Origin of the sequence: Anaerostipes sp. 992a (assembly GCF_001940245.1) — a bacterium.
In the GTDB taxonomy this organism is placed as follows: domain Bacteria; phylum Bacillota; class Clostridia; order Lachnospirales; family Lachnospiraceae; genus Fimousia.
Map to the genome: position 1 here is coordinate 335343 of NZ_MJIG01000003.1, position 115343 is coordinate 450685.

At 39.3% G+C, this 115343-nt stretch carries 121 protein-coding genes, 2 tRNA genes, 3 pseudogenes and 1 other annotated feature (2 of these 127 cut by a window edge); of the genes and pseudogenes, 105 read left to right on the forward strand and 21 right to left on the reverse strand.

Annotated elements, in window-relative coordinates:
- From rnhA to BHF69_RS03290, 16 genes are all read left to right on the forward strand, one after another.
- On the forward strand, nt 1-115 hold the 3' portion of the coding sequence (gene rnhA / locus BHF69_RS03215) for a ribonuclease HI (protein WP_075669632.1). It extends 365 nt beyond the left edge of the window; only the last 115 of its 480 coding nucleotides appear in the window; its start codon lies beyond the left edge, outside the window; its stop codon occupies nt 113-115.
- 90 nt (nt 116-205) lie between these two features.
- Nucleotides 206-880 carry a M23 family metallopeptidase gene (locus BHF69_RS03220; RefSeq protein WP_075669633.1) on the forward strand — a complete coding sequence of 225 codons (675 nt, stop codon included), beginning with the start codon at nt 206-208 and terminating at the stop codon, nt 878-880.
- A gap of 117 nt (nt 881-997) precedes the next feature.
- The gene (locus BHF69_RS03225; protein WP_075669634.1) at nt 998-1801 is read left to right on the forward strand and encodes a GTP pyrophosphokinase; all 804 of its coding nucleotides are present in this window, start codon (nt 998-1000) and stop codon (nt 1799-1801) included.
- A gap of 72 nt (nt 1802-1873) precedes the next feature.
- Nucleotides 1874-3232, forward strand: coding sequence for an RsmF rRNA methyltransferase first C-terminal domain-containing protein (locus tag BHF69_RS03230; RefSeq protein WP_075669635.1), 1359 nt, complete (start codon nt 1874-1876; stop codon nt 3230-3232).
- Nucleotides 3232-3960 (forward strand): pseudouridine synthase, encoded by a 729-nt coding sequence (locus BHF69_RS03235; protein WP_075669636.1) that lies wholly within the window; start codon nt 3232-3234, stop codon nt 3958-3960. Before BHF69_RS03230 ends, BHF69_RS03235 begins: the two co-directional genes overlap by 1 nt.
- The gene (locus BHF69_RS03240) at nt 3953-5842 is read left to right on the forward strand and encodes a YgiQ family radical SAM protein (protein WP_075669637.1); all 1890 of its coding nucleotides are present in this window, start codon (nt 3953-3955) and stop codon (nt 5840-5842) included. Before BHF69_RS03235 ends, BHF69_RS03240 begins: the two co-directional genes overlap by 8 nt.
- Nucleotides 5843-6607, forward strand: coding sequence for an SDR family NAD(P)-dependent oxidoreductase (locus BHF69_RS03245; protein WP_075669638.1), 765 nt, complete (start codon nt 5843-5845; stop codon nt 6605-6607).
- A complete protein-coding gene (locus BHF69_RS03250) occupies nt 6604-7560 on the forward strand; it encodes an RluA family pseudouridine synthase (protein WP_075669639.1) in 957 nt (318 codons plus the stop codon). The genes BHF69_RS03245 and BHF69_RS03250 overlap by 4 nt, the downstream gene beginning before the upstream one ends.
- 29 nt (nt 7561-7589) lie before the next feature.
- Nucleotides 7590-8132 carry a Holliday junction resolvase RecU gene (locus BHF69_RS03255; protein ID WP_075669640.1) on the forward strand — a complete coding sequence of 181 codons (543 nt, stop codon included), beginning with the start codon at nt 7590-7592 and terminating at the stop codon, nt 8130-8132.
- Between the two features lie 78 nt (nt 8133-8210).
- Entirely contained in the window at nt 8211-9089 is an 879-nt protein-coding gene (locus BHF69_RS03260) for a YicC/YloC family endoribonuclease (RefSeq protein WP_075669843.1), read from the forward strand.
- Entirely contained in the window at nt 9082-9321 is a 240-nt protein-coding gene (locus BHF69_RS03265) for a DUF370 domain-containing protein (protein WP_075669641.1), read from the forward strand. The genes BHF69_RS03260 and BHF69_RS03265 overlap by 8 nt, the downstream gene beginning before the upstream one ends.
- 5 nt (nt 9322-9326) lie before the next feature.
- Complete coding sequence (gene gmk, locus BHF69_RS03270) at nt 9327-9944, forward strand: guanylate kinase (protein WP_075669642.1); 618 nt, start codon at nt 9327-9329, stop codon at nt 9942-9944.
- 14 nt (nt 9945-9958) lie between these two features.
- On the forward strand, nt 9959-10207 hold the full coding sequence (rpoZ, locus tag BHF69_RS03275; RefSeq protein WP_075669643.1) for a DNA-directed RNA polymerase subunit omega: 249 nt from the start codon (nt 9959-9961) through the stop codon (nt 10205-10207).
- Nucleotides 10208-10278: 71 nt separating this feature from the next.
- The gene (locus BHF69_RS03280; protein ID WP_075669644.1) at nt 10279-11115 is read left to right on the forward strand and encodes an undecaprenyl-diphosphate phosphatase; all 837 of its coding nucleotides are present in this window, start codon (nt 10279-10281) and stop codon (nt 11113-11115) included.
- Nucleotides 11115-11882, forward strand: coding sequence for a sigma-70 domain-containing protein (locus BHF69_RS03285; RefSeq protein WP_075669645.1), 768 nt, complete (start codon nt 11115-11117; stop codon nt 11880-11882). The genes BHF69_RS03280 and BHF69_RS03285 overlap by 1 nt, the downstream gene beginning before the upstream one ends.
- A 94-nt stretch (nt 11883-11976) precedes the next feature.
- The gene (locus BHF69_RS03290) at nt 11977-12981 is read left to right on the forward strand and encodes a deoxyguanosinetriphosphate triphosphohydrolase (protein WP_075669646.1); all 1005 of its coding nucleotides are present in this window, start codon (nt 11977-11979) and stop codon (nt 12979-12981) included.
- 4 nt (nt 12982-12985) lie between these two features.
- Here BHF69_RS03290 and BHF69_RS03295 read toward each other — a convergent pair whose 3' ends face one another.
- Complete coding sequence (locus BHF69_RS03295; RefSeq protein WP_075669647.1) at nt 12986-13216, reverse strand: hypothetical protein; 231 nt, start codon at nt 13214-13216, stop codon at nt 12986-12988.
- A 110-nt stretch (nt 13217-13326) separates the two neighbouring features.
- Here BHF69_RS03295 and BHF69_RS03300 point away from each other — a divergent pair, with 110 nt between their 5' ends.
- Nucleotides 13327-13572 carry a helix-turn-helix domain-containing protein gene (locus BHF69_RS03300; RefSeq protein WP_242946098.1) on the forward strand — a complete coding sequence of 82 codons (246 nt, stop codon included), beginning with the start codon at nt 13327-13329 and terminating at the stop codon, nt 13570-13572.
- A 237-nt stretch (nt 13573-13809) separates the two neighbouring features.
- Here the strand turns inward: BHF69_RS03300 and BHF69_RS03305 are convergent.
- Nucleotides 13810-13893, reverse strand: a tRNA-Leu gene (locus BHF69_RS03305).
- Nucleotides 13894-14071: 178 nt separating this feature from the next.
- Between BHF69_RS03305 and BHF69_RS03310 the strand changes: the two genes are divergently transcribed.
- The 6 genes from BHF69_RS03310 (at nt 14072) to BHF69_RS03335 (ending at nt 20272) form a co-directional block, all read left to right on the forward strand.
- Nucleotides 14072-14476 carry an anti-sigma factor family protein gene (locus BHF69_RS03310; RefSeq protein WP_075669648.1) on the forward strand — a complete coding sequence of 135 codons (405 nt, stop codon included), beginning with the start codon at nt 14072-14074 and terminating at the stop codon, nt 14474-14476.
- A complete protein-coding gene (gene polA / locus BHF69_RS03315; protein WP_075669649.1) occupies nt 14451-17090 on the forward strand; it encodes a DNA polymerase I in 2640 nt (879 codons plus the stop codon). Before BHF69_RS03310 ends, polA begins: the two co-directional genes overlap by 26 nt.
- Nucleotides 17091-17099: 9 nt before the next feature.
- Entirely contained in the window at nt 17100-17687 is a 588-nt protein-coding gene (coaE, locus tag BHF69_RS03320; RefSeq protein WP_075669650.1) for a dephospho-CoA kinase, read from the forward strand.
- Between the two features lie 58 nt (nt 17688-17745).
- Nucleotides 17746-18537: an MBL fold metallo-hydrolase gene (locus BHF69_RS03325; protein WP_075669651.1), complete on the forward strand. Its 792-nt coding sequence runs from the start codon at nt 17746-17748 to the stop codon at nt 18535-18537.
- A gap of 82 nt (nt 18538-18619) precedes the next feature.
- Nucleotides 18620-18892: an ACT domain-containing protein gene (locus tag BHF69_RS03330; RefSeq protein ID WP_075669652.1), complete on the forward strand. Its 273-nt coding sequence runs from the start codon at nt 18620-18622 to the stop codon at nt 18890-18892.
- Nucleotides 18893-18907: 15 nt separating this feature from the next.
- Nucleotides 18908-20272, forward strand: coding sequence for a PFL family protein (locus BHF69_RS03335; RefSeq protein WP_075669653.1), 1365 nt, complete (start codon nt 18908-18910; stop codon nt 20270-20272).
- Here the strand turns inward: BHF69_RS03335 and BHF69_RS03340 are convergent.
- The 7 genes from BHF69_RS03340 to BHF69_RS03370 all read right to left on the reverse strand — a co-directional run bounded on the left by BHF69_RS03340 (nt 20269) and on the right by BHF69_RS03370 (nt 26894).
- On the reverse strand, nt 20269-20505 hold the full coding sequence (locus BHF69_RS03340) for a hypothetical protein (protein ID WP_075669654.1): 237 nt from the start codon (nt 20503-20505) through the stop codon (nt 20269-20271). The two genes, BHF69_RS03335 and BHF69_RS03340, sit on opposite strands and share 4 nt — an antisense overlap.
- A 33-nt stretch (nt 20506-20538) precedes the next feature.
- Complete coding sequence (gene tyrS / locus BHF69_RS03345; protein ID WP_075669655.1) at nt 20539-21762, reverse strand: tyrosine--tRNA ligase; 1224 nt, start codon at nt 21760-21762, stop codon at nt 20539-20541.
- A gap of 85 nt (nt 21763-21847) precedes the next feature.
- Nucleotides 21848-22097 (reverse strand) — a binding site (T-box leader).
- A 63-nt stretch (nt 22098-22160) separates the two neighbouring features.
- Entirely contained in the window at nt 22161-23561 is a 1401-nt protein-coding gene (locus tag BHF69_RS03350; RefSeq protein WP_075669656.1) for an oxaloacetate decarboxylase subunit alpha, read from the reverse strand.
- Between the two features lie 24 nt (nt 23562-23585).
- Nucleotides 23586-24710 carry a sodium ion-translocating decarboxylase subunit beta gene (locus BHF69_RS03355; protein WP_075669657.1) on the reverse strand — a complete coding sequence of 375 codons (1125 nt, stop codon included), beginning with the start codon at nt 24708-24710 and terminating at the stop codon, nt 23586-23588.
- 18 nt (nt 24711-24728) lie between these two features.
- Nucleotides 24729-25082, reverse strand: a complete 354-nt coding sequence (locus tag BHF69_RS03360) for a biotin/lipoyl-containing protein (protein ID WP_075669845.1) — start codon at nt 25080-25082, stop codon at nt 24729-24731.
- Between the two features lie 19 nt (nt 25083-25101).
- Entirely contained in the window at nt 25102-25461 is a 360-nt protein-coding gene (locus BHF69_RS03365) for an OadG family protein (RefSeq protein ID WP_075669658.1), read from the reverse strand.
- Nucleotides 25462-25475: 14 nt separating this feature from the next.
- Entirely contained in the window at nt 25476-26894 is a 1419-nt protein-coding gene (locus tag BHF69_RS03370; protein ID WP_075669659.1) for an acyl-CoA carboxylase subunit beta, read from the reverse strand.
- A gap of 367 nt (nt 26895-27261) precedes the next feature.
- On the opposite strand from BHF69_RS03370, the gene hrcA reads away from it, so the two are divergent.
- From hrcA to thiI, 10 genes are all read left to right on the forward strand, one after another.
- Nucleotides 27262-28290, forward strand: a complete 1029-nt coding sequence (gene hrcA, locus BHF69_RS03375; protein ID WP_075669660.1) for a heat-inducible transcriptional repressor HrcA — start codon at nt 27262-27264, stop codon at nt 28288-28290.
- 21 nt (nt 28291-28311) lie between these two features.
- Entirely contained in the window at nt 28312-28869 is a 558-nt protein-coding gene (gene grpE / locus BHF69_RS03380) for a nucleotide exchange factor GrpE (protein ID WP_278276963.1), read from the forward strand.
- Nucleotides 28870-28909: 40 nt separating this feature from the next.
- On the forward strand, nt 28910-30757 hold the full coding sequence (gene dnaK, locus BHF69_RS03385; protein ID WP_075669661.1) for a molecular chaperone DnaK: 1848 nt from the start codon (nt 28910-28912) through the stop codon (nt 30755-30757).
- 161 nt (nt 30758-30918) lie between these two features.
- Nucleotides 30919-32061, forward strand: coding sequence for a molecular chaperone DnaJ (gene dnaJ, locus BHF69_RS03390; protein ID WP_075669662.1), 1143 nt, complete (start codon nt 30919-30921; stop codon nt 32059-32061).
- Nucleotides 32062-32264: 203 nt separating this feature from the next.
- Entirely contained in the window at nt 32265-32552 is a 288-nt protein-coding gene (locus BHF69_RS14130) for a hypothetical protein (RefSeq protein ID WP_158022546.1), read from the forward strand.
- Nucleotides 32479-33531 (forward strand): hypothetical protein, encoded by a 1053-nt coding sequence (locus BHF69_RS03395; RefSeq protein ID WP_075669663.1) that lies wholly within the window; start codon nt 32479-32481, stop codon nt 33529-33531. Before BHF69_RS14130 ends, BHF69_RS03395 begins: the two co-directional genes overlap by 74 nt.
- Entirely contained in the window at nt 33515-34480 is a 966-nt protein-coding gene (prmA, locus tag BHF69_RS03400) for a 50S ribosomal protein L11 methyltransferase (protein ID WP_075669664.1), read from the forward strand. The genes BHF69_RS03395 and prmA overlap by 17 nt, the downstream gene beginning before the upstream one ends.
- Nucleotides 34481-34489: 9 nt before the next feature.
- A complete protein-coding gene (locus tag BHF69_RS03405; RefSeq protein WP_075669665.1) occupies nt 34490-35230 on the forward strand; it encodes a 16S rRNA (uracil(1498)-N(3))-methyltransferase in 741 nt (246 codons plus the stop codon).
- Between the two features lie 2 nt (nt 35231-35232).
- Nucleotides 35233-36375 (forward strand): cysteine desulfurase family protein, encoded by a 1143-nt coding sequence (locus BHF69_RS03410; RefSeq protein WP_075669666.1) that lies wholly within the window; start codon nt 35233-35235, stop codon nt 36373-36375.
- 7 nt (nt 36376-36382) lie between these two features.
- On the forward strand, nt 36383-37564 hold the full coding sequence (gene thiI, locus BHF69_RS03415; protein ID WP_075669667.1) for a tRNA uracil 4-sulfurtransferase ThiI: 1182 nt from the start codon (nt 36383-36385) through the stop codon (nt 37562-37564).
- A gap of 68 nt (nt 37565-37632) precedes the next feature.
- Here the strand turns inward: thiI and BHF69_RS03420 are convergent, their stop codons facing one another.
- Nucleotides 37633-37881 (reverse strand): HPr family phosphocarrier protein, encoded by a 249-nt coding sequence (locus BHF69_RS03420; RefSeq protein WP_075669668.1) that lies wholly within the window; start codon nt 37879-37881, stop codon nt 37633-37635.
- 139 nt (nt 37882-38020) lie between these two features.
- Here BHF69_RS03420 and mtaB point away from each other — a divergent pair, with 139 nt between their 5' ends.
- The 12 genes from mtaB (at nt 38021) to BHF69_RS03480 (ending at nt 46542) form a co-directional block, all read left to right on the forward strand.
- Nucleotides 38021-39355 carry a tRNA (N(6)-L-threonylcarbamoyladenosine(37)-C(2))-methylthiotransferase MtaB gene (gene mtaB / locus BHF69_RS03425; protein ID WP_075669669.1) on the forward strand — a complete coding sequence of 445 codons (1335 nt, stop codon included), beginning with the start codon at nt 38021-38023 and terminating at the stop codon, nt 39353-39355.
- A gap of 78 nt (nt 39356-39433) precedes the next feature.
- Nucleotides 39434-39685, forward strand: a complete 252-nt coding sequence (locus BHF69_RS03430) for an IreB family regulatory phosphoprotein (RefSeq protein WP_075669670.1) — start codon at nt 39434-39436, stop codon at nt 39683-39685.
- Nucleotides 39686-39692: 7 nt separating this feature from the next.
- Complete coding sequence (gene ruvX / locus BHF69_RS03435) at nt 39693-40127, forward strand: Holliday junction resolvase RuvX (RefSeq protein WP_075669671.1); 435 nt, start codon at nt 39693-39695, stop codon at nt 40125-40127.
- Nucleotides 40124-40384 (forward strand): DUF1292 domain-containing protein, encoded by a 261-nt coding sequence (locus BHF69_RS03440; RefSeq protein WP_075669672.1) that lies wholly within the window; start codon nt 40124-40126, stop codon nt 40382-40384. Before ruvX ends, BHF69_RS03440 begins: the two co-directional genes overlap by 4 nt.
- A 26-nt stretch (nt 40385-40410) precedes the next feature.
- On the forward strand, nt 40411-40854 hold the full coding sequence (locus BHF69_RS03445) for a Fur family transcriptional regulator (RefSeq protein WP_075669673.1): 444 nt from the start codon (nt 40411-40413) through the stop codon (nt 40852-40854).
- Nucleotides 40855-40905: 51 nt separating this feature from the next.
- Nucleotides 40906-42570 carry a ribonuclease J gene (locus BHF69_RS03450; protein WP_075669847.1) on the forward strand — a complete coding sequence of 555 codons (1665 nt, stop codon included), beginning with the start codon at nt 40906-40908 and terminating at the stop codon, nt 42568-42570.
- 89 nt (nt 42571-42659) lie between these two features.
- On the forward strand, nt 42660-42998 hold the full coding sequence (locus BHF69_RS03455) for a YlbF family regulator (protein WP_143249467.1): 339 nt from the start codon (nt 42660-42662) through the stop codon (nt 42996-42998).
- A gap of 27 nt (nt 42999-43025) precedes the next feature.
- Nucleotides 43026-43388 (forward strand): endolytic transglycosylase MltG, encoded by a 363-nt coding sequence (locus BHF69_RS03460; RefSeq protein ID WP_143249469.1) that lies wholly within the window; start codon nt 43026-43028, stop codon nt 43386-43388.
- Between the two features lie 5 nt (nt 43389-43393).
- Nucleotides 43394-44038, forward strand: a complete 645-nt coding sequence (locus tag BHF69_RS03465; RefSeq protein WP_075669676.1) for an O-methyltransferase — start codon at nt 43394-43396, stop codon at nt 44036-44038.
- 9 nt (nt 44039-44047) lie between these two features.
- A complete protein-coding gene (locus BHF69_RS03470; RefSeq protein ID WP_075669677.1) occupies nt 44048-45274 on the forward strand; it encodes a peptidase U32 family protein in 1227 nt (408 codons plus the stop codon).
- Nucleotides 45275-45340: 66 nt separating this feature from the next.
- Complete coding sequence (gene sigK, locus BHF69_RS03475; RefSeq protein WP_075669678.1) at nt 45341-45976, forward strand: RNA polymerase sporulation sigma factor SigK; 636 nt, start codon at nt 45341-45343, stop codon at nt 45974-45976.
- A 59-nt stretch (nt 45977-46035) separates the two neighbouring features.
- The gene (locus BHF69_RS03480) at nt 46036-46542 is read left to right on the forward strand and encodes a YqeG family HAD IIIA-type phosphatase (RefSeq protein ID WP_075669679.1); all 507 of its coding nucleotides are present in this window, start codon (nt 46036-46038) and stop codon (nt 46540-46542) included.
- Between the two features lie 144 nt (nt 46543-46686).
- Here the strand turns inward: BHF69_RS03480 and BHF69_RS03485 are convergent, their stop codons facing one another.
- Nucleotides 46687-48702, reverse strand: a complete 2016-nt coding sequence (locus tag BHF69_RS03485; protein ID WP_075669680.1) for an oxidoreductase — start codon at nt 48700-48702, stop codon at nt 46687-46689.
- 201 nt (nt 48703-48903) lie between these two features.
- Complete coding sequence (locus BHF69_RS03490) at nt 48904-50901, reverse strand: oxidoreductase (RefSeq protein ID WP_075669681.1); 1998 nt, start codon at nt 50899-50901, stop codon at nt 48904-48906.
- Nucleotides 50902-51197: 296 nt separating this feature from the next.
- On the opposite strand from BHF69_RS03490, the gene BHF69_RS03495 reads away from it, so the two are divergent.
- The 32 genes and pseudogenes from BHF69_RS03495 to lon all read left to right on the forward strand — a co-directional run bounded on the left by BHF69_RS03495 (nt 51198) and on the right by lon (nt 78097).
- Nucleotides 51198-52082, forward strand: coding sequence for a LysR family transcriptional regulator (locus BHF69_RS03495; protein WP_075669682.1), 885 nt, complete (start codon nt 51198-51200; stop codon nt 52080-52082).
- A 159-nt stretch (nt 52083-52241) separates the two neighbouring features.
- Nucleotides 52242-53033, forward strand: a complete 792-nt coding sequence (locus BHF69_RS03500; protein ID WP_075669683.1) for a shikimate kinase — start codon at nt 52242-52244, stop codon at nt 53031-53033.
- A gap of 134 nt (nt 53034-53167) precedes the next feature.
- Nucleotides 53168-53650 (forward strand): Cys-tRNA(Pro) deacylase, encoded by a 483-nt coding sequence (gene ybaK, locus BHF69_RS03505; protein WP_075669684.1) that lies wholly within the window; start codon nt 53168-53170, stop codon nt 53648-53650.
- A 139-nt stretch (nt 53651-53789) separates the two neighbouring features.
- Nucleotides 53790-53987 (forward strand): annotated as a pseudogene (locus tag BHF69_RS03510) (MerR family transcriptional regulator); the annotation flags it as partial.
- Nucleotides 53988-54028: 41 nt separating this feature from the next.
- Nucleotides 54029-54787, forward strand: a complete 759-nt coding sequence (locus BHF69_RS03515; protein WP_242946108.1) for an RNA-guided endonuclease InsQ/TnpB family protein — start codon at nt 54029-54031, stop codon at nt 54785-54787.
- A gap of 180 nt (nt 54788-54967) precedes the next feature.
- The gene (locus BHF69_RS03520; RefSeq protein WP_242946099.1) at nt 54968-55714 is read left to right on the forward strand and encodes a cupin domain-containing protein; all 747 of its coding nucleotides are present in this window, start codon (nt 54968-54970) and stop codon (nt 55712-55714) included.
- Between the two features lie 97 nt (nt 55715-55811).
- Complete coding sequence (locus tag BHF69_RS03525) at nt 55812-56279, forward strand: MerR family DNA-binding transcriptional regulator (RefSeq protein ID WP_143249480.1); 468 nt, start codon at nt 55812-55814, stop codon at nt 56277-56279.
- Nucleotides 56209-57399, forward strand: coding sequence for an RNA-guided endonuclease InsQ/TnpB family protein (locus BHF69_RS03530; protein WP_075669686.1), 1191 nt, complete (start codon nt 56209-56211; stop codon nt 57397-57399). The genes BHF69_RS03525 and BHF69_RS03530 overlap by 71 nt, the downstream gene beginning before the upstream one ends.
- Before the next feature lie 195 nt (nt 57400-57594).
- A complete protein-coding gene (locus tag BHF69_RS03535) occupies nt 57595-58776 on the forward strand; it encodes an iron-containing alcohol dehydrogenase (RefSeq protein ID WP_075669687.1) in 1182 nt (393 codons plus the stop codon).
- Nucleotides 58777-58901: 125 nt separating this feature from the next.
- The gene (efp, locus tag BHF69_RS03540) at nt 58902-59459 is read left to right on the forward strand and encodes an elongation factor P (protein ID WP_075669688.1); all 558 of its coding nucleotides are present in this window, start codon (nt 58902-58904) and stop codon (nt 59457-59459) included.
- Between the two features lie 118 nt (nt 59460-59577).
- Entirely contained in the window at nt 59578-60474 is an 897-nt protein-coding gene (locus tag BHF69_RS03545; RefSeq protein ID WP_075669689.1) for a DMT family transporter, read from the forward strand.
- A gap of 138 nt (nt 60475-60612) precedes the next feature.
- Complete coding sequence (gene spoIIIAA / locus BHF69_RS03550) at nt 60613-61557, forward strand: stage III sporulation protein AA (RefSeq protein ID WP_075669849.1); 945 nt, start codon at nt 60613-60615, stop codon at nt 61555-61557.
- Entirely contained in the window at nt 61527-62042 is a 516-nt protein-coding gene (locus tag BHF69_RS03555) for a stage III sporulation protein AB (protein WP_075669690.1), read from the forward strand. The genes spoIIIAA and BHF69_RS03555 overlap by 31 nt, the downstream gene beginning before the upstream one ends.
- Nucleotides 62043-62054: 12 nt before the next feature.
- Nucleotides 62055-62252, forward strand: a complete 198-nt coding sequence (gene spoIIIAC / locus BHF69_RS03560) for a stage III sporulation protein AC (protein ID WP_075669691.1) — start codon at nt 62055-62057, stop codon at nt 62250-62252.
- 2 nt (nt 62253-62254) lie between these two features.
- Nucleotides 62255-62638, forward strand: a complete 384-nt coding sequence (locus BHF69_RS03565) for a SpoIIIAC/SpoIIIAD family protein (protein WP_075669692.1) — start codon at nt 62255-62257, stop codon at nt 62636-62638.
- The gene (locus tag BHF69_RS03570; protein ID WP_075669693.1) at nt 62635-63747 is read left to right on the forward strand and encodes a stage III sporulation protein AE; all 1113 of its coding nucleotides are present in this window, start codon (nt 62635-62637) and stop codon (nt 63745-63747) included. Before BHF69_RS03565 ends, BHF69_RS03570 begins: the two co-directional genes overlap by 4 nt.
- 3 nt (nt 63748-63750) lie before the next feature.
- On the forward strand, nt 63751-64200 hold the full coding sequence (locus tag BHF69_RS03575; RefSeq protein ID WP_075669694.1) for a stage III sporulation protein AF: 450 nt from the start codon (nt 63751-63753) through the stop codon (nt 64198-64200).
- A gap of 10 nt (nt 64201-64210) precedes the next feature.
- Nucleotides 64211-64741, forward strand: coding sequence for a stage III sporulation protein AG (locus tag BHF69_RS03580; protein ID WP_075669695.1), 531 nt, complete (start codon nt 64211-64213; stop codon nt 64739-64741).
- The gene (locus BHF69_RS03585) at nt 64738-65301 is read left to right on the forward strand and encodes a SpoIIIAH-like family protein (RefSeq protein WP_242946101.1); all 564 of its coding nucleotides are present in this window, start codon (nt 64738-64740) and stop codon (nt 65299-65301) included. Before BHF69_RS03580 ends, BHF69_RS03585 begins: the two co-directional genes overlap by 4 nt.
- A gap of 74 nt (nt 65302-65375) precedes the next feature.
- A complete protein-coding gene (locus tag BHF69_RS03590) occupies nt 65376-65744 on the forward strand; it encodes an Asp23/Gls24 family envelope stress response protein (RefSeq protein WP_075669696.1) in 369 nt (122 codons plus the stop codon).
- Nucleotides 65745-65869: 125 nt separating this feature from the next.
- The gene (nusB, locus tag BHF69_RS03595; protein ID WP_075669851.1) at nt 65870-66268 is read left to right on the forward strand and encodes a transcription antitermination factor NusB; all 399 of its coding nucleotides are present in this window, start codon (nt 65870-65872) and stop codon (nt 66266-66268) included.
- Between the two features lie 3 nt (nt 66269-66271).
- A complete protein-coding gene (gene xseA, locus BHF69_RS03600) occupies nt 66272-67489 on the forward strand; it encodes an exodeoxyribonuclease VII large subunit (RefSeq protein ID WP_075669697.1) in 1218 nt (405 codons plus the stop codon).
- 13 nt (nt 67490-67502) lie between these two features.
- A complete protein-coding gene (gene xseB / locus BHF69_RS03605) occupies nt 67503-67724 on the forward strand; it encodes an exodeoxyribonuclease VII small subunit (RefSeq protein ID WP_075669698.1) in 222 nt (73 codons plus the stop codon).
- Nucleotides 67725-67745: 21 nt separating this feature from the next.
- A complete protein-coding gene (locus tag BHF69_RS03610; protein WP_075669699.1) occupies nt 67746-68633 on the forward strand; it encodes a polyprenyl synthetase family protein in 888 nt (295 codons plus the stop codon).
- A gap of 30 nt (nt 68634-68663) precedes the next feature.
- A complete protein-coding gene (locus BHF69_RS03615) occupies nt 68664-69467 on the forward strand; it encodes a TlyA family RNA methyltransferase (RefSeq protein ID WP_075669700.1) in 804 nt (267 codons plus the stop codon).
- A gap of 20 nt (nt 69468-69487) precedes the next feature.
- Entirely contained in the window at nt 69488-70336 is an 849-nt protein-coding gene (locus BHF69_RS03620; protein ID WP_075669701.1) for an NAD(+)/NADH kinase, read from the forward strand.
- Between the two features lie 12 nt (nt 70337-70348).
- Nucleotides 70349-70798, forward strand: a complete 450-nt coding sequence (gene argR, locus BHF69_RS03625) for an arginine repressor (RefSeq protein WP_075669702.1) — start codon at nt 70349-70351, stop codon at nt 70796-70798.
- A 55-nt stretch (nt 70799-70853) separates the two neighbouring features.
- A complete protein-coding gene (gene recN, locus BHF69_RS03630; protein WP_075669703.1) occupies nt 70854-72536 on the forward strand; it encodes a DNA repair protein RecN in 1683 nt (560 codons plus the stop codon).
- Between the two features lie 70 nt (nt 72537-72606).
- Complete coding sequence (gene spoIVB / locus BHF69_RS03635; RefSeq protein WP_075669704.1) at nt 72607-73833, forward strand: SpoIVB peptidase; 1227 nt, start codon at nt 72607-72609, stop codon at nt 73831-73833.
- 207 nt (nt 73834-74040) lie between these two features.
- Nucleotides 74041-74808, forward strand: coding sequence for a DeoR/GlpR family DNA-binding transcription regulator (locus BHF69_RS03640; RefSeq protein WP_075669705.1), 768 nt, complete (start codon nt 74041-74043; stop codon nt 74806-74808).
- A 17-nt stretch (nt 74809-74825) separates the two neighbouring features.
- Nucleotides 74826-75680 carry a patatin-like phospholipase family protein gene (locus BHF69_RS03645; RefSeq protein ID WP_075669706.1) on the forward strand — a complete coding sequence of 285 codons (855 nt, stop codon included), beginning with the start codon at nt 74826-74828 and terminating at the stop codon, nt 75678-75680.
- 146 nt (nt 75681-75826) lie between these two features.
- On the forward strand, nt 75827-78097 hold the full coding sequence (gene lon / locus BHF69_RS03650) for an endopeptidase La (protein WP_075669707.1): 2271 nt from the start codon (nt 75827-75829) through the stop codon (nt 78095-78097).
- 57 nt (nt 78098-78154) lie between these two features.
- Here the strand turns inward: lon and BHF69_RS03655 are convergent, their stop codons facing one another.
- The 4 genes from BHF69_RS03655 to BHF69_RS03670 all read right to left on the reverse strand — a co-directional run bounded on the left by BHF69_RS03655 (nt 78155) and on the right by BHF69_RS03670 (nt 82735).
- Nucleotides 78155-80161, reverse strand: a complete 2007-nt coding sequence (locus BHF69_RS03655) for an FtsX-like permease family protein (protein ID WP_075669708.1) — start codon at nt 80159-80161, stop codon at nt 78155-78157.
- On the reverse strand, nt 80154-80921 hold the full coding sequence (locus BHF69_RS03660) for an ABC transporter ATP-binding protein (RefSeq protein ID WP_075669709.1): 768 nt from the start codon (nt 80919-80921) through the stop codon (nt 80154-80156). Before BHF69_RS03660 ends, BHF69_RS03655 begins: the two co-directional genes overlap by 8 nt.
- A gap of 122 nt (nt 80922-81043) precedes the next feature.
- A complete protein-coding gene (locus tag BHF69_RS03665) occupies nt 81044-81955 on the reverse strand; it encodes a sensor histidine kinase (RefSeq protein ID WP_242946103.1) in 912 nt (303 codons plus the stop codon).
- 108 nt (nt 81956-82063) lie between these two features.
- Nucleotides 82064-82735 carry a response regulator transcription factor gene (locus BHF69_RS03670; RefSeq protein WP_075669710.1) on the reverse strand — a complete coding sequence of 224 codons (672 nt, stop codon included), beginning with the start codon at nt 82733-82735 and terminating at the stop codon, nt 82064-82066.
- A 215-nt stretch (nt 82736-82950) separates the two neighbouring features.
- Between BHF69_RS03670 and BHF69_RS03675 the strand changes: the two genes are divergently transcribed.
- The 4 genes from BHF69_RS03675 to BHF69_RS14535 all read left to right on the forward strand — a co-directional run bounded on the left by BHF69_RS03675 (nt 82951) and on the right by BHF69_RS14535 (nt 84782).
- Nucleotides 82951-83035: transfer RNA gene (locus BHF69_RS03675), tRNA-Leu, on the forward strand.
- A 230-nt stretch (nt 83036-83265) separates the two neighbouring features.
- Nucleotides 83266-83775 (forward strand): flavodoxin family protein, encoded by a 510-nt coding sequence (locus tag BHF69_RS03680; protein WP_075669711.1) that lies wholly within the window; start codon nt 83266-83268, stop codon nt 83773-83775.
- A gap of 102 nt (nt 83776-83877) precedes the next feature.
- Nucleotides 83878-84393, forward strand: coding sequence for an Mbeg1-like protein (locus tag BHF69_RS14530; RefSeq protein WP_075669712.1), 516 nt, complete (start codon nt 83878-83880; stop codon nt 84391-84393).
- Entirely contained in the window at nt 84357-84782 is a 426-nt protein-coding gene (locus BHF69_RS14535; RefSeq protein ID WP_278276964.1) for an Mbeg1-like protein, read from the forward strand. The genes BHF69_RS14530 and BHF69_RS14535 overlap by 37 nt, the downstream gene beginning before the upstream one ends.
- Nucleotides 84783-84927: 145 nt before the next feature.
- Here BHF69_RS14535 and BHF69_RS03695 read toward each other — a convergent pair.
- Nucleotides 84928-85377, reverse strand: a pseudogene (locus BHF69_RS03695) (transposase); the annotation flags it as partial.
- Between the two features lie 341 nt (nt 85378-85718).
- Nucleotides 85719-86051, reverse strand: a complete 333-nt coding sequence (locus BHF69_RS03700) for a helix-turn-helix domain-containing protein (RefSeq protein ID WP_075669715.1) — start codon at nt 86049-86051, stop codon at nt 85719-85721.
- 359 nt (nt 86052-86410) lie between these two features.
- Here BHF69_RS03700 and BHF69_RS13910 point away from each other — a divergent pair, with 359 nt between their 5' ends.
- The 8 genes from BHF69_RS13910 to BHF69_RS03740 all read left to right on the forward strand — a co-directional run bounded on the left by BHF69_RS13910 (nt 86411) and on the right by BHF69_RS03740 (nt 95048).
- Nucleotides 86411-86842, forward strand: a complete 432-nt coding sequence (locus BHF69_RS13910) for a hypothetical protein (RefSeq protein ID WP_143249471.1) — start codon at nt 86411-86413, stop codon at nt 86840-86842.
- Nucleotides 86824-88479, forward strand: a complete 1656-nt coding sequence (locus tag BHF69_RS03710; protein WP_083651000.1) for an FHA domain-containing protein — start codon at nt 86824-86826, stop codon at nt 88477-88479. Before BHF69_RS13910 ends, BHF69_RS03710 begins: the two co-directional genes overlap by 19 nt.
- Nucleotides 88480-88568: 89 nt before the next feature.
- Entirely contained in the window at nt 88569-89804 is a 1236-nt protein-coding gene (locus BHF69_RS03715) for an FHA domain-containing serine/threonine-protein kinase (protein WP_158022548.1), read from the forward strand.
- Nucleotides 89797-90612 carry a PP2C family protein-serine/threonine phosphatase gene (locus tag BHF69_RS03720; RefSeq protein ID WP_075669719.1) on the forward strand — a complete coding sequence of 272 codons (816 nt, stop codon included), beginning with the start codon at nt 89797-89799 and terminating at the stop codon, nt 90610-90612. The genes BHF69_RS03715 and BHF69_RS03720 overlap by 8 nt, the downstream gene beginning before the upstream one ends.
- A gap of 10 nt (nt 90613-90622) precedes the next feature.
- A complete protein-coding gene (locus BHF69_RS03725) occupies nt 90623-91201 on the forward strand; it encodes an FHA domain-containing protein (RefSeq protein ID WP_075669720.1) in 579 nt (192 codons plus the stop codon).
- 2 nt (nt 91202-91203) lie between these two features.
- Complete coding sequence (locus tag BHF69_RS03730) at nt 91204-92193, forward strand: FHA domain-containing protein (protein ID WP_075669721.1); 990 nt, start codon at nt 91204-91206, stop codon at nt 92191-92193.
- A gap of 26 nt (nt 92194-92219) precedes the next feature.
- Nucleotides 92220-93071, forward strand: a complete 852-nt coding sequence (locus BHF69_RS03735; protein ID WP_075669722.1) for a DUF4234 domain-containing protein — start codon at nt 92220-92222, stop codon at nt 93069-93071.
- 81 nt (nt 93072-93152) lie between these two features.
- A complete protein-coding gene (locus tag BHF69_RS03740; RefSeq protein WP_075669723.1) occupies nt 93153-95048 on the forward strand; it encodes a zinc ribbon domain-containing protein in 1896 nt (631 codons plus the stop codon).
- A gap of 274 nt (nt 95049-95322) precedes the next feature.
- Here BHF69_RS03740 and BHF69_RS03745 read toward each other — a convergent pair.
- Nucleotides 95323-95571: pseudogene (locus BHF69_RS03745) on the reverse strand (transposase domain-containing protein); the annotation flags it as partial.
- A gap of 85 nt (nt 95572-95656) precedes the next feature.
- On the opposite strand from BHF69_RS03745, the gene BHF69_RS03750 reads away from it, so the two are divergent.
- The 9 genes from BHF69_RS03750 to add all read left to right on the forward strand — a co-directional run bounded on the left by BHF69_RS03750 (nt 95657) and on the right by add (nt 105621).
- Complete coding sequence (locus BHF69_RS03750; protein ID WP_075669725.1) at nt 95657-95944, forward strand: transposase; 288 nt, start codon at nt 95657-95659, stop codon at nt 95942-95944.
- Nucleotides 95941-96687, forward strand: a complete 747-nt coding sequence (locus BHF69_RS03755) for an IS3 family transposase (RefSeq protein ID WP_143249473.1) — start codon at nt 95941-95943, stop codon at nt 96685-96687. The genes BHF69_RS03750 and BHF69_RS03755 overlap by 4 nt, the downstream gene beginning before the upstream one ends.
- Before the next feature lie 265 nt (nt 96688-96952).
- On the forward strand, nt 96953-97195 hold the full coding sequence (locus tag BHF69_RS03760) for a hypothetical protein (RefSeq protein WP_158022549.1): 243 nt from the start codon (nt 96953-96955) through the stop codon (nt 97193-97195).
- Nucleotides 97196-97476: 281 nt separating this feature from the next.
- Nucleotides 97477-97809, forward strand: a complete 333-nt coding sequence (locus tag BHF69_RS03765) for a metal-sensing transcriptional repressor (protein ID WP_075669728.1) — start codon at nt 97477-97479, stop codon at nt 97807-97809.
- A gap of 20 nt (nt 97810-97829) precedes the next feature.
- The gene (locus BHF69_RS03770) at nt 97830-100340 is read left to right on the forward strand and encodes a heavy metal translocating P-type ATPase (RefSeq protein WP_075669729.1); all 2511 of its coding nucleotides are present in this window, start codon (nt 97830-97832) and stop codon (nt 100338-100340) included.
- 184 nt (nt 100341-100524) lie between these two features.
- Nucleotides 100525-101013, forward strand: coding sequence for a MarR family winged helix-turn-helix transcriptional regulator (locus tag BHF69_RS03775; RefSeq protein WP_075669730.1), 489 nt, complete (start codon nt 100525-100527; stop codon nt 101011-101013).
- Entirely contained in the window at nt 100985-102736 is a 1752-nt protein-coding gene (locus tag BHF69_RS03780) for an ABC transporter ATP-binding protein (protein ID WP_075669731.1), read from the forward strand. Before BHF69_RS03775 ends, BHF69_RS03780 begins: the two co-directional genes overlap by 29 nt.
- On the forward strand, nt 102729-104621 hold the full coding sequence (locus BHF69_RS03785; protein WP_083651002.1) for an ABC transporter ATP-binding protein: 1893 nt from the start codon (nt 102729-102731) through the stop codon (nt 104619-104621). Before BHF69_RS03780 ends, BHF69_RS03785 begins: the two co-directional genes overlap by 8 nt.
- A gap of 19 nt (nt 104622-104640) precedes the next feature.
- Nucleotides 104641-105621, forward strand: coding sequence for an adenosine deaminase (add, locus tag BHF69_RS03790; RefSeq protein ID WP_075669733.1), 981 nt, complete (start codon nt 104641-104643; stop codon nt 105619-105621).
- A 152-nt stretch (nt 105622-105773) separates the two neighbouring features.
- Here the strand turns inward: add and BHF69_RS03795 are convergent, their stop codons facing one another.
- Nucleotides 105774-106952 carry an LPXTG cell wall anchor domain-containing protein gene (locus tag BHF69_RS03795; RefSeq protein ID WP_075669734.1) on the reverse strand — a complete coding sequence of 393 codons (1179 nt, stop codon included), beginning with the start codon at nt 106950-106952 and terminating at the stop codon, nt 105774-105776.
- 151 nt (nt 106953-107103) lie between these two features.
- Between BHF69_RS03795 and BHF69_RS03800 the strand changes: the two genes are divergently transcribed.
- Nucleotides 107104-107838: a GTP pyrophosphokinase gene (locus BHF69_RS03800; protein WP_334292906.1), complete on the forward strand. Its 735-nt coding sequence runs from the start codon at nt 107104-107106 to the stop codon at nt 107836-107838.
- Between the two features lie 70 nt (nt 107839-107908).
- Here BHF69_RS03800 and BHF69_RS03805 read toward each other — a convergent pair whose 3' ends face one another.
- On the reverse strand, nt 107909-108880 hold the full coding sequence (locus BHF69_RS03805; protein WP_075669735.1) for an asparaginase: 972 nt from the start codon (nt 108878-108880) through the stop codon (nt 107909-107911).
- A gap of 151 nt (nt 108881-109031) precedes the next feature.
- Here BHF69_RS03805 and BHF69_RS03810 point away from each other — a divergent pair, with 151 nt between their 5' ends.
- The 6 genes from BHF69_RS03810 to BHF69_RS03835 all read left to right on the forward strand — a co-directional run.
- Nucleotides 109032-110363 carry a Na+/H+ antiporter NhaC family protein gene (locus tag BHF69_RS03810; protein ID WP_083651041.1) on the forward strand — a complete coding sequence of 444 codons (1332 nt, stop codon included), beginning with the start codon at nt 109032-109034 and terminating at the stop codon, nt 110361-110363.
- 27 nt (nt 110364-110390) lie between these two features.
- Entirely contained in the window at nt 110391-111140 is a 750-nt protein-coding gene (locus tag BHF69_RS03815; protein WP_075669737.1) for an FRG domain-containing protein, read from the forward strand.
- A gap of 10 nt (nt 111141-111150) precedes the next feature.
- Nucleotides 111151-111903, forward strand: a complete 753-nt coding sequence (locus BHF69_RS03820) for a TSUP family transporter (RefSeq protein ID WP_075669738.1) — start codon at nt 111151-111153, stop codon at nt 111901-111903.
- A 94-nt stretch (nt 111904-111997) separates the two neighbouring features.
- Nucleotides 111998-112450, forward strand: a complete 453-nt coding sequence (locus BHF69_RS03825) for a phosphatase PAP2 family protein (RefSeq protein WP_158022550.1) — start codon at nt 111998-112000, stop codon at nt 112448-112450.
- Between the two features lie 167 nt (nt 112451-112617).
- Nucleotides 112618-113562: a glycosyltransferase family 2 protein gene (locus BHF69_RS03830; protein ID WP_075669740.1), complete on the forward strand. Its 945-nt coding sequence runs from the start codon at nt 112618-112620 to the stop codon at nt 113560-113562.
- A 1-nt stretch (nt 113563) separates the two neighbouring features.
- Nucleotides 113564-115343 carry the 5' portion of a YfhO family protein gene (locus tag BHF69_RS03835; protein ID WP_075669741.1) on the forward strand. 755 nt of this gene lie beyond the right edge of the window, so only the first 1780 of its 2535 coding nucleotides appear in the window; the start codon lies at nt 113564-113566; the stop codon falls past the right edge of the window.

The following is a 115343-nucleotide window of genomic DNA, read 5'->3' on the forward strand; positions in this document are numbered from 1 at the left end:
GTTTTGCTGGGTCAAGGGGCATGCAGGACACCCGGAGAATGAGAGGTGTGATCAATTGGCTACTGCTGCTGCAGATGGAGATCATCTTCTGATCGATGAAGCAATTATTTCATAAATTAGGAATAAAATAAAAATACAAGAATACAATGAGAAGTAGGCTTTTTTGCCTGCTTCTTTTTCTGCTTAAATTATGGCTTAGAGGGAGATGGTTATATTTCGGACATATCGCCTGTTCATTTGGATTTTTTTACTGGTTTGTCTGATCGTAGGAAAGCAACAGGAAATACAGGAGTATGAAGCAAGGTTTGAGCAAAGCAGACGATTAGAAGAATTTCGCTGCATGAATCTTAATAATTATAAGAAGGAGGGATTAGACCGGCTGTTTTCGAAAGAATACGACAGGATTTTTCGTGCGGTTAAAAAGGCGCCCATTCGACAAAAGGATAAAAAAAGGGTTGTCTATGAAGATTCGTGGGGAGAAGCAAGAAGCTATGGAGGTGAGAGGAACCATGAGGGAACGGATTTAATAGATCGGGAGAATAAAAGAGGTGAAATCCCAATATTTAGTATGAGTGATGGAAAGGTGGAGAATTTGGGCTGGCTTCCATTAGGTGGATATCGGGTAGGCATTCGAAGTGGAGAAGGAATTTATTTTTATTATGCCCATCTTTATCGATATGAAACGGGTTTAAAAAAAGGGGAAAATATCAAAGCAGGACAGCTGATTGGCTATATGGGTGACAGTGGTTATGGAGAAGAAGGCACAGTTGGGCAGTTTCCGGTGCATTTGCATGTAGGAATTTACATTCCAGATAACGGAGGCAACGACATGAGTGTCAATCCATATTATTTGATAGAGAATTTATATCAGATGGAATGATCTTCGTCTTTTCAGGCGGTAAGCAGCAAGAATGACGATGGTATTCTTGAAAAAAATAAAGATTTTTTAACACATTTATGGTATAATTTATACTTATAGTAGAAAGTGGGTGATTGTATGGAAATTCAGTTGTGGAGAGAACTTTTGGCACCATATCAGCTGGCAGTAGAAGAATTGGAGGTAAAATTTAATCATATTATTTATGAGAACCGGTTAAAGGGTTCGTATTCTCCAATAGAGCGGGTGGAAGGTCGTGTGAAAAAGATTGCCAGTATCCTAGATAAGATGCAGAAGAAAGACATTAATATTAACGAGTTGGAAGAAAAAATCGAAGATATTGCTGGAATCCGTATTATTTGCCAGTTTGTGGAAGATATTTACCGAATTGTGGAGATGATAGAAGGGCGTAATGATATGAAGATCCTGAAAAAGAAGGATTATATTGAGGTACCGAAGAACTCTGGATACCGAAGTTATCATTTGATCGTAGAATATGAAGTCAACACATTAAACGGAATTAAAAAATTACCTGTAGAGATACAGATTCGTACCCTTGCCATGAATTTCTGGGCGACGGTAGAGCATTCTCTACACTACAAATATCGCCATAGTATTCCGGAACGGGTACAGGATAAATTGATCAATGCATCCAATGCAATCGTCGTATTGGATCAGGAGATGTCTGCTGTGAGAGATGAGATCATGGATGCACAGAATTCTTTCCGCATTAAAGCGAATCTGGTATCTGATATTCTTCATAACCTGCAGAACTTATATAGAGTTGGGAATCGGAGAGAGGTACAAAAGATTCAGGAGGAATTTTATAAAGTATATGAGCAGGATGACATTGAACAGCTGATGCATTTTGGCCGGCAGCTGGATATGATTGCAGAAGGGCACGGAGCACAGAGTCTGCAATAAATCAACAGATGAATCAACAAAGATGGCAGCAAATACGTCAAGGCGTATGGGAATACGAATTAGGAGAATATCATGAAGTTACCAGTATCGTTTGAAGGGAAGATGAAGAATTATCTGAAGGATCAGTGGGAGGAATACTTAGAAAGCTATGGAAAGCCTGGATATTATGGCATGAGGAGTAATCCTTTGAAGATTGGAAAAGAAGATTTTATAAAACAGATGCCATATGAGCTAAAACAGGTTCCATGGTGCGAGCAGGGATTTTATTATGACGGAATCAGCCAACAGCCGGCGAAACATCCTTATTATCATGCAGGACTTTACTATATTCAGGAGCCAAGTGCCATGTTGCCAGCCAGTCTTTTGCCAGTTGAACCAGGAGATAAAGTGCTGGATTTATGTGCAGCACCGGGCGGAAAGTCCACGCAGATCGCAGGAAAGCTTCAGGGGAAGGGACTTTTGGTTTCCAATGATATCAGCATTTCCCGTGCCAAGGCACTGGTAAAGAATTTAGAGATGGCTGGAGTGACCAATGCAGTGGTGACCAGTGATAAACCAGAGAAGCTCTCCAGGGTCTTCCCAGAGTTTTTTGATAAGATCCTGGTAGATGCTCCGTGTTCTGGAGAGGGAATGTTTCGAAAGAATCCGCTGATGGTCAAGGATTATGAAGAACGCGGGGTAGCGTATTATGCTCCGCTTCAAAAAGAGATTGTTGGGCAGGCCATTGAGATGTTAAAGCCGGGAGGAATTCTGGTATACTCTACCTGTACGTTTTCTCCAGAAGAGAATGAAGGGTTAGTTGACTGGGTCCTAGAGAGGTATCCGGAGTTGTCAGTGGAGGATGGAATTTCCTTTCCAGGAAGGGACGGGGGACATCCAGAATGGCTGGAGCTTTCCAGAGAAGAGATAAGAAAGGCATATCGTATGTGGCCTCACAGGATTCAGGGGGAAGGTCATTTTGCAGTGATCTTAAAAAAGAATGGAGACAGAGAAGCGCAGAAACCAGTGAAGGTATCTTCGAAAGTGGTGCTGACTCAGGAGGCAGACCAGTTTTTAAAGGCATTTGGGTTGGATGATTTCAGAGGTTATTATCTGGAGCTTGATCATAAGCTGTATCTGGTTCCAGAAGAGATGCCAGAGATAAAAGGAGTCAGAGTGGTTCGTTCCGGTCTCTATCTGGGACTTATGAAGAAGAATCGATTTGAGCCGAGTCAGGCACTTGCCATGGCTTTATCCATGGATCATCCAGGATGTATTGATCTATCCATAGAGGATGAGAGAGTTGTTAAATATTTAAAATGTGAGACAATTATGTTGGATGGCCCGGATGGATATGTGCTGATTGGTGTAGAAGGCTATCCTCTTGGATGGGGCAAATTAAAAAATGGAATGCTTAAGAATAAATATGCACCAGCATGGAGATTAATGTAATGAAGAAGCAGATGCGTTTGGATAAATATCTGGCACAGATGTCTATCGGGACCAGAAGTCAGGTAAAACAGATGGTCCGAAAGGGTCAGGTTTGTGTCAACGGAACTGTCGTAAAGAAGCCGGAGTATAAAGTGGATCCAGATCAGGATCAGGTAGTGGCAGATGGTGTTAAGACCCAATATGTGCATGAGGAATATATTATGCTCAATAAGCCGTCAGGTGTTGTTTCTGCCACAAAAGACCCAAGAGAAAAGACGGTTTTGGATCTGATCGATGGTCAGAAGAGAAAGGATCTCTTTCCGGCAGGACGGCTGGATAAGGATACCGAAGGTCTTTTGCTACTCACCAGTGACGGAGAATTGGCACATCGGCTGCTTTCTCCGAAAAAGCATGTGGATAAGACTTATTATGCAAGAATTCAGGGAAGAGTAACAAACGAAGATGTGAAGGTATTTTTAAAAGGACTGGATATTGGAGATGAGAAGCCTGCGCTTCCAGCAGTCCTTCAGGTGCTTATAGAAGGCGAGATATCTGAGATTTTGATTACGATTCAGGAGGGACGTTTCCATCAAGTAAAACGGATGTTTAAAGCTGTGGATAAAAAGGTGGTATATTTAAAGCGCATATCCATGGGAAGCCTTGTATTGGATGAAACGTTGATGCCGGGACAGTATCGGAATCTGACAGAAGAAGAAATACAGAGATTAAAAGAGGAACAGAATGAATAATACCTTTTTACCAATAACAAAACAAGATATGAGAGAGAGAGGATGGACACAACCGGATTTTGTATATGTTACCGGAGATGCATATGTGGACCATCCTTCTTTCGGTGTGGCAATTATCAGCCGAATTCTAGAATCCAGAGGATACAAGGTGGCAATCATTTCCCAACCGGACTGGAAGAAGAAAGAGAGTATTCAGGTGTTTGGAAGACCAAGACTTGGATTTTTAGTAACTGCGGGAAATATGGATTCTATGGTGAACCACTATTCTGTATCAAAAAAAAGAAGAAAAAAGGATGCCTATACACCAGGCGGAGTGGCGGGAAAACGACCGGATTATGCAGTAGTAGTGTATTGCAATTTGATCCGACAGACTTATAAAGATGTACCGATTCTGATCGGAGGAATTGAAGCCAGCCTGCGCAGGCTGGCTCATTATGATTATTGGAGCAATAAAGTAAAGCGCTCCATACTGTTGGATTCACAGGCTGATTTGCTGATGTATGGCATGGGAGAGCATTCCATAGTCGAGATTGCAGAAGCTCTGGATGCAGGTTTAGATGTCAAGGATATTACGTATATTCCAGGAACTGTTTATAAAACCCGTTCGTTAGAATGTGTGTATGATTATGAGCTTTTGCCATCCTACGACGAAATCTGCAGGAATAAGAGAACGTATGCAGAGAGCTTTTATACCCAGTATTGTAATACAGATCCATTTCATGGAAAATGCCTGGTGGAGCCTTATAAAGAGACGGAGTATGTAGTACAGAATCCGCCGTCAAAGCCGCTTACACAACTGGAAATGGATGATGTTTATGCTCTTCCATATTGCAAGGATTATCATCCGTCCTATCGTGAGGCAGGAGGGGTTCCTGCCATTTCTGAGGTGAAGTTTAGTCTGGTAAGCAATCGAGGATGCTTTGGAGGATGCAGCTTTTGTGCGCTTACCTTTCACCAGGGAAGAATCATACAGACCAGAAGCCATGCTTCTATTATGGAAGAAGCAAGAGAAATGACAAAGGATCCGGAATTTAAAGGGTATATTCATGATGTTGGTGGGCCGACTGCTAACTTCAGGCGGCCATCCTGTGATAAGCAGTTGGAGCATGGGGTATGTAAAAATAAGCAGTGTCTGTTTCCAAAGCCATGCCAGAATTTGAAAGTGGATCATGAAGATTATATTGCCTTGCTTCGCAAGCTGAGGAAGATTCCAAAGGTGAAAAAGGTATTTATTCGTTCAGGAATTCGGTTTGATTATCTGATATATGATAAAAGCGATGCATTTTTAAAGGAATTGTGTCAATATCATATCAGTGGACAGCTGAAGGTGGCGCCAGAACATGTATCCAATCGGGTATTGATGAAGATGGGAAAGCCATCTCATGATGTATATGAGGCTTTTACAAAAAAATATGAAAAAATGAATGAAAGGATTGGCATGAAGCAGTTCCTTGTTCCGTATTTAATGTCTTCCCATCCGGGATCCACATTAAATGATGCCATTGAGCTCGCATTATATTTAAAGAAAATCAATCATATGCCGGAACAGGTACAGGATTTTTATCCAACACCTTCTACCCTTTCCACGTGTATGTATTATACTGGCTTAGATCCTCGCACGATGGAGCCGGTTTATGTGCCAAAATCTCCGAAAGAAAAACAGATGCAACGGGCATTGATGCAGTATAAAAATCCTGCTAATTATGAAATCGTAGTGGAGGCACTGAAAAAGGCAGGAAGAGCAGATCTGATCGGATATGGGTCTCAGTGTCTGATCCGTCCAAGAAAGGAAGAGGGACAAGGAAGAGATAAGAAAGTCAATAAAAAGAAAAAGACCATACGAAATATGCATCGAAAACAATCAGGAAAGGGGAGACGGTAAATGAAACAGGTTGCAGTGATTACCGGAGCTTCTTCTGGTATGGGAAGAGAATTTGTAAAACAGCTTTTAGAAGGAACGTCCTCTCTGGATGAGTACTGGTTGATCGCCCGTAGAAAAGAGGTGTTGTTGGAAATTGCAGCAAAATATCCAGATAAAAAGATTTGGATTCTGTCTCTGGATCTGGAACAGGAAGAATCCTGGAAAGAGTATAAGAAGAAATTGGAAAAGTATACACCTTCCATTGCCTTGTTGATCAATGCGGCTGGATATGGCAAGATTGGTTCATGCAGTGAGATTCCGTGGTGGGAACAGACAGGCATGATACGTTTAAACTGCGAAGCGCTGACAGCCATCACACAGCTTACGATTCCTTATATGAAGAAGGGTGGAAGGATCATAGAAGTGGCTTCGGCATCTGCATTTGTACCACAGCCTGGATTTAATGTATATGCGGCTTCTAAAGCATATGTTCTAAGTTATTCCCGGGCGTTGAACCGAGAACTGAAAAAGAAGCATATTTCTGTGACCGCAGTCTGTCCGGGACCAGTGGAGACGGAATTTTTCCAGAGAGCCGAGGAGAGAAAGAAGACGCCAGCTTATAAGAAGCTGTTTCGAGCATCAAAGGAGCGGGTGGTAAAAAAAGCATTGAAAGATGCAGATAGAAGAAAAGAGGTTTCCGTATATGGCGGCTCGATAAAAGCAATGCGTGCAGCTGTAAAGGTAGTTCCTCATAGATTGATTTTGAAAGGATTTCGTTCATCATGAAAGAAATTATTGTTACGAAAAATGAAGCTGGACAACGTCTGGATAAGCTGCTTGCAAAGTATCTGGATGCTGCACCGAAAAGCTTTTTATATAAAATGCTCAGAAAGAAAAATATTAAATTGAATAAAAAGAAAGCGGATGGAAAAGAGCTGTTACAGGTGGGAGATTCTGTGGACATTTTTCTCGCAGACGATACCATCAAGAGGTTCCAAAAGCAGGAACGACAGGAGACGAAGACGCATTTACATCTGGAGCATCTGTATCAAGACGACAATGTACTGATTCTCAATAAGCCGGTAGGCGTACTTTCTCAAAAAGCCAGGCCGGATGATGTATCGGTCAACGACTACGTGTTGGAGGTATGTGGTCAGACGGGAAAAACCTTTCGTCCATCCATTTGCAACCGTCTGGATCGAAATACCAGTGGAATCATCGTTTCTGGCGTGTCATTAGAGGGACTGCAGACTATGGCAGAGCTTCTTAAGTCCAGAGAGGTTCATAAGTATTATCAGACGATTGTCAAAGGTCGGATTACGGAAGAGAAAAAAATTACAGGATATTTAAAGAAGAATGAAAAAAATAATACGGTTGAGTTTTCAAAGAAAAGGACAGCAGGAAGTGCTTATATCGAAACCTGGTATACACCAATTAAGGTAGGAAGAGATGCTACCCTTTTAGAAGTTTGGCTGATCACTGGACGGACGCATCAGATCCGGGCACATTTAGCATCTGTTGGACATCCGGTGGCTGGAGACTATAAGTATGGAGATCGGAAGTGGAATGATCAGTTAAAACAGCAGTTTGGGTTATCCAGTCAACTGCTTCATTCTGCAAGGCTGGTTTTTCCAGAGAAAATGGAGCGATGCAGAGACCTTTCTGGACGTACCATTATAGCAGCAAAGCCGGAATTATTTTGTGACATCGAAAAGACTCTCTTCGATGATAAAAAATAAAACGAAAAACAGCAGGAAGGAATAGTCATATGGCAACATGGAATTCAAGGGGATTAAGGGGATTGGTGTTGGAAGAGATGATCAATCTGACCAATGAACGATATCGGGAAAAGAATCTGGCGTTGGTACAGAAGATTCCAACTTCCATTAAACCGGTGCAATTTGATAAAGAACACCGTCATATAACGCTGGCCTATTTTGATCAGAAAAGTACGGTGGATTATATTGGAGCAGTTCAGGGAATTCCGGTATGCTTTGATGCCAAGGAGTGTGCATCGGATACCTTTCCGCTTCAGAATATACATGACCATCAGATTGCATTTATGAGGGATTTTGAACAACAGGGAGGGGTAAGCTTTCTTTTGATCTACTTTTCCAAACATCATCGATGCTATTATCTGAGATTTGAAAAGCTGATGGAATACTGGCAGAGACAGTATCAAGGTCAGAGAAAGAATTTTAAATTCCATGAGATGGAACCAGAGTTTGAGATTCCCATCAAAAATGCAACTTTTGTACATTATTTAGAAACATTAAATCAAGATTTACTTGTGAGAAAGAAAAAAAGCTGATATACTATATTAGTTACATTTTGTCCTCTTGTAAATGGTGAGAGGGCTAAAAGGAAAAAGAAAGCAAAGGTGAAGACGTTGATTAAAAGTATGACAGGTTTCGGACGGAGTGAAATCTCAAATGAGAATTGCAAGATGATCGTAGAGATGAAGTCAGTGAACCATCGTTATGGTGATATTTCCATCCGTATGCCGAAGAAATTAAGTTTTTTTGAGACGCAGATGCGTACCTTATTAAAAAAATATATTCAGCGTGGAAAGGTAGATGTATTTATTACATATGAGGACCTTTCTGAACAGACGGTTGAATTACGATATAATCAGACCATGGCGAAAAATTATCTGGATATGTTAACGCGCATGGAACAGGAGCTTGGAGTTACCAATGATATTACAGCTACGGCACTGTCCAGATATCCAGAGGTATTTACATTAGAAGAACAGCAAAGCGATGAGGAACAGCTTTGGGCTGTATTGGAAGAGGCACTGACAAGGGCAGTTACAGCTTTTGTAGAAACACGTGTGGCAGAAGGCGAGCATTTATATCACGATTTAATGGAAAAACTGGATGGAATGATTCATATGGTAGATGCAATCGAAAGTCGTTCTCCTAGTATTGTAGAAGAATATCGCGAAAAGCTGGAAGAAAAGGTAAAAGAGCTTCTGGAGAATAATATCATTGACGATGGAAGAATTGCTGCAGAGGTTACTATTTATGCAGATAAGATTTGTGTGGATGAGGAGACGGTTCGTTTACGAAGCCATATCGAAAGTATGAAGAATACTTTGAATATGGAGGGAACCATTGGAAGAAAGCTGGATTTTATTGCTCAGGAGATGAATCGGGAAGCTAATACAATTCTTTCTAAGGCAAATGACCTGGAATTATCAAACATTGCAATTGATCTTAAAACGGAGATTGAGAAAGTAAGGGAGCAGATTCAGAATATTGAATAATTTAGTAAACATTGGTTTTGGAAATGTGATCAATATAGATAAGGTAGTATCGATTGTCAGCCCTGATGCAGCTCCGATCAAACGAATGGTGCAACAGGCAAAGGATGAAGGAAGAGCAATCGATGCTACATGTGGCAGGCGTACAAGAGCTGTCATTGTTACCGACAGCAATCAGCTTGTGCTCTCAGCCTTATTACCAGAGACGATTTCAAACCGCTATCAGGAAAGGTGAGATACATGAAGAAAAAGGGTTCATTAATTGTAATTTCCGGCTTTTCAGGAGCTGGAAAGGGAACCGTTGCTAAGAGATTGGTAAAGGACTATGGATATAGTCTTTCTGTTTCTGCAACGACAAGAGCACCAAGGGAAGGCGAAGTAGATGGAGTCGATTATTATTTTAAATCAGAAGCAGATTTTAAAAATTTGATTGACTACAATGGATTTATCGAATATGCTCGTTATGTAGATAATTATTATGGAACACCGAGAGCATTCGTGGAAAAAGAACTTGCAGCCGGTAAGAATGTTATTTTGGAGATTGAGGTTCAGGGAGCTTTGAATATTAAAGATCAGTATCCCGATGCGATTTTGATCTTCATCACAGCACCAAGTGTAGAGGCTTTGAAGGCCAGATTGATCGGCCGGGGAACCGAGGAAGAAGCGGTTGTAGCAAAGCGTATGAAGAGAGCTTCCGAAGAAGCGGAAGAGATAGATAATTATGAATATATTGTCATTAATGATGATTTAGATGAATGCGTACATAACGTGCATTCCATCGTTGTAAGCAGACGCTGTGAACTGAAGCAGAATCTGGATTTTATTGAAGAAACAAAAAAAGGATTTGAACAGATATAGGAAGGAGAATACTTATGTTACATCCATCATACAATGAATTAATGAAAGTCGTAAATAGCGAAGCAGATTCACCAGAGGAGGCTGTGGTTAACAGTCGTTATTCTATCGTGATCGCAACGGCAAAAAGAGCAAGACAGATTATTGGAGGAGATACTCCTTTATTAGACGGCGTTGATGAGGATTCTGATGTTAAGCCATTATCCGCAGCAGTAGAAGAACTGGCAACAAATCGAATTCAGATTTTACCAGAAGATGAAGAATAAAAAGTCAAAAAGAGGATGGATGACATCCTCTTTTTAGCTTTATGCAAATTTGCAGGAAAGGAATCAGGGAGATGAATATAATAGAAATTATCAAAGTAATTATTTTGGGAATTGTCGAAGGGATTACAGAGTGGTTACCAATCAGTAGCACGGGACATTTGATTTTAGTCAATGAATTTATTAAGCTGAATATGACACATGCGTTTATGGAGATGTTCAATGTAGTCATTCAGCTGGGTGCCATTATGGCAGTAGTCGTATTATATTTTCATAAGTTAAATCCATTTTCACCAAAAAAACGGAAAAAAGAAAAGATAGAAACCATGCAGATATGGTTTAAGGTCATTGTGGCAGTGCTTCCATCAGCTGTGATCGGATTGTTATTTGATGACTGGTTGGATGCCCATCTGTATAAACCGGTCATTGTTGCCATTATGCTCATCATATACGGAATTCTATTTATTGTCGTGGAAAATTATAATCGAAGACGTCGGGCATCTGTCAGAGATTTTGAAGATTTAAGTTATGGAACAGCGATTTTGATCGGTGCATTTCAGGTGTTGGCTTTGATTCCAGGTACTTCCCGTTCTGGTGCCACCATTCTGGGAGGAATTTTACTGGGATGTTCTCGTTACATTGCAGCAGAGTTCTCCTTTTTCCTTGGAATTCCAACCATGTTTGGAGCCAGCCTGTTAAAGATCGTTAAATTTGGTCTGGCATTTACCGGAGCTGAACTTTTTGTATTGGTACTTGGTATGATCGTATCTTTTATCGTATCTGTATTTGCAATTAAGTTCTTGATGAATTATATTAAAAATAACGACTTCAAAGCGTTTGGTATTTATCGTATTGTTTTAGGTGTACTCGTTATTATTTACTTTGCACTTGTGAAAGGAACATTATTCTAATGAAGAGTCAACAGGAATTTATGGAAGGGTTACAGGACCTGGTCCGTATTGGAAAAACCAATGGGGATGTACTGACAAAGCAGGAAGTGGAAGACTATTTTTCTGAATATAATTTGGATGATCAGAAGATGGGACTGATCGGAGCTTATATGGCCGAAAACCAGATCAGAATCGAAGGAGTTTTACCGGAAAATCCTGTAGAAGAAGAGGAAGAGACCATTGTAAGTGAAGATCTGCCTTCGGCTGCTTTATCCATGTATATGGAAGAAATCAGGGAAATGCATGGAATGGATGAGGAAAAAGAGCAGGAAATGGCGCTTATCATGGAGAGGGGAGATCAGGAGGCTGCCAATCAGCTTCTGGAGGGAAATCTGGAAGTGATCGCCAAAATGTCGGATCAATATCGTGGAAAAGGCGTGCAGACAGGAGACCTGATTCAGGAAGGCAATCTGGCCTTTTTCTGTGCCATGAGCGAATATGACAGTAAGCAGCATGGTAGTTTTCATGAGTATGCCATGGGAAAGGCCCAAAAGGCCATGGAAGATGCGATTTCAGAGAATGCCCTTTCTACCCGCCCGGCCAGAAAGATGGTACAGCAGGTCAATCGGCTAAATGATCTGGCCACAGCTATGGCCAAGGAGCTTGGAAGAGAGGCCAAGCCAGAAGAACTGGCAGAAAAAATGCATCTGACTGTGGATGAGATCAAGGATCTTATGAAGGTATCTTTAGATGCTATTTCTGTAATCGATCAGGGACAGGAATCATAATCCTGCCAAAAGATAACTGAATGGGAGTGTCCCTACTGTTGTGTGAATCTATGGTTGGGCAAGAAAGAATTCTCATGCGAAAGGGGGGTATGTCATGAATATACGGGAAAGACAGGAACAGAAGGAGCGGGCAGACTATGGTCCCAATGCCGCACTTAGTATGGAGTCGAAAGGGCGGGTGCGCCAAGAGACAGAGTGTGACATTCGGACTTGTTATCAAAGAGACCGGGATCGGATTCTTCACTGTAAGGCATTTCGGCGGATGAAGGATAAGACGCAGGTGTTCATGTCACCGAAAGGGGATCATTATCGGACAAGGCTTACGCATACACTGGAGGTTTCTCAGACGGCAAGGACGATAGCAAAAGCATTGGAGTTGAATGAAACATTGACGGAAGCTATTGCTCTTGGTCACGATCTTGGCCATACCCCATTTGGCCATGCCGGAGAACATGTACTTAATAAGTTGTGTTCTGATGGATTTAAGCATTACGACCAGAGTATTCGGGTCGTTGAGGTGTTGGAAAAGAATGGAGAAGGATTAAACCTGACTTATGAGGTGAAAGATGGCATCCGAAATCATTCGACAGCCAATATGCCATCGACATTGGAGGGTAAGATTGTCCGGCTTGCTGATAAGATCGCGTATATCAACCATGACATTGATGATGCTATCCGTGGAAAGGTGTTAAGGGAAGAGGATCTGCCACGGGAGTACACGGATGTTCTTGGTCATACTATTCGTGAGAGAATCAATACTATGATTCGGGGAATCATTATAGCCAGCATGGATCAGGATGATATCCTAATGGAAGAAAATGTATTTCGAGCCATGAAGGGACTTCGTAGATTCATGTTTCAGAATGTATATCGTCATCCAGTCTGTATTCAGGAAGAGAAGAAGGTGGAGCATGTCATCGACTGCCTGTATCAGTATTATTATTATCATGTGGATGAATTGCCGGCTTTTTATAAGAAAAATATCGAAAATGGTACCAGCATTGAGACGGCAGTCTGTGATTATATTGCTGGAATGACTGATCACTTCGCAGTGGAGCAATTCCGAGAGCATTATGAACCTAAATTTTGGAGTATATAAATTGTTAATCTAAGTGGATGATAATAGCATCGGGTTTGGACTCGATGTAATAGTGTTCAAAAAATTGAATCTTAGTGCCTTTGGCACTGTCGGAAAAATCCAATATGATCTGCTTTTCTCCTTTCTGGAGAATCAGATCGTTGGATTTTTTTTGTATGAAAAAGCCATAATAGAAGAGCAGGCAGCATAGGATGCCTAACATATATCCTGTTAATAAATATCCGATTCGTTTCATTTTACACCTCTGTATATTTCTATTGTTATATTTATAATACTACAATCTTACAAATTATAAAATTGTAATATTACAATTATAATAAAGTGTAGAAAGGGATTGGTTGTATTATGATGAATTATGGACATATTCGGTTGAATCTTGGGGATTTGATTGAAAAGAGTAACTTAAGTAAAAATAAAATATGTCAGTTGTGCCAGATTCAGCATACGCAATTAAATCGATACTGTAAAAATGAAGCGACCAGAGTTGATTTAAATGTATTGGCGAGAATCTGCTGTGTATTAGAATGTGACATTGGTGATATATTGACTTATGTCAATGGAGATGAAACAGAAGAAGATATTGACAAGTAAATTAGAGTAAAAAAGCAACCATAGAAAGAGGATGATCAGTCGCTCTTTCTATGGTTGTTTTTTGTTACTATAAAGTTTAACGCGAATGATGGGACGGTGAAAGCGGCTTCCAGAAAAGCGATATATGGGAATCGTTTCACCAGTGGAAAGATGGCAAAAGAATATATTAAGAAAATTAAGGGTTTTTTATATAACAAAAAAGAGTTTAAAAGCTATTGGCTTTTAAACTCTTTTTACTGCCGCTGGCCGGACTCGAACCGGCACGGGTGGAAGCCCGCTTGATTTTGAGTCAAGTGCGTCTGCCAATTCCGCCACAGCGGCCAATGCAATGTTCAGAATATTCTGTTCGCATCGCGCTAAATTATAATATCATTTTTAGACGGGGTTGTCAATAAGAAATTTAAATTTATCTTTTAAAAAGAAGCAAAGGTATGCTAGACTAGTCACTGAACTTTAATTATGTTACAATGTTTCAGAGAGGTATGAAAGGGACGAGAGAATGGAATGTTTTGAAGTGGATACGAAGATAATTTCATATTTGGATCATAGTCTAAAGGATGAGGAGTTGCAGGAATTTCTGGCACATCTGGAACAATGTCCATCCTGTCGAGGGGAAGTGGAGCTGCTCTTTACTCTTATGGAAGGACTGAATCAGATGGATGAGGAAGAAATTCAGATTTCAGATTTCCATGCAGCATTTCAAGAGCGAAGACAGCAACAGATGAAAGATGTCGTTGGCAGGAAGAAGGTTCGGCGTTTTACGGACCGGATGATCCTGTTATTTGTCTTTTTAATGGTATTGATAGGATTTTTATATGGTTTCTTCCATATTTATGAATATAGAATGCAGTATATTGCGCAAAAGGAGAATATAATATATGAGCAACAAATTAGTATTGATTGATGGACATAGTATTTTGAATCGGGCATTTTACGGACTTCCGGATCTCACAAATAGTGAGGGAAAGCATACCAATGCAGTACTGGGATTTTTAAATATTATGTTTCGATTTTTAGAGGAAGCAAAAGCGACACACCTGCTGGTTGCATTTGATTTGAAGGCACCTACGTTTCGTCATAAAATGTTTGCAGAATACAAGGGAACCAGAAAGCCGATGCCGGAGGAATTGCATGAGCAGGTACAGCTGATGAAGGATGTATTAACAGCTATGAACATTCCGATTATGCAGAAAGAAGGATATGAAGCGGATGATATTCTGGGTACCCTTTCAAAAGAAGCGGAAAAAGCGGGATTTGAGGTTAGCATTATATCTGGAGACAGAGATTTGCTGCAGCTAGCAACGGATCATGTTCAGATTCGGATTCCGAAGACTAAGATGTCAGGAACCATCGTAGAGGATTATTATGCAGCTGATGTCCTAGAAAAGTATCAGGTGACGCCAACAGAGTTTATTGACGTAAAAGGTCTGATGGGAGATACAGCAGATAATATTCCAGGAGTGCCGGGAATTGGGGAGAAGACAGCTACTAAGCTGATTACTCAGTTTCACTCTATTGAGAATGCCTATGAGCATATTGGGGAAGTGAAGCCGAAGAGAGCGCAGAACAATTTGAAAGAATATTATGATCAGGCAATTTTGAGTAAGGAACTGGCGACGATCAAGACAGATTGTGAGCTTGCATTTTCTTTTGAGGATGCAGTATTAAATGATATTTATACAGAAGAAGCATTTTTATTATTAAAGAAGCTGGAATTTAAATCTATTTTAAAAAAATTCGAAGGAATCGAGGAACCAGAGCCACTTACATGTCATGTTCGTACGGTTACAGATTTTGGAGAAGCAGAAGAGATTTTTGCAGAAGCCGGAGAGGCTTCTGTACTTGGTTTGCATTTGGTAGAAGAAAAGGAGCAGTTTTTTGGATGTGCTCTGTCCTATAAAGAAGGGGAAGTGGCATTTATCCGTTCAGAAGGATTCCTGACACAGGAATATTTATGTGAAAAAGCTAAGGAATTATATGAAAAAGTTGACGTCGTATCGGTTCTGGATTTGAAAAGGGTTCTGTTTTATCTGGATCTTCATGAAGAGATGGAAAGTCTTTTTGATTGTAAGGTGGCAGCCTATCTTCTGAATCCAATGAAAGATACGTACCAATATGAAGACATTGCCAGAGATTACTTAGAACTTTTATTGCCCTCTAGAGCCGAACTTCTGAAAAAGCTGTCTTGGGAAGAAGCATTGGAGCAGGAAGAAGAAAAGGCCGAAAAGGTCATTGGTTACGAAGCAGTTGTTGCGGCGAAAGCGGTAAGCGTTCTGAGAACTGCTCTGAAGGAACAGCAGATGGATCTCCTCTATGAGGAAATTGAACTTCCTACCATATTTGCTCTGGCGGATATGCAGAAGCGGGGAATTCGGGTGGAGAAGGATGCTCTGAAAGAATATGGAGATCAGCTGGTGGATAAGATTGCTGATCTTGAACAGTCCATTTACCAGGAAGCAGGAGAAGTATTCAATATTAATTCTCCAAAACAGCTGGGAGTAGTATTATTCGAGCATATGGGATTAAAGGGCGGTAAGAAAACTAAGACTGGATATTCTACCAGTGTAGATGTCTTGGAAAAATTAACAGGGAAATATCCGATTACAGGAATGGTACTGGAATATCGTCATTTGACCAAGCTAAAGTCTACGTATGCAGATGGGTTGTATACGTTTATTCAGGAGGATGGTCGTATTCATGGGACATTTAATCAGACCATTACAGCTACGGGAAGAATCAGCAGTACAGATCCAAATCTTCAGAATATTCCAGTAAGGATGCCACTCGGAAGGGCAATCCGTAAAGTATTTGTGCCAGAGGATGGCTATGTTTTTGTTGATGCAGATTACAGTCAGATTGAGCTTCGTGTGCTGGCTCATTTGTCTGGAGATGAGGCGTTGATTCAGGCATATAGCAATCATCAGGATATTCATGCCTCCACGGCTTCTGAGGTGTTCGATGTTCCGATTGAAGAGGTAACATCTGATCAGCGACGAGATGCAAAGGCAGTCAATTTTGGCATTGTCTATGGAATCAGTGCCTTTGGATTGAGCCAGGATTTGAATATTACAAGAAAGCAGGCACAGGAATATATTGATAAGTATTTTGCCACCTATCCAGGCGTAAAACAGTTCTTAGATGATACGGTAAAGAAGGCAAAAGAGGAGGGATATGTAGAAACTATGTTTCATCGTATCCGCCCGGTGCCGGAATTAAAGTCCAGTAATTTTATGCAAAGAAGCTTTGGGGAGAGAGTGGCCATGAATTCTCCAATCCAGGGAACAGCGGCAGATATTATTAAGATTGCCATGGTCAAGGTAAATATGTGGATGAAGAAGGAACAGATGAAATCACGTCTGATCTTACAGATTCATGATGAGCTTCTGATCGAAGCGAGTCAGGATGAGGCGGAGAAAGTAAAAGAGATGCTGACAGAGGAAATGATGGCTGCAGCCAGCTTGAAGGTTCCGTTAGAAATTGATATTAACACAGGAAACAGCTGGTATGAAGCAAAATAGGTGATAGAAATGAAAGTAATTGGAGTAACTGGCGGTGTGGGATCGGGAAAGAGTGTCATACTGTCTATTTTGGAAAAAGAATATGGAGCACAGACTATACTGGCAGACCTGGTTGCGCATGATCTGATGGAACCAGGAGCTAAAAGCTATATGGAGATTGTGGAAACATTTGGAGATTCCATTTTACAAGAAGATGGAGCTATCGATCGACAAAAACTGGGGAGCATTGTGTTTGCTGATGAAAAAAAGTTGGAACAGTTAAATGGCATTACCCATCCAAATGTAAAAGAAGAAATTAAACGAAGAATTGCCAAGATCAGAAAAAAAGGAGAGGCATCCATGATCGTTTTGGAAGCAGCGTTGTTGATTGAAAGCGGTTATGAGGATATATATGATGAATTGTGGTATATTTATGTAAATCGGGAAACAAGATATGAGCGATTAAAGGAAGGGCGTGGATATACGAGGGAAAAGACAGATTCCATTATGAACAATCAGCTCTCCGAGGAAGAGTTCCGTGCACATGCACAGGTGATTATTGATAATTCCTATGATATTGAGCAGACAAAGAAACAAATTCATGAGATTTTAATGTAGAACTATTGTGATTCATATGATATAATGGCAAATAACATTTGTAAAGGAATGAGAAAATATGAAATTGACCAGTATAGCCAGCGGAAGCAGCGGAAACTGTATTTACGTAGGCAGTGATGAGGCCAATATTCTTGTAGATGCAGGAATCAGCGGGAAGAAAATTGAAAATGGCTTAAAGGAATTATCAGTAGAACCTAAGAGTCTGGATGGAATCTTAGTAACTCATGAGCATATTGATCATGTTGCCGGACTGGGTGTCATGGCAAGACGTTATCATCTTCCTCTGTATATGACAGAGAAGACGGCTCAGGCAGTGTGCAATATAAAATCCGTGGGGAAGATTGATCATGAATTATTCCAGGTGATTACTCCAGATCGTCCTTTCCGGATTAGGGATATTACCATTGATGCTACATCCATCTGGCATGACGCAGCGGATCCGGTCTGTTATACCATGGAAAGTGGAGGTGTCAGGGCTTCCATAGCCACAGATATGGGGAATTACCATGAAGGAATCGTAGAGAAGCTAAAGGGTTCAGATATTCTTTTTATTGAAGCAAATCATGATATTAATATGTTGCAGGTGGGGCCGTATCCTTATTATTTGAAACGCAGAATTTTGAGCAATCGTGGACATTTATCCAACGAACGGTCGGGACAGCTTTTATGCGACATTATGACAGAGAATACCAGAGAGGTATTTCTTGGGCATTTGAGCAAAGATAACAATTATTCAGAATTGGCATATGAGACGGTAAAGATCTCTTTATTAGAGAATGGAATGGTACCAGAAGAATTTCATATGCAGGTAGCCAAGCGGGACATGGTTTCCGGATTGGCAGTAGTATAGCAGTCTGTATTGGTGAGTGGATGGTAGTAAGAACAAGATAATAAGACCTTTGATAATTGGTCTTTTTATAAAGGAGGACAATATGAAAAAAACAGTAATTACAGTAGTTGGAAAAGATAGTGTAGGTATTATTGCAAAAGTATGTACATATTTAGCAAATAACGCAATCAATATCATGGATATCTCACAGACCATCGTCAGCGGATATTTTAATATGATGATGATTGTAGATACAAGTGAATCTCAGAAAACAGTTTCTGATATTTCTAATGAATTGGGGCAGATTGGGGAAGAAATCGGCGTATTGATTCAGGCGCAGAACGAAGATATTTTCAACACTATGCATAGAATTTAATCCGGAGGCATTCACATGATTAATATTAATGAAGTAATCGAAACCAATAAGATGATCGCGGAGATGAACCTGGATGTAAGAACGATTACATTAGGAATCAGTCTGTTAGATTGTGTGGGATCTACATTGGAAGAAGTGAAAGATAACATTTATCGTAAGATTACCACAACAGCAAAAGATCTGGTAAAGACAGGACAGGACATCGAAAGAGAATATGGAATTCCAATTGTTAATAAACGAATTTCCATTACTCCAGTTGCTTTAGTAGGAGGTGCCGTATGTAAGAAACCAGAAGATTTTGTGGAAATCGCAAAGGTGCTGGATAAAGCAGCAAAGGAAGTGGGAGTAAATTTCATTGGAGGATATTCTGCACTTGTAAATAAGGGAATGACCAATGCAGATCGTCTGCTGATCGAGTCTATTCCAGAGGCACTTGCAGTTACAGAACGTGTCTGTAGCTCTGTAAATGTGGGCTCTACAAAGACAGGAATCAATATGGATGCTGTGAAGCTGATTGGTGAGAAAATCAAAGAAACAGCAGAATTAACAAAGGATAATGACAGTCTTGGCTGTGCCAAGTTTGTAGTATTTACGAATGCACCAGATGATAATCCATTTATGGCAGGTGCATTCCACGGAGTGACAGAAGCAGATGCGATTATTAATGTAGGTGTCAGCGGTCCTGGAGTGGTAAAACGTGCCATTGAAAAGGTTCGCGGAGAGAATTTTGAGGTACTTTGTGAAACTATCAAGAAGACTGCATTTAAGGTTACTCGTGTTGGACAGTTAGTTGCAAAAGAGGCTTCTAAGAGACTTGGCATTCCATTCGGTATCATTGACTTATCTTTAGCACCAACACCAGCAGTGGGAGACAGTGTTGGAGAGATCTTAGAGGAAATTGGTCTGGAATATGCAGGAGCACCAGGGACTACCGCAGCTCTGGCCTTGTTAAATGATCAGGTGAAAAAGGGTGGAGTTATGGCATCCTCTTATGTAGGAGGATTAAGCGGTGCTTTTATTCCAGTCAGTGAAGACCAGAGAATGATCGATGCAGTTAGTGCAGGAGCTCTTACAATTGAGAAACTGGAAGCAATGACTTGTGTATGCTCTGTTGGCCTTGATATGATTGCCATTCCTGGTAATACAAGCGCTGCTACTATTTCTGGCATGATTGCGGATGAGATGGCACTTGGTATGATCAATCAGAAGACAACAGCAGTTCGTGTCATTCCTGCAATTGGAAAGGATGTTGGAGATGTAGTAGAATTTGGAGGATTGCTTGGATATGCTCCAATTATGCCGGTTAATAAATTCTCCTGTGAAGCATTTGTGAATCGCGGAGGAAATATTCCAGCTCCGATCCATAGCTTTAAGAACTAGGGAAGCTTTTTAAAATAGTTTTTTAATCGAATCAGGAAGGTCCCTTGTTCATCAAAGCCGAATGCTTTTGTTATAAAATCAGAACGCCCTGTATAGGCAATAGCCTGTACCAGGGCGTTTTTTTCAGATTCCTCTGTAATAAGATTATCTGCAGCAGTGATGCTGAGAAAAAGAATGATCGCAAATAAGATGCGCAGTTTTAAACCGTCAGAATAATGAAATTCAGAATTCATAAAAACTCCGTTTTTGTTATTCTATGCACTAGATTATTCCATTATTGCTTTATGATAAACTTTTTTTCCTTTCTTGATCACGATGCCGTTTTTCAATTGTGCTTCAGAGATCATCAATGTATCCATAGAGATTTTTACATTGTCTACGGATACTCCGTTTTGCTGAATCAGTCTTCTTGCCTCAGATTTACTCTTTACAAGATTACATTTGAGCATAACATCCATCATGTTGATTTCTCCGTCTGTCAGGTCATCTGAGGAAAGAGTCGTAGTAGGCATGTCAGCATCATCACCGCCGCCTCCAAATAATGAATGAGAAACCTTTTTGGCTTTTTCGGCTTCCTCTTTGCCATGTACCAGTGCGGTCAGCTCGTATGCCAGAATTTCTTTCTTTTCATTAATGCGGTTATCCGGCCACTTTTCCATTTCAGCGATTTCCTCTAAAGATAAGAAAGTTAACATCTTTAAACATTTTGTGACATCGGCATCATCTACATTTCTCCAATACTGGAAGAAATCGAATGGAGAGGTTTTCTCAGGATCCAGCCATACAGCACCACCTACAGTTTTACCCATTTTCTTTCCTTCACTGTTAAGGAGAAGAGTAATGGTCATGGCATAAGCATCTGCCCCTTCTTTCTTTCTGATTAATTCTGTACCAGCTAACATATTGCTCCACTGATCATTACCGCCAAACTGCATATTACAGCCGTAATGTTTGTTCAGGTAATAGAAGTCGTAAGCCTGCATGATCATATAGTTGAATTCCAGAAAGCTTAATCCTTTTTCCATTCGCTGTTTATAGCATTCTGCACGAAGCATGTTATTAACGGAAAAGCATGCTCCCACCTCGCGCAATAATTCAACATAATTTAGTTTTAACAGCCAGTCGGCATTATTGACCATAATGGCTTTGTCTTCACCAAATTCGATAAAGCGTTCCATCTGTTTTTTGAAGCATTCACAGTTATGATTGATCGTTTCAGTAGTAAGCATAGCACGCATATCGGTCTTGCCAGATGGATCCCCAACATGTCCAGTACCTCCACCAATTAGTACAACTGGTTTGTTTCCAGCTTCCTGGAGACGTTTCATAAGGCAAAGAGCCATAAAATGTCCAACGTGAAGGGAATCTGCAGTTGGGTCAAATCCGATATAAAAACGTGCGCCTCCATTGTTGATCAAATCTCTGATCTCAGGTTCATCAGTTACCTGAGCAATCAGTCCTCGTTCTTGCAATTCTTCATAAATTCCCATATGTTTATTCCTCCTGTTGTGGGTTGATTTTAGTGGAAACAAAGTTTCCTATAGAGTAAAAAAACCTCTGTTCTTACTAGTAAGAACAGAGGGCAATGATAATCGCGGTACCACCTCTGGATCAAGTATTTCTCACAAAATACTCCTCTTGATGTGCCAATACACATCGTACGCTGTATCGGGCGTACCCGGCTTGCCCTAATGGGAATCTAAAGATTCTGTTCAGGAAGCAGCTTAGGAATGTATTCAATATAGGATGCCTCTATTCTCGCACCAACCGAATAGTCTCTGAAAATAGCAATCTCTATTCTACTTGTTTCCATCATCGCTTTGCTTAATCATGAAGCGATTATAACATAAGACATCCCAAAATGCAATCCTTGGTTTGGGTTATTCTGTTATACTGGGTAGGTTCCGTTTTCTTTATTTCCTAAAGCAGGATCTACTTTTGTTTCCTGGGCAGCACGGTATTTAAAGAAATCAGTAGCAACCTGAGGGAAGAGAGCATAGGATAATACGTCTTCGTCTTGTTGGGACCAGTTTTCTACTTCCTTTTTTAAGGTTTCAAGCTCTGGCTCAATTAAATCTGCAGGACGACAGGTGATAGTCTCTTCATCGCCAATTACTTTTTTCTTGACTTCTTCGTTAAATGGTTTGATAGTGGCACCGTATTTTCCACATAAGATGTCTTTGGTTTCTTTTGTAGCCATTTTATATCGTTCGCCCATTAATACGTTAAACACAGCCTGTGTACCAACAATCTGAGAAGAAGGAGTAACCAAAGGAGGTTCTCCAAGATCCTCTCTTACTCTTGGAACTTCTTTTAATACGTCATAGTATTTATCTTCTGCACCTTGTTCCTTTAACTGAGACGTCAGATTGGATAACATACCTCCTGGAACCTGGTAAAGAAGTGTCTGGATATCAACACCCATATTCTTTGGATTTAATAATCCGGTTTCTAATGCATGGTCACGAATTGGACGAAAATAGTCAGCAATTTCTGAAAGAAGATGTTGGTCAAGTCCGGTATCGTATGGAGTATCTTTGAAGGTTTCCACCATGACTTCTGTTGCAGGCTGGCTGGTACCCATTGCAAAAGGAGAAATAGCAGTATCAATAATATCCACACCGGCTTCCACAGCCTTTAAGTAAGTCATAGAAGCGACGCCAGACGTATAGTGTGTATGGAGCTCGATTGGAAGAGTAACGGTTTCTTTTAACGCAGAAACCAGCTCAGAAGCTTTATACGGAACTAATAATCCAGCCATGTCTTTGATACAGATAGAATCGGCACCCATATCTTCGATGCGTTTTGCGATATCTTTCCAATAATCTAAAGTATAAGGTTCTCCTAAAGTAAAGGATAACGCAACCTGGGCATGTGCTTTTTCTCTATTCGCTGCAGTTACTGCAGTCTGTAAGTTTCTAAGGTCGTTTAAGCAGTCAAAAATACGAATGATGTCAATACCATTGGCAACAGACTTCTGTACGAAATATTCTACAACATCATCAGCATATGGGCGGTAACCTAAGATATTTTGTCCACGGAATAACATCTGAAGTTTTGTATTTTTAAATCCATCGCGGAATTTGCGAAGACGTTCCCATGGATCTTCTTTTAAGAAACGCAGGCAGGCATCGAATGTAGCACCGCCCCAGCATTCTACTGCATGATAGCCAACCTGATCCATTTTATCGATAATTGGAAGCATTTCTTCGGTGGACATACGAGTAGCGATCAGAGACTGCTGAGCGTCACGAAGAATGGTTTCCGTGATTTTAATTGGTTTTGCCATAATTATTTTCCTCCTAGTAATAGATTAAACTCCGAAAATTGCCATAAATACACCGGCGGCAACGGCAGTACCGATAACTCCGGCTACGTTAGGTCCCATCGCATGCATTAACAGGAAGTTCGTAGGATCTGCCTCAGCACCTACTTTCTGAGATACACGAGCTGCCATTGGAACTGCGGATACGCCAGCGGATCCGATCAGTGGATTTACCTTTCCACCGGTAATTTTGCACATCAGCTTTCCAAAAAGAACTCCGGCAGCAGTACCAAAGGCAAAGGCAATCAGACCTAATACTACGATTTTAATTGTAGTAATATTTAAGAAGGCTTCAGCACTTGTAGTAGCTCCAACACTGGTACCTAAAAGAATAACGACGATGTACATTAAGGCGTTAGAAGCAGTGTCAGTCAGCTGACGCACAACACCACTTTCTTTGAATAAGTTTCCAAGCATCAGCATACCTACTAATGGAGCTGTGGATGGAAGAATTGTACATACAACAATGGTTACAATAACCGGGAATAGGATTCGCTCTAGTTTGGAAACCGGGCGAAGCTGATCCATCTTGATTTTACGTTCCTTTTCTGTAGTTAACAGTTTCATAATCGGAGGCTGAATAATTGGCACCAGTGACATATAAGAATATGCAGCTACGGCAATTGGTCCCATTAAGCTTGTTTGATGCAATTTACCAGCAAGATAGATAGAAGTAGGACCATCAGCACCACCGATGATAGAAATAGCAGCAGCAGCCGCATTTTCAAATCCAAGAAGCATGGCTCCGATATAGGCTGCAAAGATACCGAACTGAGCAGCAGCCCCTAACAGAAAGCTTTTTGGATTGGCGATCAGAGGACCGAAGTCTGTCATAGCACCAACACCAAGGAAAATCAGAGATGGAAGGATACTCCATTCATCTAATAAGAAGAAGTAGTGAAGAAGTCCTCCGTCTTCCATGATGCTAGGATAAATATTTACCAGTAGCATTCCAAAAGAAATTGGAACCAAAAGAAGTGGTTCATATTCTTTTTTGATTGCCAGGTATAAAAAGATGCAGGCTACGCCAATCATAATATAGTTTCCCACGGTGAGGTTGAAAAAAGCAGTTTGGTGAATCAGATTCCCAAATACTTCAATAATATAATCCATAATTCATCCCTCCGGCTATTAATTTAAGGTAGCCAGAACATCACCGGATTCTACCATATCTCCAACTTCAACATCTATGCTTGCAATTACTCCATCTTCTGGAGCAGTAATACCAATCTCCATTTTCATTGCTTCAATGATAATGACAGCATCTCCTTTTTTCACAGACTGACCAGGTTTGGTAGGAATCTGGAATACTTTTCCGGCAGCTCCAGTTTTTACTTCGATGCTTCCGGCAGCTACAGGAGCAGCAGGTTTTTTCGCAGTGGCAGGTTTGGCAGGAGCAGCTGCAGTAGGAGCGGAAGCTCCATTTGTTTCTTCTACGGTAACGTCATATGCAGTTCCGTTTACAGTAATAGTATATTGTTTTATCATATCGATATCCTCCTAATTAATGTCTCTGAGTCCATCTATCAGCACGTACTCGTCTGATAGATCGAACAATAAAATCATCTTCTGAAATGCCAGCAGAAGCAGCAATTGCTGCTGTAATAACGGCTACAAGTTCCAAATCGTCCATTTCTGTTTGTTCTGGTCCATTGGAAACTGCAGGTTTGCTTTCTACTGGAGTAGCTTCCTGTGCAGGTTCGCTCTTTTTTTGAAAAGCTTCCTGGATTTTTGGGATAAATGCAAAGAGTGAAATAATCAAGCTGATGAAGACTAAAACACCGAATACGGTTCCCATACCAAGAAGGGTATTTAACAGGGCGTTTTTAAATATCTCTCCAAGAGAGAATAATGGGAAAATCATAAAATCGCCCCCTTCTATACGCTAGTGTGCTTTTTGATCAATGTATGATCCTGTTTTGTAGCAAGCATTTCAAAAGCGCTGATCAGATATTTTCTTGTCTGTTCTGGCACAATGATCGCATCTGCATAACCGCGGGCAGCAGCAGAGACAGCGCTATTTTGCAGTTTTTCATATTCCTCAGCCTTTTGTCTCACGATAGAAGCAGGTTCTCCTTCATGTAAGATACGTGCAGCCTGCAGACTGTCCATTGGTCCGATTTTTGCATTTTCCCATGTATAGAGCAGGTCAACGCCCAAGGATTTGCTTCCCATAGCGGTTCCAGCAGATCCCATAGCTTCATCTAGGACGATCGTAACGGTTGGAACAGTTGCAGAAGCATATGCAGTGATCATAGCTGCACAAGAGTCACCAAATGTGGATTCTGCTTCGAAAGAACTATCAAATCCAGAAACATTACATAATGTAAGAACTGGAATGTGGAATGCATCACAATATTTTATAAAGGATGCTGCTTTTTTGGCTCCGGCAGCAGTTAAAGCAGAAGTCATAACTTTTTCGCCGGAAAGACTGCGGTTTGCAACACAGCCGACTACCATGCCATTTAAGCGGATAAAGCCGGTTGTCATCTCTCTTGCATAAAGTTTTTTCGTTTCAATAAATTGCTGATTATCTCCTAATAAAGAAAGAACGGAAGCTGCATCCTTAGAAAGATCTGCAATGCCATCGCATAAACGATTTAATTCGTCGCTTCCTTCTTCTGATAAAATGTCAAAACGATTATTGGATGGAAGAATATCTAAAAGAAGCAGAACCTCTTCATAAATCTCTTCTTCTGTACCAATGAAATCAATGTTATTTGTATTAGATGCTCTCCAGTCAGTATCGGAAGTGTTGCATTTATCGCGGGTATTTCCTGGAATTGCATCTGGTGATTGTAGGAACAGGCTTCCTTTTTTGGATTCTACAAAAGTAAAATCAGATAAAGCAGGAATTAAGGAAATTCCGCCACCGCAGCTGCCCATGACCAAAGTAAATTGTGGAATCAGCCCGGAAGCCATAACCTGTTTCAGATAGATAGAGCCAAGACCGTTCAGTGCATCTCCGGCTTCTGCCAGACGAAGGCCTGCACAATCGATGATGCCAATGATCGGTGCTCCCATCTTCATGGCCATATCATATAGTTGTGTGATTTTTTTACTGTGCATTTCTCCAATGGCGCCTCCAAGAACGGATGCATTCTGGCTGTATATATAGACAAGACGGCCATTAGCCAGTCCATATCCAGTAATAACCCCGTCTGCTGGAGTATCCTCTTTATCAAGATGGAAATCTGTAGAGCGAGCTTTTACGCAGGCTCCCATCTCTACAAAGCTGCCTTCATCTAATAAAGATTGAATTCTTGCCAAAGCAGAGTTTTTAGCTAAGTTATTCATATTCGTCCTCCTGTGAAAATTTCTACATGGAACATTTTACTATATTTGTGTGTAGTTGTTCAAGTGAATTATCTGATCCATAATTCAGAAAGAATTGTTTTTCATTTCTTATTTTGAGAGGCAGTTCAGATACATGATTATTAGGGAGACGAATCATAAGGTTCTGATATGGTAATAAGAGCAATGCCGCTCGTACAGGCATTCTGTAAATGCCCACATGATTGGGGATGTTTGAGTCTTCAAGATAGAAAAAATTTTCAAAAAATAAAAATCGGGCTTGACAAAAATAAATATCGTGATAATATAAGGATAAAGATGTTAGCACTCAAAAAGAACGAGTGCTAATAACAAAAGGAAGGAGAAAGGGATGGAGCTAAATGAACGCAAGAAGAAGATATTACATTCAATTATAATGAACTATCTGGAAACTGGTGAACCTGTTGGTTCCAGAACCATTTCAAAAAGTCCGGATATACAGCTTTCATCAGCGACCATTCGAAATGAGATGGCGGATCTGGAAGAGATGGGATTGATTCTCCAACCTTACACATCAGCTGGAAGAATTCCTTCTGATTTGGGATATCGTTATTATGTGGATCAGCTGATGCAGGAAAAAGAGGCTGAAGAAGAGAAGAAGGAAGCTTTGCTCCAACGAGTGGATCGTATGGAGATTATGTTAAAGCAGGTTGCTTCCGTCTTGGCTTCCAATACAAACTATGCGACGATGGTTACTGCACCACAGTATAAGAATTCCCACGTAAAGTTTGTACAGCTTTCACAGGTAGATGAAGAAAGCTTGCTGGCAGTTATCGTCATTGAGGGCAATGTGGTCAAGAATCATCTGATCCGGGTTCCGGATCCTCTTATGAATGATGAGGTTTTAAAAATGAATGTGTTGCTGAACAGCTTCCTTCAGGGATTATCTTTAAGAGATATTAATCTGGAATTGATTCAGACGATGAAGATTCAGGCAGGCGTACATTCTGATATTTTAGATTGTGTGCTGGAAGGAATTACAGCAGCGATCAAAGAAGCCGATGAACTGGAGATTTATACCAGCGGAGCAACCAATATTTTAAAATATCCGGAGCTTGGGAATCCTGAGACAGCAACAAGACTTTTGGATACTCTTGTAGAAAAGAAAGCCTTGACGAAGCTTGTGGATGAAGCTCAGGAATTGGATGATGAGCACACAGGCATTCAGGTATACATCGGCAATGAGATGAAGATGCAGAATATGAAAGACTGTAGTCTTGTGACAGCCACTTATGAATTAGATGGTGGAGGAACGGGAACGATAGGAATTATTGGTCCAAAGCGAATGAATTATAAAAAGGTTGTCAAAACGCTTAAGAACCTAACCGGAGAGTTAGATGAAATATTTAAAAAGAAGTGATGAAAGAAAGGCGGGGCATTCGTGGAAAATAAAAAGAAAGATGAAACAATGGAACAGACAGAAGAAATCGTAGAAGAAACTGCAGAAGAAGAAAAAGACCAAAGTCAGAAAGAAGCAGATAAAGATGAAAAGACTTCTGTTGATCCAAAGGATAAGAAGATAGAAGAATTAACAGATCGATATCAGCGTTTGATGGCAGAATTTGAAAATGCCAGAAAGCGTATGACAAAGGAATCTGTTCAGAAATATGACATGGGCGCGAAAGATGTTTTGGAGAAGCTCTTACCGGTAGTCGATAATTTCGAACGAGGTCTGGCAGCGGTATCTGAAGAGGAAAAGGAAAGCCCATTTGTACAGGGAGTTGAGGCAATCTATAAACAGCTGATGACGACCTTAGAAAGCATCGGTGTTGCACCGATGAATGCAGAAGGCAAGGAATTTAATCCGGATTTTCATAATGCAGTGATGCATGTAGAAGATGAAGCTTTCGACGAGAATGTTGTGGCAGAGGAATTACAAAAAGGTTATATGTATAAAGAAACCGTTCTTCGTCATAGCATGGTAAAAGTTGCTAATTAGTATTTTTAACATATATTTGATATTTAGGAGGAAATGAATCATGGGTAAAATTATTGGTATTGACTTAGGAACAACAAACAGCTGTGTAGCAGTTATGGAAGGTGGTAAACCAGTTGTTATCACAAATGCAGAAGGCATGAGAACAACACCATCTGTTGTAGCATTTACAAAGACAGGAGAACGTGTCATCGGAGAACCTGCAAAACGTCAGGCTGTTACAAATGCAGAAAAGACCATCTCTTCTATTAAGAGACACATGGGAACAAACTACAAAGTAAACATCGATGGAAAGAACTATTCTCCACAGGAAATTTCTGCTATGGTACTTCAGAAATTAAAATCTGATGCAGAAAACTATTTAGGAGAATCTGTAACAGAAGCAGTTATTACAGTTCCTGCTTACTTCAACGATGCTCAGAGACAGGCAACAAAGGATGCTGGTAAGATTGCAGGATTGGATGTAAAACGTATCATCAACGAACCAACAGCAGCTGCACTTTCTTATGGCCTTGATAACGAAAATGAACAGACGGTTATGGTATACGACTTAGGTGGTGGTACTTTTGATGTATCCATCATTGAAATCGGTGACGGAGTTATCGAAGTATTATCTACTGCTGGTGATAACAAATTAGGTGGAGATGACTTTGATAATGTAATCACACAGTATATGTTAGATGAATTTAAGAAAGCAGAAGGTGTAGACTTATCTGGTGATAAGATGGCTATGCAGAGATTAAAAGAAGCAGCTGAAAAAGCAAAAAAAGAACTTTCTTCTGCAACAACAACCAATATCAACTTACCATTCATCACAGCAACTGCAGAAGGTCCAAAACACTTTGATATGAACCTGACAAGAGCAAAATTTGATGAATTAACAAGAAACCTGGTAGAAAGAACAGCAACTCCTGTTCAGACAGCATTAAAGGATGCAGGATTAACAGCTTCTGATCTGACAAAAGTATTATTAGTTGGTGGTTCTACACGTATTCCAGCTGTACAGGATAAAGTAAAACAGTTAACAGGAAAAGAACCTTTCAAAGGAATCAACCCAGATGAATGTGTAGCAATCGGAGCATCTATTCAGGGTGGTAAATTAGCAGGTGATGCAGGTGCCGGCGATATCTTATTGCTGGATGTAACACCATTATCATTATCCATCGAAACAATGGGTGGTATTGCAACAAGATTGATTGAAAGAAATACAACGATTCCTACTAAGAAGAGCCAGATCTTCTCTACTGCAGAAGATAACCAGAGTGCAGTAGATATCAATGTTGTTCAGGGTGAAAGACAGTTTGCAAGAGATAATAAATCTTTAGGAAGATTCCGCTTGGATGGTATTGCACCAGCAAGAAGAGGAGTTCCTCAGATTGAAGTAACATTCGATATTGATGCAAATGGTATCGTTAACGTATCTGCAAAAGATTTAGGAACAGGTGCAGAACAGCATATTACAATTACAGCTGGATCTAACATGTCTGATGAAGATATCGAAAAAGCAGTAAAAGAAGCAGCTGAATTTGAAGCCGCAGATAAGAAACGTAAAGAAGCTGTTGATACAAAGAATGAAGCAGATTCTATGGTATTCCAGACAGAGAAAGCATTGGAAGAAGCTGGAGATAAGATTGATGCAGCAGATAAGACTCAGGTAGAAGCTGATCTGAAAGAATTAAAAGACTTAGTAGAAGCAGCAGATGCAGAAAATATGACAGATGATCAGGTAGAACAGATGAAAGCTGCAAAAGAAAAATTAATGACAAGTGCACAGAACTTATTTGCTAAAATGTATGAACAGGCTCAGCAGGCAGCAGGTGCTCAGAATGCAGGAGCTGATACAGCATACAATGCAGATGATGTTGTGGATGGAGACTACAAAGAAGTCTAATTTACTGGGAGATGTCCCCCGCCTCGAATAGGCGGTTGATTTGAAAATTTTGAAATAACAAAACGGGAGCTGCCGGCAGTTGCCGGCAGTGCCTTAAGCCGTATGAGCATTCCTCTCCTACGGCTTAAGTTGTATAAAGCAATAGAGAGGTTCAGGTAAAAATGGCAGATAAAAGAGATTATTATGAGGTTCTCGGAGTACAGAAAAGTGCCACAGATGCTGAAATTAAACGTGCATATCGTAAAGTGGCGAAAAAATACCATCCGGATATGAACCCTGGAGATAAAGAGGCGGAAGCAAAGTTTAAAGAAGCAACGGAAGCCTATGAAGTATTGAGTGATTCTCAGAAACGTGCACAGTATGATCAGTTTGGTCATGCAGCATTTGATCAGAATGGTGGATTTGGCGGCGGAGCTGGTGGATTCGGCGGTTTTGACTTTAATGGCGGAGATATGGGAGATATCTTTGGAGATTTATTCGGTGGCATGTTTGGTGGCGGTGGATCCAGAGCGAGAAGAAATGGACCTATGCAAGGTGCGCATGTTCGTGCCAATATCCGTATTACATTTGAAGAAGCAGTCTTTGGATGTAAAAAAGAACTGGAGATTATGCTGAAGGATGAATGTGAAACCTGTCATGGTACAGGAGCAAAGCCAGGAACTTCTCCGGAAACCTGTCCAAAATGTGGTGGACGTGGTCAGATCGTATATACCCAGCAGTCTATGTTTGGAACAGTTCAGAATGTACAGACTTGTCCAGAATGTAATGGCTCTGGTAAGGTAATTCGTCAGAAATGTACCAAGTGTGGTGGAACCGGTTATGAAAGTAAGAAAAAGAAAATTGAAGTAACGGTACCAGCTGGTATTGATAATGGACAGAGCATTCGTATTCGCGGAAAAGGAGAGCCAGGAAAGAATGGAGGGCCTCGCGGTGATTTATTAGTCAGCGTAACGGTAAGCCGTCATCCAAAATTCCAGAGAAGGGAATATGATCTGTTCTCAACAGAACCGATTACATTTGCTCAGGCAGCATTAGGAGCAACTATTAAGATCCAGACTGTAGATGGACCTTATGAACACACCATTAAACCTGGAACACAGACAGATACGAAAGTACGCTTGAGAGGAAAGGGTGTGCCTTCCATCCGTAATAAAAACGTTCGTGGAGACCATTATGTGACACTGGTAGTACAGGTTCCGGAGTCTCTGACGGAAAAACAGAAACAGGCATTACGTGCATATCAGGAAGCAATGGGAGAAACTTCTACAGAAAAGAAGGGTTTCTTTGGAAAACATAAAAAGTAACAATCTTTCGCTGAGCTATATGCTCTGAGAGAATGTAAGAAACAAGGGGTATCGTTGAAACGACGATATCTCTTTTCTTGTTTTAGATAAAAAAATTTCAAATTTCTTACAAGGTTTTATGATGGCGAATATGAATTTCTTTTCTTGAAAGACGATGCAATTTGTTATAGAATATAAGAAATATGCACATGTGGAGAAGGAATATGAAGAAACAAATGATAAGCCTGATACTTGTAATCTGTCTGAGCCTGCAGTTTACAGTACCAGTATCTGCCCATAGAAAAAATTTATCTGCATTTACAAAAGAGAGTATTCCATGTTATAGTGATAGCTATGGCTCTGAACGAATAGATTCTGTCCCTAAATATACTGGAATGGACGTCAAAGACGAAACTGGCAGTTATTATTTAGTGGAATATGAGAAAAAAAAAGGATACAAAAACCGGCTGGGTAGCAAAAAGCGATGTGAAAGATCAATGTCTGAAATATGATGGATCAGAAATCGCTGTGGTAGCCTCAGGCACCTATCTGCTGGGAGGGCAAAAGATAAAGGTTACTTTTCTTGGAGATCAAAAGTATAAAATCAGGCTGGAACGTACAAAGGAATATTTTACTGGATCTGCCTATAAGCATATACCAGGGTTTTCTCTAACAAAGGATGATTGTGGAGACCGACAGATCTGGGAATTTAAGCGCGTGAAGAACCGATTGTTGATCCAAAATAAAAAAAACCAGCTGTATTTGGTTCCATGTGGAAAGATTCTTCAGATGGGCAGCTACAAAAAGGCAATGCGGTATAGCTGGCAACTTACCCGAGTGGATAAGAATGTGGATCCCTATTATAATTTTTGTCAGTACGATGGCCGATGGGGTGGTAAGAAGTATGGAAGCAGCACTACGATGGCGGAAGCAGCATGTGGTGTGCTGGTAGTGGTCAATGCACTTTATGCATTGAACGGTCAGTTTATGGACCCGATGGATGGAGCTGCCTATGCTTGTGATACCGGTTATCGTGTTCCCTACAGTGGAACAGATGAGGGATTTCTGACAGCAGTAGCCAAGGGACTTGGAACGCAATATGGATTTTATTATGCAGGAAAAGCAAATACCACAGTAGCTATTTTAAAATGCCTGGAGGATGGAGGCGTTGTGGCGGCTCATGTTCCAGGGCATTATGTTGCGATTGTAGATTATGATAAAAAGACGAAGAAGTATCTGGTATTAGATTCACATCCGCTTGCAAAGAGAGCAACGTCTCCATTTGGTACATGGGTAAAGAAAGAACGATTGGAAGCAGGTGGGTTGAATGCATATTCAAATTTTATGTATAAACAGAAAAAGGATACAAAATTTATGTGGAATTTAGACTCACAGGAATTATCAGTGATGCAGGGACTTGCACTTGATTTGGATCTAGAAGGGCAGGTATGGAACACTGCAGAAAGGAATGAAAATGGAAAAGTGGAATAAAATTACGATTGATACAACGACTCAGGCAGTGGATAGCATTAGCTATGAGTTAAGTGAGATGGGAATTACAGGGATAGAAGTGATCGATCATGTACCATTGACCGAAGAGGACAGAAAGGAAATGTATGTGGATCTTCTTCCGGATGAGATTGCTCCAGATGATGGAACGGCTAAGATTTTATGCTATGTAGATGAAGATGCAGATTTGGAAGCGTTGGTATCCGATATCTCAGTAATGTTAAAAGAATTGGCAGTATTTTTTGACATTGGTGCAGGAACCATTTCTTTGGGAGAGACGAAAGATGAGGACTGGGTGAATAACTGGAAGAAATACTTTAAACCATTTCGTCTGGACGATAATATTATCATCAAGCCTACCTGGGAAGTATTAGAGGAGAAAAAGGACGATGATATTGTAGTTGAGATTGATCCAGGAACAGCATTTGGAACGGGTTCTCATGAGACGACCAAGCTTTGTATTCACCAATTGAAAAAACATATAAAAGAAGATACCACATTGCTGGATCTTGGTTGTGGAAGCGGAATTTTATCTATTATCGGATTAAAATTAGGTGTAAAGAAGGCGGTAGGAACGGATATTGATCCTAATGCCATTCGTGCAACAGAAGAGAACTGTGAAATCAACCATATTACAGAGGAGCAGATGACTGCTTATCAGGGAAATCTGCTGGAGGATGAGGCATTTTGTAAAATGCTGGGACAGGGCTGTTATGACATTGTAGTGGCGAATATCCTGGCAGATGTCATTATTCCATTATGTGGTATTGTAACTCCTTTTTTAAAAGAAGATGGCTTATTTATTACATCTGGTATCATTAATACGAAAGAGGAAGATGTGAAGAGAGCGATGGGGGATAATAACCTGGAAATCCTTGAGATCAATCATATGAAGGATTGGGTTTCTATTACAGCAAGACCAAGGCGATAGGGGAAAAAGATGTATCGATTTTTTGTAACACCGCAGCAGACCGGCGGTGAAAATATCATAATAACAGGAAGCGATGTGAATCACATCAAAAATGTGTTAAGAATGAAAAAAGGGGAGCATATTCTGGTCAGTGATGGAATGGAACGGGAATATGAATGTCAGATCACAGATTTTGGAGAAGAACATGTGGAGGCAAAGATCATAGACGTTTTTGGCATTGCAGCAGAGCTGCCGACAAAGATTACGTTGTTTCAAGGGTTGCCAAAATCGGATAAGATGGAATGGATCATTCAGAAAGCGGTAGAATTAGGCGTTTATGAAGTTGTTCCAGTGGCGACGAAACGTGCCGTCGTAAAACTGGATACGAAAAAGGCAAAGAAGAAGGTTGAGCGTTGGAATGCGATTGCTCTTAGCGCCGCAAAGCAGGCAAAACGGGGAATCATTCCGGAAGTAAAGCCGGTTATGACATTAAAGGAAGCCTTTGGTTATGCCAGTTCGTTTGATTCCTCCATTCTTCCATATGAGGATGCAAAAGGAATGGAGCATTCCAGACAGGTGCTCGCTTCTTTAAAAGGGAAAAAGAGAATCGGTATCTTTATTGGGCCGGAAGGTGGATTTGAAGAAAGTGAGGTTGCAGAAGCCATGGGACAGGGAATTATGCCGGTGACCCTTGGCAGGAGAATTTTAAGAACAGAGACGGCAGGGATGGCAGTGTTATCCATTCTTATGTTTCAGATGGAGGAGGAATAAAGTTGGAAGCGTATTTTGATAATGGGGCGACGACCAGAGTCTTCCCCCAGGTAAAGGATATTGTCATTGAAGCAATGGAGGAGGAATATGGGAATCCGTCTTCCATGCATATGAAAGGCGTAAAAGCAGAACAATATGTTAAAGATGCCAGAGAGATCATTGCAAAATCATTAAAGGTAGATCCAAAGGAAATTGTATTTACCTCTGGTGGAACAGAATCTAACAATATGGCATTGATCGGAACGGCTATGGCCAATGCCCGCAAGGGAAAACACATTATTTCAACGAGAATCGAGCATGCATCTGTATATAATCCGTTATTCTTTTTGGAAGAGAATGGATATGAGATTACCTATCTTCCGGTAGATGAGCATGGAGTCGTGGATTTAGAGGCGTTAGAGAAGGCCATCCGACCAGATACCATACTGGTTTCTGTCATGTATGTAAACAATGAGATTGGAGCAGTACAGCCGGTTGAGGAAATTGGGAAAATCGTAAAGAAAAAGAATCCAGATACTCTGTTCCATGTAGATGCAATTCAGGCATATGGAAAATATCATATTTATCCAAGGAGATTAAAGATTGATCTGTTGTCTGTAAGTGGTCATAAGATTCATGGACCAAAGGGAATCGGATTTCTTTATATAAAGGATAAGACGAAGGTCCATCCGTTGATTCTTGGAGGTGGACAACAGAAGGGGATGCGCTCTGGAACGGAGAATGTACCAGGAATTGCAGGGCTTGGAAAAGCAGTACAATTGATCTATCAGGACCATGAAGAAAAGATGAAAAAGATACAGGCAATTAAAGATGATTTTATTGCTCAGGTGATGGAATTGTCAGATGTTAGAAACAATTCGGGAGAGGCACCTCATATTGCAAGCATCAGTTTTCAGGGAGTTAGAAGTGAGGTTCTGCTTCATGCGTTGGAGGAAAAGGGAATATATGTCTCATCCGGATCTGCATGTTCTTCCAATAAGCCGGCGATCAGCGGCACATTAAAGGCCATTGGTCTGACAAAAGAATACTATGATTCTACGTTAAGGTTTAGTTTCTGCATCTTTAATACGAAGGAAGAAGTAGATTATACAGTAAACTGTCTGCGGGAATTATTGCCGATATTACGAAGATTTACAAGAAAGTAGGAGAAATATGGAATTTAAAGCGTTTTTGATTAAATATGCAGAAATTGGAATTAAAGGTAAGAACCGTTATATGTTTGAAGATGCCTTGATTCGTCAGATGAAGTTTGCGTTAAAAGAAGTTGGTGATTTTGCCATTCGCAAACAGGCAGGAAGGGTATTCGTGGAAGCGAAGGGCGAATTTGACTTTGATGAGGCAGTATCAGCATTGCAGAGAGTTTTCGGAATTACCGGAATCTGTCCAACTATCATTGAAGAAAATAAGGATTTTGACCATTTGGCAGAAGTATGCTGTAAATTTATCGATGAACAATATCCAGACAAGAATCGAACCTTTAAGGTTTATGGTCGTCGTGCGGATAAGAAATATCCGATGAATTCTATGGAATTTTCTGCAGAAATGGGAAGCAGGATTTTGGATGCTTTTCATGAATTAAAGGTGGATGTTCATCATCCGGATATTTTATTAACAGTAGAAATTCGAGATAGAGTTTATATTTATTCTGATATTTTGAAAGGACCGGGCGGAATGCCGATTGGTACTAATGGAAAGGCAATGCTGTGTCTGTCAGGAGGAATTGATAGTCCCGTAGCCGGATATATGATTGCTAAAAGAGGAGTCCGCATTGATGCTACTTACTTCCATGCACCTCCTTATACAAGCGAACGTGCAAAACAAAAAGTCGTAGATCTGGCGAAAAAGGTGTCCAGATATGCTGGTCCGATCAATCTTCATGTAGTCAATTTTACAGATATTCAGCTGGCTATTTATGAGAAATGTCCACATGATGAACTTACGATCATTATGAGACGTTATATGATGAAAATTGCAGAGCATTTTGCAAGAGAAGGTGGTTCTCTGGCATTGATTACAGGAGAAAGCATTGGGCAGGTTGCCAGCCAGACCATTCATAACCTTGCGATCACCAATGAGGTATGTGGTATGCCAGTATTTCGTCCATGCATTGGTATGGATAAGCAGGAAATCGTCGATATCGCAGAACAGATCGATACGTACGAAACTTCCATTCAGCCATTTGAAGACTGCTGTACAATATTTGTGGCAAAACATCCGGTAACAAAGGGAAATTTAAAAATAATTAAGCGTTCTGAAGAAGCTTTAAAAGATGTGATCGATGACCTGATGAAACAGGCCATTGAATCTGTAGAAATTATCCGTGTAAGCGAGTAGAAATAGACATTCCTACCCGCCTTTTACGGCATATGTGCCAAAGATAAAGTAAAAGCATATAAATGCTTTTACTGTTCTTCTGGTGTAACAATAAATGGTTTTAGTGATTCTAAGATTTCGTTGATCTGGGCACCGGCATCTCTGATGTTTAAGTCAAGAGGTTTTGAAATGTCAAGGCTGAAGATTCCCATAATGGACTTTGCATTGATGACATATCTTCCAGTGACCAAATCAAAATCATAGGGATATTCGTTTACGATCGTAACGAATTCTTTCACTTTTTCGATAGAATCAATAGATACTTTTACTGTTTTCATAAGGGCCTCCTTTTACTAGATATGCCATTTCCTTCACGTTGTCTCCCAAAGGAGTGCAAAGCGAAATGGATAGGTTCAGGCTAAGCTTATAGTATACAAAAAATACAAAAAAGTCAAATATATTTGATAGGAGTAGAAGATGACAGTTTTCAATCAAACCCCAAAATTAAGAATTGCATTATTAACTTTGGGATGTAAAGTAAACCAATATGAGACAGATGCAATGAAGGAACGTCTGGAAATAGCAGGTGCCCGTATTGTGGGATTTGGAGAGGCTGCAGATGTTTATATTGTAAATACCTGTTCTGTGACTAATGTTGCAGATAAAAAATCCAGACAGATGCTTCATCGGGCAAAGCGCAAGAATCCAGAATCTGTGATCATTGCTGCAGGCTGTTATGTGCAAGCAGCAAAGGAAGAACTGGAAAAAGACCCTCTTATTGATATCATCATTGGAAATAATAGAAAAAAAGAAATTGTGTCGGTGTTGGATAATTATTTTAGAACCATGCAAAAAGCAAGCAGGGTGATCGATATCAATCATACCAGTGAGTTTGAAGAAATGGGTATGGACCATATCGAAGGGCATACAAGAGCTTATATTAAAGTCCAGGACGGATGTAACCAGTTCTGCTCTTATTGCATCATTCCCTACACAAGAGGGAGAGTACGAAGCAGGAGCCTTTTAGAGGTGAAAAAAGAAATTATCAGGCTGACAGCTCATGGCTATAAAGAGTTTGTATTAACTGGAATTCACTTAAGCTCTTATGGCATAGACCTGGAGGATGGGACCAATCTGTTAACTTTGATTCAGACAATTGGGATGATCAAAGGGGTGGAACGGATTCGTCTTGGGTCATTGGAGCCTAGAATTATCACAGAAGAATTTGTCCGTCAGGTAAAAGAGATACCGGCTTTTTGTCCACATTTTCATTTATCTCTACAAAGTGCTTGTAATGGAACATTAAAACGAATGAACCGAAAATACACGATCGAAGAGTATATGGAAAAATGTGAATTGCTAAGAAAATATTTTGATCATCCAGCTATTACCACGGATGTAATCGTGGGATTTCCAGGAGAGACAGAGGAAGAGTTTTCAGAAACTGTAAAAAATTTAGAAATCATCAACCTATATGAGATGCATGTATTTAAATATTCCAGAAGAAAAGGAACAAGAGCAGAAAAGATGGCAGATCAGGTAGATGAACAGGTAAAAAATAAAAGAAGTATGGTACTTCTTGAGATGACAAGGCGACAAAAGAAGGAATATGAGGAAGCACTGCTTGGAACAATAGAGCAGGTGCTTTTAGAAGAAGCAGTGGAAGCAGATGGGACCGTATATTATACCGGGCACACCAAGCGATATGTGAAGATTGGAGTGCTGGGGGAACACCTCACATCCAATCAGCTGGTGGATGTGAAAATCCAGGGATTTTCTGAGAAAGGATTTTTAATCGCAGAGGTAATTTAACAGGAAAAACCCAAAGCTTTACTTTTTGCTGTAACTATATTAAAATAGAACTAATGAAAAAAAAGGACGTGATGAATAATGGATAATAATACACAATTATTTCAGGTAGTAAAAGAAGAATATGATGTGCACACAATTTTAGCTAAGGTTTATGAAGCTTTGAAGGAAAAAGGCTATAATCCTGTGAATCAGATCGTAGGATATATTATGTCAGGGGATCCTACTTATATTACCAGCCATAATAATGCCAGAGGCTTAATTCGCCGTGTGGAACGAGATGAGATTATTGAAGCACTGTTTATTCAGTATATTGAAACAAAATTGAAGTAGGTATGCCATGAAGTTGATGGGATTGGATTATGGAACGAAGACGGTAGGAGTCGCAGTGAGTGATGGCTTGATGCTCACTGCCCAGCCTGTGGAGACGATTACAAGAAAGTCTTCCAATAAGCTTAGAAAAACACTGGCCAGAATAGAAGCTCTGGTACAAGAACATGGCATAGAGAAAATCGTTTTAGGTTATCCTAAAAATATGAATAATACGCTGGGTGTACGTGTAGAAGAGACATTGGAATTCAAAGAGATGTTGGAAAGAAGAATGGGATTGCCCGTTGTACTTTGGGATGAGCGTTTAACGACTATGGAATCAGAAAGGATTTTGATGGCTGGAGGAGTCCGCAGAGAGAATCGTAAGGATGTCATCGATCAGCTTGCAGCATCTATTATATTACAGAGTTATATGGACTCTGAAAGAAAAGAGGAAGAAGAATGAGTAAAAAACCAGAAGCGATTGTTTTTTACGATGAAGAGGATAACGAAATTCAGTTAGAAGTGTTAGAGCAGACAACGATTGCCGGACAGAATTACCTGTTAGTATCCGATCAGGAAGAAGATGCTGTGTTACTGTTTAGGGAAGTTCCGGAAGATGGGGATTTTGTTTCCTATGAGATTGTAGAGGATGATACAGAGATAGAAGCACTGTTAAAGGTGTTTAATGAACTGATAGAAGAGGTTGATATTGAATTTTAAATATCAAAAGAGGTTGAGGTGTAAGAATGACAAATATGGAGCATTTTAAAGAGTTATTAAAGAATAAAGGATTGAAAATGACGACACAGAGAGGGATTATTCTGGAAGTGTTGTCAGAATGCCCGAATCAGCACCTGACCGCTGAAGATATCTATGAATTAGTGCGTAAAAAGCAACCGGAGATTGGTATTGCTACGGTATACCGTACTTTACAGTTGTTATCAGAATTGGAATTAATCGACACTTTGGATTTGGATGATGGATTTGTGCGCTATGAATTGGCAGGAACAGATGGAAGTGGACATCACCATCATCATTTGATCTGCATGTCATGCGGAAAAGTTCTGGAATTCGAAGAAGATCTTTTGGAAAATTTGGAAGAGAAGATTGAGCTTACGACAGGATTTAAGATTTATAATCACAAAGTGAAGATGTATGGATACTGTAAAGACTGTAAAGAGAAACTGTAATATCGAAGACGTGCGTGATAATATAAAAGTGATGGAGGAATAATTTTGAAACTGTTTAAAAATGAGAATAAGCCAGTAAAGGTCATACCATTGGGCGGAATGGAACAGATTGGTATGAATATTACGGCTTTTGAATATGAGGATTCGATTATTGTCGTTGACTGTGGACTTGCTTTTCCAAATGAGGAGATGCTGGGAATTGATCTTGTGATTCCTGATATTTCCTATTTAAAAGAAAATGCAGACAAGGTGAAAGGACTTATTATTACTCATGGGCATGAGGACCATATTGGTGCGATTCCGTATGCATTAAAGGAACTGAATATGCCAATTTATGCAACAAAGCTGACCATGGGATTGATTGATAATAAGCTGAAAGAGCATGGATTGACTCGTTCCATTAAGAAGAAAGTAGTGAAGCATGGACAGTCTATTAATTTGGGATGCTTCCGCATCGAGTTTATTAAGACGAATCATAGTATTGCAGATGCAGCGGCGTTGGCTATTTATACTCCTGCAGGAATCATTATTCATACGGGAGACTTTAAGATCGATCATACGCCGTTATTTGGTGAGGCTATTGATCTGGCGCGCTTTGCCGAATTAGGAAAGAAGGGTGTTCTTGCTCTTATGTCAGATAGTACGAACGCTATGCGAGAAGGATATACTCCTTCTGAGCGTACGGTCGCTAAGACATTGGATCATGTCTTTAACGAATATCGAAAAGAACGTCTGATCGTGGCAACTTTTGCATCCAACGTTGACCGCGTGCAGCAGATCATCAATTCTGCTTATAAATACGGAAGAAAAGTAGTTGTAGAAGGAAGAAGTATGGTCAATGTTATTAAAACTGCTGTAGAGCTGGGCTGTATCAGTATTCCAGATAATACATTGATCGAGATTGAACAGATGCGTAATTATAGTGATGATCAATTGATCTTGATTACCACAGGAAGCCAGGGAGAAACTATGGCTGCGTTGTCACGTATGGCAAATTCCAGCCATAAGAAGGTTATCATCAAGCCAAATGATGTGGTTATCTTCAGTTCCTCTCCAATTCCAGGAAATGAGAAGGCAGTATCTAAGATTATGAACGAATTGACCCGTAAAGGTGCCAAGATCGTCTTTCAGGATACGCATGTTTCTGGACATGCCTGCAGGGAAGAGTTAAGGCTGATCTATGCTTTGACGAAGCCACAGTATGCAATACCAGTGCATGGAGAATATCGCCATCTGACCAGTAACGCAGAGCTTGCACATGAAATGGGCATCGAAAAAGATAATATCTTTGTACTGCGCTCTGGAGATGTACTGGAATTATCCAAGAAAAAAGGAGAGATTACGGGAAGAGTACCAGCACAGGGTATTTTGGTTGATGGACTTGGTGTAGGAGATGTAGGAAATATCGTGCTTAGAGATCGTCAACAGTTGTCTAAGAATGGTCTGTTGATCATTGTGATTACTTTGGAACGCTATAGTAATCAGCTGCTGGCAGGTCCGGATATTGTTTCTAGAGGCTTTGTCTATGTGAGAGAATCAGAAGGACTGATGGATGAGGCGAAGAAAGTAGTAGCAGAAGCATTGGACGAATGCCTGAGTAAAAATATTTCCGACTGGAGCAGGATCAAGGCAGTTGTAAAGGATGCATTAAGCGATTTCTTGTGGAAAAAGACGAGAAGAAATCCTATGATTTTGCCAATTATTATGGAAGTATAGCTTAGTTGGGAGAGGTCCTCTCTCTATGTGAATAGAAGGTTGGGGAAGAAACCATACTCAGTGTGAACTTGAAAAGGAAGTATAGAAGAGTGGAACAAATATATAATATGACCCATCGTCTGATTGATTCCATCAAACAGTCCGATTATTATAGAGACTATCAGGAATGTCTGAAAGCTTTGAAGAAGAAAAAGGATGTTTATGAAAGGTTTAATCAGTTTCGCAGACAGTATTATGCTCTGACAAAAGATGGACAGGAGAATTTTAGCGAAATCGAAAAACTTCAGCAGGAGTATCATGCACTGCTTGTAGATACCGATGTGGTGGAATTTATGGATGCAGAGGACAAGGTCTGTGCAGTTATGAAGGATATGTACGATACAATTGCAGAAGGATTGGAATTTGACATGGATTTTATGGAAGGATAATCTCTATAGAAAGAAAGGATCAGGAAAATGATACGACAAGTGAATAAGAAATTTTGGAGAACATTTTTTTCTGTTTTTCTGGATGCTCTATTGATCGTAGCGCTTATCCTGATCTTTTTATGGATGAAAAAGATAGCTTATTATTCTTTTTCCAATCGACCATATCAAAGAGATGGTAGCCGGACGATAGAAATTCAGATTGATAAGAAGGAGACTGTAAAGGCAGTGGCAGCTCAGCTGGAGCGACAAGGAATTATTGGAGATAAGAAATATCTGATCATCCGATACCAGTGCTCTACCTATCATATATACAAACTTCGGGCAGGAACCTATCAGGTTTCCTCGGACATGGGTGTGGATGATCTGTTAGATGAATTTACAGGACGATAGAGAAAATGATTGTAGATGAAAGAATTGTGGCATATATTCATTCTCTGGCACAGGATGATTGTGAACCTTTGATGAAGATTGAGCAGGATGCCAGAGAAAATCATGTGCCAATAGTAAAAAAAGAGACAAAAGAGTTGTTGAAAGTCCTCGTGCTGATGAAACGTCCCAAGAACATTCTGGAGGTTGGAACAGCAGTGGGATTTTCTTCTTTATATATGAATCAATATCAGCCAGAAGATGGAAGAATAACTACCATTGAACGCAATGCAGGACGTATTGCCAAAGCAAAAGAGAATATAAAGAAATTCGAGAAAGAAGGGGTAATCGAACTTCTGGAGGGAGAAGCTATGGAAATCCTGAAAGAACTTCAGGAACAATATGATATGATATTTGTGGATGCGTCTAAGGGACAGTATATTCACTTTCTGGATGAAATATTGCGTTTGCTTCCAATCGGCGGCATTCTTATTTCAGATAATGTGCTTCAGGAGGGAGATATTGTAAAATCCCGTTATGCGATTGAACGCAGGAACCGAACGATTCATAAGAGGATGAGAGAGTACTTATATCAGATTACTCATATGGAACAACTGGAGACAGTGGTCCTTCCGATTGGCGACGGGGTAACCATAAGTACAAGAGTAAAGTAGGAGTGAACAATGAGAAAAATAGAATTATTGATTCCAGCCAGTAGTCTGGAAGTATTAAAGACAGCTGTCATGTATGGCGCTGATGCGGTTTACATTGGTGGTGAGATGTATGGACTTCGTGCTAAGGCAAAGAATTTCTCAAAAGAGGATATGGCAGAAGGAATTGCATTTGCACACAAATATGGCAAGAAAGTATATGTAACGGCTAATATTGTGGCTCACAATGATGATTTAGAGGGAATTCGCGAGTATTTTCGGGAACTGAGAGAAATAAAGCCAGATGCATTGATCATATCTGATCCAGGTGTTTTTCAAATCGCAAAGGAAGAAGCACCGGAGATTGAACGACACATTAGTACACAGGCGAACAGCACCAATTATATGACATATCAGTTCTGGCATGCTCAGGGAGCATCTAGAGTTGTGGCGGCCAGAGAACTGTCTCTGGCGGAACTGAAAGAGATCAGAAGTAAGATTCCAGATGATCTGGAGATTGAGGCATTTGTCCATGGGGCCATGTGTATTTCTCATTCCGGCAGATGCCTGCTCAGTAATTATTTTACAGGACGCAATGCCAACAATGGAGCCTGTACTCATCCATGCCGTTGGAAATATGCAGTAATGGAAGAGAGCAGACCGGGAGAATATCTGCCAGTTTATGAAAATGAGAGAGGAACTTATATTTTTAATTCCAAGGACCTTTGCATGGTAGAATACATTCCTGAAATTGTTGATGCTGGAATTGACAGCTTAAAGATCGAAGGTCGTATGAAAACGGCACTTTATGTAGCAACCGTTGCCCGTACCTATCGGAAAGCGTTGGATGATTTTGCAATTTCTGAAGAGTGTTATCGTAAGAATATGGATTATTACCATAGCGAAATTTCTAAATGTACGTATCGTCAGTTTACTACTGGTTTTTACTTTGGGAAAACAGATGAAAATTCCCAGATTTATAACAGCAATACCTATGAAAAAGAATATACGTATATTGGGATCATTCAGGGAAAAAATGAAAAAGGATATATGCAATTGGAGCAGAGAAATAAATTCAGCATTGGGGAAACCATTGAGATTATGGTTCCATCCGGAGAAAATGAGGAAGTTCTGGTCCGTGCGATAGAGGATGAAGAAGGGAATCCAATGGAAAGCGCACCACATCCAAAACAAAAGATTTTTGTAGATTTTGGAAGAGAGATTCCAGAAGGATATCTGCTTCGTAGAAAAGAAGATTAATCGGAAAAGCACTTTTTAAGCCGTTTTCGCATAAAGTGTATAAAAGGGCTTAGAGGTGCTTTTCTTTTGCGTACATTCAGGAAACCATTGTCACAGGAGGAGGAACGGGAGTATCTTAAGAAAGCACTGCAGGGTGATTTAGAAGCGAGGAATCATTTAGTTGTGCACAATATGAGGCTGGTGGCACATATTGTTAAAAAGTACCATAATTATGAAAAGGAAACAGAAGATTTGATTTCTGTGGGAACCATAGGTCTGATTAAGGCTATCAATACCTTTAAATTGGAATCCAGTAACCGACTGGTGACATATGCTTCGAAATGCATTGAAAATGAAATATTGATGATGCTTCGATATAAAAAGAAAAGTGCAAAGGATGTTTCCATTTATGAGCCTATTGGCAGTGATAAGGAAGGAAATGAGATTAGCCTTCTGGATATTATCTATGAACCAGAGGTGGACTTTGATGAGGCTATATTTTTAAAAGATAATGAAAAATACTTATACAGAATTTTGGAACAGATGGAAAATGGCCGGGAAAAGAGCATTATCATTTACCGATATGGTCTATACGGAAAACCCGAGATGACTCAAAGAGAAATTGCAGATCGGTTGGGAATATCCCGCTCTTATGTGAGCAGGATTGAAAAAAAAGCAATTGAAAACTTAAGAAGGAAATTCGAGGAGGAGTGGAAATCTTGAGATTTCATTCCGAATAGGATATAATAACACAAAAGATAAAAGATAGGAGTACATAAGAAATGTTAAAAATGTTTTATCCATCCGTTTATTATGCGTCTACATATGATATTGATTTTCAGGAATACTATGACAAAGGATTTCGAGGAATTATTTTTGATGTGGATAATACGCTGGTACCTCATGATGCAGATGCAGACGAGAGGGCCAAAAAGCTGTTTCGAGATTTGAGAGCAATTGGATTTGATACCTGTCTGACTTCTAATAATAAGGAAGAAAGAGTAAAAAGATTTAATCAGGATATTCATAGTCATTATATTTATAAAGCCAATAAACCGGCAAAGTCTGGTTATCAAAAAGCCATGGAGAAGATGGGAACCGACAAAACCAATACGTTATTTGTGGGGGATCAGCTTTTTACGGATATTTACGGAGCAAATCGGGTAGGAATTTATTCGATTTTGGTTGGTTCACTGCATCCCAAGGAGGAAATCCAGATCGTATTAAAACGATATCTGGAGAAGGTGGTCCTTTATCTTGGACGTAATAAAATTAATAAAAAGTTTTAAATATACCCGAAGGGTCTTTGGTATATAAGAAATTCTAGGAATTTCTTATATAATAAAAAAAGCCATCTATGAGAGCAGATGGCTTTTTATTATGTGATTTGTTAGTGATTTGTATTGAGTTTTTTAATATTAGTTATGATTGTATTATTGTTTTAAAGTAGGTAAGAAACCGCGTCTTTCTAAAACATTTAAGATATTGCGTCCTTCACGGACACCATCAATCATACGACGAGTACGGGCACTATCGCCGATGTTAACGATTTCTACACCTTTGTAAGCGAATGCCTCTGTCAGCTCATCTAACTGAGGAGTTGTTGCTTGCATACCTAAGCATACGAAACCATAATCGAAATCCATTTCGAGATCACGGTAGTTATTACGTACAATAAATTTATGGTCTTCTACACGAAGTAAATCAGCACTTGTATACTGATGAACACCATATTCTTCCATAAGAGCGTAAGAAGCACTGCGGGTTGCAGGGTCTAAGTCTACACCAAAATGTGACTGTCTTTCACAGATAGTAATATCTGCTTTTTTTGTTGTGAAGAATTCTACAACATCAAGTCCTACATTACCACCACCGATAACAACAACCTTCTTATCAGACATATCATCTGGATAATTTGGTACATCATCGATTAAATCAAAGATGCTGTATACGCTGCGCTCAGATTTTGGTTTTGCCAGAATTTCATGTAATCCTGGAATATCAGGAAGCAATGGGTTAGAACCGGTTGCATTTACGATAATATCTGGCTTGAAGCCTTCTACAAAGTCTGCATTAGCTTCCATCCCCTTACAAATAAATAAGTTCTTTAACTTCATTGCACGGTGAATCATGTATTCTGGGAAATCACCAAGACGTTTTTTATTAGGCATTACAGAAATTCTTTCTGCGATACCGCCAAGAGTCTTGGTTTTTTCAATTAATACAACATTACATCCAACTTCTGCAGCGGTACATGCAGCCTCTAATCCGGCAACTCCGGCACCAATGACAACAACATTGCAGTTTTCCTTTACTTTGCGTTCTTTGTATTCATCACCGTCAGGAATTGCAGGGTTGATGGTACAACGAATTGGCTGATTATCAAAGTTTCGGCTGACGACACATCCGATGTTACAGGAAATACACTTACGAACATCAGACTCATCACCAAACTGTACCTTGGTTACCCAGTTTGGATCAGCAATTAAGCCACGGCCCATTCCGATACAATCGGCTTTACCGGTCTCAATGATATCTTCTGCAACGTGTGGATCACGTACGTTACCACTTGTGATAACAGGTTTTCCGAATTTCTCTTTGATTGCCTGGGCCATAAAGGATCTCCATCCGTCTGGAAGATAATCCACATCGCTGACATACTGAAGAGCAACACTGCTTCCAGCAGAAACATCGATCAAGTCGATTTCGTCAATGTAATATTGTAACTGCTCTAAAGTATCCTCAAGAGTATTGCCGCCTGGGGTTAATTCATCTGCACTGATTCGTGCGATAATTGGGAAACCAGGGCCAACCGCATTACGGATTTCCTTTAATACCATATTGGCAAAGCGGGCACGGTTTTCTGGAGAACCACCAAATTCATCTGTTCGATCGTTGAAAAGAGGAGATAAGAACTGGTTAATCAAAAATCCATGACCAGCTTCGATCTCGACAGCATCAAATCCTGCCATAACAGCACGATGAGCAGCTTCTCCGTATTTCTTAGCAATTTTCTCGATTTCCGCTTTGTCCAGAGGACGAGGAACATCACCATCCGGAGAAGTTCTTAAATCAGATGCGGAAACAGGCTGGATATTCGTAACAGAAGACTGTGCAGAAGCACCAGCATGGTTTAAAGTAAGAGCAACTTTTGTGCCATATTTGTGTAAAGTCTCACACAATTTAAAAAGTTTAGATACGTAATTGTCGTGGTCAATACGTAACTGATTTGCACGAAGTGCACCCTGTGGAGAGTATACACTTGCACATTCGACGATAATTAAGCCAGTACCACCTTTGGCTCTTAATTCGTAGAATTTCATCTGAGATGGTGTGACATCTCCAGAATGATCAGCACAGTTTGTTGCAACTGGTGTCATTACAATTCTATTTTTCAGAGTCATAGATTTTACGGTTAAAGGCTTGAAAATTTGTCTATACTGAGTCATTTTTTACGCCTCCATTTTCTTATGATTCAATATTTACATACTATGAATATTATAACAAAGGCCAATATTGCTTGTCAATGAATGTCAAATTCTAAACAATTGCCCATAAAAAGCAGGAAAAGTTCAACTTTGGAAAAGGAAAGATGATTCCTAAGGCAGGAATCATCTTTCGATTCTTATATTATAAAGTTGTTTTATATTTTAGAAAAATCCTTTACTTTTTAACACTTTTAAAATATTACGTCCTTCGTGAGTACCATCAATGATACGACGAGCACGTACATTACTATCACCGATGTTCATGACAGCAACATTGGTATCTCCAAATGTGTTCAATAAATCCTGATAGATTGGAGCATTTGCTCTCATACCAAGACATACAAATCCATAATCGAAAGGTAATTCTTCCTGGTTTCCATCACGTTCTACTAAGTAGTTGTCTGCTCTTACTTCTAATAATTTTGTAGAAGTATACTGTTTTACACCGTATTTTTCCATTAAAGAAGAAGTATCATTCTTAGTAACTGGGTCCAGATCACGTCCGATGGCAGGCATCATTTCTACGATGGATACGTCTGCGCCTTTTGGAGCGAAGTATTCTACAACGTCAAGACCTACCGCACCACCACCGATCACAACGACTTTCTTACCAGATAAGTCATCAGGGTATACACCGTTTTCGATATCCTTGATCAGGTCTAAAATGTTGAAAACCTTACCATTGCCGAGATTGTCATGAAGACCTGTAATTGGAGGTAACAATGGAACAGAACCGGTAGCGTTTACGACGATATCTGGATTATAAGCTTTTACAGACTCAGCAGTAACTTCCGTATTAGTAAAGATATATAAATTCTTTAATTTTTTTGCTCTGTTAATTAAATAAGTAGGGAAATCATTCAAACGTTTTTTATCTGGGAATTTTGCAATTTCTTTTGCGAGTCCGCCAAGCTCACCAGATTTTTCAAGTAAGAATGTGGTGCATCCAACCTCTGCAGCAGTACATGCAGCTTCTAAGCCAGCAGTACCAGCACCGATTACGACAACATTACATGTCTTTTTCACCTTTGTTTCTTTATAAACTTCACCAGATAATACAGCAGGGTTTACTGTACAGCGGATTGGTTTATTATATCCAATACGGTTTCCAGCACATCCGATGTTACAGGAGATACATTTACGTAATTCGTTCTCGCGTCCTTCTTTGCATTTGTTGCCCCACTCAGGTTCAGCGATCAATCCGCGTCCGATTGCGATAAAATCAGCATCTCCATCCTCTAAGATCTTTTCAGCTACTTTAGGATCACGAATGTTACCCATTGTAATGGTTGGTTTTCCGAAAGCATCTTTGATGGCCTTTGCCATGTAAGATCTCCATCCATCAGGAAAATGGTTTGCATCGATCTGGAAACGAATAGAGTCATTCAACGCACAGGATGCATGAAGAATATCAGCTTCTTCCTGACAATATTTTAATGTGTTGATCGTTGCTTCTATGTCATTACCGCCTTCTACGAATTCGTCTGTGCTGAAACGTAAGATAATAGGGAACATTGGACCAACTGCAGCACGAACTTCATCCATAACTAATTTACAGAAGCGGGCACGATTTTCTGGGCTTCCACCGAATTCATCTGTTCTGTCATTATAGATTGGAGATAAGAACTGGCTGATCAGATAGGAGTGTCCAGCGTGAACTTCTACAGCATCGAAGCCTGCCAACTGAGCACGTCTTGCAGCAGCTCCGTAGCATTTTGCAATTTCTTTGATTTCTTCTACAGTTAATGGTGTTGGAATTGCTCCACCTGTTTTAGAAGGTTTGTTGGAAGAAGAAACCGTAGGCATACCGGTTCTTGCTGACATTGCAGATGCACCTGCGTGGTTGATCTGAACAGCAATTTTAGAACCGTGAGCATGTACGGCCTCTGTTAATTTATATAATTTAGGGATGAACATATCATGATCTATTCTCAACTGACTTGTTCCGTTAGAGCCTTGTGGGAACTTAACACACACATTTTCCACAATAATAAGGCCCGTTCCGCCTTGAGCACGAAGTTCATAGTAATTGATATGTTCATCACTAATTTCACCATTAGCTTTCGCATAGTTTGTACCCATTGGTGGCATTACGATACGGTTAGGAACTGTCATAGTTTTAACAGTTAAAGGTGAAAATAAAGTAGGGTAATTTGACATATTGATTTCCTCCATTCACTTAATAATTGATAACCCATCATTTGTTATTAGTATAACTATATTATAAGCGGAAGTATGGTTAATATCTAATTGATTATTTGTGGTTTTTTGATAGATTATTTCTATTGGTTATGATATAATATAGTCAAAATTTATAGAAATGGCATATTTCTTATAAAAAAAGCATAGATTTTATGGGCTTTTTTATGGAAATTTGCAATTTTATGTTTATTTTTTAACGTGTGTTGTGTGTCTGTAAATATAGAAGAAAGATGTAAAAGGAGTGTATCTTATAGATGAATCTGAATCATTTATATTATTTTAAAACACTGGCGCGAGTGGAGCACTATACAAGGGCAGCGCAGGAACTGTCGATTACTCAGCCAAGCTTAAGTCATGCTATTTCCTGCCTGGAAGATGAACTGGGGACCTATCTTTTTGAAAAACAGGGGCGAAGGGTAGTACTTACGAAATACGGAAAAATATTTCTTCAATATGTGACCAATTCTCTGGATATGTTAGAGGTCGGAATTAAAAGAACGAAGGCTATGACCAGTGAATCCAGTGGGATTATTGATCTGGGGTATATCTTTACATTGGGTTCCCACTTTGTACCAGATCTGGTAAGTGAATTTTTAAAGACACAGGAAGGAAAAAGCATTGACTTTACATTTAATCAAGGAATTACCAAGAATATTCTGGCAGGGTTAAAGGATGAAAAATATGATGTAGTGTTTTGTTCACAGATGTTAAATGAAAAGGAAATAGATTTTATTCCGGTATTTGAAGAGGAGATCATTCTTGTGGTTCCTAAGGAACATCCATTGGGGGAAAGAGAAAGTGTTACTTTAAAGGAAACACTGGCTTATCAACATATCATCTTTCGAGCTGGAAGCGGACTGCGAAGTTTTCTGGATGGCGTTTATAAAGAACTGGGACAATTTCCAGAAGCATCCTATGAAGTGGAAGAGGATTCTGCCATGGCAGGGTTGGTAGCAAAAGAATTTGGGATTGCGATTATGCCGAAGATTCCAATTTTGGATATGATGGATGTAAAAGTAGTACCGATCATGGAGCCAAAAATCAAACGTTATATCTATCTTGCGAAGATGAAGAATAAATATTTGTCTCCCGTAGCGCAGGAATTTGTCAAATATGTGATTAAAAACCGGAATATATAAAAAAAATAAATAATTTTTGCATTTTTTATAGAAAAAATATGAAAAAAACGGAAAAATGAAAAAATTTATCACTTTAGCGAGTGAAAGTGTTGCATTGCTAAAGTTATTCTGCTATACTAATCATCAATAAAAGATGAAAGAAAAAGGAAGGGTAAGACGATGATTATATTAGATCAATACAGAAAGCAATTAGATTTATGCGACGCACAACTGGTAAGTTTGTTAGAGCAGAGACTTGGGATTATTGAAGGAATCATGGAATACAAGAAGCAGAGGGGGGTTCCGATTCTTCAGCCAGAGAGAGAGCGACAGGTGCGTCAGCTGGTAAAAGAAAAAGTCGATGATAATAAATATAAGGAAGAGATTCTGGATATTTATAAATATATAGTAGAAAATAGTAAAAAGATCCAGGCGAAAACCTTATTCCGCGATAATATCTATATTATTGGTTTCATGGGATGTGGAAAAAGTACTGTTTCCAGCTATTTGAGTAAGATTCTTGCCATGGAAGTAATTGAGATGGATGCTCATCTGACAGCAAAGGAAGGCATGAGTGTTAACCAGATTTTTGAAAAATACGGAGAGCAGTACTGGAGAAACTTAGAAACCAACCTGATCATTGGAATGAAGGATTATCAGAACAAGGTAATTTCCTGTGGAGGCGGTGTTCCAATGAGACAGGAAAATGTGGATGAGATGAAGAAGAATGGAAAGGTTATCTTATTGACAGCGACTCCAGATACAATTCTGGACCGTGTCAAGGATGATGATTCCAGACCACTGCTTCACGGAAAGAAGAATACGAAGGACATTGGCGAATTAATGGAAGTACGTCGTCCAAAATATGAAGCAGCTGCAGATATTGTGGTAAATACAGATGGACGTCCGGTTCACGAGATTGCAGAAGAGATTGTATATCAATTGACTCATTTTGGACAGAAAGAAGCATAAGGGCTTGGAAAAAGATCAAATATTTGTTAAAATAAATCATGACATATGGAAAAGACAGTAGAAGTTACTGTCTTTTTCGTTGTATAAGAAATTTATAAAGATAGGGTCGTATATGAAAGAAAGCAGGGATAGTGATGGCAAAGAAGGAAGCAAAGACCAATGCCATGCGGATTTTAGATCGTAATCACATTTCGTATGAGGTAATTTACTATGAATGTGATGAGTTCAAGGATGGCGTAAGTATTGCCAAGAAGCTGGGAGAGAATCCAGAAGAATGCTTTAAAACACTGGCTACGAAAGGAAAGACGGGACAATATTATGTCTATGTTCTTCCGGTAGCTGAGGAATTGGATATGAAGAAATGTGCGAAAGCAGTTGGGGAGAAATCCGTAGAAATGCTTCATGTAAAGGATATTAATAAAGTGACTGGATATATTAGAGGCGGAACAACCTCGATTGGCATGAAAAAAGAATATCCAACAATTATTCATGAGAGTGCAGAAAATTTGCCGATGATGATCGTCAGCGGAGGCAGGCTGGGAGTGCAGCTGCGGCTGACGCCAGCAGATCTTTGTAAAGTGGTCAAAGGGCAATTTGTGGATATTATAAAGGATTAGATGTAACAGAATCATTCAAACCATGAGGAGAAAGGGAAGATAGACAAACACCAGAGGAGGTGATCAACTGTTAAGTTAAACTTATAAAAAGCTATAAATATATGTTATTTTTTATAACTTTTGATGGTAGAATTAAGTACAAACATTACGAAATTGGGATAATAATGGAAAGTTGCATCCGCATCATACTTCCAGTAACGGATACAGATATTATTCGCATGAACAATTAAATCAAGTTATGAATATGAAACCAAACCTTGACAGAATTATTATTGGATATTGCAGAGTTTCAAGTAATAAACAAAAAGATGATTTGGAACGACAAATAGAGAATATGCTTGGTTAAATAATATTTCAAACAACGTAACAAAGCAGGCAATTAAAGATGCTTGCGAAGCATACAGAGATTTCTTTAAAGGATATACAAGTTTTCCACGATTTAAGAGCAAAAAGCATTCAGCTCCAAAGTTTTATCAGGACAATGTAAAAATTCAGTTTACAGATACTCATGTGAAAATGGAAGGGTTTTCAACTTCAAGAAAAAAGAATAAACAAAAATTAAATTGGATAAGACTTGCAGAACATAGTCGTATACCTACTGAAAATGTAAAATATATGAATCCTCGTATAAAGCATGATAGACTTAATTGGTATATAACAGTTGGTATTGAATATGAAAGTTCTACTTCTCTTCCATCAAACGAAGGTATTGGAATTGATTTAGGTATTAAATATTTAGCGATATGTTCTGACGAACATAAATATCTGAATATAAACAAGACACAAAGAGTTAAAAAATTAGAAAAAAGAAAACGTAGGTTACAGCGTTCCATATCAAGAAAATATGAAAATAATAAGGAAGGAGGAAGTTACTGTAAAACAAGTAACATTATAAAAAGAGAAAAAGAGCTTTTAAAATTAGATCGTAGACTAACGAACACTCGTCAGAACTATTTACATCAGACAACATCTGAAATGGTAAAACAAGAACCAAGTTTTATTTGCATTGAAGATTTGAAGTTATCAGACCGTATTTATAGGTGTGAATGTGGAAATGTGATTGATAGAGATTACCAGGCTGCTTTAAATCTGAAAAGATATGGAGAAATGATTTTAAAACAACAATCTGTGGCATAACATTTTCAAGTTCATACAGATATGTACTGATACGTTAGTCAGGAATTTACGCCTATGGAGTGTACAAAAACTTGTGAGTAGTATCTGGATTTATTCAGTACAAAAACATACACGATGAAGTAGGAATGAAACATAAAGGTTTATAACTTTTTATAAGTTTTTAGTAACGATATTATAATAATGAAAGAATTAATTTATGACACAAATCGTATGGAATGGAAGTATCGCCCAACATCAACCGATGGTAAGATATTTGGGCAGAAGCCCTTAGTGAAGGATCTGGATATGAAGATGGAGATTGTCATGAATCGGTATCCTGCAGGTTTTACTACTTATATGCACACCCATCCATGTGGTCATGGATTATTTATCCTGAAGGGTCAGATGAAGATCAATGAGCAGTATTTTGGTTCCAATACATTGATCTGGTTTCCAGAAGGCTGTGTAGCAGAGCATGGGGCGACGGCTCATGAGGATGCAGAGGTTCTGTTGATTTCTAATAAGGAATTTTCCATTCATTATGTAAAAGATGAAGAAGAAAGAGAACAGCTGGATCAGGGAATTCAACCGATTGTTTCTGATATCGGAAGAATGCCTTGGTTTTATCGAATGGCCAGCACATCTGGAAAGCTATTTGGTAAAAAGGCATTGCATCTAGACGAAGAAACAAAGATGCAGATAAATTATATGAATTATCCTGCAGGCTTTACGACAGAGATGCATGCCCATCCGTGTGCTCAGGGATTTTACATATTAAAAGGTCAATTTCATTCTAATGGAAAGCTGTATGGTCCAGGAACGATGCTTTGGTATCCAGAGGGATGCATTGCAGAACATGGGGCGACCGCTTATGAAGATTGCATCTGCCTTCAAATTTCTAATAAAGAACAGAAAATGTTATATGTAAGAAAAGAATATCAAAAATAGGAGCGATTGTTAAGCAATCAAAAATACAGACAAATATGTTTATATGTGATACAATGTGTTTATAAAGAAAGGAGAATTATTTATGAACACATCAAATATCACAAATTATAAACCAAAAGATTTTGCTGAATTACTTGGAGTGTCAGTAAAAACTCTTCAACGTTGGGACAGAGATGGAATTCTCAAAGCAAATCGTACTCCAACTAACAGAAGATATTATACTTATGATCAATATTTACAATTCAAAGGTATCCAAACAGAGAATGATATAAGGGACACAGTAATATATGCAAGAGTTTCTACAAGAAATCAAAAAGATGATCTACAAAATCAAGTAGAGTTTTTAAAACAATTCTGTAATGCAAAAGGTATTATTGTAAACAATGAAACTCTTTCACCGAATGAAGAATTAGTTCAAGATATTATATCAATCTTACATGTGTTCAGTTGTAGATTGTATGGATTTCGCAAGTATAAAAATCAGATAAAGGAGGATGAGGAAATTGCGAAAGAGTTACAAAACGGAAATAAACCCAACGCAGGAACAAATACAAAAGATAAATAAAACAATTGGAACTTGTAGATTTATTTATAATTTTTATCTTGCCCATAATAAAGAACTTTATAACAAAGGTGAAAAATTTATGACAGCAAAATCTTTTAGTGTATGGCTAAATAATGAATTTCTACTAAATAATCCAGAATATTTATGGATAAAAGATGTGAGTTCTAAGTCAGTTAAAAAATCCATGGAAAATGCGTATACTGCTTTTACCAGATTTTTTAAAAAGCAAAGTAGATTTCCCAGATTTAAAAAAAAGAATAAGTCAGATGTGAAAATGTATTTTGTGAAAAATAATCCAAAAGACTGCTTCTGTGAAAGACATAGAATTAATATCCCTACTCTTGGATGGGTCAAATTAAAAGAAAAGGGTTACATTCCAACAACAAAGCAAGGATATGTGATCAAAAGTGGTACAGTCTCCTGCAAGGCTGGGAGATATTATGTATCAGTTTTAATAGAGATTCCTGATCAGAATAAACCACAATTAAATGATTTTGGATTAGGGATTGATTTGGGACTTAAAAATTTTGCAGTTATTAGTAATGGTATTACAAAGAAAAATATCAATAAAACTGAAAGAATAAGAAAATTAGAGAAACAATTAAAAAGAGAACAGCGTTGTCTATCGAGGAAATACGAAGACTTAAAGAAACGCAACAATAAAATAAAAAATAAAATGAAAGGAGAAGCCACTAGACAAAATATTCAAAAGCAGGTCTTAAAGGTACAGAAACTCCATCATAGAATAGATAATATTCGTACCGATCATATCAATAAATGTGTAAATGAGATAGTGAAAACCAAACCATCTTATATTACCATTGAAGATTTGAATGTAAAAGGAATGATGAAGAATAAGCATCTGTCTAAAGCAGTTGCTTCACAGAAATTCTATGAGTTTAGAACAAAACTTGAAGCAAAATGCAAAGAACTGGGAATGGAATTAAGAATTGTAGACAGATGGTATCCATCAAGTAAGTTATGTCATGAATGTGGTTGTATTAAGAGAGATTTAAAACTTTCTGATAGAGAATATATTTGTGAATGTGGATATCATGCTGATAGAGATTATAATGCAAGTCTTAATTTAAGAGATGCAACATCCTACAAAATAGCATAAAACAAGCGTTTGTAGGCATGTACCGATGGCTTTAGTCGGGAATTTACGACTGTGGACTGTACAAGAACTTGTGAGTAGCGTATTACTTGTAATCGCAAAAGCATACAGGATGAAGCAGTAAGAAAAGTTTGTGAAAACTTTCAATATCTCGATATGGGTATATTTGTCCATATTTTGAGTGGCAGGATTGCGCATATGCATAATTTTACTCATTATACTCCAACCAAGGTTGTCTTTGGAAAGGATACGCAGTTCCAGACAGCATCTGAGATCAAAGAATTTGGGGGTTCCAAAGTATTTGTTGTGTATGGCGGCGGAAGCGTTGTACGAAGTGGATTGCTGGATGCGATTACGAATAATCTTCAGGAAAATGGTTTAGAATATCAGGTAAAGGGCGGAGTACATCCAAATCCAAGATTATCCTTTGCCAGAGAAGCCGTAAAGGAATCCATAGAATTTGGTACGGATTTTGTATTGGCAGTAGGAGGCGGAAGTGTCATTGATACTGCGAAAGCTGTGGCACATGGAACAGCCAATCCAGATGTAGATATCTGGGAATTCTGGGAGCGAAAAAAAACGCTTACCAGAAGTCTTCCGGTAGGAGTTGTATTGACAATTTCCGCTGCAGGAAGTGAAATGAGCAATTCTGCAGTACTTACCAATACAGAAATTGGAAGAAAGAGGGGACTTTCTACGGATTTGAACCGTCCTAAATTTGCAATTATGAATCCAGAATTAACCTATACACTTCCAAAATATCAGATTGGATGTGGCGTTGTGGATATTATGATGCATACGCTGGATCGTTATTTTACTCATACAAAAGGAAATCGATTGACCGATGAGATTGCAGAATCTGTGCTTCGTACGGTGATCGACAGCGGAAAAGTGGCAATCAAGGAGCCTGCAGACTATGATGCTATGAGCGAGATTATGTGGTGCGGAAGTATTTCACACAATGGCATGACCGGACTTGGAGCAGAGACGGACTTTGCCCCTCATCAGCTGGGACATGAGTTAAGTGCCATGTTTGATGTAGCACATGGAGCCAGCCTGTCTGCTATTTGGGGCTCTTGGGCGATGTATAGCTATAAGGAAGAACCTGCAAGATTTGCACGCTATGCTGAGAAGGTATGGGGAATTACAGCAGACACCGAAGAAGAGGCAGCCGTAAAAGCAATCGAAGCTACTGTTGATTATTTTCAGTCTTTGGATATGCCAGTGAACTTTACAACACTTGGAATTGGTGTTCAGTCAGCGGAAGTTCTTGAGAAGCTGGCGGACAGCTGTTCTTATGACAGAGGCAGAACCATTGGAAGTTTTCGAGTTTGTGATCGTGATGATATTCTGGAAATTTATAAAATGGCAAATTGCTAGTTGAAAATAATGGCAGGATAGTATAAAATATATACGATAATAGTCAGTTTTACCGGACTATCATCTGGTGGATGTTGGAAGAATATATTCAACAGATGTAAGATTACAATTAAGGAGGAGAAATAATGGTATCCGCAGGAGATTTCAAAAACGGTATTACAATCGAATTAGATAATAATATTTATCAGATTATTGATTTCCAGCATGTAAAACCTGGAAAGGGTGCAGCTTTTGTACGTACAAAATTAAAAAATATTAAAAACGGTGGTGTAGTAGAAAAGACTTTCAGACCAACTGAAAAATGTCCAAAAGCTCACATCGATAGAAAAGATATGCAGTACTTATATAATGATGGTGAATTATATTACTTCATGGATGTAGAAACCTTTGATCAGATTGCATTAGGCGAAGAGATCATTGGTGATTCCTTAAAATTTGTAAAAGAAAATGAAGTAGTTAAGACAGTTGCTCATGCAGGTAATGTATTTGCAATTGAGCCACCATTGAACGTAGAATTATTAGTAACAGAATGTGAACCTGGTGAAAAAGGTAATACCGCACAGGGTGCTACAAAACCATGTATCGTTGAAACAGGTGCACAGGTATTAGTTCCTTTATTCGTAAATGAAGGAGATACTCTTAAGATTGATACACGTACTGGTGAATATTTATCCAGAGTATAAGAGAAAGTTCGGTCCCCGCAATCATTGCGGGGCTTTCTTTTTGCCTTTATTTATGTTACAATGCCTAATTGTAGTTGAAGTGAGAAGAATATGCAAAGGAAAAGAGGTCATATATATTATGAAGAGCAAAAATAAAGCGATTATTTATATTACTTTATCAGCACTTGGATTTGCTACCATGAGTATGTTTGTAAAGCTTGCAGGAGATATTCCCTCCATTGAAAAGAGTTTTTTTAGAAATCTGGTAGCATTCTTCTGTGCGTGGTTTTTATTACAGAAAAGCGGCTATGGATTCCAGTTTGAGAAGAAAAACCTTCCATATCTGGTTCTTCGTTCAACTCTTGGAACAATTGGAATTTTCTGTAATTTTTATGCAGTGGATCATTTAGTGCTTTCGGATGCCAATATGTTAAATAAGCTTTCTCCGTTTTTTGTAATTATTTTTTCTTATCTCTTTTTGAAAGAGAAAATTGCACCATTTCAGGCGGGTGCGATTTTGATTGCATTTATCGGAAGTCTGTTTATCATTAAACCAACATTTTCTGTTGTTTCCCTGTTTCCATCAGCCATCGGTCTGCTGGGAGGGCTTACAGCAGGAGCAGCGTATACCTGCGTCCGTTATCTGGGAACGAGAGGCGAAAGAGGACCAGTCATTGTTATGTTCTTTTCTGGTTTTTCCTGTCTGGTAACGATTCCTTATTTAATATTTGCCTATGAACCGATCAATTTACAGCAGTTGCTCTGTCTTTTGGGAGCAGGGGTAGCAGCAGCTTGTGGGCAGTTTGGAGTGACAGCAGCTTATGCCAATGCTCCGGCTAAGGAGATTTCCATCTTTGATTATTCGCAGATCTTGTTCTCTGCGTTATATAGCATTTTCTTGTTTGGAGATATTCCGGATCGATACAGTATTCTGGGATATGTTATTATCTGTGGAATGTCTGTGTTAAACTTTCTCTATAATAATGGAAAGCTTGGTTTTCAGAAAGTGGATACACCAGCATCTGCCAATAAATAGTCAGTGTTAATGAAATATTTGGAAAAAAGAATTCTTCAATTGCATCGGAATAGCCAGGATGCTTTTGAGGAATTTTCTTTTTGTGGAAGATGTTCTATTTCTCTTTTGGGGACATATATTAATATGGGAGGGACAGGCATGGGAAAACAAGAAGAGATATTGGAGGTTCTGCCTCGAAGGATACAGACACTTTTGAAAAAAGCAGGACTGGATTTTGAAAAGATGCAGGAAATCCGGATGAGGATCGGACGTCCATTGCAGATTGTATATGACGGACAGGGATGGTTTTTAAATGATGACGGCGAATGGTCGAAATCGCCTCACAGAGCCTGTATGATAACAGAAAACCAGATGAAAGAAGCGGTTGGCTATATGGCGGAGTATTCGATGTATGCGTTTCAGGAGGAGTTAAAGCAGGGGTTTTTAACGGTACGGGGTGGACATCGGATTGGCGTAGCAGGAAAGACTATTTTAGAACAGCAGCAAATAAAGGGAATGAAGTATATATCCAGCTTAAATATTCGAATTGCTCACGAGAAGAAGGAGTGTAGCAGGAAGATACTTCCGTATCTATTTTCCGGGAACCGTATCTGCCATACATTGATCATCTCGCCTCCGGGGTGCGGAAAAACCACGTTGCTAAGGGACTTGATCCGAAAGCTTTCTAATGGAGGTTATATGGTAGGAGTGATTGATGAAAGAGGTGAGATTGGGGCCAGTTATATGGGAATTCCGCAAAATGATGTGGGAATACAGACAGATCTTTTGGATTCCTGTCCAAAGGCAGAAGGGATCCTGATGATGATTCGTTCCATGGCACCACAGGTGATCGCGGTAGACGAAATTGGGAAAAAAGAGGATGTAGAAGCTCTATACTATGGAAGGAACAGTGGATGTATTCTGATCGCAACCATTCATGGAAGTTCTCTGGAGGAGGTTCGAAGAAAGAGGTGGATTGGGGATATGGTGGAGCAGGAATACTTTGAACGATATATTTTGTTGGAAAAGGTAGGAAAAATAAAAGGAATCTTTGATCAAAAGGGGGAATGTATATGCACTATATCAGCATTATCGGAATCGTAGCGATGTGTTCATTCGCTGGTGTTTATGCAGGAGGATTTGGAAAGAAGAGAATTCTTTTCTTTTTGGAATTTAAAAGGGTCTTAACTTTGTTAAAAGGAGAAATCCGATATGGCATGACACCAATTGGAGAGGCATGCATGCATGTGGCAGAAAAAACGGAGAAGGAGTTTAAAAATTTTCTGCTTGCAATTGGAACGGATACCCGAGAAAAGAAAGAGGCATCGTTTGAAACTATTTGGGAAGCTGCAGCAGAGAGACATCTTCCAAAAGCATATTTTAAACCGGGAGAATGGAAACAGATATTGACCCTGGGGGCCTCCATCGGTTATCTGGACGTGCCCATGCAGCTTCGTGCCTTTGATCTTTTATTAGATCAGGTGGAACATGGACTGGATGGAGCGAGAAAGAGGCAGGAAAAGGATGGAAAGCTGTATCAGACACTTGGGATTGGAATCGGACTGATGCTTGCGATCGTGCTGATTTAGGAGGGATGTGCGGTGACCATTCAACTTATCTTTAAAATTGCGGCAGTTGGCATTATGGTATCCATCATCATGCAGGTATTAAAACACTCAGGACGGGAAGAGCAGGCTTTTTTGATCAGTCTGGTAGGCTTGATTCTAGTATTGTCCTGGGTGATTCCATATATATATGAGCTGTTTGAGAGCATAGAAAAGTTATTTTCGGTGGTGTGAGCATGATTAAGATTGTACTAACAGGGATTATTACAGCAATTTTGGTGTTGATATTAAGAGAACAGCAAAAAGGCATTTCTGCAGTGGTCTTAATGGCAGGAAGTCTGGCAGTTCTCTTATTCTGTATGGAATATCTGGAAACCTTGCTAAAGCTGTTTGAAGATATTAGTGATATGATGCAGGTAGACCAAATCTATATAAAAATCCTTTTAAAGATCATTGGAATTGCCTACGTCTGTCAGTTTGCCAGTGAAATCTGTCAGGATCTGGGAAGTCAGACAGTGGGGAAGCAGATCGAAATAGCAGGAAAGCTGTCTGTATTGGTTGTCAGCATTCCTGTCATACAGGGATTATTGGATACTATGAAAGAGCTGCTTGCGCTATGAGAAAAAAGATATGTATTATTTTGTGGATCGGATTCATGGTATATCCGGTTCCAGTATATGGAGAATCCGATATTTCTCTGGATTCTCTGGAACGTGAGACAAGGGAACAATTCGATACGAATTTTTCCATAGAAGAGGTCATCGAAGGCTTTCAAAATGGGGAGATAAAGGAAACGCTTGGAGCTGTCATAAAGCAGCAGTGGAAAAAGGCCTTTCAGGAAGAAGAGGAGCTAAGGCAGTTATTTATTCAGATGATTTTCATCGGTTTTATGACGGCCGTATTCAGTAATTTTTCCAAAGCTTTTGTGGAACAATATGTGGGAACCACTGGTTTTTATATTGCCTATATGATGATGTGTGGTCTTATGATCCGGCAGTTTTTGATCATGTTTGAACTGGCAAAGGGAGCCATGGAAAATATCTTAACCTTTATGAAGGTGCTGATACCAACTTATAGCCTGGCTTTAGTGGCAGTTAGCGGACTGACTACTTCCATGGCGACTTATGAACTTTTTTTCTTTCTCATAGCTGCTGTCCAGTGGGGGATGATCACGATCGTACTTCCTTGTGTGAAGGTGGGCATGGTTTTAAAGCTGTTAAACTTTTTGAGTAGCGAGGATTTATTTTCTGGGTTTGTGGAACTTTTAGAAAGTTTGATCAAGCTGCTATTAAAAGGAGCGATTATGATCGTATTGCTGTTTAATATCTTTCAATCCATGCTCCTTCCGGCCATCGATTCTGTGAAAAGCAATGTGATTCAGAAGGGACTTGGATTCTTGCCAGGAGTAGGACAGGTATTGGGAATGGTAGCCAATACGGCTATTGGATCCGGAATTATCTTAAAAAATGCCATTGGTGCAGCAGGGATGGTGGTCATCTGTGTCATCGCCTTTTTACCTGTACTTAAGATTATGATCTATATTGGGAGCTTTTTACTGGCAGGGGCATTGCTTCAGCCGGTTACGGATCAACGACTTTACCGTGCCTTAAAGGGAGTAGCAGAAAGTGGGAAGCTTTTGCTGCAGGCCGTACTTACCTCTGTCGTTCTTTTTTTGCTTACCATTGCCATTGTTTCAGTAACGACAAATGTGAATTATTATATAGGATAGGACATGGAAATCTTTCAAAAATGTATTATTTTTTTCATCTTGTGGACACTCCTTCAGGAATTAGTGCCGAAAGGAACTTTTCAAAAGCATATGAGACTGATGGGCGGATTGATTTTCTTGCTATTATTTTTTCAGATGCTCTTTGGAACGGAGCGGCTACTGCCGTCGCTTTATAAAAATTATTACCGGAGAATTGTAGAAGACGTAACAGATGAAAAAGGAAAGGAAGCTCTTTATGAAGAATATGAGCAGCAGACAAGGAAACAGGTTGAGGAATATCTAAAAGAGAATGGATACCAGGTTGCAGAAGTGGACGTGGATTTGAAGGCAGATCAGATCTGGGAAATCAGTGTGAAGCTGGAGAATGTGGATGAATACGATGAAATACAGGTAAAAAAGAAACTATCTGACGTCTATTCTCTGGAAGAATCTCATATAAATGTAGAATCATAGGTGAATATTTATGAAAGCTTTACTGGAACAAATTGGAATTCGCAAGGGAGTTCTTTTATTATTGGCAGGCATTTGCCTCATAGTCTTAAGCATCCCGCATAGCTCTGGGAAAAAAGAAGAGGAGGAGAAGGCGGAAAGTGTACAGACACAGGATTTGACTGCCCAAAATCTGGAACAGAGGTTGGTTCAGACCTTATCTAAGGTAGAAGGCGTAGGTGCAGTGAGAGTTATGATTACATTAAAATCTTCGAAGGAAGCAGTTGTAAATAAGGATACTCCCTATGAGGAAGAGGAGGAAAAGGACGGGGACAGCGAGAAGAAATCCGTTAGCCGTCAGGAGGAAACAGTTCTGGTGGAAGAGGATGGAGAAAGTGTTCCCTATGTGGTAAAAGAATTGGAGCCTGAGATAGAAGGGGTGGTGGTAATTGCCCAGGGAGGGCAGAATGCAACAGTACAAAAGAACATTACAGAAGCAGTAACAGCCCTGTTTGATGTACCGGCACATAAAGTAAAAGTATTGAAAATGGAGGATGGTTCGTGAAGGTTTTAAAAAAATGGAAAAAAAGGAATCAATGGATGATCGCTTTGCTGGCTGTTTTGATCGCAGCAGCAGGATATGTCAATTATTCCGGTTTTGAGATTGAAACGAAAGAAACTTCCAGTAAAAATGCTGAAAATGTCAGTGGCAAGGTGGAAGATGATGATACACCGGTGGGAGAAGCAGTACTTACTTCTGCAGATGTGTCCAATTATGTGGCGCAGGCTAAGTTGAATCGGGAGCAGACTCATGGTAAAGCGAAAGAAACATTGCAGGAGATTATCTCCAATGAAAAGTTAACTGATAATGAGAAGGCAGCGGCGGTAGAAAAATTGGCTGTATTAAGCGAAAATCTGGAAAAAGAGGTTGCCGCAGAGGAACTTTTGGGAGCAAAAGGATTTTTAAATAGCATTGTCAGCATTGACGAAGATAATACAGATGTTATGATCCAGCAAAAGGAGGTATCCAAGATTGAAAAGGCGCAGATTGAGGATATTGTGACGAGAAAGACCGGATGTAAGGTGGAGGATATCGTGATTACTACGATAAAAACTGATGATTAAAACTCTTTGCAAAAGATAATATGTTTGGTATAATGAACTTAAGTTTACGAAGAGAAGTACTAGGAGGCAAGTCTATGGAATATAAAAATGGATATAATGTGAAAAAGAGCATTGGGGAAGTTAAGATTGCAGATGATGTTATCGCAATTATTGCAGCTTTGGCAGCAACGGAAGTGAAGGGTGTTGCAAAGATGTGTGGCAATATTACCAATGAATTGGTTTCTAAGCTTGGTATGCAGAGATTATCCAAAGGAGTTAAGATTACAGTAGGAGATGAGTCTGTAAGTGTTGACCTTGCATTAGAGCTTGATTATGGTGTGAATATTCCAGTAGTTTCTGAAAAAGTTCAGGATAAAGTAAAATCAGCGATTGAAACTATGACAGGGCTGGCTGTGGCAGAAGTGAATGTCCGAATAGTCGGCGTTGCAATTGACGAAGAATAAGATGGCGGCGGGACTGGTAACAGCCCCGCTGTTTATGCGCTGTGGAAGGAGTGGACTTGTCTGCCAGGAAGTGGATGATTTCCATATCCGATTTAGAAAATAAGAAGGATGAAGAGGATAGACCAATGAAGAGAAGTGAATTACGAGAACATATTTTTCGAATGATTTTTCAGGCGGAGTTTTCCGATGAAACGGAACGCAGAGAGAAGCTTACCATTTATTTAAATGCTCTGAAAGAAGGAACCAATAAAGAGATTACTTATATGCAGAATAAGACAGGCCAGATTTTTGATCAATTAGAAGAAATTGACCAGACGATTTCAGAGATTTCTTCTGGATGGAAGCTTAGTCGTCTGGGTAAAGCAGAACTTGCGATTCTGCGTCTGGCTGTTTATGAGATTCAGTATGATGAAGATATTCCGGATGGTGTGGCAATCAATGAAGCGGTAGAGCTGGCAAAGAAATATGGAAGTGAGCAGTCACCAAAATTTGTAAATGGTGTGTTGGCTAAGCTAGTATCATAATATATGAAGAGAGTATATTCTGTCTCTCAGATCAATGCTTACATCAGAAGGATGTTCACCAGCGATTATGCCTTGAACCATATTTACATTAAGGGCGAAGTATCCAATTGTAAATACCATTCTTCAGGGCATATTTATTTTTCTATCAAAGATGCCAAAAGTACGTTGTCCTGCGTAATGTTTGCCAATGCAAGAAGGCAGGGACTGAAGTTTCGCATGGAAAATGGACAGACAGTAGTGGTTGGAGGCAATATTAATGTATTCGAAAGAGATGGCTCTTACCAGCTATATGCATCAGAGATTATCTTAGATGGAGTTGGAGTCCTTTACGAGGAATATGAGCGTCTGAAGATGAAGCTGTATGAAGAGGGACTGTTTGATCATGAAAAGAAAAAAGCCATACCGAAGAATCCGAAAAAGGTAGGAATTGTAACTGCAAGGACGGGAGCAGCTATTCAGGATATTGTCAGCATTGCCAAACGAAGAAATCCTTTCGTCCAGTTGATCTTATATCCTGCAAAGGTACAGGGAGAAGGTGCAGGTCTCTCAGTTGCCCGTGGGATACAGGTATTGGATGGAATGGAACTGGATACGATCATTATTGGACGAGGCGGCGGTTCGATTGAAGACTTGTGGGGATTTAACGAAGAGGTGGTGGCAAGAGCAATTTATGAGGCAAAGACGCCCATCATCTCAGGAACTGGCCATGAGACGGACAACACCATCGCTGATTATGCTGCAGATCTGCGTGCGGCGACACCCTCTGCTGCATGTGAGCTGGCCATTCCGGATGTCCGAGAGATCATGGCAGCAATCGAAGGATATCGTTATCAGATTCAAAAATGGATGGATGTTCAGATTGCGTCCTACCAGCATCGTGTGGAGCAATATCGCATTCGAATAAATCTGCTCAGTCCGAAGAATCAATTGAAACAGCAGCAGATGCAGCTGATTCAGTTGCAAAATGGATTAGAGGCAGCCATACAGAAAAAAACAGAACGATATGCGCACAAACTTGAGCTGTACATCCAGAAGCTGCATGGACTTTCTCCATCTGCCAAGCTGACTGGTGGATATGGCTATATTACCGGGCAGGATGGATCCCCTTTACGTTCGGTGGAACAGGCACAAATGGGTGAGAAGTTATCCGTGTATCTTTCTGATGGAAAGATTCAGGCACAGATCATGGAAATTCAAAAAGAAGATGCCGGGAAATCATAGGAAAGGAGCAAATATGCCAAGAAAGAAATTTACGATAGAACAGGCGTTTCTGGATTTGGATGAAATCATCGAACAACTGGAAAAGGATGAGACGCCATTGAATGATGCACTGGCATTGTATACAGAAGGAATGAAGCTGGTAAAAAAATGCCAGGACAGTTTGGATAAGGTAGAGAAAGAACTGATCATTCTGGAAGAAGAGAACACTACCGTTTCCATAAACGGTGAAGCATAAGAAAAAAAGGGGGACAAGAAAATGACAATTAGAGAAGAAGTAGCTACAAAAGCAAAAGAAATCGATGCGGTGATCATGCCTTATTTACCAGATGTGGTCGGACCGCAGAAGACAATTTATGAAGCCATGGAATATACGATGCAGGCAGGCGGCAAGAGAATTCGTCCGATGCTGATGAAAGAAACCTATAAGATGTTTGGTGGAAATTCCAAGGTAGTAGAGCCTTTTATGGCAGCCATTGAAATGATTCATACCTATTCGCTGATTCATGATGATCTTCCGGCTCTCGATAATGATGATTATCGAAGAGGGAAAAAGACAGCGCACATCGTATTTGGAGAAGCGATGGCGGTACTGGCCGGAGATGCACTGTTAAATTATGCATTTGAAGTTGCTACGAAAGCATTTGATTATGTGGATCATTTGGAAGACGTGGCAAGGGCAATGAAGATTCTGGCAAAAAAACCAGGAATATTTGGAATGATCGGTGGGCAGGTTGTTGATGTGGAATTAGAAGGAAAGCCACTTACAATGGAACAGATTGAGTTTATTCACAGAAAGAAAACGGCTGCCCTCATCGAAGCATCTATGATGATCGGAGCCACTCTTGCAGGAGCGGGAGAAGGCGAAGTCCAGATGATGAAGAGGATTGGACGTAAGATTGGACTGGCTTTCCAGATTCAGGATGATATTCTGGATGTGATAGGGGATGAGGAGAACCTCGGAAAGCCGGTTGGAAGCGATGAAAAAAATCAGAAGACTACATATGTATCCCTGGTAGGTTTGGAACAGGCCAAAAAGGATGTAAAGAAATTGTGCGATGATGCAATGAATCAGATACAGTTATTCATCGGTGAGGATGATTTCCTGATGGATTTGATTACTTATTTAATAGACAGAGAAAAATAGAGACAAAATTGACTCATTAGGAGGCAAAGAATGAAAGAACGTTTAGATGTCATGCTTGTAAAACGAGGACTGGCAGATTCCAGAGAGAAAGCGAAGGCAGTCATTATGGCAGGAATCGTTTATGTGGATGGGCAGAAAGAGGATAAAGCAGGGACGACATTTCCCGAGACTGTTAAAATTGAAGTGCGGGGCAACACTCTGCGATATGTCAGTCGGGGAGGTCTGAAGCTGGAAAAGGCTATGGACCAGTTTGGCGTAGAATTAAAGGGAAAAGTATGTATGGACTGCGGTGCATCGACAGGGGGATTTACCGATTGTATGCTGCAAAATGGTGCAGTCAAGGTATATTCTGTGGATGTGGGGCATGGACAGCTTGCATGGAAATTAAGAAACGATGAGAGAGTTGTCTGTATGGAAAAGACCAACATGCGTTATGTAACGGCCGATGACATTGAAGAGCTGGCACAGTTCGTATCCATTGATGTATCCTTTATTTCATTAAAGAAGATTCTTCCTGCTGTCCGTCGTATTTTGGTAGATGGAGGAGAAGTGGTAGCATTGATCAAACCTCAGTTTGAAGCTGGAAGAGAAAAGGTAGGCAAGAAAGGGGTTGTAAGAGATCAGAAGGTACATGAAGAAGTCATTGCCATGATCACAGAATTTGCCATGGACAATAGCTTTAAGCTTCTTCATCTTGATTATTCTCCAATCAAGGGTCCGGAAGGAAATATTGAATATCTTTTGCATATGAAAAAACTGGAAGAGAATGCTTTTGTGAAGGAATATGATTTTGATATTCATCAGGTTGTAGAAGCTTCTCACAAGGCGTTATAATATAGAAGAAGAGGCATGTTATGAAGCATTTTCTAGTAGCAACCAATAAAGATAAAGATATCGACCTTCGCATTACACACGAGATACAAAAATATTTGGAGAAACGCGGTGCGGATATTTTTGTTGTTCCCGATGTGTATCAAAGTGGAATTAATAAGGATACACTTCCGGACAATATCGAGTGTGCCATTGCCCTTGGCGGTGATGGTACGATCTTGCAAATGTCAAGATGCTTAAGAGAAAGTGACATACCGGTTCTGGGTGTAAATCTTGGAAATCTGGGATTTTTAGCAGAGATTGAGGTCAACGAGATTGAAAGAATGTTGGAGTGCCTGTTAGCAGATGACTATCGAATTGAGAACCGGATGATGCTCCAGGGACAGGTTCTGAGAGGAGAGCAGATTCTGGGAGAGGAGTTTGCATTAAACGATATTGTCATCGGACGAAGCGGCTTTTCCAGAATTATTTCCCTTAATGTCTATGTCAATGGACATTTGTTAGACAACTACCATGCAGATGGTATTATTCTGGCGACTCCTACCGGTTCTACTGGATATAATCTATCAGCAGGAGGGCCGATCATTAATCCGGTTTCAAAGATGATTGTTGTAACTCCAATTTGCGCCCATGCAATTCAATCCAAAAGCATTATTCTGGATAAAGATGATAAAATTTCCATAAAGGTGCAGAAAGTCAGAAAGACTCAGTTGGAAGAAGCATTTGCAACGTTTGATGGACAAAAAGGAATTCAGCTGTCTTCTCATGATATTGTAAACATTGAGACAGCACAGCAGGTTACCAAACTGATCAAGATTACGGACCATAGCTTTTATGATATTTTAAAAAGAAAAATTGGAAAAATGCGATAAGGAGGCAGCTTTGTGAAGGCAAAACGTCAGGAAAAAATTATTGAGATTATAGAAGAGTATGATATCGAGACACAGGATGAATTAGCAGAAAAATTACAGGAAGCTGGATTCCGTACGACACAGGCGACTATATCCAGGGATATCCGTGAGATGAAGCTGACAAAGCTTACATTCCCGGATGGCAAGCAGAAGTACATTGCACTGGACAACAGAGATACGGCTTCTTCAGATAAATACAAACGTATTTTAAAGGATGGAATCACAAGCATTGCGATTTCTGAAAATATACTGGTGCTCCGTACAGTACCAGGTATGGCGATGGCCTGCGGTGCAGCTCTGGATCATCTGAAATTAAACCAGATCTTAGGCTGTATTGCCGGGGATGATACGATCATGTGCATTGCCCGCAGCAAAGAGATGGCACCAGAAGCCAAAAAGATTATTCAAAAACTAATCGGATGAAAAAAAGCGTGTTTGACGGTGTTCAAGCACGCTTTTGAGCAGAGAAAGGAACTATATGTTATTAAACCTACACGTAAAGAATCTTGCACTGATTGATGAGATCGAAGTAGAATTCGGAGATCATTTGAACATTCTGACTGGAGAAACGGGGGCAGGAAAATCTATTTTGCTTGGCTCCATGAATGCAGCACTTGGAAATAAAATTTCCAAAGATATGATACGGCCAGGAGAAAGCTATGCGCTGGTAGAGCTTTTATTTCACATTGAACAGCCGGAAATTTTAAAAAAATTAGAAGAGCTGGATATAGCGGTAGAAGAAGGAGAAGTGTTGATTTCCAGAAAGATCTTAAATCGACGCAATATCTGTAAAGTAAATGGAACAACGGTTACTGTGCCAAAATTAAAAGAGATTGCCAGCATGTTTATTGATATTCACAGTCAACATGAACATCAGTCACTGCTTCATAAAAATCAACATTTAAAAATACTGGATGAATTTTCTAAAAAAGAATCGCTGGATATTCGTAAACGGATTCAGAAACTGTATGAGCAATATGCGGATATAAAGCATACTTTGGAGGAAGACTATAGTGATCAAGAAAAAATAAAGCGGGAGCTGGATTTTGTTTTATATGAAATGAACGAAATTCAGTCTGCCAATCTTCAGCCGGGAGAAGACGAAGAGCTGGAAGCACAGTATCGAAAGATGATCAATAGTAAAAAGATTATGGAACATCTGCATGCAGTTTATCATATTACGGGATATGATGACGCCATGTCAGCGGGAAGCCAGATTGGAAATGCCATGAGAGAAATGGCATCTGCCGGACAATACGATGATGATCTGGCATCTCTAAGTGAACAGCTAGAAGCGGTAGATGGAATCATCAATGACTTTAATAGAGATCTTTCCAGTTATATGTCCGAAATGGAATTTGATGAGCAGGAATTCTATGAAGTAGAACAGCGGTTGAATACCATCAATGGGCTAAAGAGCAAATTTGGAGCGACGATAGAAGAAATCTTTGGGTATTACCATGAACTGGAACAAAAGAAGGAACGAATATGTAATTTTGAGGAAAATAAAGAAACGCTGTTGGTAAAACTGCAGGAAATCGAAAACGAGCTTCAAGCTGAGTGCGAGAATCTGACTGAGATTCGTAAAGAACATGCATCTCTATTGTGTCAGAAAATGATAGAAGCACTGAGAGATCTGAATTTCCTGGATGTTCAATTTTGTATGGAATTTTCAAAGTTGCCGCATTATACGAAAAACGGATGGGACGAAGCAGTCTTTATGATCTCCACCAATCCGGGACTTCCGGTACGTCCGTTAAATGAAGTGGCATCTGGTGGAGAGCTTTCCAGAATCATGTTGGCGATTAAATCCGTTCTGGCGGATGTAGATCAAGTGGATACGCTGATTTTTGACGAAATTGACAGTGGAATCAGCGGACGCACTGCACAGAAAGTCTCAGAAAAAATGGCAGTTATTTCCAAAACCCATCAGGTAATTGCAATTACCCATTTGCCACAGATTGCGGCTATGGCGGATAGTCATTATCTGATCGAAAAAAGGGTAGAGGGAGAACATACAAAAACAGTTATGACAGGACTGAATCAGGAGGCATCGGTCGTGGAACTGGCCAGAATTCTTGGTGGTGTAGAAGTAACCGATGCAGTATTGGAAAGTGCCAAGGAGATGAAGGAACTGGCAAAGCGTACAAAAAAATACTGATTGAAATAATCAGAATTTCATATACTACGAAAGGATAGATTCCTTAGAAAACAGGATAAGGAGCGTAGATATGAAAATAATAACAAAATACAGGCTGGGATTATGGGTTCTTTTGTTTTTTAATATTTTGGCCATTGGTTATGTCTATTATACGGTATGCAAAGATTCGATTCCAGATTCTATCCATTTGGCAGTAGACAATTCTTCGGAATTTGATTATAAGATTCCTGCAATTGGAATGATTGCAGAGAAAGACAGGAAGATCGACTCTGTCAATCTTAGCTCAAAATTTGTATTAAAAACCAAAACAACTGGAAAATATACGATGGAAGCAAAGCTTTTTGGTTTTTTAAAGCTAAAAGAGGTTGCTATAGAATCTCTGGAGCGACAGAAGGCAGCCCCATCCGGACAGATTACTGGTATCTATATTGAGACAGACGGGCTGTTTGTAATTGACACTGCGGAAGTAGAAACGGATTCTGGCATACAATCTCCTGCTAAAAATAAATTAAGGAGTGGAGATTATATTATGAAGATTAATGGAAAGGCACTTACATCCAAGATGAAGTTTATGGAAGAAGTGAACCGCCAGAAAGGAGAGCCTGTGATTCTCACCATTATGAGAAAGGGAAAGTTGACAGAAATAAAGCTGAGACCAGTTCTGGATGAGGAAGATAATCAGTATAAGATTGGAGCTTATATCCGCAACAATACCCAGGGAATTGGTACGATTACCTATACTCAGGGAAATCGATTTGCGGCACTGGGACACGGAATCAGCGATATTGATCTGGGGAGTCTGTTGTCCATTCGTGGTGGAGAAATTTATCAGGCAGAGATTTCCAGCGTGAAAAAAGGAGCAGCAGGATCTCCGGGTGAAATTGTAGGAATCATTGATTATAATAAAAGTAATCTTCATGGGACCATTGAAAAAAATACGGAAAATGGTATTTTTGGGACATTGATGGAAAAAAGCACGGAGAAATCAATTCCAATTGCATTTAAGCAGGAGGTAAGGGCTGGAAAGGCCTGGATCCTTTCCGACATCAGTGGAGAAAGACAGAAATATGAAATCGAGATTACCAGTGTGGACAAAGGAAATAACGAAAAGCTAAAAGGTATGCAGCTGAAAGTTACAGATCCAAAACTGAAAAAACTGACCAACGGAATCGTACAGGGCATGAGTGGAAGTCCGATCATACAGGACGATCGGCTGGTAGGGGCAGTAACACATGTCTTTGTCAGTGATCCCACGAAGGGCTATGGGATATTTATTGAGGAGATGCTAGAGCATTGAGCCGGGCAGCTCAAGAGCAGAAAGAAGGCAATGCAAGCTTGCTTGTGAGAGCCTTTTTTCTGCTCTTGGACTATATGGCGAAAGCTTCAATACGAAAGTGGAACGATTTTTAAAAGAAGAGGTGGACATAGGAGAAGTGATTCTTGCATAATAAGAAAAAACAATATAAAATGAAAAAGATAGAAAGAAAAGGATCGGAGGAAGAAGATGTTCGTAGAGGAAAGACATGAAAAGATTCTTCAATTGTTATACGAAAATGGAAAAGTCAAAGTAAAGGAATTGAGTGAGTGCTTTCAAGTAACAGAGGACTGTATTCGAAAGGATTTGGCCAGTATGGAAGGAAGGCAGCTTCTAAAGCGGACATATGGTGGAGCAGTGCTGCGAGAAAGTATGCATCCAGGCCACAGTACCTTTGTGGCTAAGAGAAAGGATGTCAATACAAAAGAAAAGAGAAAGATTGCAAGTAAAGCAATCGGCCTTATTGAGGATGGAGATGTCATATTTCTCGATATTTCCACTACGAATCTGGAGCTTGCCAAGGAGATCATCCAGAGTGGCAAGAAGGTAACGGTCGTAAGCTGCATGCTGGATATTGCCAATTTGTTTGATGCAGAGACCAATGTGAGATTCATTTTGCTAGGTGGAGAATTTCATAAATCATTAAATAGCTATCTTGGGTCTTTGACAATGGATATGATGGATGCATTTCGATTTGATCAGTGCTTTATGGGTGTCGTTGGAGCTGATTTGGAGGAGAATACACTTACAACCTATGATCCAGAGGATGGAATGATGAAGAAAAACGCCATCCAGCGAAGCCGCAAGGTTTATCTGGTGATGGAAACGAAGAAATTTGATTTTCATGCGAATTATGTGTATGGGAATTTTGAACAGGTGAAGGGAATTATTTGTGAAGGAATGCCAAAAGAAAAATATATTTCTCTGTTGCAGGATTACCAGGTAGAGATTATTTGATGAAAGAAGGATAACAGATGAGTACGAATAAGAAGAAAACAGGCCTTGTGCTAGAAGGCGGAGGAATGAGAGGTATTTACACGGCAGGTGTATTGGATGTGTTTCTGGAAGAAGGAATTCACTTTGATGGAGTTATCGGAGTTTCTGCAGGAGCGATTCATGGATGTTCTTATGTAGCAGAGCAACGGGGAAGAAATCTTCGTTATTATAAGAAATATTGCAATGATAAGCGATTTATGAGTTTTTATAATCTGGTTAGGTATGGGGATATTGCAGGAGAGGAATTTTGCTATCATGAGCTTCCGGAGAAGTTAGATCCCTTTGACTATGAGACATTTGAGAAGTCGGATACGGAATTTTACGTGACCTGCAGTAATTTAGAGACAGGAAAAGCAGAATACATAAAGCTAAATGATGTGAAAGAGGATATTGATCTTCTGCGTGCATCCGCATCTCTTCCTTATGTGTCCAGAACCGTAGAGGCCAATGGGATGAAACTTTTAGATGGTGGCTGTACAGATAGTATTCCGTTGCGGGCATTTTTGGAAATGGGATTCTTGAAAAGTGTTGTGGTTTTGACCAGAGATGAGCATTATGAAAAAACGGCGGAGAATCCATATCTTCCCAAAATCTTTTATCGAAAATATCCGAAGTTTATCAAAGCGCTTCGGGAGAGACATATCCGCTACAATAAAACAAGAGCGTCCATTGAGAAATTAAGTAAGGCTGGAAAAATTTTTGTAATCCGTCCAAGTGTGGAACTTGATATTGGACGGATGGAAAAGGATCCAGAAGAGCTTCAGCGTATTTATGATATCGGTGTTCAGGATGCCAGAGCTTCTTTGGAAGAATTAAAACAGTGGCTGGCATAGAGGCAAGGAAAAATATTCAAAAAAGTATTGACGAATCGCAAGATTCGTCATATTATTTAGGTAGGATTTAGCACTCGCAAATAGTGAGTGCTAACAAAAAATTCAGAGAAGGATCCACAGATGGATCTGAAAAAGGAGATGAGACGATGATATCAATACCAGTATTTGATATGATGATTTTGCCGGAAGTCACATTTTATTTTAAAAAAGATTTATTTGATGATATAGATTTACAGATGATCAAGCAGGGAGAAGAAGTACTGTTTATGATGTTGAAGGAATCTAGAAATCGGGAAGAATTATCTGCAGAGGATTTTTATACCTATGGAGTTTCTGGTCAGATCGAACACATCGATGACGATGGTAATATTAGAATTCGGGCCAAAGAACGAGTGAAAATCAGTGACATTGAGATTACAGAGGAAGGGGAGATTCACTCCGAGGCCGTGATTGTATCTGAAGAAGATGATATATCCGATGATGATATTAAGATTCGTTTTGAAAAGATCAAATCGAAATTGTTAAAGTTTATCCGTGGATTCCAATGGGGTGTCTGGGCAAGAGGATTTATTCTGCATTGGAAGACAATGAATGAGATGGTCTGTGCTCTTTCCGGTTATTTAGGATTATCCTGGGAAGAAAAATATGCCATTCTTGCTTCCAAGACCAGATCTGAGCGATGCCAGATGATAGAGACAGCAGTTTATGAATTTATGGAAATGACCAAAGTCAGTGAGGAGGCAGAAAATGCTCAGAAGGAAACCAACGAACAAGCTTATCGGGAAGGGGCTTTAAAGAAGCAGATTGAATTCCTGCAAAGACAGTTGGACGATATGCACCCTGAGAATGTTTCCGATGTACGGCGGTTTGAAAAGAAGATTCAGGATTCTGGCATGAATCCTGAAGCGAGAAAGGAAGCAGAGAAGGTATTAAACCGTATGAAGCAGGAAGGAAAGGATAGTCATGAGTATGGTATGCTCTATGATTATCTGGATTTTGTAACGACACTTTCCTGGAGACTGCCAATTGTGTTACCAGAAATTGATTTAGAGAAGGCAGAAGAAATTCTGGATGAAGATCATTATGGATTAAAAAAAGTAAAAGAACGAATTATACAGCAGCTGGCTGTTATGGCATTGAACAAGAAGCAGTCTGGATCCATTCTCTTATTCGTTGGACCTCCCGGAACTGGAAAAACCAGTATTGGACAGAGCATCGCAAAAGCACTGGGACGGGAATATGTTCGTATCAGCTTAGGTGGTGTGAGAGATGAAGCAGAAATCCGAGGACACAGAAGAACTTATGTAGGAGCTATGCCGGGAAGAATCATGGATGGTATGAAGCGTTGTGGTACCAACAACCCGGTTATGGTGTTAGATGAGGTGGATAAATTATCCAAGGATTATAGTGGAGATCCGGCCAGTGCCCTATTAGAGGTGTTAGATCCAGAACAGAATGCCACATTTACCGATCATTATATGAATGTGCCATATGACCTTTCCAATGTTTTGTTCGTTTGTACGGCCAATACAACGGATACCATACCAGAACCGTTGTTAAATCGTATGGAGGTGATTCAGTTCCCTGGTTATACGGCAGTGGAGAAATTCCAGATTGCAAGAAAGCACCTTCTGCCAAAGGCCATGAAGAAGATGGGTATTAAAGCGAGAAATTTAAAAGTAACCGATGACGCCATGCGTGGAATCATCGATAACTATACCATGGAAGCAGGGGTTCGTGGTCTGAAAAAGCAGATGGATACTTTATGCAGGTTTGCGGCAGTGAAGCTGGTAAAAGGAGAGCAAAAAAGTATTACGGTCAGTCCAAAACGTCTTCCGGAATTTCTTGGCCGGAAGATGCTGCAGCATGAGCATATATTGGAAGAAAAGATGCCGGGCGTTGTAACCGGTCTGGCATGGACACAGGCTGGTGGTGAGATTCTCTTTATTGAGACTTCGCTCACAGAGGGAAGCGGCAAGGTCATCATTACTGGACAGTTGGGAGATGTGATGAAGGAATCAGCGCAGATAGCCATTACATTGGTAAAATCAATGTTTCCAAAAGAAGCAAAGATATTGGATGATCATGATCTTCATATCCATGTACCGGCAGGAGCCGTTCCAAAGGACGGACCATCTGCAGGTATCACATTGGTAACAGCCTTAAGTTCTTTGATTCAGAACAAAGCTGTTGGACCAGAATATGCCATGACGGGAGAAGTTTCCCTGCGTGGAAATGTCATGCCGATTGGTGGACTTCCAGAAAAACTGATGGCAGCACAGCGAGCTGGCATTACGAAAGTATTTATTCCAAAAGACAATGTGGAAGATCTGGAGGATGTGGCAGAGGAAGTAAAAGAAAAGTTAGAGATCATTCCAGTGAAAAAGGCAGCAGATGTACTGAATGTGGTATTATAATAAATAGATAGATAAAAACACCAGACAGATCCTTTTGGAAATCTGTCCGGTGTTTTTTTATCTTCGCACAATCTGATAATAAGCTTTTGCAGTTATAGAATAGATGATTCCATAGATTAGTGCGAATACGACAAAGCAGATGATGGTGCATTTAACATAAAGAGCCGTATTTAGCAGGTTTAAAAGCCGCAGAATCCGACTGATCACTGGAAAGGCAAAGGCAACATGGATGCCAGCCATAATGAGTGGAAGGAAGAATACGGTGAGAATCTGTGACTGGATGGATTCTCGGACTTCTTCGTGGCTCAACCCTACCTTCTGCATGATCTCGTATCGTTCTTTGTCATCATATCCTTCAGAAATCTGCTTATAATAAATGATCAATATAGCGGCTAATGTAAATAAAGTACCTAAGAAGATGCCCAGGAAGAAAAGTCCTCCGTATATTCCAAGCATCTGATTTCGTTCCTGTTCCGCTATAGCTGTATAATAGGAATAGCTGTGCTGAGCCTCTTGGGTTGCATTGGTCATCACTTTGGAAAGAACTTTGGAAAAGTTTACCTGGTCATTTTTACTTCCTTTGACATTATAATTTCGGGAAGTGGCAATGGTAGAAGCGTATTCTCCATAGGATTTTAGATTTTTCTCTTCCAGATAGTTTAGTTCCGCCATATCTTTTACTACGATATAGTAGCTTCCTGCAATGTTGGAGGCAAGTAATCCGTTTTTTACACGAGTGTCCGTATGTTGTTTGATCGTATAGGTACGGCCAAAAATCTGAAACTGATCGGGGTCATATTTTTCCCGATAAGTAGAGATCAGAATTTCCTGATCGTTCAGAGTGGCATGGCTTCCTGTTATTTTGTTATAGTCTGACAACGGAACAAAGAGCAGGTTTACCAGATTGTCAGCTACAACACCATTGGATACACTTTGATCCGTTGAGAAGGAATCTCCGTTACGCAACGCACAAAAGGTGAGGTAACGATAGGAAAAGGATTCCTGCACGGAGAGAGGAGATTGCGTTAGGGCTTTGGAAAGCTCTTTTGTCAGCTGTTGGTTTTCCTCATCCGTCATTCCATTGGTTTCTACAGTAATATCATAAGGGTATCGTTCTTGCATGATGTCTTCAAATCCTACCATTAGTGAGCTGGTAGAAGAAATCATGACTAAAACCATGGTGGACAGGATACAGATACTGGCCAGTCCGGCAGCATTTTGCTTCATACGGTAGATCATACTGGAAATACTGATAAAATGTCTTGTTTTATAATAATAGCTTTTATTTTTATGCAGTGCTTTTAACAAAGTGATGCTTCCGGCAATAAAGAGAAGATAGGTGCCAATGATAACCAGAACAACGGCTCCGAAGAAATACATTAAAGCCTCTGTGGGATTGGTGGTCGTGACAGAGATATAATATCCGCCTGCCAGACAAAGAAGACCGAGAATGGAAAGAATCCATTTGGCACGGGGCTCCTTTTCTCCGGCATTTTTACTCTGAAGCAATTCAATCGGTTTGGCCAGATGGATCTGGCGGATGGAGTTAAGGAATATGATCAAAAAAATGGCACTGAATAACAGAAGTGTCTGTTTGATTGCCGGTTTTGATATATAAAATCCCATAGACACATCCAGATTTATCATTCTTAAAATGATCAGATACATCAGCTTATCCATTAAAATGCCGGTGAATAGACCAAAAAGTATGCTGATGATCAGAATATAGATGGTCTCCAGGCCGATTACTCTGGACAGATGCCGTTTTTCCATTCCCAATATATTAAAAAGTCCGAATTCCTTTTTTCTTTGCTTCATCAGAAAGCTGTTGGTATACATCAGGAAGGTGAACGCAAAGATGGACACGACGATACAGCCTAAATTCATAGTTTCGGTAATGGTATCTGCTCCCACAAGAGTATATAGGCCTTTATTATGGGAAAGAGATGCCATAATATAATACATGGCGGTGGTAAAGATGCAGGTAACGATATATGGAATATAGGTTTTTGCATTCTTTTTAATGTTGTCTGCTGCCAACTTGGGATAAAAGACTTTATTCATACTGGTCACCACCTGTCGCAAGTAATGTGAGGGTATCGGAAATAATCTGGTACAAGCTCTCATTGCTATTGTTGCCACGGTAAATTTGGTGGAATACTTGGCCATCTTTAATAAATAAGACGCGGCTTGCGTGGCTGGCTGCTTTTGTGGAATGGGTTACCATTAAAATGGTCTGTCCATCTGCATTCACCTGATTAAACAGACGTAAAAGATCATCTGTAGAACGGGAATCCAGTGCACCTGTTGGCTCATCGGCCAGGATCAGCTTTGGATTAGTGATCAGGGCTCTGGCTACGGCTGCCCGCTGTTTTTGTCCTCCGGATACCTCGTAGGGGTATTTACTTAGAATATCGAAAATACCAAGCTTTCTTGCGATTGGCTGTAATCGTGCATTCATTTCTTCGTATTTTTTTCCTGAAAGGACCAGAGGCAGGAAGATATTATCCTGAATTGTAAAATTATCCAGAAGGTTAAAATCCTGAAATACAAATCCAAGGTTATCCCGTCGGAAGGAGGAAAGTTCCTTTTCTCTGAGTGTAGCAAGGTTTTTTCCATCCAGAAAGACTTCTCCACTGGTAGGTTGATCCAATGCAGCTAATATGTTTAAAAGTGTGGTCTTTCCAGAACCGGATTCCCCCATGATCGCTACGTATTCTCCCGAATCTACAGAGAAGCAAACATTGGAAAGCGCCTGAACCTGATTGCCGCCAAAGCGGGTGCTGTATATTTTTTTTAAATGATTGACTTCTAAAATTGTCATTTGATATGACCTCCTTTTCTTTTGACTTAACTATAGCAAAAGAATGGACTGGCAGACATCGATTCATGTGACAGAGGGAACTGTCAATGTGACATTTTTGTAAGGTGTTGATGGTTGACGGATCATTCTGGAACCAAAGGACTTTTATACAGGTCCAAGGATACGGTAGTTCCTTTACCAACAACTGAAGAAATCTGTATAGAACAGCATAATTTATCCGCTGCTCGTTTGCATAGATACAGGCCGATACCAGTAGATGTTTTCTCGGAATGGCCATTGTATCCGGTAAAGCCACGCTCAAAAATACGGGGAAGGTCCTCTGAAGCGATTCCAATTCCAGTATCAGTAATCGTGAGCACCTGATGTTGGTCCACCTCGATCTTAATTTCTCCTTGGTCGGTATACTTAATGGCATTGGACAAGAGCTGTTCAATAATAAAAGATAACCATTTTTCATCGGTTAAGACAATCTGATCCGTGCCGGCATAGGAAAGACGAAGTTTTTTTCGGATAAAGGAAGGAGCATACTTTCGAATGGATTGGCGGATGATAGAATCTAAGGAATGCTCCTGAAAGATAAAGTCAGAAGAACTTTCATCCAGTCGAATGTAAGATAAGACCATCTCTACATATTGTTCGATTCGAAATAATTCATTGGATAATTCTTTGTGTTCTTTGGTATCCTCCAGTTGGAGGATCAATCGCATGACGGAGATGGGGATTTTGATCTGGTGTGCCCATGTACTATAATAATCGAGCATATCCTGAGTTTTGGCCTGCTGGCTGGTAATCTCTTCTGTGCGGATTTTTTGCAGATTCCAAAGCATTTCCTGATAGAGCAGCTCTATTTGACTGGAGGAATCTGGAAATTTGTTAGGAAAAATAGGAAGGTTTTCCTTTACCTCCGAAAGTTTTCGGTACTTTTGACAGTACTGATAAAAGTGGATGATACAGATGATCAGTCCGAAGAAGAGGCAAAGAACAAAAGCGTAGACAAAGACTTCCAGTGTGATGCGATAGAGATAAAGAATCAACGCAAAAATTCCTTCAAAAAGAAGAAAGAAGATACCCATTAAAGCATATTGCCGTATATATTGTTTGAAAAGTGATGCGATAGAGATATGCATTGTATGCCTGCCTTTCTATTCGATGATATAACCGGTTCCTATCTTAGTCTGGATAAAATGATCCAGACCAATAGAAGATAATTTCTTACGAAGTCGGGTAATATTCACGGTCAGTGTATTTTCTTCTACATAAGAATCGATTTCCCAAAGCTTCATCATCAGAGTATCTCTGCTGACAACCTTTCCCTTTTGTTCCATCAGTGTCTGCAGAATACGAAAATCATTTCTTGTCAGATCAAGTCGCTGTCCCTGATAAGTCAATGTAGTGTCATTTAGGTTTAAGATTGCTCCTTTGTGTTCTAAGACAGGAATCTTCCCAGACATATCATAAGTACGTCTTAACATTGCCTGAAGTTTTGCAGTTAGCACATTGGTGTCAAACGGCTTGGAGATAAAATCATCGCCTCCCATATTCATTGCCATAACAATGTTCATATTGTCGTCAGCAGAAGAGAGAAATACCACAGGAACATTGGAAATCTTTCGGATTTCACTGCACCAATAGTATCCATTATAAAATGGAAGAATAATATCTACCAATACCAGATGAGGATCAAAATCGGTAAATGCTTTGATCACATGCTGGAAATCTTTCACACAGTGTACTTCATTTCCCCAAGATTCCAGTTGCTGTTTTAAAATTTGTGCGATGGAGGCGTCGTCTTCAATAATTAATATCTTGTGCATACTATTTCCTCGTTTCTACTCGATATATTCTATCATATTCAATGCTCTTATCATAACAAAAAATACCTGAAATTTCCACAGTAGGGAAAAAGGCTTAAGAAGATTGGCAAAAAAATGAAAAAATCTTTTAAAAATCTAAAAAAGTACTTGCATTTTGAAAAAAAGGATGTTATTATAGCATAGTGCTTTGAAGAGAGTAAAAATAATAAGGATATGCAGTTGTGGCGGAATGGCAGACGCGCTAGATTCAGGTTCTAGTGCCCGCTTAAGGGCGTGTGAGTTCGACTCTCATCAACTGCATTGGAAGCGGTTTTTAGTAACGTTTGAGTTGCTGGAAGCCGTTTTTTGTTATATAAAGAAATTCTTTGAAGTATATAAAAAATTCTGAAAAAAAGATAAACTCTATTGACAAGTACCTTCCGAGTGTTATAATCATTTAACAATGATTAGCACTCAATGAAGATGAGTGCTAACAAAAACAGCTATGATGAATTGTTTATGAAGAAATAATAATATTAGGAGGGATACTTATGAAGTATGCAGTCATCTATCAGTCCAGAAGTGGTAATACACGATTGATTGCGGAACGTATTTATCAAACATTGGATACGAGTGAGAAAGAGCTGATTGATCTAGATATTACATCCGAAGTACCAAAAGCAGATGTTTATTTTGTTGGCTTTGGAGTGCATGATTATTTTTGCAGCATTCATGTACTCAATGCATTGGATCAGATTACTTCTGGAAGGATTGGATTATTTGCCACCTGTGGTTACCTGCCTGCCGAGCAATATAAGGCGAATTTGGAAAAGCGTCTGGATGTGTGGATGCCGGAAGGGGTAGACTATCTGGGTATGTTCTTATGTCAGGGAAAGGTTGAGGCGGATCAGAAAAAGAAAATGATAGAACAACTTCCTGATCGTGAGAAAGAGTTAAAACATATGTTTAAGATTGGAAAAACACATCCGGATCAGGAGGATTTGGAAGAGGCAGAAGATTTTGCAATGGCAATTTTAGAAAAGATAGAAGGTCTCGCATAAAGGAATTGATGACAATAGGGCTTAGTCAGAGCTATAATAAAGAAGACTATTTGTAATCAGTTGTAAATTTCACAGAAGCAGGAGTTTGGTATAGGGAATATCATGGATTATGTAGAGTGGAGAGGGGATTTGACCTTTGCACAGTCACCGTTTAATGAAGTGGACAATTTGATTTTGTCCTGTTTATCCTATGTTCGGTTGGAGGGAGTAGATGCCATCGGATTTGGACAGCATCGGCCGCTGTGGCAGGTATCCAGACGATTTCAAGATGTTCTAGTGGAAAATTATATTAGTATTATTGAAGACAAGATGGTGACACAGTTTGCGATGCTGGAAATCATCCTGGGAGATGGAACGTCATATCTTGCATTTCGTGGAACAGATGATACTTTAACAGGGTGGAAAGAAGATTTCTATCTTACCAAAGGCGGAATGCCTGCAGGAGAAGCAGCGGTTACATATCTAAATCAGATTGGATCAGAAAGTTCGTATGATCTGAGGATTGGGGGGCATTCCAAAGGAGGTTATCAGGAATGCTTTCTAAATTTTATCGATATATACCGGAAGAGTCAATTGTGGGTATGCTCTTTGAACATTCGGTACATCCTGTCGTCGTAAAAAGCGTTCAGAAAGGGGTACTGCAGCACAATGGATTTACCTGGGAGGTATTGGGACCATCATTTGAATATGCAGAAGAACTGAGTAAGAAATCAAAAAGGTTCCATTTTCTTTTTCATGATTGTCTGGATGGAATTGCGCCAGAGCAGCACGAAATGGTAATCGAAGACTTTTTCGCTGTTTTGACGGCCACTGGAGCATCCATGTTGAGCGAAATTTACGAGGGTGGATTTAAGAATTTGAGGGTGATGATCAAACAGATTGAATTTCTGCATCCAGAAACGAGAGAAATCGTAACGGAATTGATATGGAATCTTATGCTTGGACGAGTGAAACTGGAGGAGAAGCAGGGCGAGAGGACTGATATTGAGAAATATCAGGAGAACTAAAAACAGGCGAAAATTTGGCCTGTTTTTGATATGTGCGCCTAGCGGCACACGTTTCTTAAGGGTTAAAATAATATTGACAATATCATAGGTTGTTTGCAATCTGAAATTTTAAATTCCTTGGCTTTACATTGGGAAGGAACGGGAGTAGTATATGATCTGTGATTTTCGAGATTGTCTCATGGAAACTCTCAAAGCCGTAAACATCCTCGATTGTATCTGCAATATCCCTCTGGCTCATGCCTTTTGTGTACATTGCAAGAACCTTGTCTTCGATCCCGCTGACATCCCGTGTCCTTTTCGGGATGATTTGTGGGTTAAATGAGGCATCCCAATCCTTGGGAACACTGACTTGTACTTCGCCATAAGAGGTCTTGACATTTTTATCAATATATACGTTGCGGCGATTTTCTGTGGTCTTATATCCGTGATCATTGGATTCATACCCAAGGTGTGCGTCCATCTCTCCCTGCAGTATAGCTTCAAACATAGGACCCAAAATATCTTTGATAGCATCTTGCATATCTTCTTTATTCTGCGGTTTGTATTGTTCCATAATCATTCTGGCGATTGCTTCGTCTTTCAATTCTTGTTCCATCTATAGCAATCAGCTTTCCATCAATTAATCCCCAACTCTTTAAAACAAGAGTTAAGTTTCTGTAAATCAAGTGATTCGACATATGCATCAATAACACGAGCAGAACTATCATTATCAATTAACTCATCCAAAGATGTGGTTATCATTCTTGTCTAGTTTCTATCTATACCAACAATATATGCCATAAAAAAGCACCTATAATACCAGATATTGTATTTTTGTTATAGCGTATATCATAATTCTTAGACAGTCTGGCGTACGGTGCTGTGAGAGGACGGGAGCTAATTACTCCCTCCTACTCAATCCTGTGTATTGCTACTCAATATGGTAGAAATGAAAAACTAATATTTATATTCAATAATTTTTTTTAATATAAAAAGTAGTTTTTTTTGATCTTGTAGTGATTGCTGGCATATAATTTGATAACATTCACTGGCAACAGGATCTTCAAAATTTGTAGTTACAATGTGAACAAACAAATGTTCCATTGGATATTGTAGTGCAATGCATATTTTTTCAACACTTTCTAGTGTTGCATTTTTCTCCCCTCGTTCTAATTGCCCAATATAAGTTGGATGAAGGCCTGCTTTTTCAGCAGTATATTCTTGACTCCATCCATGTTCCATCCTCTTGGCTCTAAGGCGTTCGCCAATGATTTTTGTAATATTTGACATAAGAACAATACCTCCAATTGTTATAATACAATACTATAAGTATAAAAAAATATATGAAACAGGCTATTAATATTTAAAAAAGGAGAAGAATACTATAAATATTATAGAGTGAAAAAAAATATGGATAGTTTACTTATATATTTAGATTTAAAGAGGGTGTTATAAGATTATCAAAATAGATAATCTTGTGACACTCTTTTTTGAACTTAGTATATCAGCAATCAGTATCGTTTTATGGTGAAAATTGGGAAAACAAATAAAGTCTATTGATATTTAAGAAAACAAATGATATACTATAAATATTATTAGAAAGAATTAACTAGTGAAAAAATAAAGAAATAATTAGGATGGGGAAGAAGTTGGCAGTTGTACGATGTGTAAACGGGCATTTTTATGAAAATGAAAAATATTTAGAATGTCCATATTGCAAAGGAATTCTTTTAGAAAAAGGTGTTCATATCGATTTTCATGAAAACGATAAAAATACTCAGAAACAATATATTACTGGATGGTTAGTAGGGATTAAGGGCATATTGAAAGGAAAAGATTATAGAATTTTTAATAGTATAAATACAATAGAAATAAATGGATGTGACATTGTAATTTTATATGAAGAAGAGAAGAATAAATTTTATTTGTTTTCAAATAGTAAAGAAATAGTCTATCGAAATAGTTTGCCAGTGTATGAAACAGTATCGTTGGAGGAAGGAGATATATTGGAAATTTCTGAAGAGCAATATGAGTTTGTTGCATTTTGCAAAGGTGAGAAGCGATGGGAAATAGAATCATAAGAGTTATTTGCATACTCTTTTTTTCTTTTTTTTTCACTGTTGAAACTTGGGGAGAGGGAGAGAGTTACATAGAACAGGTTTTTATCAATATGCCCAAAATCGATATCTATCTTCATGGGCAATCTAATGTAGAGAATTCAGATATAAAGGCGTATTTGGATAAAAAGGTATTGTCTTTGTCAAATGTTGAAAAATTCAATAAGGAAAAAAGCAACTGTCAGTATTATTTTTTAGTGGATATTTCAGCTTCTATTCCAGATTCAGAGTTTATAAAGATAAAAGAAGAATTAGGAAAATTTTCGAACCAATTAGGAAAAGCAGAAACATGGACTTTGATTTCGTTTGGGAATACAGGAACAGTAGTTTTTAAAGAAAAAAAAGCATTCTATAATGCCAAAAAAGTGATAGAAAAGTTGGAAAATAACGATGCCAATACAGTGCTGTTTAAAACGTTGATGGATGTAGCCGGAATGGTTGATCGTACAAAGGATCAAAGAGTAATTTTGGTTTTGATTACAGATGGCGAAGATTTTTCTAAAGGAGTTGCTACGAAGGAAGAAGCATTCAAATGTTTAAAGAAAAAAAATATTCCAGTATATGCTCAAGGAATTGAAACGGAAGAAAAGAATAATGTACAAAACTTAAATTCTTTGGGAGAATTTGCAAGAAAAACAGGAGGGGCCTACGAAAAATTTTCATCTTTTGGCAAATTAAAAAAGAATTTAGATAGGACGACAATCGTAACTTTTCAAAATAAAAATAACGTAGTCTCTCATAAAGAAGAAAAATTACGAGTTGAAATAAAGAAATTTGGTTTAAATGAAGAAGTAATAGTAATTCCAGAAAACTACCAAAAAAGTAAGCAGAAACTATGCATAAAATCGGTGACTAAAAAAACAGAAAACCAGTTGGAGATAGTTTTTAATCAAGATGTATTATATGCAGATAAGATAAATAGTTATGATATCCAATATAAAAATAAAAAAGGAATAGCGGTAAAGGAGGCCGTTTATCAAAAAGAAAAACATAGAGCTATTCTTACATTGGATGAAAAAATATATTCAGGGATTTATAACATTCAATGTATAAATGTAAAATCCAATACGATGGAGCAAGTGAGGTGTCCAAGTTATACTGTAAAATTGATAGGAATCAATCCATATTTAAAATATATGGTATTATTTTTAAGTATTATAAGTGTATGTGGAATTTTTGGAATTATATTATGGATGGTGATTCGTAGGAACCATGGAATAATAGTTGCAAATAGAAAAATCTATTCGGAAAAGCAATTAGATTATAAAAATCAACATGTTTTTATTTATAGTGAAAAAGAATATAAAATACGTGTAACGTTGTCTATATATAAAGAGATGATATTTTTAAAAGATATAACGGTGGATTTGATTCAAAGTATTATTGTAGGAAGAAATCAAACATCAGATATTTATTTTGATGATGAGTATATGTCCAGACAGCATTTTGCAATCGAGAATCGTAAAGGAAATTTATATTTAATAAATCTGTCTGAAAGTAATGGAACAAAAGTTAATGGAATTGAAATATGGAAGGAACAGAAATTAAGGCCTAATGATAGAGTCAGTGCTGGGGAATATGTGTTCATTATTAAATTTTAAATGGGGAGAACAATATGGAGATTTGTTTTAATTGCTTTCAAAAAACAAAAGAAAATGGAAAATGTAGAAATTGCGGATATGATGAAGCTATGATTACAAAAAATCCTGTAGCTCTTTTAGAGGGAACGAAATTACAGGATCGATATTTGGTTGGAAGAGTATTGGGATCAGGTGGATTTGGCATTACCTATATTGCATACGATTTTTTGAATCATAATATATGTGCCATTAAAGAATATGTGCCTAAGGGGATTGTGAAAAGGGGTTTTGATGATTCTGTATTAATGCCTGTTTCCGTAAAAGCAGAGATGGAAATGAAATATGGAAAAAGGGACTTCTTAGAAGAAGCAGCTATATTAAAAGAATTAAATTATATAGCAGAGGTTGTCTGTATTACCGATTATTTTAGAGAGAATGGAACAGTATATTTTGTTATGGAGTATTTGGAAGGAGAAGATTTATCACAAAGAGTACACCGTCTGGGTGGAAAGATTTCTGTTGCTGAAGCGAACCATATTATTTATAAAGTAGGACAGGCGTTAGATATTGTTCATGAAAAAGCGCATATCTACCATAGGGACATCAGTCCTGGAAATATTATTATTTTGAAAGATGGAAGAATTAAATTAATTGATTTTGGAAATGCCAAAAATAGATCCCAGATGAAAAGTAAAACTCTTTCTATTGTTTATAAACCAGGGTTTGCACCTCCTGAACAATATGAAAGTAATGGAACACAGGGAGCATATACCGATGTATATGCATTGGCAAGTACATATTATTACATTGTTTCTGGAAAAAGAATACCAGAAGCACCGTTGCGATTGCAAGGAAAAAACTACCCTAAATTGAAAAATATGAATTTAGGTGTGAATAGTACAATATCTGATGTTGTTGATGAAGCTTTGGAATTGGATTATAAGCAAAGAATTCAGACGGTAAGGAAATTTGTAAATGTATTTTATGAAGGAACTTGTGTAAAAAAACAAAAGAAAATACCGTATCTTGAAATAATTGGAGGAGACAATAAAGGAAAAAGATGGAGGATACCTCCTAATGTTATGATTGGTATTGGTAGAAGTTCAAATTATGCGGATGTAATACCAAGTAAGAATCTATCTATTAGTAAATTGCATTGCGAAATATATTATGATGGAATGACAAATCAGTTTTATTTAATGGATCATTCGGTCAATGGCACTTATGTGCATAGGAAAAAAATAGAAAAAATCGGGAAAAATAATACAGCGGTTCTTCAGGATAAAGATTTTTTTATACTTGGACGGGATATATGTGAAATAGAAACAGGAGTAATGTATGAATAGTTTTAAAGAACAGGGAGATATTCCAACAGTGCAATATCGTGTTACAAAAAAATATCGAATTCGCCTGTCAGCAGCCAGTGTTATTGGGACAAGAAAAAAGCAACAGGATTGTGTCTTTGCACAAACAGAAGAAAATGGAGCTATAGCAGTTATTTGTGACGGAATTGGTGGCTTAGAAAATGGAGAGATAGCAAGTCAGATAGCAGTAAAAACATTAGTGGAAGATTTTTATGAAAGAGAATTAATAGATTCAATACAAGGATTTTTAGAACAGGAAATTATAAAAATCGATCGTTTGATAGCAGATTATGCGAATTGTGATCAAAAGAAAATACATATGGGAACAACGCTGGTAACAGTGATTATAGATGGAAATGAATGCTATTGGGCTTCCGTAGGAGATAGTCGTATTTATTTTCTTAGAAACCATGATTTATATTTAATGAATCAAATGCATAATTATCGATTTAATTTAAATAAGCAATTAAAAACAGGAATGATTACAAAAGAAGAATATCATAAAGAGGAAAAAAATGCAGAAGCGTTAATTAGCTATCTTGGAATGGGGAACATCTCATTGATGGATATTGGGAAGAAACCGATTAAGTTAATGGAAGGAGATGAAATTCTTCTTTGTAGTGATGGACTATATAAAAGATATAATGATAATGAAATTAGAGGATTTATGGAAAATCATAACATTCCATTTAAATGGAAAGCTGGAGCAATAACTGGAAGTATTATGAAACAATTGCGAGGGAGTCAGGATAACACTTCTGTTGCTTTGATGAAATATACAGAATTTTAGGAGGAATAAAATGAAATTAAGGAAATGTAAAAATGGACACTTTTATGATGTGGATAAATTTGAAAACTGCCCACATTGTACAGCAATGAATGAATCAGAAGAAACGACTATGCTGAAACAGGAAACGTCTGTATTAGAGAAGAATTTAGATGATGATAAATCTATGGTAAATTCTGCATTATCTTTGGATGAAGATCCAGTTACAGTTGGAATTTTCCAAGCAGAAAATATCAAAATACAGCCGGTTGTTGGATGGCTTGTATGTATCAAAGGACCTTCCTATGGTGAAGCATTCCAGATAAAAACCGGACGAAATTTTATTGGACGATCTTTTTCCATGGACATTGTTTTGAGTGAAGATATTAGTGTCTCTAGAGAAAAACATGCTATAGTCACCTACGAACCAAAGAAAAGAGAGTTTATTGTACAGGCAGGAGACTCTAGAGAATTGTTCTATTTAAATGATGAAGTTGTACTAAATACCAAAAAATTAAACCCAAGAGATATTTTAACCATTGGAAAAACGAATTTAATGTTTATTCCGTTTTGTAGTGAAAATATTAGTTGGGATGATTTTAAAGAGGATTGAGTATGAGAAATACTCATCTGATAAAATGGTATTCCGGATACTGTAAATATTGCATACTTATCATACAAGTATTGCTTTTGGGTTCCATATTTTGTATTTTATTTTCTCCATATTTGAATTTTACACAAATAGAATTTAATAAGTTTATAAATCAATTAGAAGTAACAGTTGGTATAAACGTGGGGAAGCAATTTCATATATCAAATGTACAGGAATGGGATCGTTTTTTGAAAAAATATACGAGTTTTAGGAATGTAACATCGTCGAAAGCGGTTTCCTATATTGGCGTTGAAGTTTTTTGTTATTTTTTAAAAAATAATTTTCTATATGCTTCTATTTTTGTAATTCCCGTTATATGTTGCATTCTTGGAATGGGTTATTCGTTTGTTTATGAAGATAAAAATGGAAGTGGGAAAAAAGAAATTTTTATATTCATTCCAGCCATTAATGTTTTATGTGAAATACTTTTGATTTCTAAATATTCTGATTTTATCTATCAGGAAGTGATAAATAATTTTGCAGATACTGATATGAAAACAAGGACCGTTATGCAGAGTTTTATAAATTTAATGCAGTTTCCATTTTTAGGATACGGATGCTTTCTATTTATCATGATTCAAATGGTGATGATAATAGCGGTTTTCATATGGATGAATTTAGATAAAAAGTTAGCAAAAAAAATAAAAATAGGAATTAAATGGTTGGCTGGAGAATATGAGGGTGCTTTTTTCCCACTCAGTAATGAAGAAAATATTATAATCGGAAGAAATCTTGAAAAATGTAATATTATATTGCGAAATAAAATGATTGGTGAAATGCATTGCAATATTCAGTTTGATGACCAGATATTTCAATATCGAATGATTGATTATTCCGAAAGTGGTACATTTATCGGAAATGGAATACGATTGCCGTTAAATGAAGAAGTATTTGTAAAACGAGGAACCATTGTAATAATGGCTGATTATATGGAAAAATTTCAGTTACTCTAAAAAGAAAGAGAGGCATTAGGGAACAGATGAATAAAGTACAAGAATCTAGAAGAATGTGGAAGTTTATAATATTTGGTTTTCTTACCTGTGGTATTTATTCGATTTATTATATGTGGGGTGTATGTAAGGATTTGAATATTATATGCAGGCATACGGAGAAAAGTGCAGATAATGATTCACCTAATTACATATTTGTAGTTTTGCTTTCTGTCGTGACATTTGGCATTTATGAAATCTATTGGTGGTACAAACAGGGAAATCGGTTACAGAAAAGTGGAAAAAAATATAAAGTAGAGATTAAGGAAAGTGGAATTTCCTATCTAATGTGGAAATTCTTGCCGATTATTCTTTCTGTAATAGGAGTAGTATTTTTACTATTAGGAAGTTCCATTAGTTTGGTTATCTATATGGTTGCATATTTTTTTGTGTTGTGTGGAAACTATATTGCCATTTATCTTTTTGTTAAAAATTTAAATAAAGTTGCACCTATATATAATCGACTTGTTTCAGGTGATGATGATCAAGATACGATAGTAGATGCAAATACAGATGACACATGGGATAAGGAGGAGAATGGAATGATATACGGGAAAAAGGGAATTTATAAAGATAGTGAAATAGAGATTTATGATCAGGAAGAAATTATAATAGGACGAGATAGAAATCAATGCAATCTAATTCTTACAAATGCAGATATAAGCCGAAAGCATTGTGGAATATCTTATCGTATGGAATTTCGTAATTATATTGTTACGGATTATTCTTCTACCGGACTATATTATGCTGACGGGACGCCGTTTCCTAAAAAACCGGTTGTATGCGAAAAAGGAACGATTTTAAAATTAGCAGACGGGGAAAATGAATTTTTATTACGTTAATAAATGTTCGGGAGAAAAATTATAAAGTGTTTATGACGATAAAAAGTATATCCATTGGATAATATAAAAAGAGGAAAAAAAATGAGATGTAAAAAATGTGGAAATCATCTGTCTGATGATGCAAAGTTTTGCCCAATCTGTGGGAAAGTAGTTCCTAAAAATCTGGATGCTGGCATAAAGAAAAAACAAAAAATGAAATATATGATAGCGGGAGTATTCATAGCAGTCTGGATTTGCATATGGGGTATATTTGGATTAAGAGTTTATACGATACATAGCAAATATATGGATCAGATGGAGATTGCAAGTAAGTATATGAAAGAGCATCAATACAATGAGGCATTTATTGCCTATGCAGTTTCTTCCCATATAAATCCAAAGAAAGAAGAACCTTATATTAAAATGTATGAAATCTATCGTGATAAGAGCGAATACAAGAAAGCAGCAACGATGTTGTTGATTGCAAAGGAAGAAGTAAAGGATGTATCAGATATCTTAAAGAAAGAACAGGAAATCAAGGATATAGCAGGAGATAATATACTGGATGCGGAGGTTGCTGTTCCAGAATATGCGAATACCATAGAGCAGCTTGATGGGAAAGATGATATTATATCAGAAGAAGAAATGGATGATATGATCAGTGATGTTTTGTATACAGGAAATGGAATTTTGAACACAAAATCGATATATGAAGATCATAAGATCTATTATCTGACATATGAAGGTGAATACTGTCTTTTTGTAATGGATGAAGATGGATCCAACAAAAAAGAGATATGTAAGATTGCTGATGGAGCATCAGATGAAGAGAAAGTGGATTATCTAAGGGCAGATGATGAGCATTTTTATTTTGTTATAAACGAGGACAGATACAGAATCGTATCTGTACGTAAAGATGGGACAAATATGAAAACTATTGTGGAAACTGATGATTTCATCGATCAGTTGTATTTGGAAGGAGAGTGGATTTATTATGTAGAAGAAGTAGAAGAAAAAGTTTTCTATAAGATCAATAAAAATGGAGGAGAACAAGAAGAACTAAAAAATATCGCTGATAGTGGTCCAATCATATATGATCAGGGATTTATCTATTATGGAATTTATGACTCTAAATATGAGGGAATAGATTTGATTCAAGAAGATTTGAATTCTGGAAAAAGAATCATGATAAAAAAAGCGGCAGGAACGGCAAATAATACAAAATGTGATACCATTTATGCGCTTGTTGTTTGGAATGGAAAACTGATTTATACGGTAGGTTTTGATGGGCAAAATCTTTGTACGTATTGTTTAGATTTAAAAGATGGATCGGAAAAAAAGTTAGCTGATGGACAACTCTATAATCTATCTAATAAATGGGCATTTGGGGTTTCTAATGTTATAGATAGCAATAAATCTACGATTTTTAAGATAAGATTGGATGGAAAAGAAAAAATAGAGTTAGGAACAATTACCAATATTGGAAATATAGATATTGTACAAGATATGTTGTTAACAAGTTCCACGGTTATCTATTCACATCCAGAGCTGGATGAGGGTGACTATGAAAGCGGAATAGTAATGTTATTTTTAAATCAAGACGACAAAGAAAAGAATCAGAAAAAGATTAATGAATCTGAGGCTGGTATAATGAGTAAGTTAAAAGCACGTGCTCAGAAGGCGGTGGAAGAAAAAAAGAAAAAGGAAGAAGAAGCGAAAAACCGATTGTTGCAATTTTGGTATGGAACATGGTATGAAACAGGAGATAATTATCGAGAATTTCAGATTACACCGACAACAATTGATGGAAAATCGTATACATTTGAACGGTGTGCAGAGAGGGATGGAAAGATTTTTGTTTATTATACGCAGGGTGAAGAGAAGTTCATGGATCTTATTTCGGAAGATCATCAGCAGTTTCTACGATATGTATATAATTCATATACAGATGCCTATAGCGGTGGAGGATTTAATGGAGGAGGAGTAAAATCTAGGTAGTAAACATAGAATATGGTTTCATAAAAGGGGCTGTCCTGAAAACGTAATTCAGAGATTTCCTATAAAAAAGCATTCTAAATAAGCTCGCCTTTTGGCGGGCTTATTGTTCTCTAGTATAAAAGTTGGAGAGAATCTATCTCGGCGAATAATTACATCCACCCCTAACTTTTCTAATGAGCGAAGGTTTCTTTTTATTCATTTCTCCTGATTGATAGCAGAATAGTAGTAAGCGGTACATAAAATACCGTATATCATTCTATGAGAAAGGATTCCATTAGATTGGAATTCTTCCTCTTGTTTCTGGCAGTTCAATGTCACCATTGGTACTATTCATACATCGTTCTTTTATAAAATCACTCCATGGCATCAATGCTTCTATGCCTGCGGACGAATCAAGGTAATCCGGCATATAAAGCAGTAATGTATAGAGATACCGATAGATGTTTAAGTTGTTTGCCTTTGCGGTTTCAATCAGGCTGTATAAGATGGCACTGCTCTTTGCTCCATCTGTAGTATCATGGAACTGGTGCTAGTATATAAATAGTACAAATTAGATGTGAACGATCCTTAACATAAAGGTATAATAGAACAAGATGGAGGGATAAGTTATGTCTAAACAGTACACAGAAGAATTTACGAAAGATGCCGTAAGATATTGGAAAGAACATCCAGAGTTAGGCTGTGCCAGATGTGCTAAAAATCTTGGTATAGGAAAAAGCACATTAAGTACCTGGAGAAAACTGTATGATGCTAACGGAGGGGAAGTTCCTACCAGGGGAAGAGGAAATTACGAGAGCGATGAAGCAAAGGAAATCACCCGCCTGAAAAAAGAATTGCGTGACACACAGGATGCTTTAGATATATTAAAAAAAGCCATCGGCATACTGGGAAAATGACAGAAGCTCTGTTCCTTGAAGTTTACCATGATTCCCATCAGAATTACGGAGCACCGAAGATCACCGAATGCCTTCGTAAGGAAGGCGAGAGCATTTCAGAAAAAACAGTGGGAAAATATATGGAAGAACTTGGGATCAGAGCACAGTATCTGAAACCCTATACGGTTACGACCATTGATTCCGATTTCAGCCATGAACTCAAAAATATATTAAATGGAAAATTCAATCCAGCAGAACCCGATGCCGTGTGGTGTTCCGATATAACATATATTTGGACGTATGAGGGTTTTGTATATCTCACGAGCATAATGGATCTATATTCCAGAAAAATCCTTGCATGGGTCCTTAGTGATACTTTAGAAGCGAAATGGGTAATAGCAGCAATAAACAGGGCCAGATATGCCAGAGGGATAAAGAATCCCAAAATGATACATAGTGACCGTGGCATACAGTATGTATGCACAGATTATATAGAAGCCACAAAAGAAGCACAACGCAGCTATTCAAAAAAAGCATATCCTTGGGATAATGCCTGCATCGAATCTTTTCATGCACTGATAAAAAGAGAATGGTTAAACCGTTTCAAAATATTTGATTACAACCATGCATATAAACTTGTATTTCAGTATATTGAGACATTCTATAATACAGTAAGGATCCATAGTCATTGTGGATATCTGTCATCAAATAAATACGAAGAAATGTACAGAATTGAATTGAAAAGAATGGAACAGAGTGCCTGATAAAAAAGACATCCGACAAGTGGTGCATTGGCGGAGCAAATTTGCTTGAGTAAGATGATTTACAAAAAATTTTGAGAGTCAATGATGCCCAGAGCACAGATGAATATCCTCGTCATTGAAACTCAAAATTCCTTATGATAGAGGTGGTTAGATGGATTGTTCATGTTTAACTTGTACTTTTTTTGACATAGTACCAAATCGAGATGGAACATTTTCAAAATGAATCCCGTTTTAGTTCATGGGCAGGACTTGTGCCGGAAAAAAGATGAGTACGCAGATACGAAAAGGAAATAAATATTTGAAAGCAACTCTGGTGGAATGTGCCAGATCAGCCATACGGAATAAAGAAAGTGATATCTACTCACGATATCAAAGAATTGCTGCGCGCAGAGGTGGAAAGAGAGCTTTGATAGCAGTAGCCCATACTATCTATCATATACTAAAAGAGAAAGTTCCTTACCATAATCTGGGGGCAAATTACCATTCTGCTATCAATCAGGAGAAATGAATAAAAAGAAACCTTCGCTCATTAGAAAAGTTAGGGGTGGATGTAATTATTTAGCCGAGATAGATTCTCTCCAACTTTTATACTAGAGAACAATAAGCCCACCAAAAGGCGAGCTTATTTAGAATGCTTTTTATAGGAAATCTCTAAATTATGTTTTCAGGACAGCCCCTTTTGTATTTAAATATGGTTTTATTGATAATAAGTCTTTTCTTTTTTCTCTTGCAATATACCCTGAGGGGGTATATAATAAAACAACAAGAGGGGAAGAATGGAGGTATAAGATGGACGAAAAGACTTGTTGTCATAGAGAAGGGATAGAGAAAGACGGATGCTGTCATAAGACAAAGAAGCGTTCGGACAAAGAATATCGGAATCTGATCAACCGGTTGAATCGAATTGAAGGTCAGGTGCGTGGAGTCAAAGGGATGTTGGAGAAAGATGCCTATTGCGTGGATATTTTAACGCAGGTAGCGGCCATTAACGCGGCGCTCAATAGCTTTAATAAGGTACTTTTGGCTGAGCATATCCGTACCTGTGTAGCTCAGGATATTCGGGATGGCAACGATGAAGTCGTTGATGAGCTTGTACAGACATTACAAAAGCTAATGAGATAGAGGCAGAAAGGAAGGATACAGTGCAACAATATAACGTAACAGGAATGAGCTGTGCGGCCTGTAGCAATCATGTGGAAAAGGCGGTATCACAGGTAGCCGGAGTGGATTCTGTTTCCGTCAGTCTATTGACCAATTCCATGGTGGTAGAAGGCAGTGCGGCAACGGAAGATATTATCGAGGCTGTAGTTCACGCAGGCTATGGTGCATCGATCAAAGGAAGGGAAGAGACAACAGCCGGTCAAATCGATGAAGATGCCCTTGAGGATAAAGAGACACCGAAGATGAAGAGGCGGCTGATTGCATCTTTGATTTTTTTAGTACCTCTCATGTATGTTTCTATGGGACATATGATGTGGAATTGGCCGTTGCCATCATTTTTTGATGGAAATCATGTGGCGATGGGATTATTACAGCTTTTATTTACAATGGCCATTATGGTCATCAATCAAAAGTTTTTTATCAATGGATTTATTAGCCTCTGGCATAAGGCACCCAATATGGATGCATTGGTGGCATTAGGTGCAGGAGCTTCCTTTGTGTATAGTACGTATGCCCTGTTTGCCATGACAGGGGCACAGACCGCAGGGAATATGGCAGGAGTTATGTCATATATGCATGAATTTTATTTTGAATCTGCGGCTATGATCTTGACGTTGATTACGGTAGGAAAGATGCTGGAGGCACGTTCTAAGGGGAAGACCACAGATGCGTTAAAGAGTTTGATGAAGTTGGTACCTAAGATGGCTACGATTGTGAGAGATGGTCTGGAGGTAGAGGTTCCAGTGGATCAGGTACGAACAGGAGAGATTTTTTTAGTTCGTCCAGGAGAAAGTATTCCGGTCGATGGTACGGTTGTAGAAGGAAGCAGTGCTGTGGATGAAGCGGCTTTGACAGGGGAGAGTATTCCAGTGGATAAGGAAGTTGGAGATCCAGTGTCTGCGGCAACGATGAATCAATCTGGATTTTTACGATGCGAAGCCACTAGAGTTGGAGAAGATACCACTTTATCTCAGATTATTCAGATGGTCAGCGATGCAGCAGCCACCAAGGCTCCTATCGCAAAGGTAGCGGATAAGGTATCTGGAGTTTTTGTACCAGTAGTCATTGTCATTGCTATCATCACGATTCTTGTATGGCTTCTCGTTGGACAATCCGTTGGATTTGCTCTGTCAAGAGGCATTTCCGTATTAGTGATCAGCTGTCCATGCGCTCTGGGACTTGCCACACCGGTGGCCATCATGGTTGGAAATGGCCGAGGGGCAAAAAGCGGAGTACTGTTTAAGACAGCGGTATCTCTGGAGGAAACGGGTAAGGTAGATGTGGTGGCTTTGGATAAGACAGGAACGATTACCAGTGGAGAAACAAGAGTTACGGATCTGTTTCCTGCAGATGGTGTGGATCGAGAAGAGCTTATGGGCCTTGCATATGCGTTAGAGCAAAAAAGTGAACATCCCCTGGCAAGAGCGATTGTCTTTTATGCAAAAGAGCATCAGATAGAGGCAGAGGCAGTGAAAGACTTTGTGGCAGTACCTGGTAATGGATTAAGTGGTACCATGAATGGGGTGAAAGTAAGCGGAGGGAATCTGGCCTTTATGAAGGGGCAGGTTTCTATTTCCACTAAGATACGGGCAGATGCAGATCGACTGGCAAACGAGGGAAAGACACCTTTATTTTTCTCAAAAGGAGATGTATTTGCAGGAATCATTGCGGTAGCAGATGTGATTAAGGAAGATAGTCCACAAGCAGTAAAAGAGCTTCAAAATATGGGAATCCGGGTTGTGATGCTGACGGGAGATAATCAAAGGACTGCAGAGGCAATCGGCTCTCAGGTTGGCGTCGATGAAGTAATTGCAGGAGTTTTACCAGATGGAAAAGAAAATGTCATGCGCAGACTTTCTGGATATGGAAGAACTGCTATGGTTGGAGATGGTATCAACGATGCGCCTGCATTGACCAGAGCAGATATTGGGATTGCCATTGGAGCAGGCACGGATGTGGCGATTGATGCTGCGGATGTAGTTTTGATGAAAAGCAGCTTGAGAGATGTGCCGGCGGCTATCCGTCTGAGCAGAGAAGTATTAAAGAATATTCATGAGAATCTGTTTTGGGCATTTATTTATAATGTGATAGGAATTCCTTTGGCAGCTGGCGTATGGTATCCGATCCTTGGATGGAAGCTAAATCCAATGTTTGGTGCCGCAGCCATGAGTTTATCTAGTTTTTGTGTTGTAACCAATGCATTACGGTTGAATCTGGTTGATATGTACAGTTCCAAAAAGGATAAAAAAAGAAAACATAAAAAGAAAGAGGTTGAGATGACAATGGAAAAAACAATGAAAATCAATGGTATGATGTGTGGACACTGCGAAGCTAGAGTAAAGAAATGCTTAGAGGCCCTTCCACAGGTCGAAGAAGCAGTTGTCAGCCATGAACAGGGAACGGCTGTGGTAACTTTAAATGAAGAAGTTGGGGACGATGTTCTGAAAAAGACGGTAGAAGATCAGGATTATGAGGTTGTATCCATTCAGTAGACAATCTATTTCTGATGTGAAAAATGGTGGATCAGAATCAGTGAAGAACTGGTATCTGATCCATCTTTTTTATTTAGATGAAATTTTTCAAAATACTTTCTCTTGACAAGTGAAAAGCTGCCTTTTATAATTGTTTGAGAGCAAACAGTTGGATATCAAACAATATTTTGGAAGGGTGGAAAATATGCAAGAAAAAAGCATACTCGATGAAATCAGAATCGTGGATAATCTGATCAAGCGCTCCATTGATAAAAGGATGAAGGAGAATGGTCTGGATGTTCTGACTAGTGGCAATGGAAGGATTATTGGGTATCTATACGACCGAAGGGGAGAGGACGTGTTTCAAAAGGATTTTGAATCCTGTTTTGGGATTACCCGTTCTACTGCTTCCAAGGTCATTCACTTGATGGTGGAAAAAGGATATATTAAAAGAGAGCGGGTTTTATCCGATGCCAGATTGAAGAAGCTGGTGTTAACGAAGCAGGCAGAGGATGTGGCTCAATGGATTCATCAGGATCATGACATGATGGAAGAAACGCTTCTACAAGGATTTTCAGAAGAAGAATTAGAGCATCTCTATGAATACCTGTATAGAATCCAAAGTAATTTGAAAAAAAATTTTGATGATAAGGAGGATAAGAAAGATGTTAAAAACACTTGCGGGGAGTATTAGAGAATATAAAAAAGACTCGATTCTGACTCCTATACTTGTATCTTTGGAAGTGATTATGGAAGTGATTATTCCGCTTTTGATGGCTAGATTGATCGACTATGGCATTGATTGCGGGGATATGGCTTATATTTTAAAGATTGGTTTCATTCTTTTGATCACAGCGATGATGTCCCTGTTTTTTGGAGTGGCGGCAGGAAAAACGGCAGCTCGTGCATCTGCAGGATTTGCTGGTAATTTACGAGAGGATATGTATCGAAGGGTGCAACAGTTTTCTTTTTCCAATATCGACCGTTTTTCAACAGCCAGTATTGTAACAAGGCTGACGACGGATGTTACGAATATACAAAATGCCTATCAGATGATTATCCGAATGGCATTTCGATCACCGGCAATTTTGATCTTCGCATTGGTTTGTTCTATAAGAATTGATGCAAAGCTTTCCTTGGTTTTCTTTTTGGCGATTCCAATTTTAGCAGTGGGATTATTGATTATTATGACCAGCGTACATCCTATTTTTGAGCGTGTTTTTCACACATACGATGATTTGAATGCCGTTGTACAGGAAAATCTTTATGGGATTCGTGTAGTAAAGTCTTATGTAAGGGAAGAGCATGAAATTGGGAAGTTTGCGAAGATTTCCAATAAGATTTATAAGGATTTTACAAAAGCAGAGCAGACGTTGGCATTGAATATGCCATTGATGCAGTTTTGTGTATATGGCTGTATGATCTTTATCTCCTGGTTTGGGGCAAGAGCCGTTGTGGCAAGTGGTGGCAATGCAGCCATTGGACTTAGCACTGGGGAATTAATGAGCTTATTTACGTACACCATGCAGATTTTAATGAGTCTGATGATGCTTTCTATGGTATTTGTTATGATTACTATTTCAAGAACTTCAGCAGAACGTATTGCTGAGATTTTGACAGAGGAAAGTAGCTTAAAGAATGGTGAAAATCCAATAACAGAAGTAAAGGATGGATCCATTTCCTTTGAAAATGTAAGTTTCTCCTATTCCAATAAGAAGGAGAAAGAATGCTTAAAGAATATTAATCTTAAGATTGAGTCTGGGGAGACGGTAGGAATCATTGGAGGAACCGGATCTGCCAAATCCACATTAATTCAGCTGATTCCAAGACTTTATGATGTGACGGAAGGAAGGCTTCTGGTAGGCGGTGTGGATGTTCGTAAGATGGATTTAAAAGCCCTTCGGGAACAGGTGGCAGTAGTATTACAGAAGAATACCCTATTTTCTGGGACCATCAAGGAGAATTTAAGATGGGGGAATGAACAGGCATCTGATGAAGAAATGAGATATGCCTGTCAGCTTGCTCAGGCAGATGAATTTATTCAGCGTTTTCCGGATAAATATGATACTTATATCGAGCAGGGCGGGAGCAATGTGTCTGGTGGACAAAAGCAACGATTGTGTATTGCAAGGGCATTGCTCAAAAAGCCTAAAATTCTTATTTTAGACGACTCTACCAGTGCGGTGGATACAAAGACCGATGCCAAGATCCGTCAGGGATTTAAGGAATTCATTCCAGAAACGACGAAGCTGATCATTGCCCAGCGGGTATCTTCTGTCCAGGATGCAGATAAGATTATCGTGATGGACAATGGAAGCATCAGCGGATGGGGAAGTCATGAGGAACTTCTTCGATCAAATCCGATTTATCGGGAAGTATATGAGTCACAGATGAAAGGAGGAGAGGATGATGAATAAGAAGAAACCATCTTTTGACAAAACAGCCCTAAAGCGTTTGTTAGCGGTTATGGGACAGTACAAAGCAAGAATGATTCTGGTTATAATCTGTATCCTGTTAAGTGCAGTAGCAACGGTTGCTTCTTCCTTGTTTATTCAGACGTTGATCGATGATTACATTGCTCCTCTTTTATTGGATGCAGTACCTGATTTTGGAGGGCTTCTAAAGGCACTTTCCGTTATGTTTGGAATTTATCTTGTTGGGATGCTGTGTGCATTTTTCTATAATTGGAATATGGCATTGATCGCACAGGGCACCTTAAAAAAGATCCGTGATGATATGTTTGCACATATGCAGAAACTGCCGATACCGTATTTTGATCAGCATTCTCATGGAGATATTATGAGTCGTTATACGAATGATACGGATACGCTGCGCCAGATGATCTCACAGTCTCTGCCACAGCTGTTAAATTCTGTGATATCCATCGTAGCAGTATTCATGGCTATGCTTTCTATCAGCGTGTGGCTGACAGGGCTGGTTGTAATCTGTATGTTTTTTATTTTGAAAACAATTGGGAATATTGCGGGAAGAAGCGGAAAGTATTTTGTTGAGCAGCAAAGGGCGCTTGGCGATGTCAATGGATATATTGAGGAGATGATTCATGGACAGAAGGTAATAAAAGTATTTTGCCATGAAGATAAATCAGAAGAAGAATTTATAAAAAAGAACGATCATTTGAAAAAAATAGCTGCTACAGCCAACGGATATGCCAATATCCTGATGCCGGCAATGAATAACCTGGGTTACATTCTGTATGTAGTCATTGCAGTTGTGGGAGGTGGACTTGCAATTGCGGGAGTTACCAATTTGAGTCTGACAGGGGTAGCACCACTAAGCCTTGGAATGATCGCAGCATTTTTGCAGTTGTCAAGAAGCTTTATCCATCCTTTGGGACAGGTATCACAGCAGCTAAGTTCAGTTATTATGGCGCTGGCTGGAGCAGGCAGGATCTTTGAGCTGATCGATGAAGAAATCGAAGAGGATCATGGATATGTTAGTCTGGTAGATGCAAAATATAAAAATGGAAAGTTAGTGGAAGCAGATGAACATACAGGAATCTGGGCTTGGAAACATCCTCATAAGGACGGAACTCTAACTTATAAGGAAGTAAACGGTGAAGTGCGAATGTTCGACGTAGATTTTGAGTACGAAGAAGGAAAACCGGTATTGCATAATATCACTTTATATGCCAAACCTGGGCAGAAGGTAGCATTTGTAGGAGCTACAGGAGCAGGAAAGACGACAATTACCAATCTGATCAATCGATTTTACGATATTGCCGATGGTAAGATTCGCTATGATGACATTAACATCAATAAAATCCGTAAGAGTGACCTAAGACGTTCCCTTGGCGTAGTTTTACAGGATGTAAATTTATTTACCGGCACAGTTATGGAGAATATTCGATATGGCAAACTAGATGCAACGGATGAAGAATGTATTGCAGCAGCCAAGCTGGCCAATGCAGATGGTTTTATCCGTATGCTTCCAAAAGGATATGATACGATGATCGACGGGGAAGGAGGAGGTCTGTCTCAGGGACAGAGACAGTTGATCTCCATTGCCAGAGCGGCAGTCGCAGATCCACCAGTCATGATCCTGGATGAAGCCACCTCTTCCATTGATACGAGAACAGAAGCCATTGTACAAAGAGGGATGGATGCATTGATGCAAGGCAGAACAGTATTTGTAATTGCACATCGCTTATCGACAGTAAAGAATTCAGATGTTATCATGGTATTAGATCATGGAAAAATCATAGAGCGGGGAAGTCATGAAGAATTGATTGCGAAGAAAGGAAATTATTATCAGCTTTATACAGGAGCGTTTGAGCTTCAGTAGACAAAAAGGAGATGGTGGTATGCCAAAAGCTTATATAGAACTTCATCTTCATCTGGATGGAGCGATTACACCGGAAATTGCACGAATGCTGGCAGACAGTCAGGGAATTTTGCTGCCAGAAGACGAGAAAGAACTGGAAAGGCAATTGTCTGTGTCAGAGGATTGCAGAAGCTTAAATGATTTTCTGCAATGTTTTTCCCTGCCCCTTTCCCTGATGCAGACTGCGCAGGCGATTGAGAAGGCGGTGTATCTGGTGCAGGAGAATATTAGAAAGGATGGGGTCATTTATGGAGAAATCCGATTTGCACCCCAGCTTCACTGCCAGAAGGGACTGACGCAGGAAGAGGCAGTGCAGGCAGCATTGGCTGGACTAAGCCGTTCTACGCTTGCGTGTAATCTGATTCTCTGCTGTATGCGTGGGGAAGATACGGCAGAAGCCAACGCGGAGACCCTTCGATTAGCCGTAAAGTATTTAACGGAGGATGGAGGAGTGGTAGCCATTGATCTTGCAGGAGCAGAAGGACTTTATCCGACAAGGGATTACGAAACACTTTTTCGAACTGCAAAGGAGAAGGGGGTACCATTTACCATACATGCCGGGGAAGCAGACGGGTCGGAAAGCGTACAGTCTGCTGTGGAATTTGGTGCTGCGAGAATTGGACATGGTGTGCGGGTACGACAGGATGAGAAGCTGATGAATCAACTGGCACAGAAGCATATTTGTCTGGAAATGTGTCCTACCAGCAATTATCAGACCAGAGCAGTTGAGGATATGAGTCAGTATCCGATTCGGGAATTTTTAAAACGAGGACTTTGTGTCACGGTCAATACAGATGATATGGCCATATCAAGGACCAATATACAAAAAGAATTTGCTTATTTAAGGGAGTTTTTGGGCCTTACAGAGGTGGAAGAAGAGCAGTTGATGGAAAATGCAATACAGAGTGCTTTTACGACACAGGAGAGAAAAGATGAATTAAGAAAAAGGTGTTTTGTGTAAGATTACGTCGGGCTTGGTTGTTCTAACATTCCGCATATGTCGCTTTCGGAGAAGTTATCTTACAAAAATAAAAAACATCTTTGATAAAATGGTCAGCGTTTTACAAATACTGATTTCATGAAAGATGTTTTTTATAGTTGATTATTTATTTCTTAAGATAATTTACGATAACGATAGTAGCTTCCGACAGCAATCAGACCTGCGGCCAGCATTATGAATAAGAATGTCTGGCTAGAGTCCCCAGTCTTTGGAGAAACCTTTTTATTGCTATTGATCTTTTGAGTAACTGTCTTAGGAGCAGTGGTGGAAGCTTTTGATTTACGTTTTGAAGTATTCAATTTAGTAATCTTATTTGTGTCTGTCGGATCGGAATTTATTCCACCAGTAATTTTTGGATCTTCTGTTTTGCCAGCATCCTTTTTTATCAGAGAAGCAATGGCTTTCTCGATATTGGCAGCCATAGCATCAACCTGATCCTGCTCGGTGATATTCTTATCCCGTTGAACAGCAGCGATGGCTTTGGTTACAACATCAAAATTCTGATAGTCGTCTGGGTCCAGTTTCTCTGCTTTGGCAATGGCAGCGTCAACTTTAGAGTAATCTGCTGGTTTATATTTTAGCTGATCGATGGCTTTTGTAATTGCTTCTGCATAACCGTCTACAGTATCCTGTTCATTAACGGTAAGGTTTCGGTCTACTGCTTCCTGAGCTTTCTTTAATTCCTGAACACTCTCTTCTGTATAGAGAGATAAATCTTCCGGAATTCTGGAGATTGCAGCATCCACTTTGGAATAATCTGCTACAATGGAACCGGTCGTCCCATGCAAGGTAATGGTAGAAACCGGTTTTGTATCCTTGTTCTGTGCATCAGAAATATCTACCGTATAAAAATGAATGATAAGATCTGTCTTACCAGAATCAGCAGCTTTGATAGGAAGCGTAACCGCAGTATGTTCAGATGACTTTGTAAAGGTTCCATCCAGATCAAGGACACGGCTTTCGCTGGATTTATAGGAAACAGATGTTAAATCTTCAGTATGGGTAAGAGAGATTACCAGATCTTTGGCATCTTTCGTATCCATCTGGAACCAGTCGCCGTCTTTCAAAGACTTCTTATCATACGTGACAGCAGATTGCACATCCTTCTTGATGTGTCTGATAGTGGTGGCAGATATTTTCTTTTGTTTGACAGTAGATGTTGTACGTGTTGCCTGCTTATGAGCAGTAAACTTGGATTTCTTTTCTGTTGCAAACACGGATACAGATATCATGCTGATCATAAAAAGAACAGTTAATAGTAAACAAGATAATCGATAACTTTTTTTAGTCATATATGCAAGCCCCCTCATCTGGGAATCTATCACCCCAGTGTATTCTTTGATTTAAGTTTAACATGGGAGACAGAGAGATTCAAATGAAATGAGGCAATGTTAATAAAATTTAGATAATATTAATGGAAAAGTAATAATTAGAAGAAAGGAGATGTTGTTCGTGGAAAAACAAGGTAAGATGGCACTGGAGCACTGGGTGAATCAGGTGACGGATAAGTTTATTCGTAATACGATCATCAATGATGAATTTATGGAATTTATGAAGGAAAATACTCTGCCATATCAGAGCTTGATGGCATACTATCGCTGTGCGATTATGGAGATTGAGACCAAATTTAAGGTGTTAAATGAGCAGTTTTCTCTTCAGTATGATCGAAATCCTATTGAAACTATTAAGACCAGATTAAAATCTCAGGAAGGAATCATGAAAAAGCTAAAGAAAAAGAACCTTCCGTTAACGGTGGAATCCATTGAAGAAAATATTCGAGACGTTGCCGGGGTCAGGGTTGTATGTTCCTTCCCTGAGGATATTTATCTGCTGGCAGACTGTCTGTTGGAGCAGGACGACATTTTGTTGATTCAGAAAAAAGACTATATTCAGAATCCAAAAGAAAGTGGTTATCGAAGTCTGCACCTGATCGTAGAAGTGCCGATCTTTCTTCAGAACGAGAAGCGGCCTATGAAGGTGGAAATCCAGCTTCGTACTATTGCTATGGATTTTTGGGCAAGTCTGGAGCACAAGCTTCGTTATAAGAAGAATATAAAACCGGAAGAGGCAGTAAGATTGGCAGAGGAATTAGAGAAATGTGCCAGAATCAGTGCCCAGTTGGATTATAAAATGCAGGAGATCCGGAATCGGATACAGAAAGAAGAACAGGATTCATAAATGAAGGACCAAAAAAGAAGCTACTTTCATCTACTTTGGATTGAAGCAGCTTCTTTTGTGATAAATGCTTTTAATATTGTTCCCACAAACGACAGATCTGGTCATAATCCTTTGTTTGACCGAGAAGATACATGAGGCGGACAAGTGCATGCTCGATGGAAAGAGAGCCGGCTGACAGAGCACCAGCATCCAGAGCAAGACTTCCGGTTTCATAAGTGCTGCTACAGCCTCCATAAGTACATTGGGTTCCCAAGATAACGGGAATCCTTTTTTCTTTTGCATAGTGGAGAGCTGGGAGCAGGCTGTTTCCTTTACCGGGGACATTTCCACTTCCATAGCCTCTGAGGATGATACCTTGAACGCCAGCATCGATGGCTTGAATGAGAAAATCCTTGGAAAAGCCGGGAAAAATCTGAAATATAACTACGTTATTACATAATTGATCAGATAGAACACAAGAACTGGAAGGCTTTTGGAAGTCAGGTGAGGAGAACAGAACTTGTCCATCTTGAATAACTCCAAGGTCGGGGCTTTTATCTACAGCATCATAGGCATTAAAATCAAAAGAATCGATTTTGGAAACCTTTGGTCCATCCAGAATTCTAGAATGAAAGACGACAAAGATTCCGGGTCGTCCTGTAATAGCGGTACGGATGGCGTCGATCAGGTTTTTTTTCGCATCGGTTCCCGGGGATTTCATAGGGAGCTGGGATCCGGTAAGGATCACTGGTTTATGAAGTCCCTTTAGCATATAGAATAAGGCAGAAGCTGTATAAGCCATTGTGTCGGTTCCATGGGTGATTACAATTCCATCATAGTCAGAAAGAGAAGCAAAAACTTCATTGGCGATGATCTGCCAGTCTTTGGGCTGAAGATTAGAACTGTCCAGATTTAAGATGGCTCGTGTGGTAAGTTGACAGAGGTTTGAGATTTCTGGGACATCAGAAAGTAAAGCAGCACTGTCCATGCCTGGGATCAGGCCATGTTCCGATTCTACGGAGGCAATGGTTCCACCGGTGGTTAATAATAATATCTGTTTCATGTAGCTCCTTTCATTAGTGTCAGTCGGCTTGGCCGATGACAAGATAAGATAATCTTATTTTACACAAAAATATAGGTTGTTCCAAGAAAAAAGAGATGATAAAATACTATTTTGAGATATTTATGAAAAAACAGGAGAAAGGATGAAATTGATGAAGGAAAAGAAGGGAAATGTTTTAGCATTGCTTCCAATTGGTGTGTTTTTAGTCTTATACCTGGGGTTGGGAATTGTGTTTGAGTATGTATTAAAGATTGAAATGGGATTTTACCACATTCCCATTGTTGTCGCATTTATAGCTGCTATCTTTGTGGCATGTATGCAGAATCGAAAGGTTTCTTTTGATGAGAAGCTGGAAATTATGGGAAAGAGCTTAAGTGATAAAAATATTATTACGATGATTTTGATTTTTATGACAGCTGGTATTTTTGTAGGTGTTGTTGGAAGGGGCGGTGCGCAGAGTGTTGCTTATTTTATGCTGTCTTTGGTACCAATGCGGTTTGCACCGGCAGTTCTTTTTATAGTCGCATGCTTTATCTCAACAGCGATGGGAACTTCTACTGGAACCATTGCGCTGATCGTACCAATTGCCGTTTCTGTTGCCAATATTACTGGATTTTCACCAGCATTATGCATCGGTTCTGTAATGGGAGGAGCGATGTTTGGAGATAATCTGTCTTTGATTTCTGATACGACCATTGCAGCCTGTAATACACAGGGGTGTACCATGAAGGATAAATTCAGGGAGAATTTTCATATTGCATTTCCGGCAGCGCTGGTTTCGGTCGTGGTCATATTGATGATATCTGCCGGAGTAGAGCAGCATGGAGTTGTAAGGGATTCCTATTCATTGATCCAGATTATTCCCTATATTCTTGTACTAATTGGTGGAATTGCCGGAATGAATGTCTTTTTGATTTTATTCGTTGGAATTGTAACGGGAGCTATTATTATGACAGCTACTGGAGCGCTGACACCATTGCAGCTCTTATCTAATATGGGAAATGGTGCCTCTGGGATGTTTGAGACTTCTATGGTGGCTATTTTGGTTTCTGCCCTGTGTGGCTTGATGAAAGAGTATGGTGGATTTGATGCCCTGTTATATGGGATTAAGAAGATATTTCGTGGTAAGAAAGGTGGACAGTTTGGAATGGGGCTACTGGTAGGGGTGATGGATATAGCGACAGCCAATAATACCGTGGCTATTGTTATGACTGGTGAAATTGCCAGAGAAATGGCAAAGGAATACGATATTTCTCCAAGAAAAAGTGCTTCCATTCTGGATACTTTTAGTTGTATATTTCAGGGAATTTTGCCTTATGGAGCTCAGATGTTATATGCAGTAAGTGCAGCAGTAACGATGGGATGTCAGATTTCAGCCTTTGAAATCATTCCAAAGCTGTATTATCCATTTTTCTTATTCATCAGTTCTCTGTTGTTTATCTTTGTAATTCCAGAAAGAAAAGTGTTGAATAAGAATCGTTAGACGAAAATGAAAAGAGGGGTACGATATATGGGAGAAATGTATACCATTTGTAATTTGGGGGACCTGGTTGAGGTCATAGAAAAGATTGAGGAAAATGAAATTTACTGGTATCGTGGGCATGGGAATAAAAACTGGCCATTGATTCCATCAGTGCAGAGAGTGCCATATCTTGGACGAGAGCAGTATCTGGCCAATGATTTTTATATGAAAGCCAGTGTTACATTACGGGACAAGCCGGATTTTCGCAATTATTCAGCATGGCTGTCGATCATGCGCCATTATGGGCTTCCAACCAGATTGCTGGATTGGAGCCGTTCGCCGTTGATCGCGGCATATTTTGCAGTGGAGGATTGGAAAAGAAGAAGTGATCGAGATGCCTGTATCTGGATTTTATCTCCTTCCCGATTAAATGCAGAGGAAGGATTTCAGGATTATTTATATTCCATTGATTCTCACACTGCTCTCCAGATGATTCGACCGGCATTTAAAAAGGAGTATGTACCAGAGAATCCGGCGGTCATTGACCGTATTTTGGCCTGTTATCCTATTGAACACGATATGCGGATTTATGTCCAACAGTCTGCGTTTACGCTTCATAATACCAATCGGCGCCTGGAGGATATTAAAGAAGAAGGCTTGCTTCGGAAAATCATTATTCCGGGAGAGGTAAAGGAGCAGTTGGCATATGAACTGGATATCATGGGGATTTCTTTGTCCCATGTATATCCAGATGCGCAGAATATTGCCAAAGAGCTTAGTTTGAGAGAAAAAGATTAGGAGATAGATTATGGAATATTCGACATTTTTAATTGTGTGTCCCCTTGTGTTTTTAGCAGGGTTTGTGGACGCCATTGGAGGGGGCGGAGGACTGATTTCCCTTCCAGCTTATATCCTTGCAGGGGTTCCCATGCATGCAGCCGTTGCCACGAATAAATTGTCTTCAGCGACGGGGACTTTGATTTCTACTATTCGGCTGTGTTTACATTCGAAAGTGGATTTTTTATTGGCTGTTCCGGCTATTTTTCTGGCGTATATGGGTTCTTCCATGGGAGCCAGATTGAGCATGCTGATTCAGGAGTCTGTATTAAAAGCTGTATTGTTAGTCATTCTTCCCATAACTGCGTTTTTTGTTATTCGAAAGGATGTACTTTCCTCGGGAACAGAGGGAAGCTGCAGCAGAAGACGGCAGTTGATCATTGCCTGGATGGCGGCAGTGCTGATCGGGTTGTATGATGGATTTTATGGACCGGGAACGGGAACCTTCTATATTATTATCTTTATGAGTTTTGCAAAGATGACGACGATGGAGGCTGCAGTGAATACAAAGCTGCTGAATTTAACGTCAAATTTAGCAGCTTTGGTTACCTTCCTGCTTCACGGTCAGGTATGGATTATGTTGGGACTGGCAGCATCTGTATTTAGTATTGCGGGTCACTATCTTGGGGCTGGAATGGTATTAAAGAATGGAAGCAGGGTTGTAAGACCGATCATTCTGGTCGTACTATGTTTGTTGTTTATAAAGGTTTTGTCAGGAATTTAAGCGGATGATGTGCCTGAAAGGAGGAAGGAATATGAATGAACAATTCTACGAGAGACTATCACATCCATTTCGAAGAACAAAAAGGAGGGAGAAGATGTTTAGATTAGGAAGTCGTTTACTTACAATATTGGTATATCTGGCATATCCGATAGCGCTGCTGGTCTTTTATCTTACAAGAAGACAGGAATTTTTTATGGCAGTGCTGGTTCCGTTGGTATCCTTCTGCCTGCTCAGTGTATTCCGAGCTGTCTATGATGCGCCCAGACCATATGAAGAGCTCAGGATTGATCCGATTACCAAAAAAGATACCAAAGGGAAATCCTTTCCAAGCAGGCATGTTTTTTCTGCCTTTTTGATTGCGGGAGTAATCTGGTCACTGTCGAAAGTGTTTGGTATTTTTTATTTTATGATTGGGGCATGTATTGCTGCAAGCAGGGTGATCGGAGGGGTGCATTATCCAAAGGATGTGCTGGCAGGAGGAATTGCCGGCATTCTTTTCTGGTTTATAGGTCAAAGACTTTTTCTTACGATATTCTTACAAAGTTAAAGGACTGTCAAAAGAAATCGACAGATTCATTAAGCCTTTCTGAAGGTTTTCTTAAACCTATTGCTGAATAAATTTCCATCTGTTACCATAAATCCACAGAAAAAACCATCGGTTTTGAATGAAAAAAGAGGGGAATACTATTTATTAACAGATGAGGAGTTGCAGATATGAAATTGATCAGTATTATCGTTCCATGCTTTAACGAAGAAGAAGTTCTTCCATTGTATTACCAAGAGATGAATCGTGTTATGGAAAAAATGAAGGATACTCAATTTGAATTGTTCTTTGTGGATGATGGTTCCAGGGATGGAACATTGTCTATCTTAAAGAGACTTCATGAAAAGGATCAGAGGTGCAGATATATATCCTTTTCCAGAAATTTTGGAAAGGAAGCGGCTATTTATGCTGGACTCAGTCATGCAAAAGGAGATTATGTAGGACTGATGGATGCGGATCTTCAGGATCCACCAGAGATGCTTCTTGAGATGTATGATATTTTAGAGGATGGAGAGTATGATTGTGTAGGGACCAGGAGGATAGACCGTCAGGGAGAGCCAGTGATCCGCTCTTTTTTCTCTGACTGTTTTTACAGGGTCATGAATAAAATCTCCGATGTGAACATTGTAAGAGGTGCCAGGGATTACCGCCTGATGACGAGGAGGATGACCGATGCGGTGCTTAAAATCAGCGAACGCAACCGCTTTTCTAAAGGTATCTTTGAGTGGGTGGGATTTGAGACAAAGTGGTTGGAATATCATAATACTGAGCGTGCGGCAGGTGAGACCAAATGGTCTTTTTATAAACTGCTCCTGTATTCGATTCAGGGAATCACCTGTTTTTCCGTATCGCCGTTGTATCTGGCATCTGGGATAGGGGCATTTTTCTGTATTGCGGCATTTTTGTTCATCATACTGATCGTGGTCCGGACGTTTCTCTGGGGTGATCCAACGCAGGGATGGCCATCTCTTGTTTGTATCATCCTGATGATCAGCGGAATTCAGCTTCTGTGTCTGGGGATCATTGGCCAGTACCTGTCCAGAACCTATTTGGAGACAAAAGACAGACCTCTTTATCTGGTCAAGGAAGAGAGCACGGATAAGGAGAAGAGATGATATGGATCGAAATAAGAATGTAAGGATCTGCCTGGGCTTGCTGCTGGTGTGCATTGCAACAGCAGCTTTTTATCTGATGCTTCAGGGAAGATATCTTTTCGCTTCTGATATTGACTGGCTGATGCAGCACAGTGTTTTTCCGGATTATTTTCGAAAGCTCTTTTATGAGACGGGAGAATGGTATCCGGATTTTGCCCCGTCTATTGGAGGAGGGCAGAACATCTACAATTTTGCCTATTACGGCCTGTTAAACCCATGTATTCTGTTATCTTATGCATTTCCATGGATTCCTATGTATGCATGGATGATGGGGGTGGGAGCAGTTTCCTTTCTTAGTTCGGTGCTACTCTTTTATCGCTGGATCTCTCGGAAGAAACTGGAACCAAAGGTCTGTATTTCTGTCACTTTGTTATTTATGCTGGCATCCCCGCTTCTGTATCACTCCTATGTGCAGGTGATGTTCGTGAATTATATGCCATTTTTATGTCTGGCATTGATGGGAACAGATCGGTATTTTGAAAAACGCAAAGCAGGGCTTTTGATAGTTGGCGCCTGGATGATGATTATGACAAGCTTTTATTTCAGCATTGGTGGATTTCTTTGTCTTTGTCTGTATGCCCTTTATTCATATCTTGACCGGACAGAAAGGGTGCAGGTCTGGTCCATGCTGCTAGAGGCAGTCCGATATGTGGCAGTGCTGCTGACAAGCGTGCTTTTATCTGGCTTCTTTCTGGCACCTACGGCCATGGCCCTGGTATCTGGTCGGGGAGGGAAGGCGCAGAGTGTGGAAAATCTGTTGGAACTCTTGCTGCCGTTTGGGGATCCGGTTCGGCTTTTATATAATAATTATGGGACGGGAGTGACGATGCTGGCCCTTTTTGCCCTTGTCGCAGGAATCGCACAGAAGAAAGTGTCCCGGAGGGTGTTGCACATAAGCCTTTTGGTGGTGCTGATGATACCCTTTGTTAGCTATGCACTAAACGGCTTTTTATATAACCGTGAGAAGGTACTGATTCCATTTCTTCCATTGCTTTGTTTTGCAATGGCATTATGGCTGCAATCCTTAAAAGAGAGGAAGACGATACCAGGAGAGACTTATATCGTCAGTGTACTTTTGCTCATCTATGTGCTGACTGCAAGCCGGATGAAAGAAATGTGTATTCTTGGTGTGGCAGATCTGTTGCTTGTACTGGGAAGCATCTGCGTTTATTTTAAAAGGAAAAGAGCAAATATCCTGATCGTTACCGTACCAGCTATCGTCTTATCCCTGTGCGTTGGAGCGGTTGGGAATCAGATGATGGCTTCAGCGATGGATGAGAAGGAACTGAGCCTTGAGGAAGACCAAGAGGTCGCACAGCTTATGACGCAGATAAAAGAGAAGGACCGTGCAGATTACCGGATGGAGTATTATGATACGGTTACTGCCAATACTCGTAATCTGAACCGGATCTTTGTGGCACAACAGAAGATGACCTCTGTCTATTCTTCCACTTATAATGCTTCTTATGATGAATTTCGCGAAAAAATTTTTCATGTGGAAAAGGCCAACCGAAATACGCTTATGGAAGGGCTGACGGAAAATCCCATCTTTCGTAATGTAATGGGAGTTAGATATCTGGTCTCTAAAAAGCCGGTACCGGGGTACAAAAAGGTCTTAAGTGGAAAGAACATGGATGTATATCAGAATCCGAATGCTTTTGACATGGCATATGGCACTTCTGATACGGTTTCCGATCAGGCATATCAAGAACTTTCCTTCCCATATAATCAACTGGTATTTC

Bases quoted from the DNA above. Each gene is read 5' to 3' on its own strand.
- BHF69_RS03220 (WP_075669633.1), top strand. From the start codon at position 206: ATGGTTATATTTCGGACATATCGCCTGTTCATTTGGATTTTTTTACTG.
- BHF69_RS03225 (WP_075669634.1), top strand. From the start codon at position 998: ATGGAAATTCAGTTGTGGAGAGAACTTTTGGCACCATATCAGCTGGCA.
- BHF69_RS03230 (WP_075669635.1), top strand. From the start codon at position 1,874: ATGAAGTTACCAGTATCGTTTGAAGGGAAGATGAAGAATTATCTGAAG.
- BHF69_RS03235 (WP_075669636.1), top strand. From the start codon at position 3,232: ATGAAGAAGCAGATGCGTTTGGATAAATATCTGGCACAGATGTCTATC.
- BHF69_RS03240 (WP_075669637.1), top strand. From the start codon at position 3,953: ATGAATAATACCTTTTTACCAATAACAAAACAAGATATGAGAGAGAGA.
- BHF69_RS03245 (WP_075669638.1), top strand. From the start codon at position 5,843: ATGAAACAGGTTGCAGTGATTACCGGAGCTTCTTCTGGTATGGGAAGA.
- BHF69_RS03250 (WP_075669639.1), top strand. From the start codon at position 6,604: ATGAAAGAAATTATTGTTACGAAAAATGAAGCTGGACAACGTCTGGAT.
- BHF69_RS03255 (WP_075669640.1), top strand. From the start codon at position 7,590: ATGGCAACATGGAATTCAAGGGGATTAAGGGGATTGGTGTTGGAAGAG.
- gmk (WP_075669642.1), top strand. From the start codon at position 9,327: ATGAAGAAAAAGGGTTCATTAATTGTAATTTCCGGCTTTTCAGGAGCT.
- rpoZ (WP_075669643.1), top strand. From the start codon at position 9,959: ATGTTACATCCATCATACAATGAATTAATGAAAGTCGTAAATAGCGAA.
- BHF69_RS03280 (WP_075669644.1), top strand. From the start codon at position 10,279: ATGAATATAATAGAAATTATCAAAGTAATTATTTTGGGAATTGTCGAA.
- BHF69_RS03285 (WP_075669645.1), top strand. From the start codon at position 11,115: ATGAAGAGTCAACAGGAATTTATGGAAGGGTTACAGGACCTGGTCCGT.
- BHF69_RS03290 (WP_075669646.1), top strand. From the start codon at position 11,977: ATGAATATACGGGAAAGACAGGAACAGAAGGAGCGGGCAGACTATGGT.
- BHF69_RS03295 (WP_075669647.1), bottom strand. From the start codon at position 13,216: ATGAAACGAATCGGATATTTATTAACAGGATATATGTTAGGCATCCTA.
- BHF69_RS03300 (WP_242946098.1), top strand. From the start codon at position 13,327: ATGATGAATTATGGACATATTCGGTTGAATCTTGGGGATTTGATTGAA.
- BHF69_RS03310 (WP_075669648.1), top strand. From the start codon at position 14,072: ATGGAATGTTTTGAAGTGGATACGAAGATAATTTCATATTTGGATCAT.
- polA (WP_075669649.1), top strand. From the start codon at position 14,451: ATGAGCAACAAATTAGTATTGATTGATGGACATAGTATTTTGAATCGG.
- coaE (WP_075669650.1), top strand. From the start codon at position 17,100: ATGAAAGTAATTGGAGTAACTGGCGGTGTGGGATCGGGAAAGAGTGTC.
- BHF69_RS03325 (WP_075669651.1), top strand. From the start codon at position 17,746: ATGAAATTGACCAGTATAGCCAGCGGAAGCAGCGGAAACTGTATTTAC.
- BHF69_RS03330 (WP_075669652.1), top strand. From the start codon at position 18,620: ATGAAAAAAACAGTAATTACAGTAGTTGGAAAAGATAGTGTAGGTATT.
- BHF69_RS03335 (WP_075669653.1), top strand. From the start codon at position 18,908: ATGATTAATATTAATGAAGTAATCGAAACCAATAAGATGATCGCGGAG.
- BHF69_RS03340 (WP_075669654.1), bottom strand. From the start codon at position 20,505: ATGAATTCTGAATTTCATTATTCTGACGGTTTAAAACTGCGCATCTTA.
- tyrS (WP_075669655.1), bottom strand. From the start codon at position 21,762: ATGGGAATTTATGAAGAATTGCAAGAACGAGGACTGATTGCTCAGGTA.
- BHF69_RS03350 (WP_075669656.1), bottom strand. From the start codon at position 23,561: ATGGCAAAACCAATTAAAATCACGGAAACCATTCTTCGTGACGCTCAG.
- BHF69_RS03355 (WP_075669657.1), bottom strand. From the start codon at position 24,710: ATGGATTATATTATTGAAGTATTTGGGAATCTGATTCACCAAACTGCT.
- BHF69_RS03365 (WP_075669658.1), bottom strand. From the start codon at position 25,461: ATGATTTTCCCATTATTCTCTCTTGGAGAGATATTTAAAAACGCCCTG.
- BHF69_RS03370 (WP_075669659.1), bottom strand. From the start codon at position 26,894: ATGAATAACTTAGCTAAAAACTCTGCTTTGGCAAGAATTCAATCTTTA.
- hrcA (WP_075669660.1), top strand. From the start codon at position 27,262: ATGGAGCTAAATGAACGCAAGAAGAAGATATTACATTCAATTATAATG.
- dnaK (WP_075669661.1), top strand. From the start codon at position 28,910: ATGGGTAAAATTATTGGTATTGACTTAGGAACAACAAACAGCTGTGTA.
- dnaJ (WP_075669662.1), top strand. From the start codon at position 30,919: ATGGCAGATAAAAGAGATTATTATGAGGTTCTCGGAGTACAGAAAAGT.
- BHF69_RS14130 (WP_158022546.1), top strand. From the start codon at position 32,265: ATGAAGAAACAAATGATAAGCCTGATACTTGTAATCTGTCTGAGCCTG.
- BHF69_RS03395 (WP_075669663.1), top strand. From the start codon at position 32,479: ATGAGAAAAAAAAAGGATACAAAAACCGGCTGGGTAGCAAAAAGCGAT.
- prmA (WP_075669664.1), top strand. From the start codon at position 33,515: ATGGAAAAGTGGAATAAAATTACGATTGATACAACGACTCAGGCAGTG.
- BHF69_RS03405 (WP_075669665.1), top strand. From the start codon at position 34,490: ATGTATCGATTTTTTGTAACACCGCAGCAGACCGGCGGTGAAAATATC.
- thiI (WP_075669667.1), top strand. From the start codon at position 36,383: ATGGAATTTAAAGCGTTTTTGATTAAATATGCAGAAATTGGAATTAAA.
- BHF69_RS03420 (WP_075669668.1), bottom strand. From the start codon at position 37,881: ATGAAAACAGTAAAAGTATCTATTGATTCTATCGAAAAAGTGAAAGAA.
- mtaB (WP_075669669.1), top strand. From the start codon at position 38,021: ATGACAGTTTTCAATCAAACCCCAAAATTAAGAATTGCATTATTAACT.
- BHF69_RS03430 (WP_075669670.1), top strand. From the start codon at position 39,434: ATGGATAATAATACACAATTATTTCAGGTAGTAAAAGAAGAATATGAT.
- ruvX (WP_075669671.1), top strand. From the start codon at position 39,693: ATGAAGTTGATGGGATTGGATTATGGAACGAAGACGGTAGGAGTCGCA.
- BHF69_RS03440 (WP_075669672.1), top strand. From the start codon at position 40,124: ATGAGTAAAAAACCAGAAGCGATTGTTTTTTACGATGAAGAGGATAAC.
- BHF69_RS03445 (WP_075669673.1), top strand. From the start codon at position 40,411: ATGACAAATATGGAGCATTTTAAAGAGTTATTAAAGAATAAAGGATTG.
- BHF69_RS03460 (WP_143249469.1), top strand. From the start codon at position 43,026: ATGATACGACAAGTGAATAAGAAATTTTGGAGAACATTTTTTTCTGTT.
- BHF69_RS03465 (WP_075669676.1), top strand. From the start codon at position 43,394: ATGATTGTAGATGAAAGAATTGTGGCATATATTCATTCTCTGGCACAG.
- BHF69_RS03470 (WP_075669677.1), top strand. From the start codon at position 44,048: ATGAGAAAAATAGAATTATTGATTCCAGCCAGTAGTCTGGAAGTATTA.
- BHF69_RS03480 (WP_075669679.1), top strand. From the start codon at position 46,036: ATGTTAAAAATGTTTTATCCATCCGTTTATTATGCGTCTACATATGAT.
- BHF69_RS03485 (WP_075669680.1), bottom strand. From the start codon at position 48,702: ATGACTCAGTATAGACAAATTTTCAAGCCTTTAACCGTAAAATCTATG.
- BHF69_RS03490 (WP_075669681.1), bottom strand. From the start codon at position 50,901: ATGTCAAATTACCCTACTTTATTTTCACCTTTAACTGTTAAAACTATG.
- BHF69_RS03495 (WP_075669682.1), top strand. From the start codon at position 51,198: ATGAATCTGAATCATTTATATTATTTTAAAACACTGGCGCGAGTGGAG.
- BHF69_RS03500 (WP_075669683.1), top strand. From the start codon at position 52,242: ATGATTATATTAGATCAATACAGAAAGCAATTAGATTTATGCGACGCA.
- ybaK (WP_075669684.1), top strand. From the start codon at position 53,168: ATGGCAAAGAAGGAAGCAAAGACCAATGCCATGCGGATTTTAGATCGT.
- BHF69_RS03520 (WP_242946099.1), top strand. From the start codon at position 54,968: ATGAAAGAATTAATTTATGACACAAATCGTATGGAATGGAAGTATCGC.
- BHF69_RS03530 (WP_075669686.1), top strand. From the start codon at position 56,209: ATGAGGAAATTGCGAAAGAGTTACAAAACGGAAATAAACCCAACGCAG.
- BHF69_RS03535 (WP_075669687.1), top strand. From the start codon at position 57,595: ATGCATAATTTTACTCATTATACTCCAACCAAGGTTGTCTTTGGAAAG.
- efp (WP_075669688.1), top strand. From the start codon at position 58,902: ATGGTATCCGCAGGAGATTTCAAAAACGGTATTACAATCGAATTAGAT.
- BHF69_RS03545 (WP_075669689.1), top strand. From the start codon at position 59,578: ATGAAGAGCAAAAATAAAGCGATTATTTATATTACTTTATCAGCACTT.
- spoIIIAA (WP_075669849.1), top strand. From the start codon at position 60,613: ATGGGAAAACAAGAAGAGATATTGGAGGTTCTGCCTCGAAGGATACAG.
- BHF69_RS03555 (WP_075669690.1), top strand. From the start codon at position 61,527: ATGCACTATATCAGCATTATCGGAATCGTAGCGATGTGTTCATTCGCT.
- BHF69_RS03565 (WP_075669692.1), top strand. From the start codon at position 62,255: ATGATTAAGATTGTACTAACAGGGATTATTACAGCAATTTTGGTGTTG.
- BHF69_RS03570 (WP_075669693.1), top strand. From the start codon at position 62,635: ATGAGAAAAAAGATATGTATTATTTTGTGGATCGGATTCATGGTATAT.
- BHF69_RS03575 (WP_075669694.1), top strand. From the start codon at position 63,751: ATGGAAATCTTTCAAAAATGTATTATTTTTTTCATCTTGTGGACACTC.
- BHF69_RS03580 (WP_075669695.1), top strand. From the start codon at position 64,211: ATGAAAGCTTTACTGGAACAAATTGGAATTCGCAAGGGAGTTCTTTTA.
- BHF69_RS03590 (WP_075669696.1), top strand. From the start codon at position 65,376: ATGGAATATAAAAATGGATATAATGTGAAAAAGAGCATTGGGGAAGTT.
- nusB (WP_075669851.1), top strand. From the start codon at position 65,870: ATGAAGAGAAGTGAATTACGAGAACATATTTTTCGAATGATTTTTCAG.
- xseA (WP_075669697.1), top strand. From the start codon at position 66,272: ATGAAGAGAGTATATTCTGTCTCTCAGATCAATGCTTACATCAGAAGG.
- xseB (WP_075669698.1), top strand. From the start codon at position 67,503: ATGCCAAGAAAGAAATTTACGATAGAACAGGCGTTTCTGGATTTGGAT.
- BHF69_RS03610 (WP_075669699.1), top strand. From the start codon at position 67,746: ATGACAATTAGAGAAGAAGTAGCTACAAAAGCAAAAGAAATCGATGCG.
- BHF69_RS03615 (WP_075669700.1), top strand. From the start codon at position 68,664: ATGAAAGAACGTTTAGATGTCATGCTTGTAAAACGAGGACTGGCAGAT.
- BHF69_RS03620 (WP_075669701.1), top strand. From the start codon at position 69,488: ATGAAGCATTTTCTAGTAGCAACCAATAAAGATAAAGATATCGACCTT.
- recN (WP_075669703.1), top strand. From the start codon at position 70,854: ATGTTATTAAACCTACACGTAAAGAATCTTGCACTGATTGATGAGATC.
- spoIVB (WP_075669704.1), top strand. From the start codon at position 72,607: ATGAAAATAATAACAAAATACAGGCTGGGATTATGGGTTCTTTTGTTT.
- BHF69_RS03640 (WP_075669705.1), top strand. From the start codon at position 74,041: ATGTTCGTAGAGGAAAGACATGAAAAGATTCTTCAATTGTTATACGAA.
- BHF69_RS03645 (WP_075669706.1), top strand. From the start codon at position 74,826: ATGAGTACGAATAAGAAGAAAACAGGCCTTGTGCTAGAAGGCGGAGGA.
- lon (WP_075669707.1), top strand. From the start codon at position 75,827: ATGATATCAATACCAGTATTTGATATGATGATTTTGCCGGAAGTCACA.
- BHF69_RS03655 (WP_075669708.1), bottom strand. From the start codon at position 80,161: ATGAATAAAGTCTTTTATCCCAAGTTGGCAGCAGACAACATTAAAAAG.
- BHF69_RS03660 (WP_075669709.1), bottom strand. From the start codon at position 80,921: ATGACAATTTTAGAAGTCAATCATTTAAAAAAAATATACAGCACCCGC.
- BHF69_RS03670 (WP_075669710.1), bottom strand. From the start codon at position 82,735: ATGCACAAGATATTAATTATTGAAGACGACGCCTCCATCGCACAAATT.
- BHF69_RS03680 (WP_075669711.1), top strand. From the start codon at position 83,266: ATGAAGTATGCAGTCATCTATCAGTCCAGAAGTGGTAATACACGATTG.
- BHF69_RS14530 (WP_075669712.1), top strand. From the start codon at position 83,878: ATGGATTATGTAGAGTGGAGAGGGGATTTGACCTTTGCACAGTCACCG.
- BHF69_RS14535 (WP_278276964.1), top strand. From the start codon at position 84,357: ATGCTCTTTGAACATTCGGTACATCCTGTCGTCGTAAAAAGCGTTCAG.
- BHF69_RS03700 (WP_075669715.1), bottom strand. From the start codon at position 86,051: ATGTCAAATATTACAAAAATCATTGGCGAACGCCTTAGAGCCAAGAGG.
- BHF69_RS03710 (WP_083651000.1), top strand. From the start codon at position 86,824: ATGGGAAATAGAATCATAAGAGTTATTTGCATACTCTTTTTTTCTTTT.
- BHF69_RS03715 (WP_158022548.1), top strand. From the start codon at position 88,569: ATGATTACAAAAAATCCTGTAGCTCTTTTAGAGGGAACGAAATTACAG.
- BHF69_RS03720 (WP_075669719.1), top strand. From the start codon at position 89,797: ATGAATAGTTTTAAAGAACAGGGAGATATTCCAACAGTGCAATATCGT.
- BHF69_RS03725 (WP_075669720.1), top strand. From the start codon at position 90,623: ATGAAATTAAGGAAATGTAAAAATGGACACTTTTATGATGTGGATAAA.
- BHF69_RS03730 (WP_075669721.1), top strand. From the start codon at position 91,204: ATGAGAAATACTCATCTGATAAAATGGTATTCCGGATACTGTAAATAT.
- BHF69_RS03735 (WP_075669722.1), top strand. From the start codon at position 92,220: ATGAATAAAGTACAAGAATCTAGAAGAATGTGGAAGTTTATAATATTT.
- BHF69_RS03740 (WP_075669723.1), top strand. From the start codon at position 93,153: ATGAGATGTAAAAAATGTGGAAATCATCTGTCTGATGATGCAAAGTTT.
- BHF69_RS03750 (WP_075669725.1), top strand. From the start codon at position 95,657: ATGTCTAAACAGTACACAGAAGAATTTACGAAAGATGCCGTAAGATAT.
- BHF69_RS03755 (WP_143249473.1), top strand. From the start codon at position 95,941: ATGACAGAAGCTCTGTTCCTTGAAGTTTACCATGATTCCCATCAGAAT.
- BHF69_RS03760 (WP_158022549.1), top strand. From the start codon at position 96,953: ATGAGTACGCAGATACGAAAAGGAAATAAATATTTGAAAGCAACTCTG.
- BHF69_RS03765 (WP_075669728.1), top strand. From the start codon at position 97,477: ATGGACGAAAAGACTTGTTGTCATAGAGAAGGGATAGAGAAAGACGGA.
- BHF69_RS03775 (WP_075669730.1), top strand. From the start codon at position 100,525: ATGCAAGAAAAAAGCATACTCGATGAAATCAGAATCGTGGATAATCTG.
- BHF69_RS03780 (WP_075669731.1), top strand. From the start codon at position 100,985: ATGTTAAAAACACTTGCGGGGAGTATTAGAGAATATAAAAAAGACTCG.
- BHF69_RS03785 (WP_083651002.1), top strand. From the start codon at position 102,729: ATGAATAAGAAGAAACCATCTTTTGACAAAACAGCCCTAAAGCGTTTG.
- add (WP_075669733.1), top strand. From the start codon at position 104,641: ATGCCAAAAGCTTATATAGAACTTCATCTTCATCTGGATGGAGCGATT.
- BHF69_RS03795 (WP_075669734.1), bottom strand. From the start codon at position 106,952: ATGACTAAAAAAAGTTATCGATTATCTTGTTTACTATTAACTGTTCTT.
- BHF69_RS03800 (WP_334292906.1), top strand. From the start codon at position 107,104: ATGTTGTTCGTGGAAAAACAAGGTAAGATGGCACTGGAGCACTGGGTG.
- BHF69_RS03805 (WP_075669735.1), bottom strand. From the start codon at position 108,880: ATGAAACAGATATTATTATTAACCACCGGTGGAACCATTGCCTCCGTA.
- BHF69_RS03810 (WP_083651041.1), top strand. From the start codon at position 109,032: ATGAAGGAAAAGAAGGGAAATGTTTTAGCATTGCTTCCAATTGGTGTG.
- BHF69_RS03815 (WP_075669737.1), top strand. From the start codon at position 110,391: ATGGGAGAAATGTATACCATTTGTAATTTGGGGGACCTGGTTGAGGTC.
- BHF69_RS03820 (WP_075669738.1), top strand. From the start codon at position 111,151: ATGGAATATTCGACATTTTTAATTGTGTGTCCCCTTGTGTTTTTAGCA.
- BHF69_RS03825 (WP_158022550.1), top strand. From the start codon at position 111,998: ATGTTTAGATTAGGAAGTCGTTTACTTACAATATTGGTATATCTGGCA.
- BHF69_RS03830 (WP_075669740.1), top strand. From the start codon at position 112,618: ATGAAATTGATCAGTATTATCGTTCCATGCTTTAACGAAGAAGAAGTT.